Below are 113,217 nucleotides of genomic sequence, written 5' to 3' on the forward strand. Positions count from 1 at the left end.
TGACGGAAATGCCCTCTACATCGAGAACCGTGGCTTCAGCCATTGCTACAGATCCTTGCTGCAGTCGCGCGGTGTGATGCCCTTCTCTTTCGCATACGCATTCGCCGAATTTTCGATAATCGGACGCAGCAGCGCTCGATCCGCCTGCACCCAGTCGCTGATCACCTTCCACTGCTGTCCGTCCCATTGCTGGAATCGCACGGCGCCGCCGCCTTCATGGTCCGAGCACGACAGCTTGAGCGGTTGCACCAATCCGTACGCGCCCAACTGTTTCAGGCGAGGGTTGTCGAGATCGAGGTGTTCAAACCCCCAGCGGACCTGTTCGCCCGTCAGCGGCTTGTTGCCGTATTTCGCCTGAGCAACGCGCAATGCTTCGACATTGAGAATCCCGTTCACGACACCCAGGTTGTAATACACCGTCCCGAAGCGCGCCGGATCGCTCAGGTTGCCTTTGCCCGGCTTGATGACGTATTGATCGATCGCCTGCAGCACGGGATAGTTCGTACCCGACGGATGCGTGGTGATCGAGATGAAACCCTTGGCGGCGTCGCCCGCAGGACGCACGTCTTCTTCCGAGTTGCTCCAGATGTTGCCAATGATGTGGTTCGCCGGGAAGCCCACCTTCTGCGCGGACTTGAGCGCTACCGGATTCATCACGCCCCAGCCTCGCAGGATGACCCAGTCAGGGTTGATCCGATGAATGTTGAGCCACTGCGAACCCTGTTCGTTGCCCGGATGCGGCACCTCGATCTGCGTCAGTTCGAAGCCGTACTTCTTCGCGAGGATATCGAGTACGGGAATGGTCTCGCGGCCATAAGGCGAGCCGTGATAAAGCACCACGATCTTCTTGCCCTTCAAACCCTGCAACCCGCCTGACTGTGTCCCGATGTAATTGATGATCGCGGACACTTCGCTGTATGGGTTCAGCTGCAGCGGAAACACGTAGGGGAACACGGCGCCATCGGTCGAGTCCGTGCGGCCATGATTGATCGTGATGAGCGGCAGCTTGTCCGCCGTCGAGCGGTCGATGGTTGCATACGCTATGCCGACCGAGAGCGGATTCGTGGCGGCCGCCGGTGCGCCGTTGAGGCCGGCCTTCAGGCGCTCGTAGCATTCCACGCCCTTCTCCACCACATATTCTGTTTCGCATTCGCTCCACGTCAGCTTGACGCCGTTCACGCCGCCGTCACGGGTATTGATGAGCTTCATGTAGTCGATAAAACCGCCAAAGAAACCGGTGCCTCCCGCCGCGTAGGGTCCTACTCTGTAGCTCTGCAAGGGGAAATACTCCTCGCCCCCTGCGTACGCATTCGACGTGGTTGCAACAACGCCGGCGGTGAGCAAAAGCGATACGCCGGCGATGCCAGCCACGCGCGACCGGGTCGCGCGAAATAAACGTGATAGTGAGAGATTCATGCTGAACGGGTCCGTGTCTGCCTGGATTGAGATGAAAGATTGATGACTGTCTCTGCGAAAACATTCAGGCCCGCAGCGGCCAGTTCCTGAGACGCTGCCGGGCGATCTGCACCAGTCGCGCAAGCCCGTCCGGCTCCTTGATGAGGAACACGATGATCAACGTGCCAAAGAGGATCTTCTGGAGGTTCTGAAGTTGCCCGACGTCCACGCCAATAGCGGCGAGCGCACCCGCCGTGTGGGACAGCGCAATAGGCAGCAAGACGATGAAAGCAGCGCCGTAGAAGTTGCCTGCAATGCTGCCCATCCCGCCGATGATGATGATGAACAGCACCTCGAACGACAGGTTCAGGTCAAAGCCATGCGGCTCCACCGTGCCGAGATAAGCGAACGCCCAGAGCGCTCCCGCAATGCCGATGACAAACGAACTGACAGCGAACGCCAGCAACTTGGTGCGGCCAATCGGAATGCCGATGACCGCCGCTGCCGTGTCCATGTCGCGTACTGCCATCCAGCGCCGGCCGAGTTCGCTGCGCACCAGGCTGGCGGCCACTACGAACACCACCACGGCAACGCCGAGAACGAACTGATAGCGCGACACCGGTGTGGCGATGGACCAGCCGAAGATCGACAGCCGGGGAGCGCTCAGGACACCGGACGTATCGTCGTTGGAGAACCAGCTCACTTTGGTGAGAAGCCATTCGATGAAAAACTGCGCGGCCAGCGTCGAGGCAATCAGGTAAAAGCCCTTGATGCGAAGACTTGGCAGGCCGAACAACGTGCCGATGATCGCCGTGATCAAGCCGCCGAGCAGAAGGTCCGCCAGCAGCGACAAGCCCGGTACACGGACGGCGAAGTTATAGGTCGCGTAGGCGCCTACGGCCATGAACGCCGCAGTGCCCAGCGACAGTTGACCGGCATAACCCGTCAGCAGATTCAAGCCGAGTCCTGCCAGGGACAAAATCAAAAACGGTGTGAGCACGGCGCTCAGCCAGTATTCGCTGGCTACGCCCGGCACAGCCGCGAGGAGAGCCAGGCCCACGGCTATAACGAGGCTGGGAGCGACCGGCGTTACAACGTTCAGCCTTGCGTGGCGAATGACGATGTTCGACATAAGCGTCCTCATACCCGTTCGACGGCGGGTTCGCCGAACAAGCCCGCAGGACGCGCGAGCAGGAACAGAATGGCAAGCACATACGGAAACCAGTTTTCGATGCCACCGCCCACCAGCGAGCCCAGATACACCTCGGCCAGCTTCTCCGAAGCGCCGACCAGCAGACCACCCACTATTGCTCCACCGATCGACGAGAAACCGCCGATGATGAGCACCGGCAGCGCCTTCAGCACCACCAGCGACAGCGAGAACTGCACCCCGAGCCTTGCACCCCACAGCAGGCCGGCCACGAGGCTGACGAACCCCGCCAGTGACCAGACGATGGCCCAGATCCGCGGCAGGCGGATACCCACTGCAAGCGCGGCAAGCGGATCGTCGGCCACGGCGCGCAGCGATAAACCCAGCCGCGTGCGATTCGTCATCAGCGATAACGCAATCACCAGCACACCGGCGGTGGCTGCCGCGAACAGATCGAACTGGCTGATCATCACGCCGCCCAACTGAAGCGGCTTATCGTCGATACCCAGATCCAGTCCATGCACCTGCGCACCCCAGAACAACTGGGCGGCGCCTTCGAGAATGAAGCTCAGGCCCAGCGTCGCCATGAAAAGAACGATAGGCGTGCGGTTCACGAGCGGCCGAAGCACGGATCGTTCTATCGCAATCGCAATCAGCACCAGCACGGCAAGCGTTGCGGCAAATGCGAGCCAGGGCGCCACGTGGCGTTCGACCAGGCTCACGAACGTCAGCGCGCCGAACAGCACGAGCGAGCCCTGCGCAAAATTGAACACGCCCGACGCCTTGTAGATCAATACGAAGCCTATTGCGACCAGCGAATACATCACGCCGGCCAACAGACCTCCAACCAGCACTTCGAGGAAGAAACTCATGGATGCAGCCTTTGGGTGAATCGGAGAAGTAAGCGAACGCAGCAAGCCTAGTGACGCGTGCCCAGATAAGCCGCCAGCACGGCGGGATCGGCACGCACTTCGGCGGGTATCCCGTCGGCAATCTTCTTGCCGTAGTCGAGCACGACGATGTGATCGGAGAGATCCATCACCACGCCTATGTCATGCTCGATCAGCACGACCGTCACGCCGAATTGCTCGTTGGCGTCGACGATGAAACCGGCCATCGCGCGTTTCTCGTCGGCGTTCATGCCGGCCATCGGTTCATCGAGCAGGAGCAGACGCGGCTCGGCCGCCAACGCGCGGGCCAGTTCCACGCGTTTCTGAACGCCATACGACAGCGTGCCTACAACGCTATGACGCACGCGTTGCAGGTCCAGCGCTTCGATCACGACCTCGGCGTAACGACGTTGTGTCGCTTCGTCACGTTGTGCCCGGCCAACTCGAAAGGTTTGCTCGATCCACGTGCTGCCGCGATGCAAATTGCGCCCCGTCAACACGTTGTCGAGCACGCTCATGCGCCGGAACAACGCGATGTTTTGAAACGTGCGTGCAATGCCACGATGCGCCGCGTCATGCGGACTCATGCGGCGGCTCTCGGCGCCGTCGAAACGCACGGTGCCCTGCTGCGGCCGGTAGACGCCATTGATCACGTTGAGCAGCGAACTCTTGCCTGCGCCGTTCGGGCCAATCAACGCGCAGATCTCGCCTTGGTGGACGTCGAAGCTGATGTCGGTGATCGCCTTGACCCCGCCAAACGATAACGAAATCCGGTCGAGTGAAAGCAGCGCTTGCGAGGCGATTGGTAAGGATTGCTCTTGAGACGTCACGCGGGTTGTCCTTGTACATCGGCTGCTTGCTGAGCCGTCAGAATGGGCTCAGGCAAACGCTGCCATTGACCATCGTCCGGCCATGTGCGGACATCGATTCGCAACGCCTTGAACAAGCGCGCTGCGTCATCGTCCAGGGCGGCGCCGGCGACCAATGCGGCATGGGTTCGCCTGAAGCCGATCACCTCACGCAAGGGCCGCGCGACAAGCCACCATGCAACGAGGCGCAGCAACCCGGACGATCGCTCATCGGTCAGACGATCGAGCAAGCGGCGCCGGACTGAATTCGCCCCAGGCAGCCTTGCATCGACGAGCCGCGCAACACGACCATAGGTCTCTCGCGTTCCCGCAACCAACGTGGGCGAAAGCTCACGCCGGTCGTTATCGCGGGTCTCCAGCGATTCGGGAAAATTCAGGCGAAAACCGGTCAATAGCCACGGTGCAACGAGATAACGCGCCTGCGCCGCTGTTGCAAATGCCCGAGCCGCGAACGCATCATCGGCCGGATGCAGGTGTTCCTTCGCCGCGATCAGCCGCGCCTCGCGAACCAGCGTTGCATGAGTGATGCGCTGCTCTTCGATGCCGTGCCCGGCGTCATCGCGATAGAAGATAAAAGCATCCTGCTCGGGTCGCGCAACAGCGTCAGCTCCCTTATCCGGCGACACCAACGTGCTGTACTCAATCACGTCAGCATGCGGATGCGGCCGCAAGCCGCGCGGATTCGCGTCTATCACCCACTGCGACAGCGCAAGCAAGCGGTCGACCTGCCGATCATCGTCGGCGAAGGTAAACAGCGGCGCCAGATGCCGCACGATGCGGCCAAGCGTTTGATCCGATACGGAAGGCTCGACCGGCACTGCAACGCCTCCGCGCCATTGCGCGGCGAGCGACAAACACAGCGCCTCTTCGCGCGGCTGGCTAACGAGCAGCAGCGCATCGCCCGCACCGAAGTCATGCGCCGCCAGGCCGGCCGCAAGCGCCTCGACCTTCTCAGCCAATGCGTGCCAGCTTAGCTGCTCCCACAGGCCCAGCCGCTTATGCCTCAACGCGGGCGCGTGAGGACGATGCCTTGCCTGTTCGGCAAGCCATGCGGGCAAAGTGTCCGGGAGCTCCGGCGTCGGCGCTGCCATCTCATGCTGCCTTGGCTTCGAGTTGCGCGGCCTCTTCAAGCTCCCGCACGAGCGGCAAGACCCGTTGCCCGAAATACTCGACCTCTTCGATGAAGTGCAGGAAGCCGGCCAGCACCAGATCCACACCCACCGACTTAAGCTCCACGATCCGCTCGGCAATCTGGCGCGGCGTGCCGATCAGGTTGGTGCGGAAACCATCGTTGTATTGCACCAGGTCTTCGAATGTCGATTTGGCCCAGTTGCCCTCGCCCTCAGGCGATGCGCTGCCGGCCTGCTTCGCGGCGTCGCCGAATGCATGAACCGCTTCCACGTGCGCATGCTTGATGATGTCGGCGAGCACGGCCCGGGCTTCTTCCTCGGTATCGCGGGCGATCACAAATGCATTCACGCCAATGCGCACCTTGTGGTTATTGACGGCGGCCTTGGCCTGGATATCGTCAATCTGCAGCTTGAGGTTCTCGGGCGTATTGCCGTTCGTGAAGTACCAGTCCGACACACTTGCGGCGTTGTCGCGGGCTGCGCGCGAGCTACCGCCCTGGAAGATTTCCGGGTGTGGCTTTTGTACCGGCTTCGGACTCAGCGTGTAATTGTTGAACCGATAAAAATCGCCCCGGAACGTAAAGTTGTCTTGAGTCCAGATGCCCTTGAGCGCCTCGATGAATTCGTGCGACCGGCGGTAACGTTCGTCGTGTTCGAGCCACGGTTCACCGATCGCCGTAAATTCGCCTTTGAACCAGCCGCTTACTACGTTAATGCCGATCCGCCCCTTCGAGATATGATCGATGGTCGCTATCTGCTTGGCGACAACCGCTGGACTCCACGGTCCCGGCAAGATCGCGGCAAGCACTTTCAGTTTGGTGGTTGCGTGCAGCAACGCCTGGCTGAAAGACACCGACTCGTGTTGATTGTCCGCGCCATAGCCCGCCGTAAAACGGATTTGACTGAGCGCGTATTCGAAGCCCGCTTTCTCCGCGGTCTGCGCAAGCTTCTGGTTGTATTCAACGCTCCAGTCGGTGCGCTGCTCTATCGTGCTGACTACCAGGCCACCGCTGACGTTGGGAACCCAATAGGCAAACTTTAGCGCGTCCTGCGTCTCGTCCTGATTCCCGTCTTGCTGCTCGCTCATTGCGATCTCCTGATTAATTAGCATACCGATGCACTGATGTCGTGCATCGTCGTTGCGATTTCTGCTCACGGATCCTGAATCTATTTCAGCCAGCCGCAGCCACCCAAGCAATTTATTCAGCTATCCATATGCGCGGCGGCCGGCTTAGATAAGCAGCAGCAACGGAACGCGACGCTCAAACTGCGGTATCGGCGCAATGCTGTTGGGAGGCAGCGGTGATGCGCACCGGGACGATAAACATTGCGGAAAACGATCTAACGCGAGTGAAGTCGATGGGCTAGATTGAACAGTCCTCGTGCTCGCATTCGGCCGCCCACGACTCATCATTCACAACACCCAAGGATTCTTGACATGACACAACTGCCGCCTGTAGCGCTATCGGTTGGAGCGGATTACGAAAGCGTCGCCAGCCGCTTCAGACCCATCTTCGAGCGCATTGCTGCGGGAGCTGTCGAACGCGACCAACTCAGGACCCTGCCCTACGATCAGATCGAGGAGCTCAAGCAAGCGGGTTTTGGTGCACTACGCGTGCCGGTGTCGCATGGCGGTGCAGGCGTCTCCGTCAAACAACTGTTCCGCTTGCTGATCGAACTCGGCGCCGCCGATTCGAATCTTCCGCAGGCGTTGCGTGGGCACTTTGCTTTCGTCGAAGACATAGTCAACGCACCCGCCAGCGCCGAACGCGACCAGTGGTTCGCGCGTTTCGTGCGCGGCGACCTGTTCGGCAATGCGTGGACGGAAGTTGGCAACGTCGCGCTGGGCAGCGTCATCACCAAGGTAGAGAAGCAAGGTGACGGTTGGGTCTTGAACGGCGAGAAGTACTACAGCACGGGCAGCATTTTCGCGGACTGGATCGATGTCTATGCGCAGCGTGCTGAAGACGGCAGCGACGTGATTGTCGCGGTCGCCGCGAAGCAGCCGGGCGTGACGTTGAGCGACGACTGGGACGGTTTCGGTCAGCGCACCACGGGCAGCGGCACCACGGTATTCAAGGACGCGACGGTTGAACCGGGTCATATCGTCGACTTCGCGCGGCGCTTCAAATATCAGACCGCGTTCTACCAGCTATTCCATCTGGCGACGCTGGCCGGCATCGCCCGGGCGGCCGAACTCGACGCCGCGGCCGAAGTGCGCGCCCGCAAGCGCATCTATAGCCACGGAAACGCGCCGCATGTGAGCCAGGACGTTCAGATCCAGCAAGTGGTTGGAGAAATTGCAGCGTGGGCGTATGCCGTGGAGGCTATCGCGTTGCGCGCGACGGAACCGGCGCAGCGGGCATATGAAGCGCGTTTTGCCGATGATATCGACGCCGAGAACCGCTTTAATATCGAGGCTGAAATAGAGTCCTCCAAAGGCCAGATCGTTGCGACGGAACTTGCGTTGCGCGCCTCGACCCATCTTTTCGATGCGCTGGGCGCATCGGCCATTGGCGGCGGCAAGGCGCTTGATCGTCATTGGCGCAATGCACGTGCGGTCTCGTCGCATAACCCGATCGTGTACAAGTCCAAACTCGTTGGCGACTGGTCGATCAACCGGAAAGAACCCATCTATGTCTGGCAGATCGGAGCAGGACTGGGACCCGTGTCCACGTAAGTACTCGGTCGGTAAACCTGCCTGTCTGCGAGGCGAGGCGAGGCGAAGCGAATCAACCTACCCGCCGTTCGTGTCCAGATGACCCTTGAGCGCATCGATAAACACACGCACCTTCGGCACCGGATAACGTGCCGAAGGAAAGATGCAGTGAATACCCGCGGGCGGCGATGACCACGCCGGCAGCAAGCGCACCAGCCGTCCCGCTTCAACGTCCTCTCCAATCGAGAAATTCGTCAGGAACGCCACGCCGCCGCCGGCCAATGCCGCTGCGCGACAGGTAGGCGCGGTATCGGCGAGAAAACCCGCGCTGAAGCGCACAGTCCGCTTCCCGCCGCGCGTGCTTTCAAGCGGCGCAACCAGCGGCTTCTGTAACACCGACATGCCGATGAACGGCAATTTCGCGACCGCTTCGAGCGTAGCCGGCTTGCCCCAACGAGCGACGAACCCGGGACTTGCGACAAGCCATTTGACGAAGCCGCCGATCTTCACTGCGCGATGACTCGAGTCCGCCAGGCGTCCGAGCCGGATCGCGACATCGACTGCTTCCGCGACCAGATCCACCTGACGGTCAGCCGACACGAGTTCAATATTGAGCTCCGGATGGCGTTGCTGCAACTCGACAAGCATGGGCGCAATGACGCTCGCCCCATAGTCGATAGGCGTGGCGACACGCAGCGTTCCCCGCAGCACACCCGACTCCTGCGCCAGTGCAGAGATTGCTTCTTCGGTCGCGCTCAGGATCTGCCGGCTCGCTTCGTAGAAGGTCCTGCCCGCCTCCGTCACGCTGACCCGGCGCGTAGTGCGCATGAGCAGGGTCGCCCCGACCTCGGCCTCGAGACGCTGCATATGCGTACTGACCATGGTCTTCGCGATCCCGAGACGGTCGGCCGCGGCCGTTAGCGAACCCGCCTCGACCACCGCTGCAAAAACCACCAGGCGGTTGAGGTTAACCGCGTTAAGGCTGGTCATGGATTGTCCACTTTAAGAGGATTGTCTAACCATCATTATCCGTCTTCTCATGCCCTGTGCGGCGCTTTATGCTTACTCCATCCAAACACCGGTTCAACCCCTTTCAGAGTATCCATCGTGCCTACATTGCCCAAGCCGCTCCAACCCATACGTCTGCATACCACGTTGCTTTCCGGCCACGGGCATCGGGCGAAGCTGTTCCTGACGCTGCTCGATCTGCCTTTCACCACGATCGAACTGAACATGGCGGCAGGAGATAACCGCCAACCGGCGCATCTGGCACTGAATCCGTTCGGCGAGGTGCCGGTGATCGAAGACGGCGATATTGTCCTGAGCGATTCCAACGCGATCTTGGTCTACCTCGCGCGCAAATACGGCGATGCGTCGTGGCTGCCGGACGATCCTCTCGGCGCCGCGGCGGTGCAACGCTGGCTGTCGCTGGCGGCCGGAAAGATCGCGTACGGTCCCTGTGCCGCACGTCTCGTGACTGTGTTCGGCGCGCCAAAGGATTACGCTACTGCGAAGAAGATGGCGGAAGACCTCTTCGCGATCATCGAGCCCGAGTTTCGCGACAAGCCGTTCGCGGTCGGGCAGACGCCGACCATCGCGGATATCGCCGCTTATTCGTACATTGCGCATGCACCCGAAGGCGGCATCTCGCTCGAGCCGTACCCGAATTTGCGCGCGTGGTTGAAGCGCGTCGAGGCACTGCCGCGTTTCCTGGCAATGCCTGTCAGCAAGGCCGGTTTGCTCGCCGAGACCACGTAATACTTCATACGGTACCCGCTTCTCTCCTATAGCGAGAACATCATGTCCACTCCCGCACCTGTCCGCGTCACCACGCCGCCTCCCGGTTGGCGTGCTGTGGAATCGCCGTTCCATGCCGGTGAACTCGCCGCGCAGGAACGTGCGGGAGTGCGCGAGCGGATGGATGTGGACGCGCGTCGCGGGATTCGCGACTACATGCCCGACCAGCATCGGCGGTTCTATGCGGAACAGCCGTTCATGGTGCTGGGTGGAGTCGATGAAACGGGGCAACCGTGGGCTACGCTGCGGGTCGGCGCGCCCGGTTTTATCTCGACGCCGGATGAACGCACGCTGCGTATAGCAGGACGAAGTCTGGCAGGCGATCCGCTTGGCTCGGCCTGGCAGGTGGGATCGATCGTGGGCGGTCTTGGCATTCAGCCCGCTACTCGGCGCCGTAATCGTGTGAACGGCGTGATCACCGCCATCGACGATCAGGCGATCACCGTTGCCGTCAGCCAGAGCTTCGGCAACTGCGCCAAGTACATCCAGAGCCGTACGCCAGTCGAGTTCAACGTGGAAGAAGGGTCGGCAGCGGCGCCGATGGTTTCAAATCGTCTGAGCGATGCTGACCGCGCGCTGCTTGCCCGGGCCGATACGTTCTTTGTCGCCACTGCGAACACGTCAAGCGAAGCGGGCATGGGACGGGGAGCCGACGTATCGCATCGCGGCGGCGCGCCGGGCTTTATTCGCATCGATGAAGACGACACGCTGACCACGCCCGATTTCAGCGGCAACCTGTTCTTCAATACCATCGGTAACCTGATTCAGGATCCGCGCGCCGGGTTGCTTGTGATCGACTTCGATAGCGGCGACCTGCTGTATGTCGCCGTGGTTGCCGAGATCATCTGGGAAGGCGCGGAACTCGCTTCATTCGCCGGCGCCGAGCGCCTGATCCGCTGGCATGTGCGTGAGGTGCGTCGCACGCCGGGCGCGTTGCCCATGCGCTGGTCGGGTGTGCAATACGCGCCGCAACTGGCGAACCTGGGTAGCTGGAAAGTGCAAGACGCTACGCCGGCAGTCGCGAGCGCGTGGCGCCAGTTGAAGGTCTCCGACGTTCGCGACGAGGCCCCCGGCGTGCGATCGTTCTATTTTGAAGCCGCCGATGGATCGGCGCTCCCGGCATACGAACCCGGCCAGTTCCTGCCGATCCGGTTGAACGGTGAAGGGCTTGAAGCGCCCTTGATCAGAACCTATACCCTCTCCGATGCCCATCAAGGCCGGCGCTATCGGATCACGGTAAAGCGCGAGGGCGTGGCGTCAACGTGGCTGCATGAGAACGTCAAGGCAGGAATGCAGATCGAGGCCAAGTCGCCGGGCGGGGCCTTCGTACTCGACCGCACGAGTTCCCGCGCGGTGGTCTTGCTGTCTGCCGGCATCGGCATTACGCCTATGGTCGCCATGTTGAACAGCTTGCTCACCGACACGAGCGAGCGCACACAGCCTGAGCACATTTATTTTATCCATGGTGCCCGGCGCTCCGGAGAACACCCGTTCGCTGATGAACTCAAGGCTGCTGAGCAAGCGCACTCAAACCTCTCGGTGTATCTGCGCGACAGCCAGGCAGGGGCAGGTCCCGCGGGGCGTGTTGATATTGCTTATCTCAAGAGCGTGTTGCCGTTTGGCGATTACGATTTTTACCTCTGCGGTCCCGGCGCATTCATGCAGGACATGTACAGCGGTTTGCGTGCACTCAACATTGCCGACGACCGGATTCGCTTCGAGGCGTTCGGACCGGCGAGTGTCAAGCGGACAGAAATCGCTGTGCCGGCGAAGGCTATCGCTGAGCCTGTGGTTCCCCGTGACCCCGAGCGGTCGTCGAAGGTCGTCTTCATGCGTACGCATCGCGACGCGCAATGGTCGCCGGAAGACGGAAGCCTGCTGGATTTTGCAGAGGCGAACGGCGTGTCGGCTGCATCGAATTGCCGGTCTGGAGTGTGTGGCACTTGCGCCACGCGCGTGTTGTCGGGGGACGTGACGTACCCCGTACCGTGCGAGGCAGAGATCCCGGCGGGACACGCGTTGATATGCAGCGCAATACCCGCGAGGATGGGTTCAGGCGAAGAGTCGGCGGTGGTACTGGATTTGTGAGGGTAACGTACCGGTCTCGGTGATCAGAAGAAAATGAAGTCGTCGTTGCTGTCAGGGAGAGCGCTTAACATGCGCTGAAAGTGATAACCGCCGACCACTCCCGCCAGGCCGATGATGAGCGCAAGCCACACTCGCGTAGTGCGACTGGTATGCATCGCTTTCTGCTGCGTTGAGTTGCGCATTCAGCTGGCCACCGTTGCAGCGTCCGGCAGCATCGAGGCCAGGACATCGGTGAATTCGGTCGTACCGAAACGCCGTTCGCCCACTCCCTCTTCCACGTCGATGCGGCCCGCGTTGTGGGTATCGTAGAGATCAACAATGAGCTGTGCATGGTCTGCGCCAAGGCCGGCGCGCAGCAGCATGGCAGGCCATTCGTCGCGCGGCACTTCATGCGCGCTGATCTCGCGCCTGCTCGCCTCGCTCAGTGCGCGGGCGACATCGAGCGCCGCGATCCGCCGCGGACCTTCAATGCTGACTATCCCGCGCGACTCCCCCAGCAACAACTCTGCCGCTAGCAAGCCCACGTCCTGTGCCGCCACCGTCGGAAAGCGCTTGGTCAGCGGATGATGCAAGCTCGGTAACCTGCCCGTTGCCAGTGCGACGGGTATCACGCGTGCCCAGTTCTGCATATGTTCCGCTGCGCGCAACAACGTCAGGTTCTGCACCGCCGTTTGCAACTGCTTTTCGAGGGCATGAAAGAGCAAGGTGATGCCCGTACCGTGGTCCAGTTCCGCGCCATAGTCGGACAGCGCTAGTACATGAGAGGGTGGATTGGCTCGCAACGCACTGGTTGCAACTTCAATCATGCGATGCATCGTGCTGCCGGGATGTGCGTCACCGATCGGGACAGGGCACAGGATCTGTACTGCATCCGCGCCTTCTATTGCCCTTGCGACCGATGCCGGGTTCAGCAGATCGGCGAGCGCGATCTCGCAGCCCATCCTTGCAAGCTGCTGGCCCTGCGCTTCGTTTCGTACCACGGCTCTGACCGCATGCCCCGCATTGCGTAGCGATGCAGCGCTCATGCGCCCTACTTTGCCTGATGCTCCGAATATCACGAACACGTTCGACTCCTTGTTGAAATGGATGTCGTCATCGTAGGGAGGTTGAGCGTTCCGGGCGCGCAGGGAAGGATCAACCTGCGCAGATACGGATGATTGTTTCGCCGCACTGCCGCAAGACGATCAGGTTCAGGGCGTCGCCCGTCACGACATCGAGCAAATTGGCGGAAAACCCAGCACAATGCTCGCTTGCCGAGCTCAGCGAGGACCTGCCATGAATGCCGTGACACCATTGCCCATGCCTCTTTCAGGCTCGCGCGTCAATTTGCGCTCCAGCAGCGGTCGAGGCTGGAACGGCTTCGGTGCGGCATTGCTCGGTATTTCGGCGGGCACGCACCGGATTCCGGCCATGCCGCATCACCGCATCGGCGTGCATGTCGGCGCGCCGGTCATGGCTCGCTGCTTATGCGAGCAACGTCGCTATGCGCGTGTTCAGGCGCATGGCGACGCCGATGTGATCCCCGCGGGACTCAACGGTCAATGGACCGATGAAGCCGACTGCACGATCCTCAGCATCTGGATCAGCGAGTCGTTCACGCGCAAGACGCTCGAGCAGCTCGAACTGAAATCATCCGAAGCCGGGATCCGTCCGCAACTCCAGATGCGCGATCCGCGTTTTCAGCATCTGGCGTGGGCGCTGCAGGCGGAACTGGAAGCCGGCGATGCGTCCGATCCGCTCTATGCAGAGAGTCTTTGCACAGCAATGGTGGTCAGGCTGATCGACAGCGGCGGCGGCGTCTCCACGCTCGAAGGGCGCGGGCGTACGCTGGCGCCGCGAACGGCTGCAAGAGTGACTGACTTCATCGAAAGCAATCTGGATCAGCGGCTGACGCTCGACGAACTCGCCGCGCTGGCCCAGCTAAGCGTGCCGCATTTCAAGGTACTGTTTCGCGAAACGCTTGGCACGCCGGTGCATCGATACGTCGTGCAGCGACGCGTCGAACGCGCGAAGGCCTTGCTGTTGCAAGGCAGGCTCAGCACCAGCCAGGTGGCGCTGGAAACGGGCTTTTCGCATCAAAGCCACATGGCGCACTGGATGAACCGGCTGCTTGGACTGACGCCGCGCGAGCTTGTGAAGGACAGTGGGCAGACGATCCAACTCGCTGCGCCAACGTCGGCACCAACAACGAGCACGACACAAAAAATTTCACGATGAGTCGATGACCGATATTTCAGGAACTCCGCTTGCCCCCACGTCCGTGCGATCCACCGATTACGGTTTGTGGGCGCTGACATTCAGCTACGTACTGAGCCAGTTTTACCGCAGCTATGTGGCTGTAATTTCCTCCCAGCTCATCGGGGATTTTCATTTCACTCCGCAGATGTTCGGCTGGTTCTCCGGCGCGTTCTTCCTGGTCTTTGCCTCAGCGCAGATTCCGGTTGGATTCATGTTCGACCGGTATGGCGTGCGTTATCCCGCAGCGGTCCTCATGAGCGTGGGCACGCTCGGCGCCGCCGTGGTGTCGCTCACGACCGATCCGCGTCTCGCGATCATCGCGCAGGCCGGAATCGGAATGGGTTGCGCGCCAATCTTCATGGGACTGCTCAACTACGTGCTGCGTCATGGCGCGGGGCCGCGTGATGTGCGCTCGATCACCACCGCCAGCGCCATTGGCATGTCCGGCGGACTGCTCGCGGCGTTTCCACTAAGCTGGGCAACAGCGAGTTTTGGCTGGCGGCCGGTCATGGCGTTGTCCGCCATGCTGGTGTTTCTGGCGACGCTCGGCGTCATGTTCTTCGTACGCCCACTCGACGAAAAGCCCTTGCCTGCCACCCCGCAATCGCGAGCATCTTCCGGACGGACAACGTCTCCCGCCCGCACGCGCGGCGGCTTGTGGACCTTGATGCCGGTTTGCCTGGCGATGTCGGTGGGCGGAACATTTCGCACGTCCTGGGGTGGACCGTATCTGGCCGACGTATTCGGCTTCGACATCCTGGCGCGCGGCAATGCGATGACCGTCATGAGTATCGCGGGCATAGGCGCATCGTTCTGCATCCCGTTTCTCGTCCGGCGATGGTCTCCCAAGTCGTTGTCGCTCGGCTGGCAGGTGGCAGGCGTCCTGGCGGCGCTCTTGCTCGCAGCCGTGCCGCAGCGAAGCCCGCTCATCAGCGTCGCCGCGATCTGCCTGCTGTTGTCCGTGGGCTGCATTCATCCGCTGGTCATGTCTCAAGCGCGGGCAATCATTGCGCCGGGCAAGCTGGGGCTTGGCCTGGGTTTGCTGAACAGCCTTGTATTTTTGGGCGTGGCGCTGGCAAGCAGCATCTTCGGTCTGATCGCGGAGAAAGCACGCATGACGGGCGTATCGAATGCGGACCTTTACTCAAGGTTGTTTGTCGTGACGGCGGTGCCGCTCGTGGTCGGCGCGATCGCTTATTGGTTCAGCCCCGGAGGCGCACGCAAATGATGCATCCGGGTGGCCGGATCCGCTATGCGGCGAGGCGATAGTTCGTCATCGACGGCCGTGAGCTTGCGGGAGGAAACACAGACCAGCTGCCGTCGTCGTGGCGAAAGAAGAAAATGGCGTGAGAACCGCTTGGCGTCGAGGCTTCCACACGCACGTAGCGACTGTTGGCGAAACCCGTGCGGCCGAATTGAATGACGTGGATCCCCCTGGCCGAAGTGGGCGCAAGCCATTTTTCAACGAGGTAATGCAAGGACTTTTCGGCGATATTCATCTCAACCTCCTTGCACCCAAGCTAGCGGCGCCAGGCACTACACGGAAAACATTCAGCGATTCGATTTAGGCATGCCAAACATAACGGGTGATTTTTATATACGAAATCGTCGTACTTGAGCGCTTAGGGGAAACTTCAAGTCCCGCATAAAATCGTCAGGCGTGCACTCATATAACTATGGATGAGCACGATTTATTCCCGAAAGTGTCCACGGGGAATAAATCCGCCAGGCCGCCGGTTTCGTTGTCAGGTCTCGTGGACGCGGTTGCGCACGCAATGACAGTTAGGTACAACGTACCCGTCCACGTTCGACGTCAGAGGAATGGAGATGCAATCGATTTCGCGTCATCTGCAGCTTGGGTCGGGCGTGGTGCTGCTGATCTATTTGTTCCTCCATCTGGTCAACCATGCGCTCGGCGTCTGGTCGCTGGATCTGGCGGGGCGCGGGCTGATGCTCGCCATCAGGCTCTGGCATAGCACGCCCGGTACGATCCTGCTCTACGGCGCGGCCACGCTCCATTTTTCGCTGGCCTTGCGCACACTCTACGGGCGTCGTCACTGGGTGCTGCCCGTTACCGAATGGATTCGTCTCTGGGCGGGACTCAGCCTGCCTCTCCTGTTGATCCGTCATGCAGTGGGAACCCGTCTTGCCGCTACGCTCTACGGCTTTGAACCGGACTACGAAAAAATAGTGGTCGCGCTGCTTTCGAGCGGCACGCAGGGTTTGCAACTTGCGCTGCTCGCGCCGGGCTGGGTGCACGGCTGCCTCGGACTCTGGCTACGTTATCGCCACCACGATTTCATGCGCCGCGCGAAGCCCGCGCTGATCGCATTGCTGATCGGTTTGCCGCTGCTGTCGGCGGCCGGCTTCATGCACATGACCCGGACCGTGGAGGCGGCCCATGTCCATCTCCCTGCTCCCGATCCGAAGATCCAGTCGCATGCGGTCACGCTGGACGAATGGCGCCACAATCTCCTGGTGCTCTACGCGTGCCTCGTCATCGGCGCTGCCGGCGCTGGGCTACTGCGCAATCGACTCGAGCGCCGAGGCATCGTCAAGCCATCGATCGATGCCTGAGCCAGGGGACAAGCGCAGGCGCCTGCGCTAATCACGTTGCGTAGCTGATACGTCCCCCTGACGCCACGCGAAATCCACCGCAATCTCTGGCCCGTGCGCATCGCACGATGGCATCATTGTCCCTTCGCTTCTTCCACGAGCCTTTTGCGAACATGTCGAATCTGATCGTACATGGCGGCGTCCCGCTACGCGGGGAGATCACGCCGTCTGCCAATAAAAACGCTGTCCTCCCTATTCTTTGTGCCACGCTGCTGACGGATCAGCCGCTGCGCCTTATCGGTGTACCTGAAATCACCGACGTCAAAAAGATCCTAGAGATTTTCCGCACGCTCGGCAGCAACGTGTCGATGGACTTTTCCACCGGCATCCTTGAACTGCATCATCACGCAACCACCTTCGATCCCGTCGCGCATCACCTGCCCGAGGAGATGCGCTCTTCCATCATGCTGGTGCCGCCTTTGCTCGCGCGTTTCGGCGTGGCGCGACTGGAAAACGACGTCAAGGGCTGCACGCTGGGCGTTCGCGAAATCGATCCGCATGTCGAGGTATTCGAACGATTCGGTGCGAAGGTCGAGCGCACGACCGACTCGCTCATCGTGCGAACCGCTTCACAGATGACCGCGAATCACCACTGGCTCGACTATGCCTCGGTCACCACCACCGAGAACTTCGCGCTGTGCGCGGCAGCGGCGAGCGGTACGTCGACGCTCGTGAACGCGGCATCTGAGCCGCATGTGCAGGAGTTTTGCCGTTTCCTCGCCATGCTCGGCGTGCCGATCGATGGCATTGGCACATCGCGCCTGAGCGTGACCGGCATCACCGGCGGCCGCAAGCTGAGCGGCGGTGAGTTTCGTTTCAGCGAGGACTTCCACGAAATCGCGACCTTCCTCGCGCTCGGTGCGATCACCGGCGGCAACATCGCGGTGAGGAATACTGCGCCCGACCAGTTTCCGCTGATCGACCGGACCTTCGCGAAGTTCGGCGTGAATGTGGTCCACAAGGACGGCTGGTCGCGCGCGTTCCAGGACGGTCCGTTGCGCGTGCGCCGGCCGTTCACGCAGAACATCCTCACAAAGGTGGAAGCGGCGCCCTGGCCGTATCTGCCGGTCGATCTGTTGCCTATCTTCATCGCGCTCGGCGTGAAAGCCGAAGGCAGCGCCATGTTCTGGAACAAGGTCTACGACGGCGCCATGGGATGGTCGGTCGAGCTATCGAAGTTCGGCGCGCACGTGTTTCTCTCGGACCCGCATCGGCTGATCACGTTCGGCGGCCTGCCCTTGAGCCCTGCGAAAGTGGAAAGCCCGTACATCATCCGCGTGGCGATCGCGTTGCTGATGGTCGCGGCGAGCATCAAGGGGCGTTCGGAGATCATCAATGCACTGCCGATCCGCCGTGCGCATCCGCGCTTCGTGGAAAACCTGCGCTCGGTCGGTGCCGACGTGGAATGGACCAGCAGCGAGTGAAATAGAAGCGAAAAAGCGTCGCGGCCGGTAGCCGCGACGCCAGAAGGCTCGAAGCCTGCCGGAGAAAAAAACATCCGCCGGCACGCCTTTGCTTCAATCAATAGCCGAGCGCGAGTCCCGAGTTACGACGCGGATCGTTCGCGCCATAGAAACGATTCTTGCCGACCGGCTTGCCGCCCAGCGACGGCGCGCCCACCAGAATGGCCGCTACGTGGTTCGCCGGTTGCGGACCCGCGAACTTCTGTCCCCATCCTTCAAGGATCTTCTGCGTGTCGGGGCTCAGCGTGAAGCGCTCGATATTCGTCGTTTCCGGCAGCCATTGCTGATGGAAACGCGGTGCATCCACAGCCTCCTGAATGTTCATGCCGTAGTCGATCACGTTGAGCATGGTCAGGAGCGTGGCGGTAATGATGCGGCTGCCGCCCGGCGTGCCGACCACCATCACGGTCTTGCCGTCCTTCGTGACGATCGTCGGGCTCATGGACGACAACGGACGCCGGCCCGGGCCAATAGCGTTAGCCTCGCCCTGCACCAGCCCGTACATGTTCGGCACACCGATCTTGGACGTGAAGTCATCCATCTCGTCGTTGAGCAATACGCCCGTCTTGTTCGCCATCACGCCCGAGCCGAACCAGTCGTTCAGCGTGTAAGTCACCGAGACCGCGTTGCCCCATTTATCGACGATCGAATAATGCGTCGTGTTGGTGCCTTCATGCGGCGCCACGCCCGGCTTGATCTCTTGCGACACCCCCGCCTTTTGCGGATCGATTGCCGCGCGGATCTTGGCCGCGTAATTCTTGTCGAGCAGACGGTCCAGCGGATTTTTCACGAAGTCGGGGTCACCCAGATAGCTGTTGCGGTCCACGTAAGCGTGGCGCATGGCTTCGATCTGATACTGCATGGCCTGGGCTGAACGGAAGCCGAGGCTTTGCATCGGGTAGCCCTCGAGGATGTTCATGATCTCGCAGATAGCGACCCCGCCCGAGCTCGGCGGCGGCGCCGAGACCACGTGGTAACCGCGATAATCGCATTCGACCGGCGCGAGTTCGCGCGTCTTGTACTGGTCGAGGTCGGTCTGCGTGATGATGCCCTTGCCGGCTTGCGTCGAAGAAACGAGCGCAGCGCCGACCCAGCCCTTGTAGAAGCCATCGGGACCCTTGGCGCTGATCTCGCGCAAGGTCTTCGCGAGGTCTTTTTGGACCAGCCTCTGGCCGACCTGGTACGGTTCGCCGTGGTTCAGGAAGATCGAACCGGAGCCGTGCGGGTCGTTCTTGAAGTCGTCCGTCGCGGTCCCGAGGATATCGATGTCGCCCTGGTCAAGCACGAAGCCCTCTTGGGCATATTTGATTGCCGGTGCGATGACATCGGCGCGCTTCATGGTGCCGTATTTGGTCAACGCCATTTCCATGCCGGACACGGTACCCGGCACGCCGACCGCCAGGTAGCCCTTGGTGCTCAGCTTCGGGATTACGTTGCCGTCTTTATCGAGGTACATGTTCGCGGTGGCGGCCAGCGGCGCCTTTTCGCGGAAATCCAGGAAGGTTCGGCGGCCATCGGCGAGCTGGATCGTCATGAATCCGCCACCGCCTATGTTGCCGGCCGCAGGGTAAACCACCGCGAGGGCGTAGCCGACAGCAACGGCCGCATCGACTGCGTTGCCGCCGTCCTTGAGCACGTCGACGCCAATGCGCGTGGCGAGATGCTGGGCTGTGACGACCATGCCGTTTTCGGCGGCAACCGGGGCTTGCGAAGCGGCCTGGGCGCCGGCATAGCAAAGGGCGAGCGCCGCCGCAAGGAGCGACTGGGCAAGGGAATCGAATTTCATTGTTTGAATGTCCGTTGCTGATTAAAGGTACGTGCGGTATGTGCGATAGCGTGCGAGAGAGCACTTGGGGCAGCGGTGAACGGGCGGCCCGTTCACCGCGCACAATACCAACAAAGATTACAAACGGGAACCGGCAAAACCCGCAGTAGAAAAACCGCGCCTACCCTGCTTTGGATAATTGGGCGCGCAGCTCAGTCAGCGATTGGCGTTGTCCACCTTCTGCGTCGAAGTTCTCCGGCGCGAGCCATTGTTTGAATGCAGCACCTACTGTGGACCATTCGCTGTCGATGATGGAGAACCACGCGGTATCGCGTGTGCGTCCCTTGTAGAGCACAGCTTGCCGGAAGATGCCTTCGAACTGGAAGCCCAATCGCGCCGCCGCTTGCCGCGAGGGCGCGTTCAACGCGTCGCACTTCCATTCGTAGCGGCGATAGCCAAGGTCGTCGAAGGCATGTTTCATCAACAGGTACTGGGCTTCGGTGGAGATCGGTGTGCGTTTGAGCAGCGGCGAAAACGCCACGTTGCCGACTTCGATAACCCCATTGGCCCGGTCGATCCGCATCAGCGACAGGGTGCCGATCGCGGTTCCTCCCTTCAAGTCGATGACTGCATAGTGTTGGGGATCGGGACTGACCGCGGCCCGTTCGACATACTCGCGGTAGCTCGCTGCATCGTCGAACGGGCCTACCGGCATATAGGTCCAGTCACGGCCATCCGGGGCCTGGTTGAAGGCATCGAACAGGTCGGCCGCGTGGTGCGGCTCGAGCGGCTCCAGCCGGCAATACTGTCCTTCGATAGGCGTGCGCGGCGGGTGAACACGCGCAGTCCAGTGAGGCACGGACTCGCCGATGGGCTGCTGATACTGGTTCAAGGTGCTGGGCATAACGGTTCCTTGCGGCATGGGCGGTGATCTAGCGGGAGCCTGGGCTAAGCATAGGCGGAGCATGTGCTAACGTACGCCCATCATGGAACCTTAAAAAGTGCCACATTCCCGATTTTTCATGGCTCCACGCTCGTGGCTCCGCCGGGTCGCGAGCACTTTCCCATTCTGCTTATGACAACCGCTGCTTCGTCGACCGTGCCGCAAACCCTGCTCGAGGCGCCGCTCGCCAGAGGGCCCGGCGCCGCGCCCATGCAACGCCAGTTGCATCATCGATTCAAGGAAGCCATCCTCGGTGGTCACCTCGCGCCGGGAAGCCGCCTGCCGGGCTCACGCGCCCTGGCCGAGGAACTGGCAATCTCCCGCAACACGGTGACCGCCGCGTATGACCTGCTGGCCGCGGAGGGATATGTGCAACCTGACCGGCAGGGGACGCGGGTCGCGACGTTGTCGCGTCCGGCGTCACCGCAAGGCAAGCGCCAGGTACCGGCGGCGCCCCCCACCTCGCAGCGGCTGACGCGCATTCAGGCCGCCGCGCCGTCGGCCGAGGGGAACGCTGCATTGCGTCCGGGTGTGCCGGCCTTGTCCCATTTTCCGCTGGCTGCGTGGCGCCGTGCGATCGACCGGGCCATTCGAAAGGCGGGGCCATCGGCTCTGGGTTATGGCGATCCTCGGGGTGAGCCGGCATTGCGCGCGTCGATTGCACGGCATCTCGGTATAGCCCGGGGCGTGCGATGCGAGCCGGATCAAGTCGTCATTACCGAGGGGGCGCAAGAAGCGCTATCGCTTTGCGTGCGCTTGCTGACCAATGCCGGCGATACCGCGTGGATCGAGGACCCGGGTTATCGCGGAGCGAAGGCGGCGATGCGCGCAGGCGATCTACAAATGGTGCCGATGCGCGTTGACGCCGATGGTCTTATCGCCGATGAAAGCGACTGGCAGTCGCAGCCGCCGCGGTTGATCTACACCACGCCGTCGCATCAATATCCAGCGGGTGCGGTGCTGACTGTTGCGCGGCGTTTGGAGTTGATTGCGAAGGCGCAGCAGCATGGCGCGTGGATCATCGAGGACGACTACGACAGCGAATTCCGTCACGCGGGTGAGCCTATCGGCGCGATGCAGGGTTTGGTGACGCAAGCGCCCGTGCTGTACGTGGGCACGTTCAGCAAGACGATGTTTCCGTCGTTGCGCCTGGGGTTCCTGGTCTTGCCGGCGACGCTGGTAGAGCAGATGCGCGCGCCCCTGGACGATATGCTGCGAGGTGGTCACCGTTATGAACAGCTCGCGTTGGCCGAGTTCATCGAGAGCGGTCAGTTCAGCCGGCATTTGGGTCGCATGCGGCGTTTGTATCGCGACCGGCAGCATGCGTTGAGAGAGGCGCTGATCCGGCATATGCCGGTGACACATGTCATTGAAGGGGGATATTGCGGCTTGCACCTGACGGTACGGTTGCCGGCGTGCTATCCGGACCGGGAGATCGCCGATGCAGCGCGCAAGCATGGCTTGGCTCCCACGCCTCTATCCAGCTTTGCGTTGGAGCCCACGCCCGAGGACAACGGACTCGTGCTCGGGTATGGGAACACGTCGGCGGAGTTGTTCGAGCCTTTGGTCCGGCTTCTGGCTAAGCTGGTTCGGGGGGTGAGGGTTTAGGGCGGTGGTTTTTCGCTCGCGCGGGTGGACGGGGTGGGGAGTTATGGGGGTCGTGGTTGGGGTTGCGGTTGGGTTGCTAGGTTCCTGCGGTAGCGGTCTGAGTCAATGCCGGGTTGCTGCTTTCCAGGTTAGTGGTCTGCTTAGGTTTGCTAATCTCTTTATCACTATTAGCCACTGCGCGTGGCGGCGCGTCATTTCTTTGTCCAAAGCGACAAAGAAACGAAGCAAAGAAAGCGCTTTCAAAACGAGGGCTCATAAGTTGACCTAGTGTCCTGAGTTAGAAATTCATGGAATTTTTCGATCGCCGCATTGTCCGTCGTATAGTTGGTTCGATACGACGGAGGCGCGATGAGAGGTCGACCGAAAGCGGAGTTGGTGTTGAGTGAATCGGAACGTGAGCAGTTGCAGGCCTGGTCGCGTCGGCGCAAGACAGCTCAGGCGCTCGCCCTGCGCTCGCGCATCGTTTTGAACTGCGCCAGCGGCATCAGCAACAAAGTCGTAGCCGACACGCTTGGTGTCACGCCGCAGACGGTAACGAAATGGCGTGCGCGCTTTCTCAAGCAGCGACTCGATGGATTGCTCGACGCACCCCGGCCAGGCGCGCCACGCACCATTGATGATGCTCGGGTCGATGCACTCATTGCCAAGACGCTGGAAGAACAACCGACCAAAGCGACACATTGGAGCACGCGCACCATGGCGCGCGAAAGTGGTCTGTCGCAGACGGCGGTGAGTCGGATCTGGCGTGCGTTTGGCCTGCAGCCTCATCGTCAGGAAACCTTCAAGCTGTCCACCGATCCGCAGTTCGTTGCCAAGACGCGTGACATCGTCGGTTTGTATCTCGATCCGCCGACCAAGGCCATGGTGTTGTGTGTGGACGAGAAGAGCCAGATTCAAGCACTGGACCGGACTCAACCGATTCTGCCGTTGGCCCCCGGCATAGCCGAGCGCCGTACGCACGATTACGAACGCCATGGCACTACGACGTTGTTCGCGGCCCTGGATATCGCCACCGGAGAAGTCATCGGCCAATTGCATCGGCGCCATCGCGGCACTGAGTTCCTGAAGTTCCTGCGTACGATCGAAGCCAACGTTCCTCCTCAATTGGACGTGCATTTGGTGATGGACAACTATGGGACTCACAAGACACCGACCGTGCGCGCCTGGTTTGCTCGTCATCCGCGTTTTCATATCCATTTCACTCCAACATCGGCTTCTTGGCTTAATCAGGTGGAGCGCTGGTTCGCCACACTGACTGAAAAACAAATCCGGCGCGGAACCCATCGTTCAACACGCCAGTTGGAAGACGCGATTCGCCACTATCTCGACATCTACAACGCTGAGCCGCAGCCCTTCATGTGGACAAAATCTGCTGACGACATCATGGCCAGCATCGAACGATTTTGTTTGCGAATCTCTAACTCAGGACACTAGCGTGCAGCTTCGATGTTTTTGGCACCCCAAAAGCACGGTGCTCGCAAGAGCAACCGATGTTTGAACCCCTCCTTCTCGCGAATTCTTACACGCCCACGCTTCGCCCCGTACGCTCTCGGGCAAGCACTATTTGCCCAAGTACCAGCACGGCCTCACGCATATTTACCGCTTCAGGTCTTCATGGGTTAGCTGCTTGGTCAGCGTGATTGGCGGGGTTACATTCGTTGGGTGCGGCCTCGCATCTTCGTGGCCTCGTTTCGAGGAAGGTTGCCTACGAGGTTCGTTGCGCGTACTTACTTGGTGGTTGGTTTTTCGCGGATAGCGCGGGGTGTACCTTGGGCAGGTTCAGTCACTGGTGGCGAAGCGTGTGGGTATCCGTGTTCGGAGAAGGAGGGGTTCAAACATCCGTCGCTCTGGCGAGCACCGTGCTTTTGGGGTGCCAAAAACGCGGAAACCGCACGCTAGGTCAACTTACGAGCCCTCGTTTTGAAAGCGCTTTCTTTGCTTCGTTTCTTTGTCGCTTTGGACAAAGAAATGACGCGCCGCCACGCGCAGTGGCTAATAGTGGTAAAGAAATGAGCCAACGCAAGCAGACCACTAACCCCGAAAGCAGCAACCCGGCACTGACTCCGACCGCTAACGCAGGAACCTAGCAACCCGGCACCGACCCCGACCGCTAACGCAAGAACCTGGCAACCCGGCACTGACTCCGACCGCTAACGCAGGAACCTAGCAACCCCCACCCCATCCACCGCCCTAAACCAGCACATCCGAAAACACCCGGTTAGCGAAGTGATTAGAATCCGTGCCGCTATTCAACACCCCCACTGTCTTCAAGTCGTCCGCGTACAGCGCGATTTCCTTCTTGAACGCGTCGCCGATCGGATGATGATGATCCGTGTGACTCTTAAGCATGGCAGTCAATTGCGCAACATCCGCCTGCGGTGCGTATTGCGCAAAGATAGCAGCCGCATCCGCCGGATGGTTCGCCGTCCATTCCGTTGCGTCGAGCAAGGCCTGTGTCAATGCCTGCGCTGTCGCACGATCCTTCCTCACCAGCGTCCCACGCACGCCGAGCACACAGCACACGCGCGTCTGATACTCGCCGCACAGGTTGTTGGAGACCTCAACCAGATGATCCGATTCCCGCAGCATCCAGATGGTCGGATCGCCGTCCGCAACCGCGTGCACCTCGCCCTTCTTCAATGCCTCGCCCAGGAGGTTGGCGGGATACTGACGCCACTGAACCTCGCTGTCCGGATCGATGCCGAGTTTCTTCAGCGTGATAGCGAAGAAGTTTTTCGTCGGACTCGCCATGTCGCTTACGCCGACTATCTTGCCGCGCAAGCCGGGCAGATCGACAATTCCCGAACTGCGCGTCGCGAGCAAGCGCATGCAGCCGCCGTGAATGCCGGCGGTGAGCTTGACATCGAAGCCCTGTTCCAGCGGCTTGATCCAGCGTAGCGCCATGCCGACTCCGGCATCCGACTTGCCGGTTGCAATGGCTTCGAGCAACTGATCCGTCGACCCGGCAAAGTTGATCAACTCAACGTCCAGACCACGCTTGCTAAAGAACCCTTGCTTGACCGCCACCGGTACCGGCGCCGTACAAATCGCACCGGCATTCCACGATAACTTCAACTGTATCAACTTGCTGTCATCGGCACGGGCAGGCAGTCCGGCAAGGCCAAACGATGCCCCGCCAAGTGCCGCCGCTCCGGCAGTCCACACAGTCTTTCGCAACCACTCGCGGCGCGACAGGCTCTCCGGCAAGGCGGCTCTTTCGCCACCATCGGCATCAGGACGATTCATCAAACATTCTCCACGGGTCGGTCGTTATAGGTGTTTTGTCTATCGGATCGGTTGGGCGATTCCCTCGCCAACTCAAGCAACCAGGCCAAGTAAAGCAAGCACTTCGCGCCTGAGTTCAACCAGCTTGGGATCATCGCGATGACGCGGATAAGGCGCGTCATTACGCACTTCCGCAGTCACCCGTGCCGGACGCTCGCTGAACACGATCACCCGGTTCGCGAGGAACAACGCCTCTTCCACATCGTGCGTCACAAGCAGCACCGAGAAGGGCGCGTCCAGCCACAACTTCACCAGTTCGCCTTGCATGCGCAGCCGTGTGAGCGAATCCAGCTTGCCGAACGGCTCATCGAGTACGAGCAACTCGGGATCGTTGACAAGCGCCCGCGCCAGCGCAACACGCTGCGCCATGCCTCCGGACAACTGATGCGGGTACGCCGCCTCGAAGTCGGTCAGACCGACCAGTTGCAACGCAGCGTCTATACGCTGTTCCGCCGAACGCTCGCCGTCGGCAAGTGGCTCGTTCGAACGGGCCCGGCTCCACGGAAACCGTCGGCGCCTTCGCTGCGCCTCAGGTCCAAGACCGACATTGGCCCGTACCGTGCGCCACGGATACAAGGTCGGATCCTGGAAGACGACGACCCGCGAAGGGTCCGGTCCACGGATAGCGACCCCGTTCGATGACACCGTGCCAAGCGCGGGCGTATCGAGTCCGGCAACCAGTCTGAGCAACGTCGACTTGCCGCAGCCGCTCGGGCCGAGCAACGCGACGAACTCACCCGGAGCGACCGAGAAGCTGACGTCGTCGAGAACCGGTAGCGCCGCACCGTGCAGCGAGAACCGATGACTCACGTCACTGACATCGATACGCGCACCAGTGGTCGCGGACTTGAATGCCGATTGCGACGTTTGCGACGATTGCGCGATACCTTGCGTGCTTACCATTTCAACAACCCCTTCTGCCACGCGAGTAACCGGTCTCTAAAGCGGAACAGCAGCGTGATCAACCCGGAACACATCAACGCCATCACCAGCAACGCCGCGTACATGTTCGAATAAGCCGCCCATCCCTGTGCCCATTGCAAATACCAGCCGAGTCCTGCCTTGACGCCCATCATCTCGGCCACGATCAGCACCGAAAACGACGCCCCCAGTCCCATGAAAAGTCCGACGAACACGGACGGCAATGCGGCCGGTATCGCCACCTTCAGGATCAGGAAGCCGGGCCGTGCGCCCAGCGTGCGCGCGATGTCGTAGAACGTGCTGTTGACACCCGCCACGCCCGACCACGTGAGCACCGCCACGGGAAAGCCGGTAGCGAGCGCAATCAGGAACACGCTGGCGCTGAAGCTCGACGGAAAGAAAAAGAACGCCAGCGGTAACCAGGCGGTAGCGGGCAATGGACCGATCAGGCGCAATACCGGATGCAGCCAGTACCCCACCGCCCGTGACCAGCCAATGCCAACGCCCGTCACAAACCCCACCACCGCTCCGATCACATAACCATAAGCAAGCAATCCGAATGAATGCGCGACGCTTGAACCGAGGCGCGGAAAGTCATCGAAATAAACGGCGATCAGCGCTTGCGGAGGAGCGAAAAACGGCCGGGGCAGCCATTCGAGTTTCGCGGTGAGTACCTCCCACGCGCTCACGCCCACCGCGAGCGCGACAAACCACGGCATGGCAGACAGCCAGCGTTCGGCGCGTGACGGAGATGCGTCGGGCTGGCGCGCCCGGATGCTTCTGCGCGCTGCCGCGCCTATCAGCAGCGCCGTTGCTGCAAGCAGCAGCTTGAGGACCAGCAGATGACCGGTGTAAGGCCAGTCATCGGCGTCTGGCCACCAGCGTGTCAGGCCCGCGCTTGCAAGCCAAGCCAGCGCTGCCAGCCACGCCGGCAGCAGGCTCGCCGCCGCCTCGCCCGAATACGTTGCGCTCACGCGGGCAGGTTGTTTCCGGATGACCGTCGCAGGCGATTGGAACCCGACGCCGGGGTGTCCGGACGCTGGATCGAAATGAGGAGTGCCGGACATGATGGGGAAGGCCTTCGTTACGTTGAGAGAAGCCCCGTGCGCACGAGGAATTTTCCGAAGCGCTTCGCTTCGCTGCAAACCCCAAGACTAACGACGCTTCGGTCTCTTAACAATTATTCGTTTGCGATATGTTTATGAGCCTGCGCGCTTTATCGATTGCATGATGCTTCAGACGATGTCAGCCTTCTCGCCTTGCCACACACTATGCGCATAGAGCGTCTCGTTGAAATCGGCAGGCACCTCGCCATTCAGGCGCGCCTCGTGGCGATCGAGATCGGCGAGAAACAGATCGCGGCTGATCCGGCTCACCACCGACGGGATATCGCGCTTCATGCTTGGTACGTCGCCCACCGGTACGCCGAAGCTGACGAGGCCCGCGGGGTTGTACACGTGAAGGTTCGCCAGATGAGGCGCCGTTCCGGGGATTTTCTCCAGATACTCGAGCGCAGCGCCTAGATACGGATGCGCGCCGAGATAGTCATCGCGCTCGCGATCCTCGGGAACATATCGGTCGCGCCACAACAGGATCTCCTTCGATACTGCTGAAAGCTCGGGGCGCACAGCCGGGTCGACAAGATAGCCCGTGCCCGCGATCGCAAAGTCGAACCGGAAGTGCTCGTTGCCTACCCGGGCTGCAATATGCCCACCCTCCGCGCTTGCCTGGCTCCAGGCCGCGCCAAGATGCAGGTGGAAGTTCGGATGCTTCGTCACGCGTTCCACGGCATCAAGCGGCGGTGTCGAACCTGCCTGCCGGAAGCGCAATGCCTGACGCCAGCGCACGGAGTCAGGTAACGCGGGATAGTTGTCGTACGCACCCGGATAGGCGCGAGTACGCGTAATGGGGATGGCGGGAATCGCCGAGCGGCGTACAAAGAGATGCACCTGCGCGGCGCCCGCTTCCAGTGCGGTAGCGGCCGCGTCGAAAGCAGATGCCGCACCGCCGATCACCGCTACCGCTTTCCCCTTGAGCGCATTGAAATCGATAGCCTCGGAGGTATGCGCGTAGAGCGAGCGCGGCAGGCTCTGGGACAGCACGGCCGGTATCTGCGCAGCGCCGTTACCCGCGACGCCGTTGCAGAGGATGACCTTGCGTGCAGTCTCGACATGCTCCTCACCCGCAGCATTGAGCAGACGCAACCTGAAGTGCGAGTCCACCGGTTCGATTCGCGCGAGACGCGTGGCATAGCGAACCGGAACCTTCAGGAAGTGCCGATACCACCCGAGATATTCCGCCCAGCGCGCACGAGGAATCCGGTCGATCTCCGCATAGGCCGCCGCGCCCCAACGCGCTTCGAACCACGCCTGGAAGCTCAAACCCGCGATGCCGAGTTCAGGCCCGATCAGCGTCTTCGGCGTACGCAGTTTGTTCATGCGCGCCCGGTTGAGCCAGACACCCGCGCCTGCTTCGTCGGCTGCCGCATCAATCACCGACACCTTGCCGATACCCGCACGCCGCAGCGCGAATGCGAACGCGGCGCCGGTCTGTCCGCCACCGACGATCAAGACGTTATGGTCGATACCCTCGCGCTCCGGCACCCAGTTATCCGGGTCGGGACCTAACAGGCGCAGCGCGTCGAGAGCGTTGGCATCGGGGTTGAAGATGGTTGTCATTGCGCGGGTTCGATCAGGAAATGGAGGGATGATCGAGATATTGAAAAGAGACGCGCGCGCTGGCAACCAAGCAATTCAACTTTGCTTAGCCGCTTTTTAAGGAACAGCCGGAGAAGCAACCGCCCCCGCCTTATTTCGACGAATACTCCTGATGCCACGCTAGCAATTGTTTTGACGGAGGCATGTGCCACTTGTTGCCTTCATCGATGAGAAAACCGCTCCGGTGCCACTCCTTCACGATTTTGTCGAGCGCCGCGACAGTGTCGGTCTCGCCCTTGCGCACCCATATCACCGATGGCGACGGAATCAGTTGATCGGGGATCGGTGACTCATAGTCCTGCCACTCACCCGAGCTATTGGCGAGCCTCGCCTGAATGCCGGGCGTCACGTGGACCGACGCCACGCAGGTCCCGCCGCGCAGCGCCAGCAGCGCTTCGGGCATGCCTTTGAAACCCTTGACCTGTGCCCCGTATTGTTCAATCAGCGGACGCGTGTAGTTGCTGCCTTGCGAGACACAGACAGGCTTCCCGCGCAGATCGCTCCAGTCATGAATACCTGCTCCCTTGTGGACCATCGCCGAGCCGCCGATCTCCTCGAACGGCGTAGGCACATAACTCAGTATCTCGTCCCGCTCTTTTGTGTACTGCATGCTCGCGATCAACGCATCGACCTTGCCCTGCTGGAGGAATTGCACGCGGTTCGGCGGGGTGACTTCCACCGCTTCAAATTTCACGCCGAGGCGTTTGGCGAGGTCTTGCGCGAGCTCGACGTTATAGCCGACGGGCTTGCGCGTCTGTGGATCGAGTGAACCGTAGGTGCCGTCGAGCACGACCCCGACCGTGAGCGTGCCACGGGACTTGATCCGGTCGAGCGTGGCATCGGCGTGAACGGTTTGCGAAAGCGCAAGCGCGGTGAAGCTAACGCTTAGGAAGGTCGTGAGGCGAAATCTCATTGGCTGGGACTTTCCGTGGCGGGTGCATCGATACGAAAAACAGCCAGTTCATCAGGCGCACACTGCGCGATCAGGCCGGTCTCCCAGTCGAGATATTGGCGGGCGGCGTCGAGATTGCCATCGTGGCGATCGTGGACAAAGAACAGATAGTCGATACGCGCCGCATCGGCGGGAACATCGGGCGTCGATGCCAGCGGCAAGCCCTCTTTTTTCCAGGTATCGATTCCATTCGCTGCGAGATAAAGCGAAGTGAAACCCAACTCGCGCAGGTCTGTTGCCGCGATGCTTGCTACAGACGGTTCATCCGCGAATAACAGCAGCGTGTCGCCCGGCGTCGCCTTGAGCGCCGCCAGCGTTTTGGAGAGTTGCGGACGAATCGACCAGTGCGCACCGGCAGCATGTTCCCGGCGGTAGGCTGCGCTCGATCGCAGATCGAGCAGCAACACTTGGCCCGTCGAGGCTTCGCGCAACGCCGCTGTGTCGAGTAGCGGCAAGGACGATCGCGCCGATGCAATCTGCCTGACAGGGCGCAGCGCAGTTGCTTCAGCTGCATCGATCAACGCGGTCTCAAAGCCTAACTGCACGAGCCATGTAGCAATCACAGGCGCGCGCACGCCGTCGTAATCGACCAGCAACACGCGGGCACGCCGAACGCCGATGGTCTGGTCGGTCGCTTGCACCAGTTGCCCTCCCGGAGCGTGGACGGCGCCTGGCAGACCGTCGTGCGCGAATTCTTCCGCCGTACGGACATCGATCAGGAAGGTGGTCCGGTGCGGATCAGCAAGCCATTCTTGTGCGGCCGGGGCATCGAGCGTTGCAATGCGGAAGCGCGCAGCAAGCCTGGCTGCGAGCGTCTGCGCCTCAGCAACCGCCGCTTCGTTCAAAGCTTCAGGGTAGCGGCGCTCGCTGCCTTGTTCGAGCTTGAGCCCCGCAAGCGCCCAGCCTTGCGTGCCATTCTCCAGCGCGATCACCGGATTCGGCACGCCGAGATTGCGCAAGGTCTGCGCTCCGATAATGCTTCGCGTACGCCCGGCACAGTGAATCACGATCGGCGTGGCAGGGTCGGCTACCAGCGTTCCGATCCGATACGCCAACTCGCCGTTCGGTACGGGAATCGCGCCCGGAATCGTCATCTTGCGATGTTCATCGAGTGTACGTCCGTCGAACAACGCATAAGCACCTCCTCCTTCGATCAGCGCCACCAACGCTTTGGGCGACAGATGCGGCGTTCCATGCGCATGTTCAACGAGTTCGCCGAAGGTCTTCGATGGCAGGTTAACCCCTTTAAACAGCGTATAACCCGCCTCCAACCAGCCGCGGGCGCCGTCGCGCAGCACAGAGACCTTCGTGTAACCGAGCGCTTTCAGGCGACGTGCAGCCTTGAGCGCAACACTGTCGTGTTCATCCTCGTCAAGCAGGACGATCCGCGTGTCGGGTCTCGGCACCAGTCGCGGCGCATCTATTTCCAGGCGGCTATAAGGCAACGGGACCGCGAAGAACGGATGCCCTTCACCGAACTGCCCGGCTTCACGGACATCGAGCAAGGCAATTTCAGCTTCGTCGTTGAGCCATGTGCGGACGGTGGAGGCATCGACGAAAGCTACATCGTTTCGGATTGAGGTCATGGGTGAAAAGCCGGAATGAGGGATGGACAGCGTTCAGGACAGCACGCTGCGAAAGGCTTGTGCCAGGTCGAGGATGAGATCGTCCGCGTCTTCCAGCCCGATGTGTAGTCGAACCACCGCTTCCGGTCCCTGCCAATAACTATGGGAACGCAAACGCCGCGGTGGTGCGATCAGGGCAAGGCTTTCATACCCACCCCACGATGCGCCAATGCTGAATAGTCGCAACACGTCGATGAAAGCAGCCGCCTGGCTCGTATCGGCGTCGCGCAAGGCGAACGAGACCAATCCGTTCGAGCCGTGGAAATCGCGTGACCACAATGCATGCCCGGGATCGGTGGCCAATGCCGGATGGAAGATGCGTGTGACCTGCTTTACGCGCTGCAGATACGACGCAACGGCAAACGCGCCGCGCGCGTGTTGCGCAAGGCGTACGGGCAACGTACGGATGCCGCGCAACGCGAGGTAAGCATCGTCGGCGCTGATGCTCAGGCCCAATGCGTCGTGAGCGTCTCGCAAGCGTTGCCCGATAGCTGCATCGGCGGTTGATACAGCGCCCTGCATCAGGTCCGAGTGTCCGCCCAGATATTTGGTGACGGCCTGGATGGAGACATCCGCGCCTAGCGCCAGCGGCTGATAGAGCAAGCCCGCGCCCCACGTGTTGTCAGCGGCGAGCAAGACGCCTTGCTCGTGAGCGAAGTCCGCAAGCGCCGGCAGATCGATGATCTCGTATAGAAACGAACTCGGCGACTCTGCGTAAATCAATCGCGTGTTGGCTTGGAGCAGCTTATGCGGCAAACCGTCCGCTGCACTGAAGTAGGTGAATGCCACGCCCAATCGCGTAAGCAGCGGTTCGATCCGTTCGCGCACGGGCCCATAGACCCCGTCATGAACCAGCACGTGATCGCCCGGCGACAACAAGCCGATAAACACCATTGAGATTGCCGACAACCCTGAAGGCGCAAGCAGCACGTCACGCGCCCCTTCCAGTTCGCCGATGGCCGCTTCCAGCGCCCGGTGCGTTTGCGTGCCATGCCGTCCGTACGTGCTGACCGCCTCGCCCGCCGCGCGCCGTTTATGCCGCGCCGCGTGACTCGACGTGTTCTCGAAACGCACCGTGCTCGTGCGTTCGACGGGCACATTGACTGGCGCGGCGCCATCGATGAACGCCGGCGCACCGGCCCGCATCAGGCGCGTCGCTTTACGCGGCAGAGGCGGACTCATCAGCCAACCGCCTGCGTGCCACGGTGCATGTGGGTCGTGTTGTAGCGCACCACACGCCCGGTGTCGAGTTCATAACCGAGACGGCCAGAAAGTGTTTCCAGCGGTCGGCCATAGAGATGAAAATGCAGCGTGGGTGCGCCGCCCGTTACGTGGATGCTATGAATGTCCTCGGGCAGGAACGCGATCGGTGTACCCGGACGCACCACGACCTCCCGCTCGATATCGAGCGTCGCGCGTTCGGGATCGGTACCGTCGTCGGTACGCTTATAGACACGATTCAGCTCTTCGCCTTCGAGCGCCGCGATGACCGCCCATGTGTCGTGGTTATGCGGAATGGTGGTCTTGCCGGGCAGCAACGAGTTCAGATAAAGCGCGAAACCATCCTCACGGGGATTCAGCCGATATCGCGTCGACGTATCGCCGCTGCCCGATTGCGGCGGCGGAAAATCCTGTGCAGTAAACAAGCCCGCGCGGTCTGCTGCAAGCGCCTGCAAGCGCTCGCTGATGGCATCGAGCGCGGCGCGAGTCACGCCCTGGTTCGCCACAATATGACGTACATGGTCCAACAATGCGGAAACAGCGGCCTGGCGTTCGCCAATCTGATCGGGTGTCGAGGTTGCGGTCATGTAGGAATGGGTTCGTAGAAATCAGGGAGTAGCCAAAGCGAGAGCGGCACCGCTTCGCGAGCGTTTGCGCAGCGCGTGCCGGTCATCGCCGCGTGCGCGTTGCAGGAACAGGCGCGTGCGTTCGTTCTCCGGTGAGCCGAAAATCTGCGACGGTGCACCGTGTTCGAGAATCACACCGCCTTCTGTGAAAAACACTTCGTCGCTGACATCTTCGGCGAAACGCATTTCATGCGTGACCAGCACGCATGTCTGGCCGTCGTCGACGAGTTCGCCAATCACGGTGAGCACTTCGCCCACCGTTTCCGGATCGAGCGCGGATGTCACTTCATCGAAGAGGATCAGGTCGGGGCGCATCGCAAGTGTCCGTGCAATAGCGACACGCTGCTGTTGCCCACCCGACAACTCGCCCGGATACGCATTGGCCTTGTCAGCCAGTCGCACCTTCGCCAGCAGAGCGTGGGCGTCGTGCTCGGCTTCGGCACGGCTGCGTCCGAGCACGCTCATGGGTGCGATGGTCAGGTTCGCCAGGACGTTAAGGTGGGGGAACAGGTTGTATTGCTGGAACACAAAGCCAATGCGCTTGCGCAACGCTATTTTCTGCGCGTCGGTGCGTTGCGCGCGGACATCGATTCCGTCGACATGCACTTCGCCCTGCTGCGGCGCAATCAGGCCGTTGATGACACGCAGAAGCGTCGACTTACCGGACCCGGACGGCCCGATGATGGAAACGGCCTCGCCTCGCCGCACACGCAGGTCGATACCCTTGAGCACCGGCACCGAGCCGTACGAGAGGTGGACATCGTGCAATGAAACCAGCACGGGATCGGCGCTGCCGGTAACGTCTGGTCGTGCCGACGCATGGGCGAGTGGCAATTCGTCCTGAAGCGGATCGAGCGCGAGCGCTATCAAACTCATGCGGCCTCCACGGGTGGTATTGGGGGAGCGCTAACCTCACGTTTCGACAGGATCAACCGAGTCATCACGGGGTTCCTTCTCAAGCGCAGGAAAACATGCTGGAGCGAAGATTTTAAGAACCGCGCCCCTTTTCGAGAACAAAGCATTCGTCGAATCGATAGCAGTCCGCTTGCTAAGGTTTTAACGCGCTCCGCACTTTATTTAAATCCTCAATCCACCGCTCTTGTGATTTGCTTAGCAGATTCGCTTCCTTGGCGACGCGCTGACGCTTACTTATTCTGTCAGGCTCTCCCGCCGCTATTCACCGCTATGACCCTGACGAACCTCCGGCGCCTGCTATCGCCTGTCGTGCTGGCATCGGCCATGACCGCATCTCTCGCCGTGCATGCGGACGCAACACTCGACAAAATCAACTCCCGCCATGAACTCACGGTGGGGGTGTTGATCGGGGGCAGTCCGTTCGGTTCACTCGATCCCGCGACGCAACAGCCGCGTGGTTTTAACGTGGACCTGGCTAACGAACTCGGTAAACGGTTAGGCGCGAAAGTACAACTCGTGTCCGTGTTGCCTTCCACACGGGTTCAGTTCCTTCAGCAGGGCAAGGTCGACATCCTGATCGCAAACATGGAGTACAACGCTCAGCGCGGTGAGATCCTGGACCATGTGGCGACGCCCTATTATCGCGTCGGCGGAACAGCAATCACGCTTAAAACAAGCGGTATTACGCGCTGGGAAGATCTGCGCGGCAAGCCGGTCTGCATTTCGCAAGGCAGCAGTTACATTCGTCCGATAGTGGAACGCTACGGCGCGATCCCGCGCGCCTTCCCCGGTTCGTCCCAGTCGCTGCTGGCGTTGCGCGGCGGAAGTTGTGTTGCAGCCGTCCATGACGCTGCACCGCTGCTTTATCCGTTGCTGCAGAGCGACCCTGAATGGCACGACTACCGGGCGCTGCAACCCGAGATAGAACCCGCGCCGTCGGTAATCTGGGTGCGTCAGGGCGATCACGATACCGCTGCAAAACTGGATACTTTCGTGCGCGACCTGCATCGCGACGGCTGGTTTATTGCAACTGAAGCGAAGAACGGTCTCAACCCGCCGTCGCCCGCGCTCGCCGAGTGGCATCGGCAATTGCCCGCGGAGAACTAGCATGGACACGCTGCTGCGCGGATTCATCACGGCGACAGCGCATCTCGGGCTCGACTATCGCTTCCTGCTCGACGACTATGAGCGCGTGCCGTTCGTGCAGGGTCTCGGCGTGAGCATCGAGATCATTGTTTCAACCATGACGGCCAGCGCCGTTGCAGGGCTCGTGTTGCTGCTCGCGCTACGCGGGCGCAACCTGCTTGTCGCCGGGCTGGCGCGCGGGTTCATCGAAGTCACCCGTAACACGCCCACGCTCGTACAGCTCTACTGCGCGTTCCTCGTGCTGAACATGCTGATTACGCAGTGGCTGCATGCACGCGGCATCGATAACCCGTTCAAGCCGTTCTTCTGGGTCGTGCTTGTACTGTCGCTGCACAAGGCCGCGTTTCATGCAGAGGCGCTGCGCGCCGGCTTTGACGCACTGCCTTCTCAAACGCTCGAAGGGGCGGCCTCGCTGGGCTTCAGCCGCACCACGCGTTTCTGGCGCATCGAGTTGCCGCTCGCGCTGCGCGCGGCCTTGCCTGCGCTCGTGAACAACATGGTGGAACTGGTGAAAGCGTCGGCGGTGGCATCCGCTATTGCAGTGGGCGACGTGACCTACCAGTCCATCATGATCTGGACCCAGCGCGACAACGTGCTCGCGTTGATGCTGCTGATTCTCGCGTTTTTCGGCGTGCTGACCTGGCTGGTCACGCTCGGCGGTCGCTGGCTCGAACGCCGCTACAGGATTCCCGGTTATGGCTACTGATTCGGCTGCCGCCGCGGGCAAGCTTGCTGTCACGCGCTTGCCGCCCGGCATCTATGGCGTGCTTGGGGTGCTCGCCGCAGGCGCCGCGTTGTGGTCGCTCGCGCCCGACACCGGCTCGCGCGGCGAGACGCTCGCACGCCTCGTGGAATGGGCGCCGGCGCTGGCGCACGGCTTCGCGATGAACGTGCTTATCAGCATCGGCGCGATTTTTATAGGCACGGTGATCGGGCTGCTTGCGGGTGCGCTCGCGATGTCGAAATCGTTCGCGGGGCGGCTGGCCCGCGTGTGGATTGTCGCGTTTCGCAACGCGCCGTGGCTCGTGCTGATCTACTTCACCACGTATGTATTTCCCTTCGAGATCCATGCGTTCGGCGCCATCGTGCCATTTCCCGACTGGCTCAAAGTGATGCTCGGGCTCGCTCTGCCCGCCAGCGCAAACATAGCGGAAGTATTTCGCGGGGCGGTGGCGTCCATCCCGTCCGCGCAGTGGGAAGCGGCCGCTTCGCTTGCGTTCTCGCGCTGGCAGATCCTTCTGAAGATAGTCGTGCCGCAATGCGTGCGCCGCATGCTGCCGCCGTGGATGAACGTGTACGCGATCATCACCATGGGCACCGCGCTGTCATCGCTGGTCGGCATCCACGACCTGCTCGACACTGCGCAGATCGCCAGCAGCACGGTCGCACGCAGCAGCTTCACGGTGCTGACCTACGTCGCGACGCTCGTGATCTTCTTCGCCTATTGCTATCCCATTTCGTGGCTCACGCGCGCGTTCGAAAAGCGCTTGAGGACGGCATGAAACGCCGGCTCGATGCTTCCAACACAACGTGCAAAGCAACGCTCGAACAACGTCATTTGCAACGCACGAATGCTTCTAACCGCTTGAACGCGGATTGCTTATAGTCGAAAGCCTCTCACGATAAACACTTGAACCAGGGCTTCCGATGAAACGCTTTCTCTCCTCCCTGCGCGCGTGCGCCGGCGTTGCACTCTTCGCTGTGGCCGCTAGCGCCGCTCACGCGCAGTCGCGCGAAGTCGTGATCGGCTACCAGGACATGGTCGTACCGTGGCGTTACGCTCAAGTGAGCGGCGCAGTCGAAAAAGCGACGGGCTATAAAGTGACGTATCGCAAGCTCGGCAGCGGCGCCGACGTAATCCGTGCACTTGCATCCGGATCGATACAACTCGGTGAAGCCGGTTCCAGCCCGATCGCGGCCGGTCTCTCGCAGGGCGTGGACATCTCGCTGTTCTGGATCCTTGACAACATCAACGACGCCGAAGCACTCGTTGCGCGCGACGGCTCCGGCGTGACCAAAATCAGCGATCTCAAAGGCAAGAAGATCGGCCTGCCGTTCGTCTCCACGTCGCACTTCCATGCGCTCGTCGCTTTGCAAAATGCCGGCGTCGATCCGTCCAGTGTGAAGATACTCAACCTGCGGCCGCCCGAAGTGGCCGCGGCGTGGGAACGTGGTGATATCGACGCGACCTATATCTGGGACCCCGTGCTCGCGAAGGTCAAGAAGAACGGCAAGGTGCTGATTACATCGGGTGAAGTGGCGAAGGAAACCGGCAAGGCGACCTTCGACGGTTTCGCGGTCAGCCGCAAATTTGCACAGGATAACGACGCATTCGTGACGAACCTGGTCAAGGTGCTGGCCGCCACCGACGCGCAGTATCGCGACAACAAATCCGCGTGGACAGCCGGGTCGAAGGAAGTCGAAGGCGTCGCGAAGGAATCGGGGGCGACCGCCGCCGAGGTGCCTGCCAGCCTCGCGCTTTACGCCTTCCCGACGCTCACGGAACAGGCTTCACCGGCCTGGCTTGGCGGTGGTGCTCAGTCGGGCGCCGCGAAGTCGCTGGCAGCCACTGCGGCCTTCCTGAAGACCCAGGGCACGATCCAGAACGTGCTGCCTGACTATTCGGTTGGCGTCGACTCACGCTTCGTCCAGCAAGCATCGCGATGAGCACGCTGGACATTCGCGGCCTCGGCGTGACCTATGAGGGCGCGGCAACGGCCGCTCTGGAGGGTGTCGACCTGCAGATCGACAGCGGCGAGTTCGTGGTTGCGCTTGGCGCCTCCGGATGCGGCAAGACAACGCTGCTGAACTGCCTCGCGGGCTTCATCGATCCGACTGCCGGCGAGGCGCGTCTGAACGGTGAACCGATCGTCGGGCCCGGCGCCGAACGCGGTGTCGTGTTTCAGAAATATGCGCTGATGCCATGGCTCGATGTGATCGACAACGTAGCGCTCGGGCTGCGTTTCCAGGGCGTGGGCCGGACGCGGCGTCGAGAGATAGCGCGTGAAACGCTGGCTCTCGTCGGCCTGGAAAAGCATGCGAATGCGCGGGTCTATGCGCTCTCGGGCGGCATGCAGCAACGCGTGGGAATCGCTCGCGCGCTTGCCAGCGATCCGCAGGTGCTGCTGATGGATGAACCGATGGGCGCGCTCGACGCGCTTACTCGCGAGACCATGCAGGAACTCGTGCTCGATGTATGGGGCCGCACCCGCAAGACCATTTTCTTCATCACGCATAGCGTGGAAGAAGCGTTGTTCCTCGCGACGCGGCTGGTCCTGATGACACCCGGTCCCGGCCGGATTGCCGAAAGCCACACGTTGCCGTTCGCGCGGCAGTTTCTCGAATCGCGCGACGCACGCGCGGTGAAGTCATCGCCGGCGTTCATCGAATGGCGCGAGCGGCTGGTTCGGCGACTGCATGGCGGGTCCCACGCTACGCTGCAGGAGGTGAGCTCATGAGTTCGATCGACTCGCTGCCGGGCGCTGCAAATGTCGCGCAGGTCAAGCGCCGGCGCAAGCCACGGCGTGGCCTTCCCGGCGAAGGTCCGACCGCTGCCCTGAGCGTTGTATCAGTCGCGGCGATTGCCGCGCTCTGGTGGGCGGCGACGTCTTTTCATTGGGTGGCGCCGCTTTTCCTGCCTTCGCCGCAAGCGGTGTGGAGCGCATTTATTGACGCGTGGAATGGCCGTATCCAAGGTGGTCTGCCACTGTCCGAGCATTTGCTGTGGAGCGCCATTCGCGTGTTCGGCGCGTTTGCGTTGGCAAGCGTGACGGCTGTACCTGTCGGCATCCTGATGGGGGTCAGCCGCGTCGCGCGGGGCCTGCTCGATCCGCCGCTGGAGTTTTACCGGCCGCTGCCGCCGCTCGCGTATCTACCGCTGGTCGTGATCTGGTTCGGTATCGATGAAACCGCGAAGCTGATCGTGATCTATCTCGCCTGCTTTGCACCCATTGCGATGGCCGCACGGGCCGGCGCCCGTAGCGCTACCGCCGAGCAGGTGAACGCGGCGTATTCACTTGGCGGGAGCTTTGTACAGGTCGTGCGTTTTGTCGTGCTGCCGGCCGCGTTACCCGAGATCCTGACGGGCTTGCGGATCGCGATCGGGTTTGGCTGGACCACGCTCGTCGCGGCCGAGATGGTGGCGGCAACGGCGGGACTCGGGCAGATGGTGCTGAACGCATCGAGCTTTCTCAGAACCGATGTCGTGGTCATGGGAATCGTATTGATCGGCTTGATTGCGTGGACCTTCGATCTCGGTATGCGCGCGCTGGAGCGACGATTGGTGCCCTGGCGCGGGAAGGCTTGAGGCGTGTCTGCCGCGGGCGAGATGATTCAGAAGAAACCCCGTCGCCGTAGTTGAGTCCCGGTGTATTTTTAAAAATCGTGATAATTTATGTTCCGTTCACTAAGAACGAGTTCTCGGGGCGGGGTGAAACTCCCCACCGGCGGTAATCGCGTAGAGCTTCTGCGCGTAGCCCGCGAGCGTTTTGTGTGTTGCCCTGAATTTTCTTGAAGGCATGGCGAAACACTAAGGTCAGCAGACCCGGTTTGATCCCGGGGCCGACGGTCATAGTCCGGATGAAAGAGAACGGGACGGCGTGTGTCCTCGTGCGCGAAAGTATTTGCGTTTGGGGAGCGTGCCGTCCTTCGCCCTGTTCACACAAACAGGCTTATATTGATGACGCTCTCCACTACTCTCGAAAGTAATCCCGCCGTCGATAAGACAACGACAACGGCAGCGAAGCCGCGTGCCCGTATCGCATTCATTCAGGCGTGCTGGCATCGCGACATTGTCGACCAATGCAAAGCATCCTTCCTCGATGCCATCCAGGCACAAGGATTCAGCCGCGACGATATCGATCTCTACGAAGTTGCCGGCGCCTTCGAAATCCCGCTGCACGCGAAGCTGCTCGCTCAACGTGGCGGCTACGCGGCTATTGTTGCCGCAGGGCTTGTGGTGGATGGTGGCATCTACCGGCACGAGTTCGTCGCGCAGGCTGTCATCACCGGCTTGATGCAAGTGCAACTGGAAACCGGCACGCCGGTCTTGTCCGCTGTATTGACGCCGCATCACTTCCACTCGGGCGACGAACACACGAAGTTCTTCCGCGAGCATTTCGTCGTGAAGGGTGTTGAAGCAGCGACCGCTTGCGCCGATACGATCCGCAAGGTGGCAGCGCTCGCGAACGTGAGGTAGCGTCAGGCGGATGCAAAGAGCAGAAAGCGCCACTTGGTCATTTCGACCCACGTCGTGCTTTTTTTGCAAGGATCGCGTACTCAAGATGTGAAAGCCGCGCGAGCTAGCATAGGCACTGAATAGATTCTCTTGCGTCCACTCACAAAAAACACGACCATGCATCGCAATTATGATGCATGGAGTGTAAGTGATGAAAACAGCAACTTTCCCATCGGTGCGGGTCGAGCCAGAATTGCGCGAGGCCGCCGAACGCGTCCTGGAGGAAGGCGAGAGTCTCTCGGGTTTTGTCGAGCAGGCGATCCGAGAAAATATCCTGCGTCGCCAGCATCATAGTGAGTTCGTTGCTCGAGGACTCGCGTCCCGTGACGACGCAAAGCGCAGCGGCAACTACATTTCGGCTGAAGAAATGCTCTCGCGCTTGAGCAAGCGGTTAGACCCCGCAAAGGCGCGGAGCAAGACCCGCCGATGACGTTCGAGATACGCTTTACCGCTGGTGCCGCAGAAGATCCCGAACGACTTTACGACTTCATCCCTACACGCGATAAGCTCGACGCATCGCTCGCCGAACGCGCTCTTCACGCAATCTCCGAGGGCATCGCCACGCTTCGTGCCTCGCCCTTTACCTGTCGAAAAGCGCAGTCAAATCTTCCGTTTCTACGAGAACTGATTATCCCTTTCGGGCGATCCGGCTATGTCGCGCTCTTCGAAATAGACGATAGCGATACGGTGACGATCCTGGCGGTACGGCATCAGGTGAAAGACGACTATCACTAATCGTCAATGACGAAACCGATGGCGTAGCAGAACGTAAGCGCAAGATCCGGGGCGTATCGCGCGCCTCCTCACACCATGATGATCGGGCCACCTCCCAAGGAGTCCCCCTTCATGCACCCCACGCGAAACCAGCGCATCACCCTGCCGCCCGCATTTCATCGTTTAGCCTGGTCGAACTTGCTCGCACAGTCCGCTGAGCAGATCAGTCTTGCCGCCGCGCCACTCGTTGCAGTGTTCCTGCTGGGCGCAAGCGCTGCGCAAACAGGCCTGCTGCAAACCGCCCAGACGTTACCCTTCCTGCTGCTCTCGTTGCCTATGGGCGTCTATGCCGACCGTCACTCCCGACGCGGACTGATGGCAAGCGCAGAAGCCGTTCGCGTACTGGCAATGATCACGATCCTCATGCTGATCGGAGCCCACCTCCTGACACTGCCGATGCTTGCTGTCTGCGGTTTTATCGGCGCGGCGGGTACGGTCGCTTACAGCGTTGCAGCACCCTCGCTCGTCCCTTCCCTCGTACCTCGCGATGCATTGCCCGCAGCCAATAGCCGCATCGAGTTGGCTAGAAGCGTTGCGTATTCGGCGGGGCCGGCGCTAGGCGGGGTGATCGTGGGCTCCGTGGGCGCGGGTTGGGCCTACGCGTTAGCGACGATGCTATCGGCCGCCGCCGTTGCGCTGCTGCGCGCGTTGCCCGTCTCAGCGCATCCGCCCAGGACCGGCCGGCATTTCCTCGCCGAGGTCCGGGAGGGCGCCGCTTTCGTATTCCGCGACCCGCTGCTTCGCCCCATTCTCCTTACCGCGGTTTTCTTCAACCTGGGCTATTTCGTATTGCAGGCGGTCTACGTGGCTTACGCGGCGCACCGCCTGCATATGTCGTCATGGGTGATCGGCGTGAGCCTGGCGGCCTATGGTGCGGGCATGGTGGCTGGCGCGCTGGCGGGACCCGAAGTGTCCAGGCGAGTTTCGTTTGGCCGGACACTCGTGATCGGCCCTGCGTGCGGATTCCTGGCATCGGTGCTGATGAGCGCAACCTTGTTTTTCCCGCATGTATGGATGGCCTGCGTGAGTTTCTTCTTGCTCGGCGCCGGTCCAATACTATGGACGATCGGTTCAACCACATTGCGCCAGGCGATCACACCTCACAACATGCTCGGCCGCGTGTCGGCCATCATGAGCACCGCAACCTATGGCGCGCGTCCCGTTGGCGCTTTGCTTGGCGCAGCCCTCGCGACGCAAGCCGGAGTGAGCGCATGCCTGCTGATGTCGACCGCGGCTTTTGCAGTCCAGTTAGTGGTGATCGTTCTGTCTCCGGTCACGCAACTGCCGGCACTTCCCGAAGGCGCGGCGTCTTGAGCGGTAGTAGCTTTCAGGACACCGTGCCGCGCCTCCGCCAAAACCTGATGACGCTGATGTGTTTTTAAACCAGCGCGATATCTTCCAACTCCGCGCGCGTCGCCTATCCGGAATGATTTTTGCGTTTGTTCATGAAGACATGAAGCAACGACAACCAGGAGAAAGCGATGCGAAAGGAAACTTCGCCCCCGTTGCACCCGGCGGACCCGACGCACCCGTCGCAGTCGTCAACGGACTCGATGGACACCGTCCCTGACACATTGAGTCCCGCTTTCGCGACCCGTCACCCCGTCACCCGTGCCTTCGATATCTTCGCGAGCGCCGTGACCCGCTGGACCGGCTCCCCCGTGGCATTTGGCCTTGCCGTCATCAGCATTTTGGTCTGGGCCGTGACCGGGCCGGTTTTCCACTACTCGGAAGACTGGCAACTGGTGATCAATACCGGGACAACCATTGTCACGTTCATCATGGTGTTCCTGATCCAGCAAAGCGCGAACAAGGACAGCGTGGCGCTGCACCTCAAACTCAATGAGTTACTTGCGTCTCACCGGCCTGCGGACAATCACCTGATCGGGATCGAGGATGCTTCTGAAGAGGAGCTTCGAAGCCTGGCAGCCGCTTATCTCCGGAAGGCGTCCGCGAAGGAGCAGGCACCGGCCGCGAATGCCTAGTCTCAGGCCAAGGGTCGTCAGGCCAAGGATATTGCTGCGTTTCTCAGCGAGGATGACCGGCAGTCGACGCTGCCGAACCGGATGTCCCGAGCCATGATCCGTGCGGGCCGGTGCGGGCCGGTTTGCATTCCGGCAACACGTTCAACGGCGTGGCGCAACGCCTGGCTGCAGTCATCGAACCTGTTGCAAGACCGCGGCCATGCTTGCTGTGTCGTAGGGCTTTCGCAAGACAAAGTATCCGGATACTTTTGAAACATGATGGTCGCCGGTTGCAAATATGACAGCCACGTCACGACGCAAAACGCGTGCTTGTTGGGCAAGCTCTTCGCCCGACATGCCGGGCAAGCCGACGTCCGTGATGAGCAAATCCACCGCTTCTTTCTGAATCAGCATCAAGGCGGCTTGTGCGTTCGCGGCCTCGTGGACCACGTGCCCCATTGCCACGAGCAACTCAGCCGTGTTGGAGCGAATCAAGTCATCGTCTTCAACGAACAGGATCTTCAGCGCGCGTCCGGCAGGCGCGTTCGGCCTGACTGCCGAAGCCACTCTCAAAGGCGCCGGCGCGACCGTGAGCGCGGCATGCTGGGCTTGATTGGCGAGCACGTGCCTGATCTTTCTTGCGAGCGCCTCCCGCGTGTAGGGCTTGCCGAGCAGTTCGACGCCGGCATCCAGCCGGCCGCCGTGAACAATCGCGTTTTCCGTGTAGCCCGACGTGAACAGCACCGCCATGCCGGGAATGAGTTGCCGCGCGCGACGTGCTAATTCGGGGCTTCGCAGCGGCCCCGGCATGACGACGTCGGTGAACAACAGATCGATTGACACACCGCTTTCGATGATCGCAAGCGCGCTGCCGGCGTCGTTCGCCTTGAGCACCCGATATCCCAGTTCAGACAGCATCTCCACCGCCGTCACCCGGACTTGCTCGTCGTCTTCGGCTACCAGGATGGTCTCGGCGCCACCGAGCACCGGTGTGCTTTCCATCACTGTCCCGAGATCCTCCTTGTCGTGGGTCCGCGGCAAATACAACTTGACCGTCGTGCCTTGACCCGCTTCGCTGTAGATCTTGACGTGTCCGCCGGACTGCTTAACAAAACCATAGACCATGGAGAGCCCCAGCCCCGAGCCCTTGCCCTCCGGTTTCGTCGAGAAGAACGGTTCATAGGCCTGGGCCAGCACTTCGGGTGTCATTCCGCAGCCGGTATCCGTCACCGCGAGCATCACATATTGCCCAGGCGTCACTTCGGCATGATCGAGCGCATAGCGCTCGTCGAGGAGAGCGTTGCCTACTTCAATGGTCAGCTTGCCCGTGTTGTCCATGGCATCGCGCGCATTGATGGCGAGATTGAGGACCGCGTTCTCGACCTGGGTCGGATCGACGAATGTGTTCCACAGGCCGGCGGACACTACCGTCTCGATCTCGATGGCTTCGCCCAGACTGCGCCGCAACATGTCTTCCATGCCGGTGATGAGCCGTCCGATCCTGATCGTCTTCGGATCGAGCGCCTGGCGGCGGCCGAAGGCCAGCAACTGGCTCGCCAGCTTCGCGCCGCGGCTCACGCCGGCAAGCGCATTCGCCAGGCGCCGCTCTGCCCGCTCGCTGCCCGCGACATCCGACGCAAGAAGTTGCAAGTTGCCCGAAATAACCTGCAGCAGGTTATTGAAATCGTGCGCGACGCCGCCGGTGAGCTTGCCGATCGTCTCCATCTTTTGCGCCTGCTGCAGCGCGAGTTCGGTACGCTGCAGCGCGTCTGCCGCTTCGCGATCCGCGGTGATGTCGCGGCCCACGGCATGGATGAAACGCTCATCGGGCACAGCCGTCCACGACAGCGTCACATACGCGCCGTCCTCTCGTTGATACCGGTTGACGAACTTGAACGTGCGGATGCCCTCGCTCAGTTCGCCCAATTCGGCGAGCGTCGCGACCCGGTCATCGGGATGCACGAACTCGAGGAATGAATGGCCGATAAGGTCCTTCTCATCCCGGCCCAGGATCTGCCGCCAGGCCGGGTTCACCGCCACAATATTCGACTGGAAATCGGCGACCAGCATCATGTCGGTAGAAAGCCGCCACATGCGGTCCCGGTCGGCAACACTTTCCGCCACCTGCTGTTCGAGGGTCTTGTTCAGGCGTTGGAGGGCGCGTGCTGCGGACTTCTGGTCCTCGATGTCGGTATTCGTGCCAATCCAGTGAACGATGCGCCCGGCGTTGTCGCGAATAGGCAGCGCCCGGGCGATATGCCAGCGGAACACGTCATCGGCGCGTCGAATGCGGAACTCGCATTCGTAGGTCGTGCCCGATGCCACCGCGTCGGCCCACTGTGCGGCGGCGGCCTGCAGATCATCGCGATGAACGATCTTGCCCCACGCCTGGCCGTCCAGGCTGCCCCGCGCCGCGCCGCTGTACTCGTAGACCCGCTCGTTGAACCAGTCGAGTTCACCGTCGCGCTGCGCCGACCAGACCTGGTTGGGCATGGCCTGGGCGAAGGTACGGAATTTCTCCTCGCTCTGGTGAACTGCGCGCTCCGCCGCAAGGCGGTCCGTCACGTCGGTTCCCTGAATGAAGATGCCGATCACAGCGCCGGCTTCGTTACGTACCGGCTGATAGACGAAGTCGACGTAACGCTGCTCCGCAGGCGCCCCGGGGAGCCGATTCAGCACGATGGACTGCGCACTGCCCGAGACGGGCATTCCAGAGGCGTAGACCTGATTCAGTTTCTCTACAAACCCCTGCCCGCGCAGTTCGGGCAATCCTTCCTGCACCGGCTTGCCCAGGATCGTGCGATCCCCAACGAGCTGCGTGAAGGAAGCGTTCGTCAATTCGATGACGTGTTCGGGGCCGGTCAGCATGGCCATGAAGCCCGGAGCCTGTTCGAACATCCGTCGCAAACGTTCGCGCTCGCCGCTCAGCCAGCGCTCCGCGCGCACCTTGGCGGTTGTCTCCACCACGATCGCGATCACCGCGACCGGAATCCCCTGCTCATCGCGAATGGGCGAGTAATCCAGGTTCATCCACACTTGCTCGCCCCGGCCGTGGCGGTGCAGCGTCAGTTCCTGGTCTTCGTATCGCAGCGTTCGGCCGGCCAGGCCGACCTTCATCACGTTGTCGTTGAAATCCGCGACCTCGGACCACCCTTCCCGCACCTTGGAGCCGAGAAGCTGAGGATGCCGCCCACCGGCGAAAACGGAATAGGCGTCGTTGTAGAGCATGACGCCATCTACCCCCCAGAGCGTGACGATCGGGACAGGCGACTGCAAAATCAGGGCGATGGTGCCGGTCAGCGTTTTAGACCAGCCGCCGACAGGTCCCAGTGACGAAGTGGACCAGTCTCTGGATGCGATGATCCTGGCGACTTCGCCGCCGCCGTTCAGGAAGGCGTAATCCAGGCCAGCGGGTTGTCTTTCGTTCATGTGCGTGGATCGATAAGCAACGCCCAACCGTACGACGCACCAAGCGTTGCAGAGTTTGAAACGTCAGGAGACAGACGGGCATTTTACCTGCCAAAACCCCACTCGCAGCGTGCCGCCGAGGCTTCCGGCGCGCGCTTTCCAGGCCCACCGCCCGGGGACAATTCTTGCTGGCAGTGGTCTCTTGGCCCTGTCTTCCCCGCTCCCGGCCATGTTGAGAGTGAACCCCGCAAACGCCCTTAGCGGGCATCGCTATCGCGCAGCAGGCTGATCTCCCCATTGCGTTCCAGCGTAGCCGCGCGCACTCCGGAGAGGTCGTCGGCGCCAAGTTGCTGCCGCGCCGTTTCGAATAGATCGGTTCGCGTAATGAGCGCTGCGGACATCTGCTTCTCGTCGAAGCGGCCATCGCGGTACAGCTCCCGTTCAGTCCCGCCCACGAGGCGCTCCAGCGCAGGCGAATGTACGCAGCCCCATGCAAGCACGCGGTGTAGCACGACGATTACAAGCGAGGCGATCACTGTCGGGATCGCTGGCGAAGCACCCACGATTACACGGCTCAGCGTCGCGCCAAGCAGTATGGCGACGACATAGTCGAACGGAGAACGCTGGCCGAAAGAACGTCGGCCGGAGATTCGAATGCAGACCAGCGCGCCGATAAAGGCCGCGGCCGCGCGAGCCGCCATCTGCAGCGAATCGAGGTCGTGGCCGCTGCCGAACACTGTGATGAGGGCGTCCATGTGCTTTCCTTTCCTGCCATTTCGTATCAGAGAGCATGGCTTCTCTTGAGCCGAAGCACGCCCGGGTTGCACGCGTGCCGGCGCGTGTTCGCCGGCTCGAGGCTCAAGCGGCGTGCCGGGCTCGTCCAGACACCGTGGATTTTTTGGACAAGCGGAGCATTCTGGCCCCGGTGCGTTTCGTCATCGGCCAGCGCCCTGTGCCTGCTTCCAGCTCCCACGCAAGAAGCGTACTTCGAACGCGGACTGGTAATTGCTGATCGTTGAGTACATGAAATTTCAGTGAACGTCGTGATGTGCCCCAAGCCCGGAAAATTCGCCCGTTTCAACGCTCGACCGGACGCACCACGCCCTTATGCGCTCACGATTGAAACACGTACAAAGCCATGAAAAAACCGAAAATTGTCCTATCCATGACCCAGCTACAGGGCCGGCGATTAGGCGAATGCATGCGCCCTGAGGACTTCGCGGTGTACGCGTCGTACCAGATCAACGCCGGCGGATTGTTTGTAGGAACGCTAAAGGTTATTAGAAAGACCGACGGCCGCCTGTTATTCCCGTTCCAGGGAGCACCGGTGCTCGGACCGTATCCCTCACGCGAAGAAGCGCGCGAGGCGGCAGTCGTGCACGGCGAACAGATTGTCGCCAGTGATATCGCCAATCCGGAAGATTGAGAGTAGCGCTAATTGCGGACCGGCGTCGCGGCGTTTGAATGCTGCGTTGCAATGAGCTCGCTCGATGTAGTCGTATCAACCTGGTCTTTGCTATGAAAAAGCCGCCGGAACAAAGCCGGCGGCCTGACCCCTTACGCCGCAGGGAGAGCGGAGGAGCGTTATGCGATCGTCTGCGTGGCGACTTCATCCACCGCTTCGCGCACGATACCGACGATCTCGTCCACGTCCGCCCGCGTGGTCACGAGCGGCGGCGCGAAGCCGAGAATATCGCCGTGCGGCATGGCCCGTGCGATCACTCCGCGCCGCAATGCGGCGGCCGACACCTTCGGCCCGACCTTCAACGCTGCATCAAAAGGCTTGCGGCCTGGCTTGTCCGCCATGAATTCCAGTGCGGCCAGCATGCCGGTCTGGCGCACTTCACCCACGAGCGGATGCTGGTCGAATGCGGCATGAAGTTGAGCGCCGAGATAAGCGCCGACATCGGCCGCGTTCTGCGTGAGGTTCTCGCGCTCCAGAATGTTCAGGTTGGCAATAGCGGCAGCCGCACAAATGGGGTGGCCCGAATAAGTCCAGCCGTGCCCCATCGCACCATGTTCCTCTGACCCTTTCTCGATCACATCCCACACCCGTTCGCCCACGATCACGCCCGACAGCGGCGCATAAGCGCTCGTGAGACCCTTCGCGACGGTGATCAGGTCGGGCAGCATGCCGTAGTGCTGCGAGCCCATCTTCGAGCCGAGGCGGCCGAAGCCGCATACCACTTCATCGGAGATCAGCAGGATGTCGTGCTTCTTCAGCACTTGCTGGATCGCGGCCCAATAACCTTCCGGTGGCGCGATGATACCGCCCGTCCCCATCACCGGTTCGCCAATGAATGCGGCAATGGTGTCGGCGCCTTCTCGCGCGATCAGCTTCTCCAGTTCTTCCACGCAATACGCGACGAACTGCGTTTCGTTCATGCCGGGCGGCGCCTGCCGGTACCAGTGCGGACAGACCGTATGCTTCACGCGATCGACCGGCAAATCGAAATGCTGATGGAAGCTCGGCAAACCGGTCAGGCTGCCCGTGACGATGCCCGAACCGTGATAGCCCCGCTGACGCGAAATGATTTTCTTCTTGTTCGGACGCCCGAGCACGTTGTTGTAGTACCAGACGATCTTGATCTGCGTTTCGTTCGCGTCCGAACCGGACATGCCGTAATACACCTTCTTCATCCCCGCCGGCGACCAGTCGATAATCCGCGACGACAGTTCGATGATGGTGTCAGTGGAATGACCCACATACGTGTGGTAATACGCGAGCTTCTTGGCTTGCTCGTAGATTGCATCGGCCACTTCGGTGCGGCCATAGCCAATGTTCACGCAGTAAAGACCCGCGAAGGCGTCTATGTAACTCTTGCCCTCGTGATCTTCAATTCGAATACCCTTCGCTCCCCGAATGATTTTTCCGGGCAGCGCGCCGCTCGCGTGATCGTGCGCATGGGTCGACGGATGCATGAAGTGTGCACGGTCTTCGTTGAACAGTTGCTCGAGTTGCTGTGTCATGAGTTGCTCCCTAGGTTCCTGTTATTCAATCAAGCCGTGGCGCTCAGCGGCAAGCCGAGGTTGCCGAGGCAAAAATATTTGGTTTCGACGAACGGCTCGAACCCTTCCGCTCCGCCTTCGCGACCGAGGCCAGACGCCTTCATGCCGCCGAACGGGATGGGCGCACCGGTAAACTTGACGCCGTTGACCGAGATCATCGCGAAGTCGAGTCGGCGCACCAGTTGAAAGATCGTGTCCATGCGCGTGGCGCAGATGTAAGCAGCCAGCCCGTGCTCTGTGTCGTTGGCTTTGGCCACCACTTCGTCCAGCGTGTTGAAGGACGATATAGCCGATGTCGGAGCGAAGTTCTCTTCATCGTAAATACGCATACCGGGCGCGGCGTCCGCCACTACGGTCGGCTCGAAGAACCATCCGCCCAGCGCATGCGCCTGACCGCCCACGGTAATGCGTGCGCCCTTCGTCCGGGCGTCGGCTATGCGCTCGGCGGTGGTATCGAAGGCAGCCTGATGCATCAACGGTCCCACCTCCACGTCCGCCTCGAAGGCCGGTCCCACCTTCAACGCTCGCACCGCCTCGCTGTATTGCTGAACGAACTGTTCATACAGCGGCGCGGCCACGAAGATGCGATTCGCCGCGCAACAGTCCTGTCCCGATGTCTGGAACTTCGCGCCAATAGCCACCTTGACGGCCTGATCGAGATCAGCGTCTTCCGTGACGATGAACGGCGCGTTGCCGCCCAGTTCCAGCGCCAGTTTCTTGATGCCGGACTCGGCTGCCGCACGCGCGACGAGCCCGCCTACACGAGTGGATCCGGTGAAGCTGACCGCTCGCACGCGCACGTCGCGCACCAGTGTTTCCATGGCCATTTGCGGCTCGCCCAGCACGACGTTGAACACACCCGCGGGGAAGCCCGCCTCTTCCGCCAGTTGCGCCAGCGCGAGCGCCGAGAATGGGGTTTCGTGCGCAGGCTTGACGATCGCCGTGCAACCGGCGGCCAGTGCGGCAGCCGCCTTGCGGGTGATCATGGCAACCGGAAAATTCCACGGCGTGATGAGCGCGGCGACGCCGACTGGTTCCATCACAGTACCGAGGTGAGCGCCATTGATGTGGGTGGGAATCGTGCGGCCGCAGAGGCGCTTTGCGTCGTTGGCGTACCACTCGACGAAGCTCGCCGCGTAGGCAATTTCTCCCCTCGATTCAGCCAAGGGCTTGCCTTGTTCCATCGACAGGATGCCGGCGAGATCATGTTGATGCCGCAAGATCAGTTCGTACCAGCGCAGCAGGATCGCGCTGCGGCGCTCTTGCGGCGCCCATCGCCAGGATTCGTATGCCCGGTGCGCCGCGCCGACCGCTGCTTCTATTTGCGCGCGATCCAGCATGGGCACGTGACCGATCACCTCCTGGTCGGCGGGATTCTGCACCGCGATGGTTGCCGCGCTGTCGCTATGAATCCAGCGGCCATCGACATAACAAAGCGACTTGAAAAGGACGGGATGACCCAGCAACATGAGAGGCTCCTGATTGCATCGTATGAGGTCCATTTTCGCTTTCGCCGCCGTGCGATTTTTTCGATGTGGCCCGGAATGCGTGGCGTTTTTTCTGTCTTGCGGGGTGTTCTCGCGATTTTTTCTTGGGCGGGGGGTGCTGGGGCGCCAGGTTTTGGCGTTAGCGGTCGGGGTCAATGCCGGGTTGGCAGGTTCCTGCGGTAGCGGTCGGGGTTGATGCTGGGGTGCCAGGTTCGTGCGTTAGCGGTTGGGTTCATTGCCGGGTTGCTGCTTCCCAGGTCAGTGGTCTGCTTAGGTTGCCTAATTTCTTTATCACTATTAGCCACTGCGCGTGGCGGCGCGTCATTTCTTTGTCCAAAGCGACAAAGAAACGAAGCAAAGAAAGCGCTTTCAAAACGAGGGCTCGTAAGTTGACCTAGCGTGCAGTCTCCACGTTTTTGGCACCCCAAAAGCACGGTGCTCGCCAGAACCACCGATGTGTGAAACCCTCCTTCTCCGAACACGGATACCCACACGCTTCGCCACTAGTGACTGAATCTGCCCAAGGGGCACCCCGGATCCAGAACACGATCGAGGCCCCGCTACGGGTGCTCGGCATGTCCAGGCGCGATGCGAACGAGCGGGGCCGCGAGCTGCTGTCCATGGTCGGGCTCGACGACAAGTGCAATCACTATCCGTCGCAATTATCGGGCGGGCAGCAGCAGCGCGTGGCCATTGCGCGCGCGTTGGCCATGCGCCCGAAGGTGATGCTGTTTGACGAGGTGACGTCCGCGCTCGATCCCGAGTTATGCGGTGAAGTGCTGAACGTGATTCGGAGGCTGGGCCGCGAGCATGATCTCACCATGCTGATGGTGACTCACCAGATGGGATTTGCGAAAGAATTCGCGGACCGCGTGTGTTTCTTTTCGCAAGGCAAGATCATCGAGCAGGCGCCGCCGCAGCAGTTTTTCGGAGCACCGCAACACGAGCGCACGCAGCAGTTCCTGCGTGCTGTCCGGGAGGCGACCTGATGTAAGTCCGGTCATTCCACCGAGACCGGCTCAATCCTGATCGTCTCGCCCGAGGATGGATCGAGGATCACGCCGAGGCGGCAAAGAACCCGAGGTAATCGAACGCGGGCGCATCGGCTTTGACGAAATGGATGCCGGTTGCTCCAATGGACGTGAGCGTGTCCACCGTTTCGCGACGGTTCGAGACGACCTTCCACTGCGGCACGGCTTCATCATCGTCACGGTGCTCGCGGGCACGTTTTAGCGCCGCTATGGCAAGCTCGACAGGCGGCGAGTGGACCACCAGCCCCTCGTTGGCCAGCGCTGCCGCATCGATGTCCAGATGAGCGCATGCGCGCGCCTTGGCCGGGGCGTCGCTGACGTCGGCCGCACGCGATTGGGCGATCAACGCGAATGTCTCGGGATCGACCACCTGATGTGCGCGCATCAGGAGCCGCTTGTCCGAGCCCCACGCTTCCGGCGGACATTGCTTCTGCTCAGGTTTCAACTCAATGAACGGATTGATCTCCGCAGGGTAAATCCGGCAGACAGCCGGGCGTTGCTCATACACGCCGCAAGTCAGGCTCGCCTGCAAGTGCGGACACGCGCCCTCGAACGATGCCGCCAGGACCACCACGATCCGCACAGGCAGTTCGCCGCTGGCGGCGGCGAACGACCGGCGTCGCTTGTGCTGCGCCTGCAGGTTATCGGCAGGCGGCTCATCGGGCCAAGGCACGGCTTCACAGAGAAACTGCACATCGCCGCCACGCTCGAGCCACATGAGCGCTTCATCGATGCTCAAGGGCAGCTTGAGGTCGTGGCAGCATTTGCCGCACATCGTGCATTCGAAATTGATATCCATCGGGTGACGCTTCTCCTCGAAAGGCATCTGTAATTGTCATCGAGCGCTGTCGCGGTGTCGGATGATAAAAGGGCGACCTGTATGCTAGTTCGGCAATTCCAGGCAACGGGTTACATGCCCCGGGTTTCTCCGGCACAAATCTTCTGCGACCGCGCAACGAATGACCGTTTGTGCGCCTTGATCGTTTGATGCGGGCATCGTGCGTCAATCGAAACACCGCTGGAGCAGATTCTATTCTCTTTGGCGGACCAAGGAATTCTTCGGCAAGGCGAGCGGGTCATGGCTGGTCGCATGATTTGGCTTCTTGCAGTTCCATGACGCGAGATTAATCGCCTATCCATAGCAAACCATTCTCGCGAGACGCGTCTATCCAAGGTCGATGTTTGAGGGTACGGATTCGGAATTCATGTAGGATCCGGTTTTAAATCCACCTGGCTTGCGATGCTCGCGCTAAAGCTGACACTGGTCCCCTTCTTTCTCCTGGTCGTTTCCATGTCGGGCAAGTGGTGGGGGCCTACCATCGCAGGCTGGCTTGCAGGATTACCCTTCGTTGCCGGGCCAATCCTGTTCCTGCTGGTCCTGGATCACGGGCCGATTTTCGGAGCACATGCAGCTACCCTCTCGCTGTCCGCCATACTCGCCTCCGAGGCATTCAACTTCGCTTATGCATGGACCTGCCGATCATGGTCCTGGCCCGTTGCCCTGACGGCTGGACTGGCAAGCTGGCTCGTAGCGGCAATTGCGCTGGCTTCAATGCCGGCATCGCCGGCCTGGGCGATCGCGGCCGCGCTTATCGCCGTCGCGTTTGGACAGACGTTCCTTCCCCGCAGCAATGCCATTGCAAGGGTTGCACCGCTTAGCCGCAACGACCTGACCGGACGCATGATTGCAGGCGCCGCGCTAACGGTCGCGGTCACCACGCTATCGTCTGCGCTGGGGCCCAAATGGAGCGGACTTCTTGCGGTGTTCCCGCTATTGGGTATCGTGCTTTCAGTCTCGTCTCATCGGGCGCATGGCCCTGACTTTGTCGTGTCGCTTTTGCGAGGCATGGTACTCGGCCGGTTCTCATTCGCCGCGTTCTGCCTCTGCCTTGTCTTCACGCTTCCGAGACAAGCGGCTTCCCTCGCATTCGTCGAAGCGGCCATCCTGGCAATGAGCGTGCAATGGACCACCAAACGCCTCGCGCACGCACAGCACGCGCGTACCGGCGAACCACTGACCGTGCCGGCGCCGCGAGAATGATGCGGCATTAAATTTGTCTTAAGCCACCGTTGACGGCACTCTCGCCGCCCTGAATGTCCTGGAACAACACACCAGGCTTGACGACCGCTTGGCGGGTATTCCCGACAATTCGCAAAGCCGGAATCCGCAAAAAAACCCAGTCGTGCAAGCCTTGTTGTTAATGCGCTTGACTACGGGCGCATTTGCAAACGCCCTCGGCTGTCTCATGGAAAACCCCGGCACATTCATCGTCCCGGGACATCGGATTGCGATCACACTGAGCGGTATCCTGAATCAGCAGTGGCGCTCGTGTTGCCGCGCTGCCCATGATTCCGGAAGACAATGAGCTACGCACAGCCAACGGCAAAACATACAGCTCTACACACCAAAAAAATCTCGCAGAGAGCACCGTCAATGCACGGCGGCGACCGCCCTGGCTTGCAGTAGTATCACCCTTGGCGGCTGCGGATCGCCTGGTATCCGCGTACAAGGGTTCGCTTGGGCGTCCATGGCCGCGGACGCCGGCACCGGACTTCCCTGGAGGAGAGTGCATCATGCTTATCGGTCTGCCGAAAGAAATCAAGAACCATGAATATCGGGTCGGGCTGACGCCCGCGGGCGTTCGCGAGCTGGTGTCTCACGGGCACGAAGTTGTCGTCCAGACCGCGGCGGGCGCGGAGATCGGTTTATCGGATGACGCCTACAAGGCCGCGGGCGCCGCTGTGGTCGATACAGCGCAGGATGTCTTCACGCGTGCGGAGATGGTCATCAAGGTAAAGGAGCCCCAACCTGCCGAATGCGCAATGCTGCGCGCGGGGCAAATCCTCTATACGTACCTGCATCTCGCGCCTGACCCGGATCAGACACGAGCCCTGATCGACTCCAAGGCCGTCTGCATTGCTTACGAGACCATCACGGGCCCCGGGGGCGGCTTGCCGTTGCTCGCTCCCATGAGCGAAGTCGCCGGCCGCATGTCGATCCAGGCAGGCGCGGCGCATCTGGAGAAATCGAAGGGAGGGATGGCGTTGCTGCTCGGTGGTGTTCCCGGCGTCGCGCCTGCACATGTGGTGATCATTGGTGCAGGCGTAGTCGGTACCAATGCGTTGCAGATTGCGGTGGGCATGGGCGCCCGCGTGACGATAATCGATAAGAACCTCGAGCGTCTGCGGGCACTGGACGTGATCTACGGCAACCGCGTCACCACGCTATGCTCGAACGTGCAGACAATCGAAGAGTCGGCGCACGCCGCCGACCTGCTGATCGGCGGCGTGCTTATCCCCGGTGCTGCCGCGCCGAAGCTCGTGACCCGCGACATGATTTCGCATATGAAGCCCGGCGCCGTCGTGGTCGATGTCGCCATCGATCAGGGCGGTTGCTTCGAGACGTCGCGGCCTACCACCCATACCGATCCGACTTTCATCGTGGACAATATCGTGCATTACTGCGTGGCCAACATGCCGGGCGCGGTTGCGCGAACCTCGACGTTCGCGCTCACGAACGCGACGATCGGGCACGCGCTGGCCATCGCGAACAAGGGCTGGCGACGCGCGTTGTCGGACGATCCGCATCTGCGGGCCGGCTTGAACGTATGCGAGGGGCAGGTCACTTACAAGGCCGTCGCACGCGCCCTCGGTTATACCTACGTGCCTGCGGAAAGCTTGCTTACCTGAGTTGGAACTGGAAACCATAAAAGCCAGTGCCTCGCGTTCAACCGCGAGGCACTGGCTTTTTGCTGACGGGCTATGCAGTCGAGCGGCCCGTCAGGTTCGATTTCATTTCAAGCGCATCTTCTGCTGCAGTAATACCTTTACCTCTGCCCACTCGGAATCAATGATGCTGAACCGCACCGAGTTGCGCTTGCGGCCGTCGGGCATGATGCGCTCGTGCCGGACAATGCCCTCCTGTTTGGCCCCGATGCGCAGGATCGCGGCCCGGGATTTTTCATTCAGCTCGTCCGTCGTGAATTGAACCCGCACAGCATTCATCACTTCGAACGCGTGAGTCAGAAGAAGGTATTTTGCTTCAGTATTGACACCCGAGCGTTGCGCCGAGGCACTCAGCCAGGAGTGGCCAATTTCGAGCTTTCTATTGACGCGATCGATTTTCCAGAACCGGGTGCTGCCCACCACTTGCCCGGTCTCTCGCTTGACGATAACAAACGGCATCACCGTTCCGCTCTGCTGACCTGCCAGCGCAGTGGCAATGTATTGCGCTGCCGTCTCGGGACCGGGAACGACCGTCACTTTCATGGTCCACAATTCACCATCTGATGCAGCGTGCACCAATGCCTCCTGGTGCGATGACTGCAAAGGACGAAGCTCGATGGTGGGACCGGTCAGCGTGGGCGGGATAGCATGGGAAGCGTCAGGAATCATGGCCGGTGACTTTGCTTTTATGGGCCTCAATCATAAGTCAAACCCGCACAGCGCATTCCGGTCTGGAGCAATCACGAACCCCCTGAATCAAGGACGATCATGCGTTTTCTGCATCCAGTCCACAATGCCATCGACTACCTTCTCTTCTATTCCATAGTACCCGTGCGGAGTCAGTGAACCGCAATCATCCTGGGTACGCTGCGTGCCGCCGCTAACAGTCAGGACCGTTGTTGGAGCGTGGCGAATCGATTGCGCGATTGACTGCGCCATGGAGGGCGGCGCGACCTTGCATCGGTCATCCACGTTTGCGACAACAAGCGAAGGCACGCGGACATCGGCAGGATGTGCATCGAAAACCGTTTCGTGCGAGCCGCCGAGAATGGACACGGACTCGGTCAGGATCAAACCGGCAAGAGGCGTTCCTCCGGCATGCGATGCAGCGTTCATGGCGGCAATGGATCCCTGGCTGGTGCCAAGCACCCATACAGGGACATTCGCTTGCGCATGTGCAAACTCAATGATTTTTTTGGTGACCTCTGCGTATGCGGCGCCACTGCGCTGCCCTCGCATGGACTGGTGATCCAGCGCATCGACCAGGACAACGCCATAACCCCGGTCACGCCAGAGATCATCCGATCGCACGACAAAATTCTTCGCGTTCTTGACGTGTCCGCTCTTCTCGATGTCGATCTCGCCCGTGCCGCCCGGGAACATCACGATGATGCCCTTTGTTTCGCGCCTGGCGGCGGCATACGAAACACGCTCGGAACCTCCGTCTTGCAGAGGCAGGTCTTCTACAACGCCCTCACCCGCCGACGAGCCCTCCACAGCCCGAACACCGTCCCGCGATGAATGATGCAGCGCTATTTCGTGTCCGAAGGCGTGCGTGCCGGAAACGCAGCAAATGGCTGCAAGCGACATGCGCAGCAGAGGGTGATGCAGCCAGGGTTGAAACATTCAACGCTCCTGTCAGGCTAAGACGCCCAAGTGAATTTCCCCGGGTGTACCGACTTGATAGACCGGAAAAGCGCACAGAGTACAAAGCGTTGAGCGGAATGTAAAATATATTCTAATGGTTACTGCCATACGCAGTAGATATGCCTTATCAAAGCAAAAACTTCCGCCCGTTCAGCATCGCCTTACCCGTTCAACTTGTGTCCACCGCAGCGACCCTCACGCAAGCACTAAGTTCCGCGCCTTACATCCAACTCCTCGATCAACCGTCTCTAGTAAGCAACATTCCGTTCTTAGTCCGAACGACTTCCCCCGCGATTTCACCCGCGTTCCAGCGCCTGCCAGATAACGATTGACGTAAAAAGTACGTCTTATCGACTCGCAAACGTTTGCATTTCCGAGTGAGTTCAACCGGTCGAATGCGCAAGCTGGGTAAGGATCTGTAACCTCAACATCGACATCGGGATTTTTTAAATTTGACTCAGTTTTCGGTGGATTATTACGATATATTACGACCGCGACAGAATGTTTACGTATTGCCTGGGAGCAGCGAACAGATGAAAGCATTGCGCATACTACATAGCGAGTCGTCCGGCGGTTGGGGCGGCCAGGAGCACAGGACGCTCAAGGAAATGATCGTATTGCGCTCCCGCGGTCACGCTGTGGAAGTCGTCTGCCCGGTCGATGCCCGCCTCGGAGTGCGCGCGAAGGAGGAAGGTTTCACCGTCCACCACGCGAGGATGAAAGGCGGTGCGGATGTCGCGTCCATGCTGACGATCAAGGCGCTGCTGACACGCCGGAACTTCGATGTCCTTAACACCCATAGTGGTCACGATAGTATTGTTGCAGGCACTGCGGGACGGCTCGCTGGCACGCCGCTCGTGGTTCGCACGCGCCACCTCGCCTTGCCGATCAGTTCGCTTGCCACCTACACGTGGATTCCGCATCGCGTCATTGCAGTGAGCCGTCATGTGCGCGAGTACCTGATTTCAGCGGGAGTATCGAAGAGCCGCGTTGAGACCATCTACGACGGCATCGTCAAACCCCCGGCCCTTTCGCATTCCACGTTGCGCAGTGAACTCGGGCTTGGACCGGAGGCGATCATCGCCGGCATGGTTGCTATCGTGCGCGATAAAAAAGGCCACGAGGATCTGATCGATGCGGTGCGGCCCATGCTCGCGCAACGTCCGGACCTGCACGTCGTGATGGCCGGGGACGGGCCGTGGTTTGGCAAGATCAAGAGTATCGTCGACGGTCTCGCGATCAGCGACCGTGTCCATCTGCTCGGCTTTCGCACGGACATTCCAAATGTGCTGCGGGGCTGCGACTTCTTCGTGCTGCCAACGCATCAGGAAGCATTGGGGCAGTCCTATATAGAGGCTATGGCAGCAGGGTTGCCGGTGATCGGTACGGACGTCGATGGCGTGCCGGAGCTGATCACGCATGGCGTGAACGGCCTGCTGGTGCCGCCGCACGACATTGAAGCGCTGCGAGCGGCCATCGCCCGCCTGATCGACAACCCGAGGCTGCGCGTGCAACTCGGCGTGGCAGGACGCCTCCTGACCGATGCCAGCTTTACGGTCGACGGCATGGCAGACGAGACCATCGACTTCTACGAGCGCGGTATCAGCGAACGGCGGCTTAACGCGTGAGAGGGCAAGGAAAAGCGCAAGCGCATGCGGTGCCCGTGCTGATGTATCACCACATCAGCACGTCACCGGGAATGATTACGGTCTCGCCCGATCACTTTGCAGCTCAGATGGCCTATCTCGCGCAAGCGGGTTACCGGACCGTTGGTGCTGCACAGTTGAGCGCGTATCTGGCCGGCGCATCGTTGCCAGCGAAGTCGGTCGTGCTGACCTTCGATGACGGTTACCTCGACAACTGGGTGCACGCCCATCCTGTGCTGCAGCGCTATGGTTTTACCGCCTTGTGCTTTCTGGTTACGAGCTGGCCCGGCGACGGCGCGCCACGCGTTCACGCGCACTCCGGCGGCGAACTTCCCGAGCTGCTTGGTCACCATGAAGGCGACCTGGCTATCGAGAAGGGCGAAGCTGATCGCGCCATTCTGCGATGGTCCGAGATCGATGCCATGCGTCGCGCGGGGACGTTCGAATTTCACAGCCACACGCACAGCCATGTGCGCTGGGATAAGGTCGCGCGCAACCGCGAAGAGAAATGTACGGCGTTGAGACACGACCTGCTCGCGGCGCGTGCGGCCCTCGAGACTCGCATGGGTGAAGCCTCCGACCACCTGTGCTGGCCTCAAGGCTTCTACGACGACGACTACCGGCAAGTCGCCCGCGAGACCGGTTTTAAACACTTCTACACGTGCGAGATGGGCCCCAACATTCGCGGGGCTAAAGACGCGGACGAACGATCGATATACAGGCTGGAGGTGCGGGACCGGCCGCCGTCGTGGCTTGCATCAAGGTTGTGGGTGCATAGCCGGCCGGCCCTGAGCCGCGCTTATCTTGCGGTAAAGCGGTGATGGCTTGATCCCGTGCTTCGTACGACGGCTTGCAACAAGTGAGTGAGCGCGCAATTTCGTAGCATGCTTCACCTTGAAGCCTGATAGCCGCAGGCCGGGAATTGCTAGAATCGGGGCTCACACGCAACGTGGCGCCCCATGAAAAATTACCGCTGCCCACCGCCTGGCGTTTTATCGCTGGTGTTCGCCATCATGGCGCTCGGATCGGTTCCGGCCTGCGCCGCTGACGATCAAGTTGAAACGATAGTCATGGTTCGGCATGGGGAGAAACCCACCGCCGGCCTCGGCCAGCTTAGTTGCCAGGGTCTGAATCGCGCGCTCGCGCTGCCTCGGGTCATCGAAAGCAAATACGGCAAGCCGGACTTCATTTTTGCGCCCGATCCAGCGAAGGAAAAGAACGATAGCGGCATCAAGTACGACTATGTCCGTCCGCTGGCAACGATTGAACCCACTGCAATCTATTTTGGTCTGCCGGTGAACGCATCGATTGGATTTTCCAGGACCGACGACCTGCATGCGACTCTGCTGGCTCCCCAATACAAAAGCAGCCTGGTGGTAGTCGCCTGGGAACATAAGATTATCGAGACGCTTGCCCGCAAGATTGTCAGCGACGCCGGCGGCGACGCGGCGAGCGTGCCCCATTGGGCTAGCGCGGATTACGACAGCATTTACGTCCTGCGTATTACGCAAAGCGCTGACAAGGTCAACGCAGCCTTCAGCGTTGACCATGAAGGTCTGAACCATCGCCCCTTGACGTGTCCGGGCACCTAGCCAAATAACTGTTCAGACATGCTGCTCAGATATTCAGAAACCCGAGAATCGACACGCCGATCCCTGCGATACCCGCCAGCCCGGCGACAACAAACAGCTTGCGGCTGCCCGTAAGCGACGTAATTGCCGCAAGCGAAATGGCGACGCCGATCAACGCGAGCGCCTGACCGAACATGTGTTGCGGATGTTCCTTGCGCTCGGATTGCAGGTTGGCTTCTTCCACCTGCTTTTCCATGTCATGCGCCTTGGCCTGGATCTCTTTCTTTCGAACCTCGTATTTGGCGATCTGGTCGCGGTAGTACGCCTGCTTGTCCGGACCGGACAATTCAGCGGCAAGCTCCATCAAATGCCCTTTGCTGGATTGCGCCTGATACAGGTTCCATTGATCGCTGGTTTTGCTTTGCAGCAGTACAGCGTCGTTCTTGAACAGCAGGGCCTGCGTTTGCAAGACGCCTTCCTCATAGTGCAAGAGACCGGAGAGCGCAGCAAGAATGGCGGTAAATACAGCAACCCAGCGGGACAACGGATCACCCGAATGCGCTGCATGTTCAACCGCGTGCTCGTGGGGGGCGCTTTCATTCGACATGGGTCAGGTTTCCGCCGTTAAGACTCGTTATTTGTGTGGCAATGGGAGTTTAGTGCCGGTCCCGCAAGGACGCTTGTCCCGCCAAGGAAGATGGTGGATTATCGCAGCGCCAGGCCGCGCGACAAAAATACGTTGCGGCCAGGGGCCTGGACGCTAACAAATAGGCTTATGGATTCGCGCCTGGTGTTATCTATGCATTTAGCGGCTAACGCGCGGTCGCGATATCAACCAAAGGCGTGTCAGGCACCACGACACGGGCCGCAATTGGCGCCCGCCCCGACTCAACATGCACGCCGGTCATGTTCGCTAAGGCGAACATGACCGGCTTCCAAACCATCGGCCAATCACAAGCTCACTTCGGTTGCTCGTCGTGATGCTCGCCACCCTTGGCCGCCGGCGGATGCGGTTCGGAATGCGCTTCGGGACGCGGATGCGGCTGCTCTTCCCGATGGGCTTCCTGCTGGACCGGCGCACGAGCGGGCTGCGGCCTTTCTGCATGCGATACCGGCGGCTCGACCGGAGGAGCATGCTGCACTTCATGCTCCTGCGGACGCGGTGCGGCTTCCGGCGCGGCATGCTGTTGCGGAGCGTTCGGCTCGCGCATGGCTTGCTCCTGCCGTGGCGCTTGCGGCGCGTGCATGGCTTGCTCTGGCTGTGGCTCTTGCGGCGCGTGCATGGCTTGCCCTTGCTGTGGCGCTTGCGGCGCGTGCATGGCTTGCTCTTGGCGTGGCGCTTGCGGCTCGTTCTGAACCGGGCGCTCGGCATGAGCCGCGGGCTCGTGATTTTCTGCCGCCGGTCGTGGCACTCCATTTTCAGCGGCTAAAGGCGCGCGCTGCTGCACGGGTTCCGCGGGGCGCGCACCCTGCGGCGGCCGCACTTCTTCACGCGGGGCATTCGCTTCGACGTTCCTGGCCGGCGCGCCTTGCGCCCCGACAGGACGTGCTTGCGCCCGGTTCACCAGACGATAGCCTTGCGGCGAGGGCGCCGCAGACGCACCCTGGTTCAACGGACGCGTGAAGGCTGCGGGTACGGTAGTCCGCACGATCGGCTCACCCGCGCCGGCGACGCGGGCTCCGCCGCTGGCGAAGTGCTGTGCGAGCGTGTCCCGGTATGCCGCAGGAACAACCGGTGCGCGGGTAGCGACCACTTGACGTTGCATCGCCATCGCGGGCGCACCTGCGGAAGCGGGTCGCATCCCGCCCGTGAAGCTTCCTCGTACCGGTGCGATACCGGGCATGCCTGCCCCAATTTGCGCGCCGCCAATTTGTTGCGCCGTCAGTCTGCGCGATGCCTGTGCCACCTGCTGGCCCTGCACGAACGTGTTCGCCGGCACGGCCGTAATGGCACCGGGCACGCGCTGGTTGATATAGGTGTTATGAACGTTCGTGATGTTGTTGACGATGGTCGTGTTGTGCACATTCGTGATGTTCACGTTGTTGACCCGGTTGTAATAGCTCGGGCTATAACCCGCGCCCGGATGCCACGGTTCGTGCGGACCCAACGCAAACCATGCAACCCCCACGCCCACGGCGCCGCCGATCGCGAGGTCGACACCCCAGTGCGAACCGCCTCCGCCTCCTCCGCCGACAAACGCCACCAGCGCCGGCGCATATACCGGTTGCGCGACGACCACCGGCCCCGGGACCCACGCCCACGCGTCGCCCAGATGCGCCCAGCGACCGTAGTGGAACGGCGCGAAGCCCCAGGGAGCGTCGTCTATCCAGGTCCAGCCCCACGGCGCAATCCACGTCCAATGGCCCTGGTGATAAGGCGCCCATTGCGCAGTGACCGCAACGGTCGGAACCCACACTTCGCCGTAATTCGGATCGCTGCGCCACGTGCCGTTCGCATCCAGGTCTTCGTAACCGGGAATCTCACGCGATACATATCGTGCGGAGGCCGAACCATCTTCCAGACGATCACGGCTGATGACCCATTGATCGAACGCGTCCGGACCGGGCGCAGGTCCGCCTGCCTGTTGCTGGAGATTCACGCCGATGAAGGTGACCTGCTGGCCCGCGGTCATCTGAAATACGCCACCGTCGCCATAAAGATTAGCGGTGCCGCTGCGCAGCGTCACGGTGGTCGAGTTACCGTCGGGCGCGACGTCTACCCGAAATTCGCCCGGACTCGACGCCTGCATCGCGACATTCGGCGTGTCTATTTCAACAGTCTGTCCAGCGGGCAATGCTCTCACGCGCGTGGAGAGCGTGCCTTGCGTGACCTTCAACTGCAAGTTCTTGTCGTCTATATCGACAATGCTCAAGGCCGTCTGCTGACTTAGCCGCAGTGCAGTCGAGCCAACATGCAGTTCGCCTCGCGCGCCGCTGTCTACCCACAACTGATCGCCAGTGGTGAGCGGACGATTCAATTCGGCGTAAGACCAGTCGGTTGCACCGGCGGGCTCCAGGGTCACGCTGCCGTCGAAGTAGTTAAGACGCGCGACACGGCCCGGCGGATCAATTGCAGATGCTGCCGATGCTGTGGGTGACGGAACGGATTGAGCCCATCCTGGCATGGGGACCACTGCTGACAATGCAATGGCAGAAAGTACGGCAGCATGGGTGCGGCGCAAGCTTACTTTCATGGGTGCAAAACCTCCGGTAGTTTTCAGTTTGTCAGGTTAGCTTCGACCTAAGACACGCACTGTCTAACGCAGGTTTGCCACCGGTGGATGACACACTTCACATTACATACATTCCGTTGCAAACGATGACGTGACATTTACAAAGAATGCATGGCGGACTTAAGACTCCAAGGCTATTGAACCTAAATAAAATGGATTGCAAAGTCGCTTGATTAATATTTGTAAGGACAGCATTTGCAATGGGTCGATTGCCAGCTCAAAGCTTATACAGGGTCAAGCATTGAGCTGGCAAAGGTGTGCGTCGAGGTCCTTGCGAACGATACCGCTAGTCGAATTGAAAGGTTTGCCGGCGTACGCAGCCATTAGCGCGCTTCTTTGACTTCCCTTCTTCTTTGGTTAGCCGGACTTCGTCAAACACGCGTCTTTGTAACTCGACGAGTCAGCAAAACCACTAACGCAAGCGCTACGGCGAAACGTGCGAACAACCATGCAGGGGCCGATTGCGCGCCAGCGACGGATTTCTCGATGCTTTACGTTTAATGCGACGTGCTTGCCAGGATGTTCTTGCAAACGGGCAAGCGGATTGAAGCGCCGCACCCTTTCAACGCTTTCAGCTGCACGCACGACTGCTCATTTTAATATCCGCATGCCGGGGACTCGGTAGGCATCGGCTCAATCCATGATGTGCAAGCTTTGTTTAACGCTCAGGGAACTGCATGAGACTAGCGATTTTATTTACCTTGCTATGCAGCGTCGCATTCGGCCTGACGGTGCCCCACAAGGTCAGTGCTCAAGCCATAAACGCGCCCACGGCAATCTCCACGCTTGTCCCTGACATGCAGAGCCCAGCCGAACACCGCGGATCAACCATACCGACTGCCTACGATCCAGACCGCAAGACGGGCCCAGGCAAGCCGGTCCGAGCTACGCCCGACCAGCAGTTCGATATTGAAACAACATCCGGCAATGGCAGCATTCCGGTGTACTCAACCATTCCGCTGAACGCTAACGCTGCGGGTACGGAGCGAGTGGTCATCATCGTGCATGGGGAAAGCCGCAACGCGAAATCGAACTGGTCCTCGACCGTTGAGGCAGCGAGGATGGCGGCCGTGACTGGAACAACCTTGATCGTCGGCCCTCAGTTCCTGGTCCCGCAAGACATCGCTGCCCGAGGCTTGCCTGCCACCGTGTTGCGCTGGAAAATGCATGACTGGTCGCGTGGCGGGCCGGCGTTGTCGCCAGTTCCTGTGAGCGGATTCGAGGTACTTGATCGTCTGCTCGACCACTTTGCGGACCGTAAGCAATACCCGGACTTGCGCACCGTTGTACTCGTGGGCCACTCGGCGGGCGCGCAACTCGTGCAACGATACGCAGCCGTTGGACACGGCGAGCAGGCATTGACCGCGCTGGGAATACACACCCGTTACGTGGTGGTGGAACCCAGTAGTTTTCTTTATTTCGACAACCTCCGGCCATCCGCCTCAGGCGGCTTCAAGGCGGTCGATCCGGCTGCCTGCCCTGGCGCCACGCAGTGGCGTTATGGCCTGGATAACGCACCGCCTTATGTGGGAGATCGATCCGCACAAGCCATTGAGACGGCGTACGCAGCGCGCGACATTGTCTACCTCGCGGGAACCGCAGACAACGACCCGAACCACAGTGAACTGGACCGGTCTTGCGCGGGTGAACTGCAAGGATCCGACCGCCTTGATCGCAGCGTTTCCTACATGAACTACATGCGCATGCGGCACCCGGCTAATTTGCAGGAAAGTCTTGTGCTGGTGCCGGGTGCGGATCACGATTCGAAACACGTCCTGGTGAATCGCTGCAGCTTGCCGGTGCTCTTCTCCGACAACCACGAATTCCCGTGCGCATCCAATCCGTGACCGGAATCGCTTGATGCGATGATCGCTTGGCATCGAAACGTCGCGGGACTCGACATCGCTCACCGCGGGTTCCGCCGCGTTGACGGGCCGTGAAAAGCCCTTATGCTCTCTTCAGCGGCCCGGCCTCAGGGAGACAACCATGAAGAAAGCCCATGAATCTGAAGGTGCCGGCGTTATTCGCCGGCATCAATCGACCCTGGTCGCGGAAATCGCAATCGCGTTCCCTGCGACCATTGCTTTGTGGCTTGGCGTTTATTACTTCCTGCCGCCGCTTGGCGGCATGGAGGAGCCGCTCGCCCGGCTCGTGTTTGCTCTCAAGTGCTGCTGCATCGCAATCCTCCTCTGCTTCCTCTCGGGCATTGAAGCGGTTGCGCATGAACGCTTGCGCTCGCCGGCAATCGATCCACTGTCGGGTTATGAAACGCGTCGCTTGACGATCAACCTGCGCTACCTGCAAAACACACTCGAGCAACTGGTCCTGTTTGTCCCCGGACTCTTCGCGCTGGCTTTCTACTGTGACAACGGACACTCGATGCGTGCGATCGTCGCAAGCACCGTCGTCTGGATCGCAACACGTTTCGCATTCTGGATCGGATATCACTATGGGTCACAGCATCGCGCGGCAGGCGCTCCCGGCATGATGCAAAGCATGCTGGTCCTCCTTTACGTTTGTGCGAGGATTGGCTATGAGATTGCCGGACCAGCAGGGGCTATCGCTCCTTTGATCATTTTTGGCTGCCTGGAAGCTGTTCTTGTGCGAGCGACAAAACCGCTTGATGCTTGAACGAGAGCGGCGGCGGCCAGGCAAAGCCACGCTCGACGAACTCGCGCTATGGATTGCCATCGGACAGTGTCGGCGAGATCATGATCGCTTGTCACCCACCGTTAAGGAACGGCCAGATGTTTTCGCACATCCATGTAGGTGTCACCGACTTTTCCCGTGCTTTCCGTTTCTACTCGCCGATCATGGAAGCGCTGGGGCTGCCATTGAAATTCCGCGACGACGATAAATCCTGGGCCGGCTGGGTTGCGGCCGACGCACCGCGCCCATTGTTCCTGATCGGACCGCCATTCGATGGCAACGCTGCCAGCCCCGGCAACGGACAGATGACTGCCTTTCTTGCACACGACCGCGATACCGTCGATCGCTGCCACGCCATCGCACTCGCGAACGGGGGTATGTGCGATGGGCCGCCGGGCTTGCGGCCACACTATCACCCGCATTACTACGGCGCGTACTTTCGTGATCCGGACGGAAACAAGGTCTGCGTGTGCTGCCACGATCCCGCGTGAGCGCGACGTCGATCCGTACACGTTTTGCGAGGCGGATCGTGCAGGAAAGGTCAGGTAGTCCCAGGCCACCGATAGCCCAGCACCGACGCCAGCGGATAGTCAAGCTCGCGTACTTCGCCAAGCTGATTGCCGCCGAAAAGATAAATAGTTTCCGCGTCGTGGCGAAGATAAAAGCTGACGTGCCCCTTCCAGCTGGCGGGATCGTCACGGGACAAGACAACGACGCACCCATAAACGGGAGCGTCGAGGGCCCGGCCCCACTCAAGCCAGGAACGCGCAAGCGCGGACCCCGTGCCACGCTGGCCGGCATTCGCCAGACACCAGTTCAAGAACGACGAGCACCACGAAATTTTGTCGTCATAGCCCACCAGGTTAGTGTGCGCGTTGTATTCGACAATACGCGGATTGCTCTCTCCCGGCCCGAAGCGCCGGACCCCACGCTCGGCGAATGCGAGGGACAACCATGCGGGTTCATCTATTTTATTAGCCATACCCTCGATCAATCTCCCCTGTGTAGCGCGCTCAACAGCGCTACTGCAATGCCCTCTTCCTCAACGAACCCATTCACGTTCTAATTGCTTCTCTGAGACACATTCTGCCTCATCGATCCACCGCCTACACTCTGCCCGGCGTCGCGAGCAACCTTGAAGTAGCCCCAAACGGAGAGCAGCGTCAGCAAGCCGGCGAACAGGAATGCAAGCCGGAAATCGTCGAGGCTGAAATGCATGCCTTGCACACTGGCGGTCTCTCCGTTAAGTAGCGCGGCGGCCCGCAAGGCCACGGCGCCGAATGCAATGCCCAGTCCAATGGTCATCTGTGCAGCCGCACTCCACAACGTGCTCGCGGCGCTCATTTGCGGGGCGCCCACGTCGGCATATGCGAGGGTTGCCAGCAAGGAAAACTGCATGGACCGCGCCACGCCATAGACGAATACAACGATCAGCACACAAGCAAGCGGCGACAAAGGCGTAAGGAGGCCGCATATGATCGTAAAGATGCCCGCTGTCGCCACGGCGACAATCGAGACATACCTGAAGCCGAAACGCCGCAGAATTCGCGTGGTCAGCGCTTTCATGCCGAGGTTGCCAAGCGCACTGGCAAGCAGCAACAGTCCCGACTTGAAAGCGGAAAGACCAAAGCCGATCTGGAACAGCAACGGCATTAAATACGGCACGGCGCCAATGCCGATACGCGTCAGCGAACCAGTGAGAACGGTCACCGAATAAGTCGGAATCTTCAGCGTCGAAAAATCGATCAGCGGATGTGGATGACCCGCTGCGTAGCGAACCGCGACGAAGCCAATCAGAAGGCCGGCCAGGACCACACTCCCTGCAATCCATGGATTGCTGTCGGGCTGGCTGGCAAGTTCCGCACCGTAAAGAATGGCGGTCAGTGCTGTGCCGCTAAGCACGAGGCCCACCATATCGAGCGGCTTGCGCTCGGCGCCGCGCAAGTTCGGAACAAGCATGGCGACCGCTACCAGCGCACAGATTCCGAACGGAACGTTCAAGAGGAAAATCCAGCGCCATGACGCATACGTGGTGATGAAACCGCCAACGGGCGGCCCGACCACCGGTGCGGCAATAGCCGGCCAGGTGATGGTGGAGATAGCCTGCATGAGACGGCTTTTCTCCGTGCTTCGGACTACGATCAGCCGCCCTACCGGCACCATCATCGCGCCGCCGGCGCCTTGCAGCAAACGCGCCGCGGTGAACTCGGCAACCGAGTTCGACAAGCCGCATAACACCGAAGCAATCACGAACACGACGATCGCGCTAAAGAACACCGTCCGGGAACCGAATCGATCCGCGACCCAACCGCTTACCGGAATGAAGATCGCCAGCGCCAGCATGTAGGCCGTCATCCCGATGCTTAGCGCGTTCGGGCCGACACCAAACGAACGGGCCATCTGCGGCAACGCTGTCGCGATGACAGTCGTATCCAGGTACTCCATGAAGAACGTTCCCGCGACTATGTAAGGCAGCCAGCGAACGGCAGAGGATATTGGCGACGAACTGCTGCTCATGAAGAAGTCCAGGTTGAGCGGCGACGTTGCTTTGAGCAACGCGCGATAGTTGAGAGTGACGTTATTGCAGCTTCATGGATCCAGCAACTACGCATGGCCTTGCCCAAGCGCCTGCCGCATTTGCTTCGTGCCAGATATGCGGTTGGATGCGTCCTAAGTCGCCCCGCATTATCGCGTAACACTTAGCGCTATGTCATGGGCCATGCGCCGCGATCCGCTAGCCGGCATCAAGCCGAATCCAGCCTTTCAATGCCGAAAGCTTACCCGCGAAAGCTTTTTGCAAAGTCATCCGCATTAGCAAATTCATGACGCGCCGCACGATCACCGCGCCTTGACAGGGACGGTCCGCATGAAGAATAGTGTGTCCATAAAACGATAAATATATCCACAATATGGACAAGGAGCTAGCTCATGGCAGGTGCTAATCCCGCGGCGGACGCAATGACGCCGTATCAGCTTCCATTCCCAAAGGAAGCGGCTAAGGAGATCGTGGTTGAATCGGCGATTCCCAAAGACGAGCGCCTTTGGGTCCCTCAAGCCGAGAACGTCTGGTTCCGTCCCCTGTGCCTGAATGTCTCGACCGGGTACTGGATGAATCTGCTGCGCGTGCGCAAATCCGGCGTGCTGAGCCGGCACCGGCATCCGCAAGCGGTCCACGGCATGGTCCTCAAGGGACGCTGGCGTTATCTGGAACATGATTGGGAAGCCACCGAGGGCAGCTATGTTTTCGAGCCGCCGGGCGAAACCCACACGCTCTATGTGCCTGAAGACGTGGAGGAAATGATCACCTACTTCCAGGTCAACGGCGTGATGTTCTATTGCGATCCCTACGGCAATTACACCGGTTACGAAGACGTCTTCACCAAGGTCGACATGTGCCGCAAGCACTTTTCATCGGTAGGCCTGGGAGAAGATTTCGTCGACCAGTTCATCCGTTAAGGCGTAGCGACACCTGACATCCGAAGCACCTTCCACGCAGACTCTCAACGAGCACCGGAGGAGACACCATGTTGCAGAAATCACCGCGCCTCAAGCGCATTCAGGTGGTTGCGATCACGTTCCTGACACTGGCCGGGATCGTGAATTATCTCGACCGGAGCACGCTTTCCATCGCGAATCATTCGGTTAGCCAGGAACTTGGGCTGTCCGCATCGCAGATGGGCTTGCTCCTGTCGGCCTTCTCATTCGCTTATGCGTTTTCGCAGTTACCCATTGGCATTCTGCTCGATCGTTTCGGCGCGCGCGTGATGCTCGGCCTGGGCATGTTCTTGTGGTCAGCCGCGCAATTGTGCGGTGGCCTGGTGACGAGCCTGTCGCAATTCCTGGTCGCGCGGGTCGCGCTGGGTCTCGGTGAAGCGCCGAATTTTCCCGCCGGTGCAAAGGTGGTCAGCGAATGGTTCGGCGTGCACGAACGCGGCCGGCCCACTGGCATCTTCATCACGTCATCCACTATTGGACCCGCTCTTGCTCCGCCTGTGCTTACCGTGCTCCTGCTGGCCTTCGGCTGGCGCACGATGTTCATCGTCATGGGCGTGCTTGGCATTGCGGTGTCGATTGGCTGGTACCTCGTCTATCGAGATCGCCGCAACATCGCCCTCGAATCTCAAGAGGTCGCGTTCCTGACAGCAGGAGAACCGGAGCAGCGCGCCGAACGCCGCATGACCATGCATGAATGGCGCGGGTTGTTCCGCAAATCGACCACCTGGGGCATGATCTTCGGCAACATGGGCGTGATCTACATGGTGTGGCTTTATCTCACCTGGCTGCCTGCGTACCTCGAGCATGAACGCCACCTGAGCATCGCGCATACGGGCTGGCTGGTGTCGATTCCGTATCTCTTCGGCACGCTTGGCATGCTGTCCAGCGGATTCGTAGCCGATGGCCTGATGGCGCGCGGCATGGCGCCTATCAGAAGCCGCAAGTGGCCGATCTGCGTCGGTTTGCTGGGCGCCGCGCTTTTCACGGTACCGGCGGCGTTCACCCCGAACCTGACGCTTGCGATGATCTATCTTTCTGCCGCCATGTATTTCGTGAACATGGCGAGCGGCGCGTGCTGGGCACTGGCGACCGTCGCAGCGCCCCGTCACATGGTGGCTTCCTTGGGCAGCATTCAAAACTTCGGCGGGTATTTCGGCGGTTCTTTTGCCCCATTCATCACGGGCATCGTCGTCGATAAAACGCATTCTTTCGTCAACGCGTTCCTGATCAGCGCGGCCATCGCATTCGCTGCGGCGCTGGTTTATATATTCGTAGTACGGACGAAAATAGAGGATAGCGAGACCGTCGTTTCAACTGTTCCCCTATCCGACTTTCATTGACTTTCATTGACCGGCCATGACTTTCCAGACTGATCTTTTCAAAGGCAAAACCGCCGTCGTGACCGGCGGCACGCAAGGCATTGGCGCCGGCATCGCTCAATGCTTCGCCGCGCTCGGCGCGCGTGTCCTCGCGGCGGGCATCGCACCGACCGAAGCTCAACGCGAGGCGCTTGGCTCCGCCATCGAAGTCGTCGAACTAGACGTCAGCAATGACGCGAGCGTAGCGTCGCTCATCGCGCGGGCCGACTCTATTGATATGCTCGTCAATTGCGCGGGCATGATCCGGCGCGGTGACGAACTGGCCATCGACATATTCGAGCGCGTGATCGCGGTCAATCTCAGCGGGACAATGCGTGTCTGTGCTGCGGCACGCGAGCGATTGAAGGCTAGCGAGGGATCGATTGTCAACACGGCGTCGATGCTGAGCTTTTTCGGTGGCGGCCTTGTACCCGCTTACAGCGCCAGCAAGGGCGGCGTAGTGCAATTGACCAAGTCGCTGGCCATTGCCTATGCCGCCGACAACATTCGCGTCAATGCGGTCGCGCCCGGCTGGATTGCTACGCCGCTTACCCAGGCGCTACAGGATAGCGACGATCGTTCGCAAGCAATCCTTGATCGCACGCCAATGAAGCGATGGGGCCAGCCCAACGACGTCGCGCAAGTGGTGGCGTTCCTTTGTTCGCCGGCAGCGGCTTTCATGACGGGGGCGGTAGTCCCTGTCGATGGGGGATATCTGGTTGTGTAGAGCGCATTACTATAAGCTCCCGCGCCTTGATCACTGCATTTCAACACCACCGGGACACCATGCCAAAACCACTTAAGCGCGCAATCGACCGCTCTAAAGGGCAGTCCCTGACAAACGATGCCAAGCCGACCGGCACCGCCGCGTTCTCCAAGTTCCTGGTGGTGCTTCAGTGCATCGCCGACGCACCGGCGCCCCCCGGCATCGCCCAACTGACGGCCGCGTCCAACTATCCAAGACCAACGGTTTACCGCATCGTCGGCGCCTTGATCGCTGAAGGCCTGGTGGTCGAGACACTACGCGGCGGCAGTTATTCGCCGGGCCCTCGCTTGTTATCCCTGGCAAGCCGGAGCTGGGAACGCTCCGACCTGCGTGTGGCCGCCAGCGAAGCGTTGCAGACCTTGCGCGACCTGACCCGGGAAACCGTTCACCTGGCCGTGCGCAGCGGCTCTGAGATGGTCTACATCGAGAAGCTCGAAAGTCCGCACGCCGTGCGCATGGCATCGCGAATAGGCACACGTGTCACGCTGTATTCAAGTTCCGTCGGCAAAGCCTATCTGTCGTCGCTCAAGCGCCCGGACCGCGACGCGCTGCTTGCCGCCCTGCACTTCGAGCGCTTTACGCCGAATACGATCATTGAACGCACCGCACTCAATGCTGAGCTCGATGCGACCCAGGCTCGCGGTTATGCGGAAGATCGCGAAGAAAACGAGGAGCAGATTTTTTGCTACGGCAGCGCGATCCTGGGAGCCAATGGCGAGCCAATCGCATGCATCAGTATCAGCATTCCCCTCTACAGGAAAAGCTCGACGCCGCTGGAAACCTACATCGCGCCGTTGAAGGACGCTTGCCGCGCGATCGCCGAAGGGGTCGGCCCTGGATCACGCTAGGGAAAAGATTCGTGTCGACAGACGCGATATTATTCGATCGAACCTCTCTCCCTGAACGGACACACCATGATCACCTGCTACCTTCGCTATATTATCGATCCGTCGAAACTCAAGGAATTTGAAGCCTACGGAAAGCTGTGGATTCCCTTGGTCGAGAAATTCGGCGGCCAGCATCATGGCTATTTCTTGCCGTCGGAAGGCGCGAACAATGTTGCACTGGCGCTGTTCTCGTTTCCGAGCCTGTCAACGTATGAGGGCTACCGCCAGCAATCGCAGCTTGACCCGGAATGCCAGGCAGCATTCAAATATGCGGAAGAAACGCGGTGTATCGTCAGCTACGAGCGCAGCTTCTTTCGTCCGGTCTTCAGTTAACCGTGGACTGAAATTGAAAAAGCCGGGAGGACGTCCCCGGCTTATCAAAGCTTGCGGCCAAGCGTACCGCGCTAAGTCGCGGCCTTCCGGCTCATCATGCCATTGGGCGCGTGCGTTCGGTTGGCAGTCGACTTAGAAATCGACTTAAAAGCGGGTACGCAAGCCAATGGTCGCCGCAACCTGACTATTCGTCGACGAGGCAGTCAACCCGTTGATGTCGGCGGTCAGGCCTGAATCACCCGTACCGTTCACGTGCTGATACACGCCTTGCAGATAGACGTCCGTGCGCTTGGACAGCGCGTACGCCGTCTGCAGGGTGACCTGATTGTATTTCGGGCTTACCCCGTCCAGGCTTGCATTGGTGAACGTGTAGGCGCCCGACAGCGTCCACGCCGGCGTAAAGTTGTAGCGGCCATTCACTTCATAGTTGGTGAAGCGTGCGCTGCCGCTTGCCAGGGTAATGCCGCTTGTCGTACCCGAAGCCGATGCACCAATGCCCGTCAGGCTGTTCAACTGGGTCTGCGAGAACACGAATCCGACATTTGCTGCGCCGAACGCGTAGTTGACGCCTCCGCCATAGGTGCGTTGACGTCCCGCTGCGAACGTCGCATCGGCGGTTACCGCGCCCGACGAATTCAACGTTGAGCCCGCGCTGTTGAGCTGCATGTAGCTGGCTGCGGCGGTCAAAGGACCATAGTTATATGACGCGCCAATGCTGTAGGCACGGTTGTCGGAGAATCCGCCGGCATCGTTCGAGAATCCATACAGGCCGCCGAACTTGAAACCGCCGTAGTTGACGCTCTGGTACTTGACCGAGTTGTTGACGCGAAACGAGTTGTCGAGGTTGTCGTTGTCGAACGGGTGAGCAGCCTGTGTGCCGCCGAACTGCGTGCCCGTCAACGCGAGTGGTCCGACGTAGTCGACCATCGAGTCGTACTGACGGCCGAGAGTGATGGCGCCTGCCCGGTCACTCGACAAGCCGACGAACGCCTGACGTCCGAACTCCAGGCCGTTCTGGCCTAGCTTGCCGCTGTCGATATTAAAACCATTTTCCAACGTGAAGATGGCCTTGAGACCACCGCCCAGGTCTTCGGAGCCACGCAGGCCCCAACGGCTGCCGTTGACCTGGCCGCTGGTTGCCTGGACGTTCTTGGCTCCGCCCTGGTTGTTTGTGTAAGTGATGCCCGCGTCGATCAGGCCATAGAGGGTCACGCTGTTCTGAGCGTGTGCCGCTCCGGCGAAGGTGCCGAAGACACCGAGAGCAAGAAGGGATTTCTTCATTTCAAATTCTCCGAAAATGCGATTGAGCAACGCTGTCTGCTTGGCCCATTGCCAGGGTTTGCAAACACCGCGATCTCGTCAGTTAGACGTGCATCGCTGCGCGTACTGATCGACGTCGCCGTGCGTCGATCAGACGGGCACCATTAAACAGCAGTGCTTTGTGCGGGCTGTTGGAAGCGGACCACAGGCATCGTTACCAAGCGTTGCATGAGGCCGAAACGGTAACGCAATGGTTTGCGTCCAACAGGGGCGCCGGAGTGGCTGCTGTGGACCGGTCAAGCGTTCTGTGGAAAGGCGTGTGCGGGTCTCACCATGCAACGGCCGGTGAGACGCAGGGCACGGTCAATAGGCCGGCGCGTACTCTACGGTCATGAAGTGGAATATTCTGGAACAATTTGGTGACGCATAAAAAGCGGCCAGGCGGCGCTTCATGCAAGGGGAGAAAACGGCATCGCTGCGTGCAACAGCATAGTCGTTCAATAATTAAACCAACATGAAACATAAGCAGGGGATCGTCCTGAGGAGGTTGGGCCCATCGCCTGGGTGGCTGAGTTAAGTTGAGCCAAGCCGCTCTGATTCCTCACCAAGCATTTCACTGTATATCCGTGCACGCACTCTGTATCTGTCATGGGCGCCTCTCTTAAGCTCTTTTCTCTTGTGAGAAAGAGCCGCTTGGGAATCCGGCAAACTTGACCAGAGGCTTTTGCCACAAGGCTGAACGGCCAGCCGACCCATCGCGCCCTTCCATGCATTCCCGCCGATCAACCAATGCACCCCCTATTTCCGGTGAGAAATGCGGTAATGAAGCCGTAACGCACTTCGTCATATAGCGAGCTACTTTAGTGACTCGTCTAGCGACTTTGCACGCGAGGGTAGCAACCATGATGAAGCACATTCTTTCCGCACAAGTTCTTGCAGCGGTTCTGCGAGCCAGTTCAACGCCGTTGCTTTCGGAAATGCTCGTTGCCATGTCAGCGAACCGGGAACGCGCCGCTTTCTTTCGTGATGGCGCCACCAGCGCTGCCTCCTTGCGGCGAAGCAGCGCCCGCTAACACCGGAGAATCTCGAACGTTCGCTCGAAGACAAGGAACCGAGGTTCCTGCTTGTTCTCGAATTCGTCCGTAATCAAACAGCAAGGTAGCCAGCTCGTCACAGGGTTGCTGCCTGTCCCTTCAATACCTTGCACAATAAATAAGGATTACAAAATATGCCATTGGTGAAAGAAAAGATCGATCTCAAGCCCGATCCGGTCCGGGCTGGAGGGACTGAAAGGAACGACCTGCCGGAGTCCGTGCGGGTTGCTTCCATCGAGCGCATTGAGCTGGAACCCGATGGCCAACATATGGTGGTGCATAGCGACCGGTCGACCCTGGCGTTCCATTACTCGGTATTTCGCGAACTGCTCGCTGTACTGCCAGCCGCGATCATGCAATCCGAGCGAAAGCTGCAGCGAACGCCCCACGTCAACTTTGCGATGGGCTGCGAAGGATGGGAGCTCGGCGCAATCGACAACGGCAAAAGCCTGGTCCTTACATTTCGTCTGCAAGGCGGCGCCGACGTTTCCTTTTGTCTTCCCCGGGAGCAGATCCCTCCGATGGTCGACGCGCTTATATCGGCCGCGCGACTGGTTCAGATTCCGGCCCATGCAAGCGGTCCCCTGCAATAACCGGCCAGCGCAGCGCAGTTCCTGAGCGGCCGGAACACGCAAGTCCTGGCCAGGCACGGCACCGATCACGTCCGATACGACGCGGATACCAGGGCAATACATTCGGGCCGATATGCTCGTCAATCACATCAAATGAAATTCAACTTCCGAACTCTACGCACGTTACGCACCGCTCACTCAGCCGTCGCCATCGCATTGAACGTGTTCCTGGCTCCTTCCGTTTATGCGGCGGCCAGCACCTTTGTCATCAAGGACATACAGATCGACGGCCTGAAGCGTATCGAGCCCAGCTCGGTCTTCGCCTATGTCCCGCTCAAGCGAGGCGACGTCTTCTCGGACGACAAGGCATCGGAAACCATTCGTGCCCTCTATGCAACCGGCTTCTTCGACGACGTCCAGGTCGAGACGCGAGGTAACGTGGTCGTCGTGAAAGTACAGGAACGCGCGGCCGTCTCGTCAATCGACTTTGCCGGTATTCACGAGTTCGACAAGGACAATCTCACCAAAGCGCTGCATGCAGTCGGCCTGTCGCAAGGCAGCACTTACGACAAAGCGCTTGTCAGTAAAGCCGAACAGGAACTGAAACGCCAATACCTGACGCGCGGTTATTACGCCGCCGAGGTGACCACCACGGTCACGCCGATCGACCGCAACCGGGTATCCATTCTGTTCTCGGTAGCGGAAGGTCCCAGCGCGAAAATTCGCCAGATCAACTTCATGGGCAATCAGATTGCCAGCTCGTCGACGCTGCTCGACGAAATGCAGTTGTCGACCCCTAACTGGTTCTCCTGGTACACGAAGAACGACCTTTACGGGAAGGACAAGCTGACGGGGGATCTGGAAAAGGTGCGCGCCTATTACCTGGACCGCGGATATCTGGAGTTCAACATCGACTCCACGCAAGTATCGATCTCACCTGACAAGAAGGACATGTACCTGACCATCACTATTCACGAAGGCGAGCCGTACACCATTTCGAGTATCCGGCTTGGCGGCAACCTGCTCGATCGCAACGCCGAACTGCAAAAGCTGATGTCGATCCGCGCGGGCGAGCGTTTCTCGGCCGCGAAATTACAGGCCACCACGCAGGCACTGGTCGACAAGCTCGGGGAGTATGGCTACGCGTTCGCGCAGGTCAATGCCCAGCCGGAGATCGACCAGGTCCATCATACGGTCGCATTGACGTTGCAGGTCGATCCAGGACGCCGCGTGTACGTGCGCCGCGTGAACATTGAAGGCAACACCCGCACGCGCGACGAAGTGATACGTCGCGAAATGCGCCAGATCGAAAGCTCATGGTTCGACAGCAGCCGCCTGAAGCTCTCGAAGGAGCGGATTGATCGGCTGGGCTACTTTACGAACACCGACGTCACCACGGTTCCGGTTCCGGGCACGACCGACGAGGTCGACGTGAACGTGAAGGTGGAAGAGAAACCCACGGGAGCGATCACGTTAGGCGCCGGCTATGACTCAAGCGATAAAGTCGTGCTGTCCGCCGGAGTGTCGCAGGACAACGTGTTCGGCTCGGGGACCACGCTGGCTGTCAACGTGAATACAGCACAGACATACCGGACCTTGTCGGTGACGCAAACCGATCCCTACTTTACGATCGATGGCATCAAGCGCATTACCGACATGTACTACAGGACCACGTATCCGCTTTACAACTTCAGCGACACGAGCTTTCGGATTACATCGATTGGTGCGGACATGAAGTTCGGCATACCGTTTTCCGAATCGGACGTGGTTTATTTTGGCGCCGGTTTCGAGCAGGACCGGTTCAACACGGACTCGTCGACGCCGCAAAGCTACCTGGACTACGTAGCCGAGTTCGGTCGCGTGGTGAATAACGTTCCGGTGACGGTGGGCTGGTCGCACGACGCACGCGACAGCGCGCTGATACCCAGCAAAGGCTATTTCCTCCAGGCCAACGGCGAGGTGGGAACACCAGCGGGAAATACCCAGTACTACAAATCAGATGTTCAGGCTCAATACTATTACACGCCCGCGCGAGGTTTCATTCTCGGCCTGAATTTCCAGGCGGGCTATGGGCACGGCATCAACGGCGACGCCTACCCGATCTTCAAGAACTACTATGGCGGCGGTATCGGCTCGGTGCGGGGCTACGAGTCCGGTTCGCTCGGACCACGCGACGCCACGACCAACGATCCGATCGGCGGGTCGAAGATGATTGTCGGCAATATCGAAATGACCTTCCCGCTGCCGGGTACGGGGTACGACCGGACCCTGCGCGTGTTTACCTTTTTGGACGCCGGCAACGTCTGGGGCAACGAGGGCGACAGCGTGGGCGCCAACGGCCTGCGCTATAGCTATGGCGCCGGACTTGAGTGGATCTCCCCGATCGGGCCGCTCAAGCTGGACGTCGGTTTCCCGATCGTGCGGCACGCTGGAGACCAATACCAGAAGTTCCAGTTCCAGATTGGCACGTCGTTCTAACCCGTGCGGTCAGCAGAAACACCCATCGGGGTCACGCCACGCATGCGTCACGTCGCCGTCGCGGCGGCGATCGTCATGTCCCTCGCACCTTCGCCGGCACGCGCGCAACTCAGCGGCGCCGCGGCGCAAGCGGAACCGATCGACCCGCCCTGGGGTCTTCGATTCGCGCCTGAGGTGACGGAACATCCAGTGCCGGCAAACACGTCCCCGGCTGCATTCGGCATCGGCGATTCAGCGGACGGCGACGAGGACCGCGACGTGTCGCTCAAGGGCCATGGGGAGCTTCGCCGCGACGCTACCATTGTCAGAGGCGACGCCGTGCACTACGACATCGACCGTGATGTGGCCGATGCGTACGGCCATGTTCGCGTAGTCGACAACTACGACGTCTTTGTCGGCCCCGAAGCGCATCTGCAGGTCGAGGCCAACGAGGGCACCATGACGACGCCGACCTATCACTTCAATCTGACGGGCGGTTCGGGGAGCGCCGACAGCATTGACCTGATCGACAACGAACGTTCGGTCGTGCATCACGGCACCTACACCGCGTGCCAGTGCGAAACCGACCCTGCCTGGTACCTCAAGGCGACAAGTTTCGACATGGACCAGGGGTCGAACGAAGGCATTGCCCACAATGGCGTGCTGTTCTTTCAGGGCGTGCCGATCTTCGCGAGTCCGTGGTTGTCGTTCCCGTTGTCCAGCGCTCGTCAGAGCGGCTTTCTTCCGCCAACTTTCTCGCTGAGTTCGACGAATGGATTCGACCTCACCGTCCCGTACTATTTCAACATCGCGCCTAACTACGACCTGACGGTGACGCCGCGCTACATGTCCAAACGCGGCGCGATGCTGACAACGAACTACCGCTATTTGTCGCCGACGTATTCGGGCTCGGTGACTATTTCCTATCTGCCCGACGACGCCCTGACCAAGACCAACCGCTATTCGATCAATATCCAGCACAACCAGAACTTTGGCGGCGGCCTTGCTGCGTATGTCAACTATTCGCAAGTGTCGGACGTCAACGTCACGACGGACCTGAATTCGAATACCGCATCGCTGGTCAACGGGCAGGACATCTTCCAGCAGGAGGCGGGTGTGACTTACAACAACGGGCCGTGGTCGGTGCTGGCGCGAGTGCAGCGCTGGCAATCGTTCAGCACGTCACCGCCTTACAATCGTGCCCCGGAACTGGACGTCAAATACAATCAGTACAACATGGGCGGATTTGATTTCGGCGCCGAAGCCGACGTCACGCGCTTCACCATCTCCACGGCCGACTCCACGGAGGGCAGCCGCTTCACGTTCAATCCGTACGTCAGCTACCCGCTGTCCGGTCCGGGATGGTTCATCACGCCAAAGGTTCAGTGGCACTACGTGGCCTACGACTTGTCTTCGATCGGCAGCAGCGCGCCAACGGGACAACCGAAGAGCTTTTCGTTCAATGTGCCCACACTCAGCCTGGACTCGGGGCTCGTATTCGAACGCAGCATTCGCCTGTTCGGGACGGACTATATCCAGACGCTGGAACCACGGCTTTATTACGTCTACACGCCTTACCGGAACCAGACTTTCGCACCGATCTTCGACACAGGCGAGGAGGACTTTGGACTAGCCCAGATCTTTACCGACAACACCTTCGTTGGCGGCGACCGGGTTGCTGACTTGAACCGTGTCACGGCCGCCTTGACGACCCGGTTCATCAATCAGGCGACGGGTGATGAGCGGGCTCGCTTCGTGGTGGCCCAACAATACTATTTCACCAATCCGCAAGTGACGCTGGATTCGGGGGCGTCGGTGACCGATGTTCGCGGCAGCGATGTCATTGTCGGGGCATCGCTTAAGATAGGCCCGGGTCTTACGACCGAGCAAGCGGTCCAGTACGACGAGCAGCGCGACCAGTTGGACCGGGGTACCTCCGGCTTCACGTGGAAACCGGGAGACCGGGAAGTAGTCAGTCTTGCTTATCGGTATACCAGAGCCGATGAAGACCTGGATAACGAAGCGGAAAACCAGATCGTGGCGTCCGGTCAATGGCCGCTGAGCCGCAGGCTCTATGCTGTAGGACAGGCCAATTTCGACATGGTCGCGCATCACTTGGTGGCGGGATTGCTCGGCATTCAGTACGACGCTGATTGCTGGGCGCTCAGCTTCGCGGTGCAAAAATATACGAATGTGTCCACCACCACGACTGCGGCCAGCAGCGCGACGCGTGTCCTGTTGCAGCTCCAGCTTAAAGGGCTCACGAAGATCGACAACGGGCTGTCCGAGCAATTTAAAGCGAGCATTCCGGGCTATACGCCGTTGCCTTCGCCGCCCGAACCCGAGTCGCGGTTCTCGGACTACGAATGACAACGGGCCGTGGCGCCGGTGCGTTGCACGCATACGGCGCTTCTCTGTCACAGTGGAGGTCTGCAAGCCAGTCCACTACTCACTGACGACCCGATCTTCATGACTCTTCGCAACAATGGCGTTCCGCCGGCACTCGAATGCCGCGGTTTGAGCAAGGCGTACGGCGCAGGCCGCGTGTTACTGGCAAGCCTCGACTTCTCGCTTGATCCCGGGGAGTTCGTGGCGATCATGGGCGATTCGGGCGTCGGCAAGTCGACGCTCCTGAACCTGATCGCGGGCCTCGATCATGCCGACAGCGGCGAAGTGCTGATCGACGGTACCGTAATTTCGAGTCTCGACGATAACGCCGCCACTCGCCTTCGGCGGCAAAAGCTCGGCTTCGTCTTCCAGGCATTTCACGTCCTGCCGCATCTCACGCTGGTTCAAAACGTCGCGCTTCCGCTATTGCTCAACGACACGCCACCGGCCCGCGCGCTCGACCTGCTGGAAGCCGTCGGCCTGGGTGGCCGTGGCGACGATTTCCCACGGCAGCTATCGGGCGGGGAGTTGCAGCGTGTAGCGATCGCTCGCGCGCTTGTGCATCGGCCCACGCTGATCCTGGCTGACGAACCAACCGGCAACCTGGATCCCGAGACCGCGCACGAGGTGCTCTCGTTGTTTCGTGCGGAGATCAAGGCGAATGGCGCCGCAGCAATCATGGTCACGCACTCCATGGCGGCAGCGGCCAGCGCGGACCGGATACTTATCCTGAGCGAGCATGGCTTGCATGCAGGGGAACCGACGCGGTCAGCTGGTGAACGCCAGTGAGCGGGCTCGCGACAGAACCCTCGCGGCAGATTGCAGGCGGCCAGCTACTCGCGCGCTGGCTGCTCGGCGCGGAATGGCGCAGTCATCCGGCTCGGGCGATCGTGGCCATGGTCACCATTGCGCTTGGCGTGGCGCTCGGATATGCCGTGCAGCTCATCAACAGTGCCGCATACAACGAATTTTCCGCAGCCGCCAAGAGTCTCTCCGGCGAGGCCGACCTGCAGGTCCGCGGTGCACAGCCCACCTTCGATGAACACTGGTACCCGCGTCTCGCAACAACACCGGGCGTAGCACTTGCCAGTCCCGTGCTGGATCTGGACGTGACCGTGCCCGGGCAGAGCGCTGCGTTGAAGGTGCTTGGCATCGACGTCTTCAGGGCGAGCCGCATCACGCCGGAACTGATCGGCGTGCCGTCAGCTCAGCGTCCGCTCGATACGCTCTCCGACGACGCCATCTTCCTCTCACCCGCTGCCCAACAGTGGCTTCACGCGGCTCCCGGCGAGCACGTTTCGCTGCTTAGCGGTACGTCCATTGTCCGTCTTCGAGTGGCCGGCGGCCTGGTCAGGACGCGGCCGGGACAACGCGTCGCGGTGATGGATATCGCCGCTGCGCAGTGGCGTCTCGGATTTGAAGGAAAACTCTCGCGCGTCGATTTGCAACTGCAACGCGGCGTCGATCGGGAACGCTTTAAACACGAGTTGCAAGAGCGGTTCGGCAATCAACTGATCGTCGCCGAAACGCGCGACGATGAAAGCCGTACCGACCGTCTCTCGCGCGCTTATCGCATCAACATGAACGTGCTCGCGCTGGTGGCGCTTTTCACCGGCGCTTTCCTGGTGTTTTCGACGCAAGCGCTAGCGGTCGTGCGACGCCGCGCACAGTTCGCGATGCTGCGAGTATTGGGCTATACGCGCGGCCAGCTTTTGCGTCAGATCCTGATGGAAGGGGCGCTCCTCGGTGTAGCCGGTTCCATGCTCGGCCTCGCACTGGGCTACGCGCTGTCGAGCATCGCGCTGCGTTTCTTCGGCAGCGATCTCGGCGGCGGCTACTTCCCAGGCGTGCAGCCTCATGTCGGTTTCGAACCTGTTGCAAGCGCCATATTTCTTGCATTGGGTATCGGCGTGTCCGTGCTCGGCAGTCTCGTCCCGGCGCTCGAAGCGGCGCGCGCACGACCGGCTGCGGCGCTTAAAGCGGGCAGCGAAGAAGGCGCACTGGCGCGGCTGTCGTCGCCCTGGCCGGCAGTGATTTGTCTCGCGGTCGCGGGAATACTGGCGCTCCTGCCGCCCTTATTCGATGTCCCCATCCTCGGCTATCTGGCCGTTGCGCTGCTTCTGGTTGGCGGTATCGCGTTGATGCCGCGATGCACGGCGATTGTGTTCACCCGGCTGAGCCGATGGCATGCCAAACGCCGTACGCGCGCCGTCACGACGCTGGCGCTTGCCCGCCTCGCGAATGCACCCGGGCAGGCATCGATCGCCATGGGCGGCGTTCTGTCGAGTTTTGCGCTGATTGTCGCGATGGCGATCATGGTCGCGAGTTTCCGTGTATCCGTCGATGAATGGGTGACCCGCCTCCTGTCGGCGGACCTGTACGTTCGAGTCGCGGCCAACGGCAACACCGCGAGCCTGAGCCCCGGCCAGCAAATGGCAATCGCCGCAACGCCCGGCATCACGCATGCCGCGTTCAACCGCACATCGCGTCTGACGCTGGACCCTGCCCGTCCCGCGGTGACGCTGCTCGCGCGTGACATCGATGCAACCGATCCTGGCGTCGCCATGCAGATGACCGGCCCTGTGCTTCCACCGTCCGCCCTGCGCGACGGCGAGACGCCGATATGGGTCTCGGAAGCGATGGTCGACTTGTATCGATACAGGCTGGGGCAAAGGCTCAAGTTGGCGATCGGCACACAGGGCGGGACGTTTGTCGTAGCCGGCGTGTGGCGCGATTACGCACGGCAAACGGGGGCGGTCCAGTTGCGGCTGGCGGACTACCGTCGCCTCACAGGCGACACAGGCGCCACCGATGCCGCCATCACCGTGGACCGAAGCGCAAGCGTGGAAGGCGTCATAGCGCGCTTGCGCAAACTGCCCTTCGGCGCCGCGTTGGAGTTCGCCGAACCCGGCGACATCCGCGCGCGGACGCTGACCATTTTCGACCGGAGCTTCGCGGTGACCTACCTGCTGGAAGCGGTGGCCATTGTGATCGGGCTGTTCGGCGTGGCGGCGACGTTCTCGGCCCAGACGCTCGCTCGCGAGCGCGAGTTCGGCATGTTGCGGCACGTTGGCGTGACGCGTCATCAGGTGCTCGCGATCCTCGCGGCGGAGGCGGGCATGCTGACTGCGCTTGGTATTGCGGTGGGATCGATCCTTGGGTGGGCGATCAGCCTTATCCTCGTATTTGTAGTTAACCCACAGTCGTTCCACTGGAGCATGTCGATGCATATCCCATGGCATGTGCTGAGCACGGTGGCATTTGTCATGCTGATATCGTCGTGTGCAACAGCGGTGATTGCGGGACGCAAAGCGGTCTCTGTCGATGCCGTGCGCGCGGTCAAGGAGGACTGGTGATGATGCGTGGTCTTCCAAGCTCCCTGAATCAGGCGTGGCGATGGGTCATGATGGCGTGCGTTTGCTGCCTGCTCACCACACCCTCCATGGCGGTGGAGTTCGCCACGGTCACGCCGGATCATCCGCTGGTTTTTCCGCAAGACACAAGCGCACATCCGGCCTTTCGCACCGAGTGGTGGTACGCAACGGGATGGCTTAATCAACCGGATGGCAAGCCGCTCGGTTTCCAGATCACGTTCTTTCGCTCGGCGACCGGACACGATCCCGCGGACCCGGGTGCGTTCGCGCCGTCGCAGTTGATCATCGCTCATGCGGCGCTTGGCGATCCTTCATTGGGACGACTTGTGCACGATCAGAAGATCGCGCGCCAGGGCTTCGGTCTCGCTTATGCAAAGACAGATCACACCGACGTCAAGCTCGACGCCTGGCATCTCGTGCGTGCCGCCGATGGTCATTACATCGTCACAGTAAACGCCGCCGATTTCACGCTGAACCTGTCGCTTACGCCGACTCAGCCACCGCTGCTGCAGGGCGACAACGGTTACTCGAGAAAAGGTCCGCTCGCCACGCAAGCGAGCTATTACTACAGCGAGCCGCAACTACATGTAAGCGGCGAGGTCACGCGCGCTTCCAGCGCGAACGGCAAGGACGGCCTGAGCGCGGCCGTCACCGGCTCGGCGTGGCTGGATCACGAATGGTCAAGCACGGTGCTTAGCAGCGATGCCACGGGATGGGACTGGCTCGGCGCCAATTTGTCGGATGGATCGGCGCTGATGGCTTTCAAGGTGCGAGGACGAAACGGCGGGTCCGTCTGGTCACACGCAGCGCTTCGCGATGCAAGCGGGCATGTGAGCGCATTCGATGGGGATCAGGTCAACTTCACGCCGCGGAGGACCTGGCGCTCGCCGCGCACCGGCACGTCTTATCCGGTATCGGAGACGGTCAGGACCGGCGCGCTTACGTGGCAACTCGATCCATTGATGGACGATCAGGAGCTCGATTCCAGCCAGTCGACTGGCGCGGTGTATTGGGAGGGAGCGGTTTTGGTGAGTCATGACGGTAAAACGCTAGGTCACGCTTTTCTGGAACTGACGGGATACGGGAAGGCGTTGAAGCTTGAGCGATAACACGCCTCTTTCATAGCGCGATATCGTTCAAAACAATATGACAGGGGCATGACGCCGCCCAGTTTTAATAGTTGCAAAATCATGCTGGCACGCCTGCCGTCCTGTCATACGTATGTGAACGCCAACGCGCGCCAGCCGTCGCCGCAAGGGCGACGCGAAGCTTAGCCCTTCAAGCTGTCCGGCACCTTCCCGCCATTGGCCGCGAGCTGTTCCATCACGGCTTTGTGCAGCCAGATGTTCATCGATGCGGAATCGTTGGTGTCCCCCGAGAAGTGCAGTTCGCCGGCCAGTTCCTTGCGAGCGCCGAGGCTGCTGTCGAGGCCGAGCAATTTCATCAGGTCGACAATCGATGTCCTCCAGTTCAATTGCTCCGACGTATTCGCCTGCATGTCGGTCAAGACCGCTTCGACATCCACCGGTTCAGCGGCTGCGGCCGGTGCGGCAGCGGCGTCAGGTGCTGCGCTTGGGTCTGCTGCGGGGGGCGCGGCCGGATCGGCAACCGGTGCGGGCGCTGTAATAGCAGGATGGCTTGAAGGGAAGATCTTGCTCAGGATCGTGCCAAAAATGCTCATGATGTTTATCCCTTGGTCGACGTAGTCAACAACGTTGTGAAGCAGCGCGTTCGCTGCTTCATGGAGCCGCCGCGCAAGACACGTTCCCGAAACATTCAATGCCATGTCGCGAGTCCGGCCACGGCGGCCAGGAACATTGTAGGCGATCGATCGCCTTAAAAATGCCCTGACATGGAGAAGCCGCAACGCATGCAGGATACTGTTCCCACAACACGCGTATAACACTGCATTTGTTTCTCCTAAACGAATGCCACTGGACGATCATCCTTGCAGCCGCGGAAACGAAGATCATTCATGCGATGATTTGTCCACCAGTCCGCCTTCCACCACCCATGTCCGACTATGACAACAAAACATCACCATGACTCCGCTCGCTTCGTACACGGCTCGACCTTGCGCCACGTCGTGGTCATGGCAGGAACCGGGGCGATTGGATTGATGGCCATTTTCGCAGTCGATCTGGCGAATCTCTTCTATGTATCGCTGCTCGGCGACACGTCGGTTGCCGCGGCGGTCGGATTCGCCGGGACCGTCAACTTCTTTCACACCGCCATTTCCATCGGCATGACCATAGGCGTGAGCGCAACGGTTGCGCGGCTTCTTGGTGCGGGCCAGCGAACCAAAGCGAGGCAGGTGGCATCGGCGAGTCTCGTGCTGATGATCCTCATCACGGTCATGTTGAGCGCGGCCACGCTGCTCTTGCTCGACCCAATTCTCAGCGCGCTCGGCGCAGCCGGCGAAACGCGCGTGCTCACCCGCGGCTTCCTGCTGATCACCGCGCCTACGTATGTGTTCCTCGCTATCGGCATGTGTACGGCTGCGCTGATGCGTTCTGTCGGCGATGCCCGGCGGGCAATGACCGTCACGCTGACCGCAGCGCTTGTAACAGCGGTCCTCGATCCGATCCTCATCTTTGGGTTTCATCTCGGGCTGACGGGTGCGGCCATATCGAACGATATTGCACGGGTCGCGCTCGCGCTTGTCGGCCTCTATGGAGCGACCCGGGTGAACGATCTCATTGCGCGTGTCCGCGTTGAACGCTTGTGGTCCAACAGCCAGCCGGTCATGAAAGTGGCACTGCCCGCCGTGCTGACCAACCTCGCCACTCCCGTTGCCAGCGCATACGTCACCCATGCAATGGCGCGTTTCGGTGCTGCCGCCGTGGCGGGGCAAGCCACCATCGACCGCATCACGCCCGTGGCCTTCGCGGTGATCTATGCGCTGACTGGCGCGGTTGGTCCGATCATCGCGCAGAATCTTGGCGCGGGACGCGCGGACCGGATTCGGGAAACTGTTCGCAACAGCCTGGTGTTCGTGTTGCTGACGGTCGCGGTTGCCTGGGTCGTGCTGGCGCTCGCCCAGGGCGGTTTGATCCGCGCGTTCTCGGCCCGCGGCGACACGGCCGTCATCATCACGGCGTTCTGTTCGTGGCTGGTGGCGAGTTATGCGTTCGTCGGCTGCCAGTTCGTGGCGAACGCGACCTTCAACAATCTCGATCGGCCGTTGTTGTCGACCCTGTTCAACTGGGGGCGCGCGACCATCGGCACGGTGCCGTTCGTTGCGGCCGGGATGCGGCATGGACCGGTGGGCGTGATGATTGGACAGGCGGCCGGTAACGCGATCTTCGGCACGATGGCCATGGTGGTCGCGTACGCCGTGGTCAAGCGCTTGCCAATGGGCGATTGCGCCGCGCTGGCGAGCAAGGGCAGTAATCAGCTTGAGCAATCATTCGTCAATGTCCCTGCTGCTGCCGCTGGGAATACGATGGCGCCGGATGTGGAGTTGAAGGAGATGCCGGTGGAGGGTGGTTAGATCTTTACACTGCCTAAGCCGCCCTGCATTGCCTCTTAGCGGTCAAGCCTGATTCAGTGGCTTTCCTTAGCAATATCACGCCCTATTTTCTTAGCGAATTCAGCAACTACCCACCGCGTCCAATTGTTCATTTTGTGCGGATTCTCTATTCCCCTCTATCGGTACAATATTTCGATAGTGCGCGCATATACTCCATTCCATCGACGCAGCGCACCAACCAGCAAGACCGCTGCGTAGCCCATGAAATGAAGTCACTGATACGCATCGGAGCACATCATGAACAAGTCCCTCATTGCATCGTTGTTAGTCGCTGTTTCCACCGCCTTAGCAGCACCCGCGTTTGCCAGCAGTGGTTATGGTCCGGCGCCGTCGTACAACCCGCAAGTCGGTGCACCCTCTTCGCAACGCGGCCAAAGCGCGCAAACCATTGCAGCGGAAAATGCGGCGACCAATGCGGGCGCAAGCGCTTACGGCGGCGTGAGGAGCACCGTCACGCAATCCGGTGATCGCGCCCAAGCTAACGACACAAGCTCGATTTCTTCACATAACTGATAAAAGCCGAAGCTTGAAACCTGCAGGAAACCGATGCCCGGCGAACTAAAGTTCGCCGGGCATCGGCGTTTGGGGATCTTCCTGACATGCACGACCATCAAGCGGTGGATACAAGGCAGAGCACTTTGATGCATAGTTGAGAGCCGACGACGTAGCCAACGTCGCCGCCACCGTCCACTACGAAGGAAGATCCTCATGTCTGAGCAAGCGCAATTCGAACTCTTCGCGTTCTGGCGCTCGTCCGCCGCATTTCGCGTGCGTGTCGCCCTTAATCTGAAGGGCCTGAGCGCGCACGAACAAAACATCGACCTCGATGCAGGCGAGCAACGCAGCGCCGATTTCCTGAAGATCAGCCCACTAGGGTCGATTCCGGCGCTGGTAGAGGAAGGGCACGAACCGCTGACGCAATCGCTGGCCATTCTTGAATTTCTCGATGAACTTCAGCCTTCGCCGCCCTTGTTGCCAAGTGATTTATATGGCCGCGCACGAGTACGCTCCATTGCCTCCATGTGCGCAGCCGACACCCACCCGCTAGTCGTGCCCCGCGTGAAAAAGTATCTTCAGACAACGGGCGGATTCGACGATGCCGCGTGGCGCGCATGGCAAATCCGCTGGCTGGTAGCGGGCCTTGCTGCAATCGAGGAGCGTCTTGCGGGCGCGCCGGAAACGGGCAAATTCTGTCACGGCGATGAACCCACCATGGCGGATATTTGCCTCGCGAGCATCGTCGCGGTGACACGCGTGTTCAAGATTGCGATCCCCGATGTGCCGACTATCGACCGGATCATGGCCGTGTGTGACCAGCATCCGGCGTTCATGAAGGCCGACCCTAAGCGGCAAGCCGGGGCGCCGACGTAAGACACCAGTGGCAGGGCGCGATGGCCAGGGACCATCGCACCTTTACCTTTAATACCCCGCGCCGCCCGTTGCCGCTTGTCCTGCCATTGCGCCGGCATTCTCCGCATACGCTTCGGCCACTGATGCAATGATGCCAATGGCTTCCTGAACCTGCGCTTTCGTGATGTTCAGATACGGAATCGCGCGCACGCCGTCGGTGCCGGAAGGCAGCACATACAGACCTTTCTCGTACAGGCGCTCGACAAACTCACCCGCGGGCAAGGACGTCACCGCGAACCGGACAATATTTGTCTCGACCGTATTTACATCGATCTCGATACCCGGCAGCGAAGCAATCCCTTGCGCCAGCAGACGGGCGTTTTCATGATCTTCGACCAGTCGCGCCCGGTTGTTTTGCAGCGCATAGAGCGCACCGGCCGCGATGATCCCTGCCTGTCTGAACCCGCCGCCAATCTGTTGCTTGAAGCGCCTTGCACGCGCTATGAATTCGCGCGATCCCGCGAGAGCCGATCCGACAGGCGCACCCAGCCCCTTGGAAAAGCAGACGCTGACCGTGTCGAAATGCCGGGCATATTCACTCTCCGCAATACCTGTCGCGGCCGTGGCATGCCAAAGCCTTGCGCCATCCAGATGCAGCTTCACGCCGCGCACGCGTCCTGCATCGCACACGGCCTTGAGTTGTTCCAGTGGCCACACCTTGCCGCCGCCAATGTTGTGCGTATTCTCGAGACACAGCAGCCGAACGGGGGCGGGAATAGTGGCGGGAAAGAACCGGTGAGGCACGCCGATAGCCGCTTCCACATCGCTTGCATTAAAGATACCGCGCACGCCGGGTAACAAGCGCGGCAGCACGCCGGCATACGCCGCAGGCGCACCGCCTTCGAGTATGTAGACATGAGCGTTCTGATCGAAAAGCACGGCGTCGCCCGGTTCGGTGTGCGCCCGGATAGCCACCTGGTTCGTCATGGTGCCGGTCACCATGTAGACCGCGTCTTCCTTCCCAAGCAGATCCGCGACCTCGCGTTCAAGTCGTTTGACTGTAGGGTCGTCGCTATAGACATCATCACCGACTGGTGCTGTCGCCATCGCGTGACGCATGGCTTCGGTCGGTTGACTACAGGTGTCGCTGCGCAAGTCGATCATGGTTTTCTCCATTCAATGAACCAATGGAACCAAGTCTGACCGACAGCAGAGCGAGCGCCTTGAAGAAAATTGCGGTTCTTTCCAACGAATTTTCTAACGAATCGCCGTGCTGGGCGGGACGCCATAAAAGCGCCTGAATTCGCGGCTCAAATGCGATTGATCGCTGTAACCCACCTCCATGGCGACCATCCTCGGCGCATGACCTTTCAGCAGCAAGCGGCGTGCTTCATGCATACGACGTTGCACAAGATACGCATGAGGCGGCACGCCGACCGCCTTCTTGAATTCGCGCAACAAGTGAAAGGGACTCATGCCCGCCGCGCCGGCGATATCGTCAAGTGACGGGTTCGCCGCCACGCTTGCATCGATAAACTCCCTTGCACGTCGCACCGCGCCCGGCTCCGCGCACGGCAGTTGAGCACGCGGCACGCCTTGACCATGCCGCGTCATGAGCTGGCGCAAGGCGTGGATCAGGCGCGATGCTTTCTCGAGTTTCGAGGCGTCAGAAGACTCGGAGCACACGTGTGCGGCATACAGTGCCTGCAAGGTGTCAGGGTCGTCTATGACCGACTCCGCGAAGAACGGCAGGTCTTGCACGCTAGCGGGCTCAGAGCCTGCCAGGGCCATCGCGAGGCCCTCGGGCGGAACGTAGATCATCCGATAGTCCCAGCCGGTCTCGGTCGCGCCCCTGCCCTCGTGCAGTTGCCCGGGATTGATCACGCAGATCGTGCCCATCGGCATGATCAGCCGCTCCTTGCGGCCACGCGTATAAGCCTGCGCACCACGTTCGATAAAACCAATCGCGTATTCGTCGTGTGCGTGAGGCGGGAATTGATGCGTCCGATAAGCCGCACGGAGTAATTCGGCATTCGCCAGCGCCGGCTCGCGCCAGATCCTCGCCCGGTTCGCGGGCGGGTTCGGGGTGTCTAGCGTGGATGAAAAAGCAGTAGGCGAAGACATGGTCGATTGAAGCGCCAGACGGGTCACGGGTGCGGAGTATCAGACCTCGCACGCGCTGCGCTTACGCGCGAGCATTCAATCTAGCAGAAAAGATTCAGCGTCACACGAAAGTGTTCGAGGTACTTGTGTCACTTCTCCTGCGCATCGATCTCCTGCCGCTTCTCGATCCGCTCGGTCGGCCCAACCACGGATATACCGTACGGATCCCTGCCAACCGAAATGGTCTCGCCGGTGACATCGCCTAAACCGGCTAGCCGCGCATGCAGCATTCCAGCACGGGATCGACCGCATCTATCGCTTGCGCGAGTTGCAGCAGCCAGGGCGGATAGTATCCGCCGCGCTTTCTCACCTCATAGAGATACTCGCGGCTCACCAGCGTACGCGCAAGCGCGAGGCAACTCGATAACGGCGCGTCCATCAGTTGGGCGAGGATCGATTGACGTGGTCCTCGCGATGCAATCGCGGTTTTTCAATTTAATCATTCCTGTCAGCAAAAAAATTGCACTTGCGCGAATACTCGACGTCAAGATGAATCGGGGAAACACTTAACCGGGAGCGCTCCGACTCGTGTCGGCGAAACCTCGCAAACGAGCCGCTTCAATGGCCATCGTTTCGTTGGTGAGATCGAGAAAAGCCGTCACCAGCGGGTTCGGGTGCTGCAACTGAGGACAGACCGTGAAGCCGCGAAACATCACGTCCGGCGAGAACGGCCTGAACACAATACGGGCCGGATTGGTATCGGTGGTGGCCAACGGATTTACCACGCCCACCCCCAGGCCACGCGCGACCATCGCGCAAATGGTGGCGCCGTACGGCGTCTCGATCGCCGGCACCTGGTTCACACCGGCCTGGCGCAACGCGCGATCGAGCGACGAGCGGACGTCGTCGGCGTAGGACGGCAGGATGAGGCTCTGATCCTTCAAGTCACGCGCATGGATGCGCTTGCGTGCGGTGAGCGGATGTTGGGCGGGCAACGCGCAGACCCCGGCCAGTCGATACAACTCCGCGCTGGTGACGCCGAACGCGTCGGGCGTGGTGGTGGCAAAACCGACATCGCAATAGGCCGACGAAGCCCAGCGCTGGATCGTGCCCTCGCTGCGCATTTCCAGCGATATCGCAATGCGCGGATACGCCGCAAGAAAGCGCTCGATCACAAGGGGTACGAACGATAACGCGAGCACCGGCGGCGCCACGAGACGCAGCCGGCCACTGCCAAACTGACGGATCTCCCGCGCTGAATGCCCGAGTTTTTCGAGTCCCACGAAACTGCGGTCGACCTCGCGATAGAACGCGGTACCGGCGTCGGTAGCCTGGATCCGGCCGCCGTTGCGCGTGAAAAGCGCCAGTCCCGTGGACGCCTCCAGCTCCGCAATCAGGCGGCTGACGCTGGGCTGCGAGGTGCCGAGTTCTTCGGCCGCGGCCGTCATCGATCCCCTCAGCATGACCAGCCTGAACGCTTCGATTTGCTTCTGGTTCATGTGTGCCCCTCTCCCTTGATTTGCCCGGCCCGCACGCAAGCTTGTCATATCAAAATTGAATAGCAGACGTTTTTGGCCGTATTTGACCGGATTACGGAAGCGCTCCTAGACTGGTCGCAACTAGTCACTCCCCACGAACCATGCGAGCCGACGCACTGCTTTTCCACGATGACTTTCGCATCACGCCGTATTGGTGGGACGCGGCGCCGCCCGAAACTTCACGCGTTGCGTTGCCATCGAGCGTGGATCTGGTGATCGTGGGGAGCGGCTATTGCGGGTTATCGGCGGCGGCTGAAGCGGCTCGGCAGGGTGCAACGGTTGCCGTATTGGACGCCGCCGAGATCGGCGCGGGCGGCAGCACGCGCAGCGGCGGCATGGTGTCGAGCGGGCAAAAACTGGCGCTGACCGACGCCATTCGCGGGGTATCGTCGGAACGGCTGGGCCGTTTGATGGCGGAATCCACGGCGAGTTTCGATTACCTCAAACACCTGATAGCCAGTGAATCGCTCGACGCCGATCTGCAAATAACGGGCCGCTTTTTTGGTGCGTTCACGCCCGGGCATTTCGAGCGGCTGCGCCGGCAAGGCGATCTGCTAAGCGAGAAAACCGGCGTGACCGTGCACGTAGTGACGCGTGCGGAGCAACGCGCCGTGGTGGGGTCGGACTACTACTACGGCGGCATTCTCGTCGATGAATACGGCGGCCTGCATACGGCGAAATATCACCGGGCCCTGCGCGAGCTTGCACGGCGGCGCGGCGCGAGCCTGCATTCGCACGCGGCGGTGGAACGGATTGAACGGACGGGCGCGCGCTTCGCTGTGCATACGGCGCGCGGCAAGATCGATGCAAAGCAGGTGCTGGTCGCGACCAACGGATATACCGGGCCCTTGCTGCCATTTCTCTCGCGTCGCGTACTGCCGGTCGCGAGCTATCAAATCGCCACAGAACCGCTTCCGCCTGGACTCATGGATATATTGAATCCGGGTCGCCGCATGATCAGCGACTCCAAGCGCAACCTGTTTTATACCCGTCCTTCCCCCGATGGAACGCGCATGTTGTTTGGCTCGCGGCCATCGTTTCGCGAAGTCGGTGAACGCGAGGCGGCGCGAATCCTGCACAGGAAGATGGTGCAGCTCTGGCCCGCTTTACGCGACGTGCGTATCACGCATGCATGGAAGGGATACGTCGCGATGACCGGCGACAAGCTCGCGCATATTGGCAAGAGCGACGGCGTGTTTTACGCGCTCGGCTGCAACGGCAACGGCGTCGCGTTGATGAGTTATCTCGGGCAGCGCATTGCAAGAACACTATCAGGCCTCGATGCCGCGCCCGGCGCATTCGGCGAAGGTCCGTTCCCATTGAGCCCGGGCGGCATGGCGCGCAGCTTGAGCGTGCCGGTAGGCACCGTGCTGTATCAGCTCGACGATTGCTGGAACGGACGCGTGCGTGGCGCGCTGTCCTGACGCCTGTTAGTGACTCTGCATCGACCCGTTGTATTTTCAATTCATTGCTGGTTATCCCTGGAGCAACATCATGCGGTTTCGACACTTTCTCAGCCTCGTTTCCATCGTCGCTTCCTTCTCGTTGATGGCCGCGACCAGCGCCCATGCCGATGATCTCGGCACGCTTGCACCAGGCAAGCTGATGGCCGGCGTGGACGCCAACAACAAACCTTATTCCTACATCGATAACGGCAAGATGACCGGCTTCGACGTGGAGTTGCTGCGCGCGATTGGCGCGAAGCTGGGATTGAGCGTCGACTTCCGCGCGCAGGACTTCAGCGGCTTGCTGCCGAGCGTGACGAATCAGCAGATCGATCTCGCGGCCGGATCGATATCGATCACGACGGACCGGCTGAAGATGGTCGATTTCTCCGAGGGTTACCTGACCGGGCTGCTTAGCGTGGCCACCCTGCCCGATAGCGCGATCACAAGCGACAAGGCGTCGGTCAAGGACAAGCGGATTGGCGTGGTGCAAGGTACGATTGAAGACACGTATTCGGACAGCTACTTGCCGGGCGCGCAGATCGTGCGTTTCCCTAACGTGAACGCGGGCTTTCTCTCCCTGCGCTCAAAATATATCGATGGTTTCTTCATCGATAAATCGCTCGTCGACGGTCTGCAAAGCAAGTACCCGCAGTTGAATCTCGCCGACCGGCTGGATATTTCCGCGATCAACCTGCCGGCCGGTTTTCCGATGCGCAAGGGCAATGCCAAGCTCGAAGCCGCAGTCAACAAGACGCTTAACGAACTGGTTGCGGATGGCACCTGGATGAAGCTCTACACGCAGTTCCATCCCGGTTATCCGAAGCCCGCCAGCTTGCCGCCGTACGAGATGAAAACCGGTAGCTGACCTTGTCACCGACCTGATCCGGAGAGCGCCATGAACGCATTCCTGCAGAACTTCCTCGATTGGCAGTTGCTCACGGGATCGCTGCCTGCGCTGCTCGAGACCGGGCTCGTCAATACGCTCGTGCTGTCGCTGTTCTCGACTTTGCTCGGGATCATCGCGGGCATGGTGCTGGCGTTGATGGCTGTCTCCCACATGCGCTGGCTCGAAGCGCCGGCGCGCGTGTTCGTGGAAGTCTTTCGCGGTCTGCCGGCGGCGCTCGTGATCCTGCTCGTGGGGCAAGGACTCGCACCGGTTGGGCTTGCGGTCTTCGGCCCGAATCCGTATCCGCTTGCGATCGTGGCGCTCGGGCTGATTTCATCGGCGTATATAGCGGAGATCTTTCGCTCGGGCATTCAGAGCGTGGGCAAGGGGCAACTCTCGGCATGTCAGGCGCTCGGCATGACGTACTGGACCGCCATGCGCCATGTGATCGTGCCGCAAGGCGTCCGGCGCATTCTGCCCGCGCTCGCGAACCAGTTCATTTCGATCGTGAAGGATTCAAGCCTCGTTTATTTTCTCGGCTTGCTGACTTCGCAACGGGACCTGTTCACCATTGGTCAGAACACGTCGGTGAATACGGCGAACCTGTCTCCGCTGGTCGCGGCCGGCTTTGTCTACTTGCTGATTACCGTGCCCCTTACGCACGCGATCAATCATATCGACCGCTGGACCAACCGCCATTCAAATCCGCGTTACGGCGGCGCAAGCACGGCCACCACGCGCAAGCAACTCAAGCGTCAGGCGGCTGCAGCCGCACGCGCCGGCATGGCCGAACAACACAACTAAAGGCAGGGAAAAACCACTTTATGGGACCACCAGTCGAGACCGTCACCGACGACACCACCTTGCCGGACGAAGTGGATGTCGTGGTGGTCGGTGGCGGGATTATTGGCGTGAGTACCGCGCTGTATCTGAGCGACAAAGGCCTGCGCGTTGCAGTGTGCGAGAAGGGCTATATAGCGGGCGAACAATCCAGCCGCAACTGGGGTTGGGTGCGCGTCACGCATCGCGACATGCGCGAGTTCGAACTGAGTATAGAAAGCCTGAAGCTGTGGCGCACGCTTGATCAGACACTTGGTATCGACACCGGTTTCAAGCAATGCGGCATCCTGTACATGGCTAACGATGACGCGAAGATGGAAGGGCATCGCGTATGGCTTGAGAAAGCGCGTGCGTTAGCCGGAAACGATGCATTCGATACCCGCGAGGTCGATCCCAAGACCGTTGCGGGTTTGCTTCCTGGTGCATCGAGGGCTTTCAAGGGCGGCTTGTACACCCCCGGCGACGGCCGGGCCGAACCGCAGAAAGCCGCACCGGCTATGGCAAATGCGCTGCGCAAACGCGGCGTGAAAATCCTCACGCCTTGCGCGGTGCGCGGTGTGGAAACAAGCGCTGGACGCGTCAGCGCAGTGGTGACGGAACTGGGAACCATCCGCTGCAAGAGCGTGGTAGTCGCGGGTGGTGCGTGGTCACGTCTCTTCTGCGGGAATCTGGATGTCAACGTGCCGCAGTTGATGGTGAAGGCTTCCGTGTTGCGGACATCGCCTATAGAAGGTGGTCCCGCGGTGAGCGCCAGCAACAAGGAGTTCGCATTCCGCAAGCGCGCGGACGGCGGTTATACGATTGCGTTCGGCTTTCGTACCTACACGGATATCACGCCGGACTGCTTCCGCTTATTGCCTCAATACATCCCCGCGCTGAAGAGTCAGTTGGGCGCATTGCGGATTGGCTTAGGCGCGCGTTTCTTCGATGAACTGCGCCGGCCGCGTCATTGGGCGCTCGATCAGCGGACCGCCTTCGAGGACGTTCGCACGCTCGACCCGGAGCCTATATCCGCTTATACCGATGCGGGATTGCGTGAGTTCGTGAAGGTCTTTCCGCACATGAGCGGTGCGCGTATCGCGCAGCGCTGGGCGGGTCTCATGGACGTGACGCCGGATGCCATTCCGGTGATATCGGACGTTGAAAGCGTGCCGGGGCTTTTCATCGGCACCGGGTTTTCAGGGCATGGTTTTGGCATCGGTCCGGCCGCAGGGAAATTGTTGGCGGATCTGGTGACCAACGACACGCCGCTCGTCGATCCACACATGTTCCGGCTAAGCCGTTTCAGTGACGGCACGAAGATCGTTATCGACGCGGGCTTTTAAAACCAAGGACCTGGAGCATGAACAAGGTAGCGATGATCTCCGGCGCGAATCGCGGCATCGGCCTGGCGGTGGCGACGGAATTGCACCGGCGCGGTTATCGGCTGTCGCTAGGCATGCGCGACCCTTCGTCGACGAACGTTCCCTTCGATGCATTCACGTTCGCCTACGAAGCACGCGATCCGCTCAGCGGACAACGCTGGGTCGACGCAACCGTCGAGCATTTTGGCCGCATCGATGTCCTGATCAACAACGCGGGAATCTGCACGCACATCACGCTCGAGGACGGCACGAGCGAGCAACTCGAAGAAACGCTCGATATCAATGTGAAGGCGCCCTTCCGCCTGATCCAGGCCGCGTTGCCGCATCTGCGCAAACCCGGCGATGCGCGCGTCGTGCAGATTGCGTCGCTATCCGGCAAGCGCGTGAAGAACCTGAACGCGGGTTACCAGATGTCGAAGCACGCGGTGATCGCGTTGAATCATGCCGTGCGGCGAGCCGGCTGGGACGACGGCATTCGTGCAACCGCTATCTGCCCCGGCTTCGTGAATACCGACATGGCGGTGGGCATAGCCGACCTGGAACCTCAGGCGATGACCCAGCCTGAGGATCTGGCCTTGCTCATTGCTAACACCATTGCGATGCCCAATACGGCAAGCGTCGCAGAGATCCTCGTGAATTGCCGGCACGAGGATTTGTTCTGAGCTTTTGGTAAAACCCTACGATTGCGGACGCACGTTCCATTGCTTCAGCGCCCTGGTTTCGCGATCGAAACCCAGCACGCTGACCGACGCGGTATCGAGCAGCAGATGTGCCCCTAGCGCCGCTGAATCGTTCATCCAGCAGGCACCCAGGACCCGCAGGAAATGCGCATGCGAAAACAGCGCGATGCGCCCTTTCGTGGCAAGCAGCCGCTCGATCAGAGACTCCGCCCGCGCCTGAATATCTTCGACGTTTTCGCCTTCCGGTATCGGCGACGTCCACACGGCCCAATCGGGATCTTCAGCGCGGATATCGTGCGTCGTACGGCCTTCATAGATGCCGTAATTCCATTCGCTCAGGCGCGGCTCTTCCTCAGCCTGAGCGCCAAGACCCGCCTCGGCGCAGGTATCTCGAGCGCGAGACATCGGGCTGCACAACACGAGGTCAAACGGCTGTGCTGCAAGCACCGGCCGCAACAAACGCGCTTGTTCGCGTCCGTGGTCCGTCAGAGGGATATCAGTGCGGCCCGTGTGCTGGCCGGACAGGCTCCATTCGGTTTCACCGTGACGGATCAGCCAGATCTCGGGTTGGTTCACGTGATTTTCGGCGGCGGTAGCGTTCATTGGCGTTCGCAGGATAAGGGTCAAGGTTGGCTCAGGGCCGAAACGAGCGGGACTTGCTTAACGTCGGATCCAATTCTACGGGGCTATCGACAAATTTTCAGAGTAGCTCCCGCTTGCTTCATTCAAACCGATTCAAAGCGGTCGGCCCTGAACGGCGTGACATCGACGAACGGTTCCTCCCCCGTCATCATGGACGCGATCAGCCGCCCGGTCACCGCGCCGAGCGTCAGCCCGTGGTGCGCGTGTCCGAACGCGAACCACATGGTCTTGTGACGCGGGGCGGGGCCAATGATCGGCATCATGTCGGGGGTACACGGACGCCGGCCCATCCACGGTTCGTCGTCGACCCGCTCGCCTAGCGGGAACAGCTTGCGCGCCAAGGGCTCGGCGCGCGTCAGTTGCACGGGGGTCTTCGGCGCATCGCGATCCGCCAGCTCGACACCCGTCGTCAGCCGAATGCCGCGTGCCATTGGCGCGAGCAGGAAGCCGTCGTCCACGGCCAGCACCGGATGATTCAGCACGGTCCCGGGTTGTGCCGCGTAGTGCATGTGGTAACCGCGCTTCACCGCCAGCGGCAGCCGGTAGCCGAGTGCCGACGTCACGTCTTTCGCCCAGGGTCCCAATGCGATCACCGCCGTCGACGCGCTGACCGGACCGTCCTGCGTCATCACGCGCCAACCATCACCCTCGGCTTCCAATGTGGTGGCATCGCCCGTCAGGAAGCGGCCGCCCAGGCGCTCGAAGTACGCCGCGTAACCCGCGACCAGCGCGCCCGGATCGGTGACCGCCACTGCATCCGTGTAATGCAAACCGCCCACAAGGGAATGGTCGAGATGCGGCTCGGCGAGTTGCAACTTTGCCGGATCGAGGAGCTTGTATTGCACGCCAAACTCGCGATGCCACCGCTCGGCGTCGCGCAGCTCGCCATCCTGAGCGGCGGCGCTGCGGAAGACCTTGATCCAGCCCGTTGGCCGCAGCAACGACTCAACGCCGGCTTCCTGCGCGAGGATCTCGTGCTCGGTGACGCAATGTTCGATCAGCGTGGCGTACTGGCGCGCGATGGCGGCATGGCGCGCGGGTTCGGAATTGCGCCAGTACGCCCAGAGGAAGGGCGCGAGCGCGGGCAGTGCGTCGCGGTGGTAATGAACGTCGATGGACGAGTTGCGCGCGTAATGCATCAGCGTGCCGATGTCGCGGGGAAGCGCGTAGGGATAGACGCCTTCGCGCTGCAACAGCCCGGCGTTACCGAACGAGGTTTCGAGTCCGGGATGCTTTCGGTCCACCAGCGCGACCGAGCGGCCACGCTTTTGCAAATGAATGGCGATCGATACACCCACGATGCCCGCGCCCAGCACGACTGTGTCGAACTTCATGCGTCAAATCTCTCCTCTACGTCCAGTTTGTTCGCGGCGTTTAGCGGTGGACGGGTATCCGCCACTGCTTGTTCGCAGCTCCAGAAACTTCCAGACGTAGATCATACCCGCGCGCTTCTCAAGCTTTCCGAATAAGCTTTCATTTCGACTTAGGCCTCCTCCTGTCAAGACAAGCCTCTATTTGAGCAGGGCTTTAAGCGGCGTATCCGGATCGGTGAGACGCGCGTGGTCCACTATTTTTCCTGCAGCCATCAACCGCCGGCACACGGCCATTTCCCGGCCGCAGTTCACCGTCACCGCAGCCTCGAGCCTGTCGTCCTCGCCAAGCGCCAGCATGCAGAATGCATCGCCTTGTGGGTCGTCGCGCTTGAAGACCGATTGATGCGCCGCAAAAACGCCGAGCGTCTGCACGTTGCAGTCATATTGATCAGACCAAAGCCACGGCATCTCGGCGTAATGCTCATTGCCGCCAAGCATGTTCGCGGCTGCCACGGCTGGCTGGTTCTCCGCCACTTGCCACGACTCCACGCGCACATGCCGTCCCAGCAGCGCGTTGAAGTGGCTCGTCACTTCGCCTGCCGCGAAGATCAGCGGATCTGCGGTTCGACAGTGCTGGTCCACCACAATGCCGTTATCGACCAGCAATCCTGCAGATACGGCAAGCTCCACGTTAGGCACGACGCCTATGCCGATCACCACCACGTCCGCCGGTACGTCGCCGCGATCGGTCTTGACGAGAGCGCCGGTGGGCGTCTTGTCGATAGAAACCGGCGTGGTGTCGAGCTGCATATCCACGCCATGACCTCGATGCAAGCCGAGCATGAACGCACCCACTTCAACCGGCATGGATCGCTGCAACAAGCGGCTTGCAGGCTCGATCACCGTTACCGTGCAGCCACGCGATACCGCCGACGCCGCCACTTCCAGCCCGATAAACCCGCCGCCCAGCACCGCGACCCGAACTCCCGGCGCGAGCGCTTCGCGCAGCGCACGGGCATCGGCGATGGTACGAACGTAGTGCAGCGCCACGCCCTCGTCGACCGGTCCGCTGAAACGCCGCACGCGGGACCCGGTCGCGATCAGCAAACGCTCATAGGCGACCCGCGCGCCATCGCTGAGCAACACGCAGCGCTGTTCACGATCGATCGCGCTCACCCGCACGCCCAGCCGCATCTCGATACGCTGCTGCGCGTACCAGTGCGCATCGCGGATAAACGCGCGTTGCTCGCCTTCGATGCCAAGCAACGCATCCTTCGATAACACCGGCCGGTCGTAAGGCAGTTCCGCTTCCTCGCCGATCATCAGGATGCGGACCTCCGGCGACTTCAACCGGAGCGTTTCGGCGGCGCGCCGCGCGGCATGTCCCGCGCCGACGATCACATAGGCTTCATTCGACATGGATCTCGACGCTGCCCTCGTTGATGCGAACCGGATACGTGCGGACCGCTTCCACGATAGGCGCGCACTGCGGCGCGCCCGTACGAATGTCCACGAGCCCTTGATGCAGCGGACATTCGACACAACCATTCTCAACGAACCCTTCCGATAGACGCGCGTGGCCATGCGTACAAAGATCATGCAGCGCGAATATCTCTTCTCCTAAGCGGAAAACCGCGATGGGTTTGTTGCCCGCAACAACAGCGACCGGTTCACCTTCTTCGAAGTCATCGATTGCGCCGACCGGATACCAGGCTTGAGCCAACTGGTTCATTCTTATCCCCTTCAGATCGGTGTGGCGAGCAGGGTCTGCACACGCGAGGTGTCATAGATCACGCGCTTGGACTGGTAACGCAAACCGGCGTCGGTACGCACCACCTTGTCGTAGTACTTGCCCGCCTGATACACGTTCGATTCACCATCGGTGCGCGTCTGGATCACCACGTAATTGCTTTCCGTCTCGATCACGCCGTCCTTCTCGGCCATCACGCAGAGCCCTGACGTCATGTGCCGGTAGCTGTGTTCCTCGAAGATATTGGCATTGCGCAGCGACACCACGCGGTCGCGCAGCATCTTCTGGTTGGTGCAATAGATGATGCCGATCGGGAGGCCCATGTCGGCGTTTTCCTTCGGGATGATCTCGTAGAGACAGTCCTCGGTGAACAGCGTCGGCCACGCTTCGAGACGGTCGTTGTCGAGGTTGTTGATGTACTGGTCCTGCAGCATGTGCAGTTCGAACCACAGCTTCATTGCTTCCATGATCTCTTTCCTCGACGTTCAATAGCCCATCAGTTTCTGGTAACCGACCCAGAACTTGCGGATCAGGCTTTCGGTGATGACCGTGTCCTGCTGGTCCGGATTGCCACGCGACATTTCGATCACCGACGTCGCGCCGGCGTCGCGGATGGTGCCGCGTTGAACCAGTTCGGTGGCTTCCGTGTCTTCCATCGAGATATAGCCTGCAGGTCCCACCAGGTTCGCCTGCTTGATGCGCAGCTCGCGCATCTCCGGCGTGTCGTCGGTATATCCGAAGAAGTGGAAAATCAGCTCGAAGCTGTTGGGACCTTTAGGCAGCAACTGTCGTGCAACCAGCGTGTTGTGGATCTGCTGGATCACGAGTTGCGGGAAGATCGGCTGGATATGATTGGTCGTGTCTTCTTCGTATTCGGAAATCAGGCCGAGGATGGAATCGTCCTCAAGCGCGAAGCCTTCATCGAAGGAGCGAATGTTCTGCTGCTTGTACGCGGCCGATGTGTCCTCGCCCGTCTTCGTCACCGTGATGATGCTGTGCAGTCCATGGGTTGCATCGGGTATGGAACGCGCCTTCATGCCCACACGGAAAATGTTGAACGTCGTATGGAACAGGTGCAGCATGCTCGCGTGATACGGGTCCTTCACATTCTCGAAATAGAGCTTCCAGTTCGACCTTGAGAACTGCCGCGTGCAGCCAAGATATTCAATCGGCTTGTGGAAGATCCGATCGATCCAGGGCCGCATTTCCGCGCCAAGATACTCAGGCAAGGGAGCGACCGTCTCACTGAAACTCGCGAACACGAGCCCGCGATAACTCTCCACCCGAAGCTTTCTCAAGCTGTGATTCTTCGGATCGAAGTCGGCGGGCATGCCGGTCATGCCTTTCTGGCCGCGCCGGAACGGCACGCCCAGCAGGTTACCGCTCTTGTCGAAACTCCACTGGTGGTACACGCACGTGTGCGAGCTTGCGTTGCCGCGGGACTTCCTGCACACGGACGCGCCGCGATGCGCGCAGCGGTTCACCCACGCCGCCAGCGAGCCGTCGTCGTTGCGCGTGACGACGACGGGCGTATCGCCGACAAAGGTGCTCTTGAAGTCGCCCGGATTCAGGATTTCCGCTTCCAGCGCCACGAAATTCCAGGTCGGCCCGCGATAGATCCGCTCCTGCTCGCGCTCATAAACCGCCTGCGAGCTGAAGACCTTGTAGGGCACGCGTGAGCCGTCGTCACGCGGAAAAGTTACTGCGTCGGAGTCGAGCGGGTTCATCGGGCGAAGGGGGAATTCGGCCCTTGCATCCGGTGCATCGGGCGCGTCCGGGGCGCATGTCGCATTCGTTTCCAAGGCGGTTTCTCCTTTTGTGGGGGTTGGTGTGCTGCGATTTTTGGTGCGCCAAAATAGCGGGTCTATCCGATAACGGCTGCGCGCCAAGCCCCGCTATCCACTTCCGGCAGGTTTTCGCGGGACGAAGGGTGTTGGGCGGCGCGGGCCTCGGGCAGAACTGCGAACTGACTTACTATCTGCCTTAGCATTCGTCGTGAATGTTTTCACCGACCGGTACCGTCCATGTCTCAAGGCGCCTTTCGCGCTGACGCGTTGCGGGGCTATCGATTATTCGAATCGACTGACCTCGATGAAACCCGCGAACTGATTTCGCGCGTGATGCAGCCGCACGCGCTCGTGCCCTCGGGCACGGGCCGCGGCCGCTCGCACATGGATTTCGTCAAGCTTGGGGGGCTGGGTCTCGGCACGATCGCGTTCGGCGACGCCATGCGCGTGAACGTCAAGTCGGTGGACGGTTATTACCTTCTGATGTTTTGCGTGACCGGCGACGCGGAAGTCCGCACGATGGGACGTTCCATGCAGGTGAATCGTCACCAGGGCGTTTTATGTGCGCCAGGGCAGGCGTTCGACGCACTGCTGTCGCCTGGCTGCGAGCAGTTTGTGCTGCGGATCGATCCCGTGGCGCTGAACGCGCAGGCGGGCTTGGTTAAATCGAATTTTGCCGCGCCGGATTTTGCCGCGCTGGTGCCGGTGGGCAGCGCGCATTTGCGCGGCTGGATGCAGCAATTGCAACTGGTCGCGAGTTCACCAGAATTACTTGCGAGTGCGCGCAGTAATCCGCGTGTCGCGGCGCAACTCGAAGGTTTACTGATCGATTTGTTCGCCACGGGTCACGTGAGCAATGAAATAGAGTCAGGCTTCGCTTCGAAGCGTTCGCTGGTGTCGCCCGGTTTCGTGAAGCGCGCGGAGGCGTTCATCGAAGCAAATTGCCGTGAGCCGCTGGAGTTACTCGATATTGCCAACGCCGTCGGCGTCTCGGCTCGCACGTTGCGCGACGGCTTCCAGCAGTTTCGCGGCGTAAGTCCCATGCAGTACGTGCGGCAATTGCGGCTGGAACGCGCACGCGATGCGTTGCGCGCGGCGCCGTTGGATGTGAGGGTCGCTGAGATCGCCCTCGATTGCGGCTTCGCGCATCTCGGGCGATTCGCGATGGTCTACAAGGCGATGTTCGGCGAGTCGCCATCGGAAACGCTGCGGGGACGGTAAGCGTGCCCGCAGCGTTCGTCACAGGGGCAAGCACGGCCCCGCGCGCGTCGCGCCCGGGTTCCGACGCGCTTAGCTTGCGCGAAGCGCTGGGGCGCCCCATGGCGCGCCGATCGTGCCGCCATCGACCACTATCTCCGCCGCCGTGATTCCGGACGCGCCATCCGACGCAAGGAACGCAACCGCCGCCGCGACTTCTTCGGCGGCCGCGAAGCGTCCCATTGGAATAGCCGACGACAACGCTTCTTCCGTGCCGTCGATCGTCGCGCCCGCCCGTGCACCACGCGTCCAGATCGGCGTGCGGGTACCGCCGGGGATCACCGTGTTCACGCGAATGCCGCGTTGCACAAGCTCGCTGGCGAACACTTTCGCCATGCCGGTAATGCCGGCCTTGGACGCCGAATACGCCGCCGTACCCGCCCGGCCAAGCTCGCGCATGACCGAACCATTCAGCACGATCGATCCCCCCGCCGACATCAACGGCAGCGCTGCCTGAACCGTCAGGAAGACCGCAGTCACGTTGGTGCGCAGAATGGCCTCGAACGCCGCAGCAGTCGTGCCGCCCAATGGCGTTGGCCCTGAAATCCCCGCGTTGGCGAACACGATATCAAGCGAACCGTAAGCGTCGCCGACTTGCTTGATGACCGCATCGATTGCAGTGGGATGGTCCAGATCCGCCTGAATGCCGAGCGCATTGGCGCCCAACTCGGACACTGCCTCGTCGAGCTTCGCGCGGTCGCGCCCCGTGATCGCGACGCGCGCGCCTTCGGCAATCAACAACTTCGCTGTCGCAAAACCAATACCGCTGTTTCCGCCCGTAATCAGGGCAGTTTTATTACTGAATCGCATGAGTCCTTCTCCTGTGCTGGTCGCCGCCTGGTCGCGGCTGAAAAAAAGCATCGGCTATTACGATGCGCCAATAAACTGAATGTTGAACATAATCCACAAATTCAGTATTATCCTCGTCATGCAGATTGTCAAGCGAGGATTGCGATGGGCTTTTCACAGGCGCAGAAGGCGGAGAGCAGGCAACGTGTGCTGGATACGGCCGCACGGCAGATTCGCGAACATGGGCTGGAGGCGCTGGGCGTGGCCGACTGCATGCGCAGCGCCGGGCTGACGCACGGCGCGTTCTACGGACATTTTTCATCGCGCGATGCGTTGATCGTCGCTGCGCTGGAACAGGCCATGACACGCGGCGAGAAGCGCGTGATGTCGCGCGCGGCCAATGCGGCGGAACACGCAAAGACACCGTTCAAGGCAATCGCCGACGCCTACCTGCACCCCGCTCACGCGGAAAATCCGGGTACCGGATGCGCATTATGTGCACTCGCCGGCGATGCGGTGCATGCAACGGCGGACGTAAAAGCGCTCTACACCACGCACTTGCGGCGGCTTGCAGAGCAGTTGACACAAGCGGCGGGAAGCGAAAGTAAAACGCTGGGGCTGGGTGTAGCGGCCACGATCGTGGGAGCAATCACGCTGGCGCGCGCGGTAGATGATCACGAACTGGCGCTTTCAATTCTTGACTCGGCGCATGCCCTCGTCATGACGCAGGACAGCAATGAACCTGTGGTGAACGGCGGTGGGTGTTAATGCAGGTTCAGTGGTTCCCGGCAAACTCACGAGTGCAGAAACGATGCAACTGCTGCAGTAACTCGGAGCCTTGCGATGTCAGGCGCGGCGTGGCCCGGCCGTTCGTGCTCGCATCGATGCTGACGAGGTGCTCGTGCTCGAGACTCGCCACGTCGGAACATTGAGGTTCCACTTGCGACGGCGAGTGTTGGATCAGCAGCAGTGTCGACAACTCGTGAGGGCTGAGCATGGGAATCTCCTTGCATGAATGAACCGCATGGGTTTGCGTTCATGCATCCTAGAGAGCCGAGTCTACATTCACGCTACAGCCATTTTTCACGGCATTACGCAGTTACATTCTCGCAATGAGCAAACGCCTGCACGGGCCGTATCCGTTGCCGGCAGAAACTTCCTGTTGCAATTGCCCGGTCAACCGAAGCGGCATCAAGTCTTTCAGCGGGTAAGGAAGCGCATGCCGGCCGTCATATAACTTGACGCAGCTTACGCCAACGTCGCTTTCATCTGCGGGGCTTAGTAAAGTCCCGGAATCAGTCTCGACGTACGGGCGCGATAGGCATCGTATTCGGCCCCGAACTGCGTGTGCAGCAGCGCTTCTTCAGATCGGATGCGCGCGACGAGCGGCGGGATTGTCAGCAGCATGAGCAATACGCCGACTCCTGAACGAAACGCGAAAGCCCATCCCAGTGAATTGACGAGCAGGCCCAGATAGCTGGGATGCCGGATGACACCGTACATGCCGGTCGTGACCAGTGTATGGCCGGGCTGAATGGCAACCAACCCGCTGAATCGATGGCCAAGTACAAAAACTGGCCATATCCGCAACACGCCGCCCGCGATGAACAAGACCACGCCAAGCCAGCGGAGGCTGTCGCCGTCGAATGTCCAGAATCCCTTGCGGTCCGTGTAAGCCGGCAGATACGCTTGCACTAGTCCCAGTATGATCAAGGCGAAGATAACCCATCGGTTGTCGCGGTCCTCGCGCTCACCCGAACTCAGGTTGACGCGACTGAAGATCGTCACGACCGACAACAGCAGCGTCACGATAGCCACGACGCTCAGCGCCGGGTGCGAGAAGAACGCAGCGAAGCCACCCCATCCAAGGACCGCAAGTCCGAGATAGACCAAAACCCCCGACACGGATGCGAAGGCAAGCTTGGGTGTAGGTATCATGGCAGTCTCGCTTGGTTGGGCGCTCTTTTCAGTTTAGGACGTTGGTCGATGGCCTGAGCGAATTGAATATCTTTGGCCAGGCACTGCTCTGTCGCAAGCTTGCGGCGTCACGCTGTTGTTAAGCTGTTGTCAAGCCGTTGTTACGCGGCCACCCACCCTTATCTTCCCTGCTGTGCGAGAGGCGCGAATCACGCAAGGGTTATCCAGATTCTGCCCTTGATATACCGTTATATCGGCATTCAACCTGACACTCAGTGCCCCAGCGGCGACACCGGTCGCAGCGTCTTCCAGCGTTGCATCGAGATGATTGAAGTTGCGCCCGGCGTACTGGTTCGGACTTGCGCCCATGCGTGTAAAGGCGAAGCAACCATTGACGCCATTCGTTCGCCCCCATTCCGTGATGCCCTCGAGATCCGGGCGCAGAGAATACAGAACATCTTCGCCAGCCACTTCCACGAGAAGCTTGGGACTGCCTACGGAAGCCACATCGGGAGACGATACAAGCACACCCGCATCACAGCGCAATAACGTTGCTACGTCGGAAATGGAAACCTCGGGGAAATGTGTCTGCTGTATCTCGACCGATACGAAGATATCGTCGCCTGCTCTATCGAACGCGAGCGCTTGCTTTTTCATGCTCGACGTCAGCAGCAGAACACCACCGTGCTGCCCGGTCTTCCAGATATGGTCGGCGGCCGCTAGCGACGCATGCAGACACAAAGGGCTCCGCGCATGCGGGTAGTAAAAATCCAGCGTGAGCGGGCCGCTTGCCGAATCATGCGAGTCAACAAAAACACACGCGTGAGCATGTTCGTCGATGGTGAATTGTTGCCGGTCCTCAAGCGACCAGCCTGATAGTTCAGGACCGGAGACAACCACCGCATCGTTGCCATTCTGCGCTGTTGCTCCAAAGCATCTATACCGTTCGATGTTCATTTAGTCACCTGAAATAGCAATTGTCGTCATAGTACGGTCATGGTCTGGTCTAAGCCAAGCACAACGCTGTCGCCAAGCGGACATTGCGAAAGGAGGCCGGTCACCAGCCCAAGCGAAGACCTGGCGCGCTAACCGCTGCTCATCGGAATTCCGGCGGATACCGCCGTCAGGTAAGCTTCGCTGACCGACGCTCCGAAGGCAACTCCATGTCCTCCGTCTCCGCATTCAAGCTCGTCCTGCTCTCGCTCATCGTGATGATCGGCTTGCAGTTGCTAGCCAAGCGTCTCAAGTTGCCTCCGGCCGCCGCGCTGCTGATAGGCGGCATTGCCATGGCATTCGTGCCAGGCATTCCGCCGGTTCACCTGGACCCGGACCTGGTGATTGTCGTATTCCTGCCGCCGCTCCTCATGGACGGCGCCTACTTCTCCGTGTGGGAAGAACTCAAGCGCAATCTCGGCGGCATCCTGCTGCTCGCCATTGGCGCCGTCGCGTTCACGACGCTTGCCGTCGGGGTGGTCACCCATCTGGTTGTCCCCGGGCTGCCGTGGGCTGTCTGCTTCGCGCTCGGCGCCATTGTGTCGCCGCCCGATGCCGTTGCAGCCAAGGCCGTGCTCGAACGCCTCGCGTTGCCACGCAAGCTGATGGTGCTCCTCGAAGGTGAGAGCCTGCTCAACGATGCCGCCGGCCTCGTCCTGGTCCGCTTCGCCGTTGCAGCAGCGCTGACCGGAACGTTCAGCATGGAACATGCTGCGGCGAGCTTCGCCTTCCTCGGCCTGGGTGGCGTAGTGGTCGGAGGCGTCGCAGGCTATTTGATCGTGCAGATCGTCCGTTGCCTTGACGACGACTATCTGATCATCACCACCAGCGTATTGACTGCATGGGTAAGCTACATTGCCGGCGAAATGCTCGGTGTCTCCGGCGTGATCGCGACAGTCACCGCCGGACTGACATTCGGCTGGTATCAACACGAAGTCTTGAGCGCTACCGTTCGCATGCGCGGCATGGCATTCTGGCAAGTCGTTGTCTTTCTGCTGGAGGCGCTCGTATTCATCCTGATCGGGCTGTCCCTTCGAGGTGTCATCGCCCGGTCCGGCGGCGCCGGTGATGCACTTTTCACGCTCGCGCCAGCGGTAGCCGCGGTGCTCGGCGCAGTGATCCTGTCACGCTTCGTGTGGGTCTTCGCCACCGGGTTTTTCAACATGTCATGGCGGCGCTTGACTGGCCGCGAGCGCGGGAGCGTGGCGCTTGATTGGCGCACGGCAACCATAACAAGCTGGGCCGGCATGCGCGGCGTGGTCACCCTCGCGGTTGCGCTGTCGCTTCCAGAGACCTTGCCCGGGAGGGATTTGATCCTTGTCGCGTCGTTTGCCGTCATCCTGGTGACCGTGTTGCTACAAGGAACCACCATTGGCCTTCTCATCCAATGGATCAACCCTGATCGCAGTTCGGATGCCAGCGCTCAACATCTGACCGAGCCGCAAGCGTGGGCGAGACTGGAGGCGGCGCAACTCGCCGCTATCGAGCCGCTTGTACGCGACAGCGAGGGCAAGGTGATTCATCCCCGGCTGCTCGAGCAATACACCTACCGGGCGACGATCACCAAAGCATACGGCGACCGGACAGACTTCCCGCATGAGGAACGTACTACCCATTTCGATGTCATCCTGGCGGCCGTTGCCGCCGGGCGCAAGGAGTTGCTCCGTATGCATCGCTCAGGCGCCATTCACGATGAGATGCTGCACGTCCTTGAGCATGACCTCGACTTGCAAGAGGTGTCTGCGCGGCATGGACGTGGCTGATGGTGTTCGCTTGTCAGCATGAGCGTGCCGTGAAGAGTGCTGCGTCTTGCGGCTCCGCTTCAGCAAGGCGGTCAAGCTGAAGGCACATTCGGATTGGTACAATCGGTCCACGTTCCTTGTCCCCTCTCTACTACATGTCCGAAACACACTGGTTGTCCGAACCCAGCACCGCGTCCAAACGCATCATCTTCGCACGCCACGGCGAATATCCATGCAATGTCCGCGGTGTTTGCAACAGTAATCCCCGTACCGGCTTTTATCTGACAGAGAAAGGCGAAGTGCAAGCCAGGGCCTTGGGCGAGCGCCTGAAGGACGAGAAAATCGAGCTTATCGTGACCTCGGAATTTCTGCGTGCACGCCAGACCGCGTGGTTAGCCAACGAGGTACTGAAGGTACCGCAAGTCGTTAATCGGCTAGCGAACGAAAACCGGGTCGGCGCCGAATTTGAAGGAAAGTCAGGCGATGAATTTCAGCGATTCATTGCTCGCGCGCCGGCGACTACCGCGATGCCGGACGGTGAACCCTTCACGGGAATGCTCTCGCGTGTTCAATCGCTGATCGCTGACCTGAGGCTGAGCAGCCCCCAGACCGTGCTGGTCGTCACACACGGCTGGACCCTTCAGGCGGTGCGAGTCATCCTGAACGAAATCAGTATGGATGACGCCGCTCGATGCGTGGACATGCCGTCAAATTGCGAAATTATTGAAGGATGGTTTTAGCTCCCGCTGTAGCACACCAGCATGCAAGCACGCCCGGTAAGTCACTTGAACGCGTACGCGACCCCGACGCCGTAAGTGACTTGATTCCGGTTTCCGCGCTGCGTGACGATCGGACTGTCGGCCGCTGAGCCTGTTAGCCGCTGGTAGTAAATCATTGCTCCACCGAACCAGTGTTTGTCGATCCGGTAGATCGCGGCGAGCCACCCGGTCATCTGCTCAAGTCCGCCGGAAGGACTGAAGGCAGGCAGGCCGCTGCGCGCCGAGTCCTCCTCCGTAACGCCGTAGTACACCTGATTGAATCCCTGGCTCACCCAGCTCGCGCCGACTCCGGTGCCCACGAAGATGCGTTGTCGCACGGGAAACCACAGACTTCCGTTCATCGATACCCGTGCTCCTGGGTACACAATGCCCGCGTTGGTCACGACCGTCACCGAACCCCTCAGGCGATACGGGAAAGCGCCTTGATTGTCGTACTCGTAGCCTATAAAGCCACCCGCTTCCACGGTCGTGTGCACGTCGTGGACCTGCGAAACGACAGGGTCGTCAACATGACTTCTTCCCAGGCGCAGCTCCACGGATGGACCATATTGCAGCCCTGTCAGGCCGCCAAAATCGAATTGGGCATAGGGCCCATATAGCTCGAACAACCGGCCGCCATCCGTCACATAGCGTATTCCCGGGACGACGCCAATAAAGCGGTCCTTGGCCCCCGCATAGTCCGTCGTTGACCCGACGCCCGCGCCGACCATGCTGGGAATCTCGGCGGGAAGATCGACGGACGACGCCCGGCTCCCCTGTGCGATGAGGAAGCATGTCGCGAGTAAAACGACGCGTGCGCTAGCGTGAATCGAGTGGTTTTTCATTGGCCGGCCGGTGAAATAGGAGCGCCTCGGACTCAGGTTCAGGTCTTAGCGCCAGGCGCTCCCGACCTGAACATAAAATGCGTTTTGGCGGGGGCCGCGCGCAACGTCGATACCCATCGTCAGACCCAGCTTGCGGGCAATCAGATAACGAAAGCCGGTTCCGAATCCATAAGCCGTTGGTGCATCTGACAGCGAGTGCAGGTTGCCGTACGCTTTGCCCGCCCCTCCAAAACCGAGGACGTACCAGCGCGGTGCCACGTTCCACCTGAGCTCGAGTTCGCCAGTCAGTTGATTGCGGT

103 protein-coding genes, 1 pseudogene and 1 riboswitch (2 of these 105 cut by a window edge) are annotated in these 113,217 nt (G+C 60.6%); of the genes and pseudogenes, 53 read left to right on the plus strand and 51 right to left on the minus strand.

Annotated features, from left to right (window positions below):
- The 7 genes from ACSOSP_RS21705 to sfnG all read right to left on the minus strand — a co-directional run.
- Positions 1-43, minus strand: the beginning of a protein-coding gene (locus ACSOSP_RS21705; RefSeq protein WP_455312983.1) for an ABC transporter ATP-binding protein. 755 nt of this gene lie to the left of the window's left edge; 43 of the gene's 798 nt are visible here — the first part of the coding sequence; the start codon lies at positions 41-43; the stop codon falls past the left edge of the window.
- Positions 44-45: 2 nt separating this feature from the next.
- The gene (locus ACSOSP_RS21710) at positions 46-1,416 is read right to left on the minus strand and encodes an ABC transporter substrate-binding protein (RefSeq protein ID WP_455312984.1); all 1,371 of its coding nucleotides are present in this window, start codon (positions 1,414-1,416) and stop codon (positions 46-48) included.
- A 64-nt stretch (positions 1,417-1,480) separates the two neighbouring features.
- Entirely contained in the window at positions 1,481-2,527 is a 1,047-nt protein-coding gene (locus tag ACSOSP_RS21715; protein WP_455312985.1) for a branched-chain amino acid ABC transporter permease, read from the minus strand.
- Positions 2,528-2,535: 8 nt separating this feature from the next.
- A complete protein-coding gene (locus ACSOSP_RS21720; RefSeq protein WP_455312986.1) occupies positions 2,536-3,417 on the minus strand; it encodes a branched-chain amino acid ABC transporter permease in 882 nt (293 codons plus the stop codon).
- Positions 3,418-3,464: 47 nt separating this feature from the next.
- Entirely contained in the window at positions 3,465-4,265 is an 801-nt protein-coding gene (locus ACSOSP_RS21725) for an ABC transporter ATP-binding protein (protein ID WP_455312987.1), read from the minus strand.
- Positions 4,262-5,395 carry an AMP-binding protein gene (locus tag ACSOSP_RS21730; protein WP_455312988.1) on the minus strand — a complete coding sequence of 378 codons (1,134 nt, stop codon included), beginning with the start codon at positions 5,393-5,395 and terminating at the stop codon, positions 4,262-4,264. The genes ACSOSP_RS21725 and ACSOSP_RS21730 overlap by 4 nt, the downstream gene beginning before the upstream one ends.
- Position 5,396: 1 nt before the next feature.
- Positions 5,397-6,521 (minus strand): dimethylsulfone monooxygenase SfnG, encoded by a 1,125-nt coding sequence (gene sfnG / locus ACSOSP_RS21735; protein ID WP_455312989.1) that lies wholly within the window; start codon positions 6,519-6,521, stop codon positions 5,397-5,399.
- Positions 6,522-6,872: 351 nt separating this feature from the next.
- Here sfnG and ACSOSP_RS21740 point away from each other — a divergent pair, with 351 nt between their 5' ends.
- Positions 6,873-8,114 (plus strand): acyl-CoA dehydrogenase family protein, encoded by a 1,242-nt coding sequence (locus ACSOSP_RS21740; RefSeq protein ID WP_455312990.1) that lies wholly within the window; start codon positions 6,873-6,875, stop codon positions 8,112-8,114.
- Between the two features lie 57 nt (positions 8,115-8,171).
- Here the strand turns inward: ACSOSP_RS21740 and ACSOSP_RS21745 are convergent, their stop codons facing one another.
- Positions 8,172-9,083, minus strand: a complete 912-nt coding sequence (locus ACSOSP_RS21745; RefSeq protein ID WP_455312991.1) for a LysR family transcriptional regulator — start codon at positions 9,081-9,083, stop codon at positions 8,172-8,174.
- 117 nt (positions 9,084-9,200) lie between these two features.
- Here ACSOSP_RS21745 and ACSOSP_RS21750 point away from each other — a divergent pair, with 117 nt between their 5' ends.
- Positions 9,201-9,851 carry a glutathione S-transferase family protein gene (locus ACSOSP_RS21750; RefSeq protein WP_455312992.1) on the plus strand — a complete coding sequence of 217 codons (651 nt, stop codon included), beginning with the start codon at positions 9,201-9,203 and terminating at the stop codon, positions 9,849-9,851.
- A gap of 42 nt (positions 9,852-9,893) precedes the next feature.
- The gene (locus ACSOSP_RS21755; protein WP_455312993.1) at positions 9,894-11,978 is read left to right on the plus strand and encodes a 2Fe-2S iron-sulfur cluster-binding protein; all 2,085 of its coding nucleotides are present in this window, start codon (positions 9,894-9,896) and stop codon (positions 11,976-11,978) included.
- Between the two features lie 23 nt (positions 11,979-12,001).
- Here ACSOSP_RS21755 and ACSOSP_RS21760 read toward each other — a convergent pair whose 3' ends face one another.
- A complete protein-coding gene (locus tag ACSOSP_RS21760) occupies positions 12,002-12,133 on the minus strand; it encodes a hypothetical protein (RefSeq protein ID WP_455312994.1) in 132 nt (43 codons plus the stop codon).
- A 27-nt stretch (positions 12,134-12,160) separates the two neighbouring features.
- Entirely contained in the window at positions 12,161-13,042 is an 882-nt protein-coding gene (locus tag ACSOSP_RS21765) for an NAD(P)H-binding protein (RefSeq protein ID WP_455312995.1), read from the minus strand.
- A 211-nt stretch (positions 13,043-13,253) separates the two neighbouring features.
- Here ACSOSP_RS21765 and ACSOSP_RS21770 point away from each other — a divergent pair, with 211 nt between their 5' ends.
- Both ACSOSP_RS21770 and ACSOSP_RS21775 read left to right on the plus strand, forming a co-directional pair.
- On the plus strand, positions 13,254-14,195 hold the full coding sequence (locus tag ACSOSP_RS21770) for a helix-turn-helix domain-containing protein (RefSeq protein WP_455312996.1): 942 nt from the start codon (positions 13,254-13,256) through the stop codon (positions 14,193-14,195).
- Between the two features lie 4 nt (positions 14,196-14,199).
- Positions 14,200-15,444 (plus strand): MFS transporter, encoded by a 1,245-nt coding sequence (locus ACSOSP_RS21775; RefSeq protein ID WP_455312997.1) that lies wholly within the window; start codon positions 14,200-14,202, stop codon positions 15,442-15,444.
- Between the two features lie 22 nt (positions 15,445-15,466).
- Here the strand turns inward: ACSOSP_RS21775 and ACSOSP_RS21780 are convergent, their stop codons facing one another.
- The gene (locus ACSOSP_RS21780) at positions 15,467-15,715 is read right to left on the minus strand and encodes a hypothetical protein (RefSeq protein WP_455312998.1); all 249 of its coding nucleotides are present in this window, start codon (positions 15,713-15,715) and stop codon (positions 15,467-15,469) included.
- Positions 15,716-16,043: 328 nt separating this feature from the next.
- Between ACSOSP_RS21780 and ACSOSP_RS21785 the strand changes: the two genes are divergently transcribed.
- Both ACSOSP_RS21785 and ACSOSP_RS21790 read left to right on the plus strand, forming a co-directional pair.
- Positions 16,044-16,793 carry a hypothetical protein gene (locus tag ACSOSP_RS21785; RefSeq protein ID WP_455312999.1) on the plus strand — a complete coding sequence of 250 codons (750 nt, stop codon included), beginning with the start codon at positions 16,044-16,046 and terminating at the stop codon, positions 16,791-16,793.
- 152 nt (positions 16,794-16,945) lie between these two features.
- Positions 16,946-18,256: a UDP-N-acetylglucosamine 1-carboxyvinyltransferase gene (locus ACSOSP_RS21790; protein WP_455313000.1), complete on the plus strand. Its 1,311-nt coding sequence runs from the start codon at positions 16,946-16,948 to the stop codon at positions 18,254-18,256.
- Between the two features lie 97 nt (positions 18,257-18,353).
- Here the strand turns inward: ACSOSP_RS21790 and ggt are convergent, their stop codons facing one another.
- Both ggt and ACSOSP_RS21800 read right to left on the minus strand, forming a co-directional pair.
- Entirely contained in the window at positions 18,354-19,976 is a 1,623-nt protein-coding gene (ggt, locus tag ACSOSP_RS21795; protein ID WP_455313747.1) for a gamma-glutamyltransferase, read from the minus strand.
- A 265-nt stretch (positions 19,977-20,241) separates the two neighbouring features.
- Positions 20,242-20,964, minus strand: a complete 723-nt coding sequence (locus tag ACSOSP_RS21800; RefSeq protein WP_455313001.1) for a GNAT family N-acetyltransferase — start codon at positions 20,962-20,964, stop codon at positions 20,242-20,244.
- Positions 20,965-21,135: 171 nt separating this feature from the next.
- Between ACSOSP_RS21800 and pdxR the strand changes: the two genes are divergently transcribed.
- Entirely contained in the window at positions 21,136-22,611 is a 1,476-nt protein-coding gene (gene pdxR / locus ACSOSP_RS21805; protein WP_455313002.1) for a MocR-like pyridoxine biosynthesis transcription factor PdxR, read from the plus strand.
- Between the two features lie 348 nt (positions 22,612-22,959).
- The gene (locus ACSOSP_RS21810; protein WP_455312806.1) at positions 22,960-24,045 is read left to right on the plus strand and encodes an IS630 family transposase; all 1,086 of its coding nucleotides are present in this window, start codon (positions 22,960-22,962) and stop codon (positions 24,043-24,045) included.
- Positions 24,046-24,801: 756 nt separating this feature from the next.
- On the opposite strand, the gene ACSOSP_RS21815 is transcribed toward ACSOSP_RS21810, so the two are convergent.
- The 9 genes from ACSOSP_RS21815 to ACSOSP_RS21855 all read right to left on the minus strand — a co-directional run bounded on the left by ACSOSP_RS21815 (position 24,802) and on the right by ACSOSP_RS21855 (position 34,834).
- Positions 24,802-25,857, minus strand: coding sequence for an ABC transporter substrate-binding protein (locus ACSOSP_RS21815; RefSeq protein WP_455313003.1), 1,056 nt, complete (start codon positions 25,855-25,857; stop codon positions 24,802-24,804).
- A gap of 72 nt (positions 25,858-25,929) precedes the next feature.
- Positions 25,930-26,799, minus strand: a complete 870-nt coding sequence (locus tag ACSOSP_RS21820) for an ABC transporter ATP-binding protein (RefSeq protein WP_455313004.1) — start codon at positions 26,797-26,799, stop codon at positions 25,930-25,932.
- Positions 26,793-27,884: an ABC transporter permease gene (locus ACSOSP_RS21825; protein WP_455313005.1), complete on the minus strand. Its 1,092-nt coding sequence runs from the start codon at positions 27,882-27,884 to the stop codon at positions 26,793-26,795. The genes ACSOSP_RS21820 and ACSOSP_RS21825 overlap by 7 nt, the downstream gene beginning before the upstream one ends.
- Before the next feature lie 168 nt (positions 27,885-28,052).
- Positions 28,053-29,495, minus strand: a complete 1,443-nt coding sequence (locus ACSOSP_RS21830) for an NAD(P)-binding domain-containing protein (protein ID WP_455313006.1) — start codon at positions 29,493-29,495, stop codon at positions 28,053-28,055.
- 130 nt (positions 29,496-29,625) lie between these two features.
- Positions 29,626-30,447: a transporter substrate-binding domain-containing protein gene (locus tag ACSOSP_RS21835; RefSeq protein ID WP_455313007.1), complete on the minus strand. Its 822-nt coding sequence runs from the start codon at positions 30,445-30,447 to the stop codon at positions 29,626-29,628.
- Positions 30,444-32,072, minus strand: coding sequence for a rhodanese-like domain-containing protein (locus ACSOSP_RS21840; protein WP_455313008.1), 1,629 nt, complete (start codon positions 32,070-32,072; stop codon positions 30,444-30,446). The genes ACSOSP_RS21835 and ACSOSP_RS21840 overlap by 4 nt, the downstream gene beginning before the upstream one ends.
- Before the next feature lie 33 nt (positions 32,073-32,105).
- Entirely contained in the window at positions 32,106-33,293 is a 1,188-nt protein-coding gene (gene metC / locus ACSOSP_RS21845) for a cystathionine beta-lyase (protein WP_455313009.1), read from the minus strand.
- A complete protein-coding gene (locus ACSOSP_RS21850) occupies positions 33,293-33,919 on the minus strand; it encodes a cysteine dioxygenase (protein WP_455313010.1) in 627 nt (208 codons plus the stop codon). Before ACSOSP_RS21850 ends, metC begins: the two co-directional genes overlap by 1 nt.
- A 21-nt stretch (positions 33,920-33,940) precedes the next feature.
- Positions 33,941-34,834 carry an amino acid ABC transporter ATP-binding protein gene (locus tag ACSOSP_RS21855; RefSeq protein WP_455313011.1) on the minus strand — a complete coding sequence of 298 codons (894 nt, stop codon included), beginning with the start codon at positions 34,832-34,834 and terminating at the stop codon, positions 33,941-33,943.
- Between the two features lie 363 nt (positions 34,835-35,197).
- Between ACSOSP_RS21855 and ACSOSP_RS21860 the strand changes: the two genes are divergently transcribed.
- From ACSOSP_RS21860 to ACSOSP_RS21910, 11 genes are all read left to right on the plus strand, one after another.
- Positions 35,198-35,980, plus strand: coding sequence for a transporter substrate-binding domain-containing protein (locus ACSOSP_RS21860; RefSeq protein WP_455313012.1), 783 nt, complete (start codon positions 35,198-35,200; stop codon positions 35,978-35,980).
- 1 nt (position 35,981) lies between these two features.
- Entirely contained in the window at positions 35,982-36,725 is a 744-nt protein-coding gene (locus ACSOSP_RS21865; RefSeq protein ID WP_455313013.1) for an ABC transporter permease subunit, read from the plus strand.
- Positions 36,715-37,521 (plus strand): amino acid ABC transporter permease, encoded by an 807-nt coding sequence (locus ACSOSP_RS21870; protein ID WP_455313014.1) that lies wholly within the window; start codon positions 36,715-36,717, stop codon positions 37,519-37,521. The genes ACSOSP_RS21865 and ACSOSP_RS21870 overlap by 11 nt, the downstream gene beginning before the upstream one ends.
- Positions 37,522-37,666: 145 nt before the next feature.
- Positions 37,667-38,686 (plus strand): taurine ABC transporter substrate-binding protein, encoded by a 1,020-nt coding sequence (gene tauA, locus ACSOSP_RS21875; RefSeq protein WP_455313015.1) that lies wholly within the window; start codon positions 37,667-37,669, stop codon positions 38,684-38,686.
- Complete coding sequence (locus ACSOSP_RS21880; protein WP_455313016.1) at positions 38,683-39,477, plus strand: taurine ABC transporter ATP-binding protein; 795 nt, start codon at positions 38,683-38,685, stop codon at positions 39,475-39,477. Before tauA ends, ACSOSP_RS21880 begins: the two co-directional genes overlap by 4 nt.
- Positions 39,474-40,325: an ABC transporter permease subunit gene (locus tag ACSOSP_RS21885; RefSeq protein WP_455313017.1), complete on the plus strand. Its 852-nt coding sequence runs from the start codon at positions 39,474-39,476 to the stop codon at positions 40,323-40,325. Before ACSOSP_RS21880 ends, ACSOSP_RS21885 begins: the two co-directional genes overlap by 4 nt.
- Positions 40,326-40,430: 105 nt before the next feature.
- Positions 40,431-40,613, plus strand: a riboswitch (FMN riboswitch).
- An 84-nt stretch (positions 40,614-40,697) separates the two neighbouring features.
- Positions 40,698-41,216 carry a 6,7-dimethyl-8-ribityllumazine synthase gene (locus ACSOSP_RS21890; protein WP_455313018.1) on the plus strand — a complete coding sequence of 173 codons (519 nt, stop codon included), beginning with the start codon at positions 40,698-40,700 and terminating at the stop codon, positions 41,214-41,216.
- Between the two features lie 190 nt (positions 41,217-41,406).
- Positions 41,407-41,685 carry a YlcI/YnfO family protein gene (locus tag ACSOSP_RS21895; RefSeq protein WP_455313628.1) on the plus strand — a complete coding sequence of 93 codons (279 nt, stop codon included), beginning with the start codon at positions 41,407-41,409 and terminating at the stop codon, positions 41,683-41,685.
- Positions 41,682-41,990, plus strand: coding sequence for a type II toxin-antitoxin system RelE/ParE family toxin (locus tag ACSOSP_RS21900; RefSeq protein WP_455313019.1), 309 nt, complete (start codon positions 41,682-41,684; stop codon positions 41,988-41,990). Before ACSOSP_RS21895 ends, ACSOSP_RS21900 begins: the two co-directional genes overlap by 4 nt.
- 111 nt (positions 41,991-42,101) lie before the next feature.
- Positions 42,102-43,343 (plus strand): MFS transporter, encoded by a 1,242-nt coding sequence (locus ACSOSP_RS21905; protein ID WP_455313020.1) that lies wholly within the window; start codon positions 42,102-42,104, stop codon positions 43,341-43,343.
- A gap of 167 nt (positions 43,344-43,510) precedes the next feature.
- Positions 43,511-44,014, plus strand: coding sequence for a low affinity iron permease family protein (locus tag ACSOSP_RS21910; protein WP_455313021.1), 504 nt, complete (start codon positions 43,511-43,513; stop codon positions 44,012-44,014).
- A 171-nt stretch (positions 44,015-44,185) separates the two neighbouring features.
- Here ACSOSP_RS21910 and ACSOSP_RS21915 read toward each other — a convergent pair whose 3' ends face one another.
- Together ACSOSP_RS21915 and ACSOSP_RS21920 are read right to left on the minus strand one after the other, a co-directional pair.
- Positions 44,186-47,422 (minus strand): PAS domain S-box protein, encoded by a 3,237-nt coding sequence (locus tag ACSOSP_RS21915; protein WP_455313022.1) that lies wholly within the window; start codon positions 47,420-47,422, stop codon positions 44,186-44,188.
- 236 nt (positions 47,423-47,658) lie between these two features.
- Positions 47,659-48,156 (minus strand): DUF421 domain-containing protein, encoded by a 498-nt coding sequence (locus tag ACSOSP_RS21920; RefSeq protein ID WP_455313023.1) that lies wholly within the window; start codon positions 48,154-48,156, stop codon positions 47,659-47,661.
- A gap of 446 nt (positions 48,157-48,602) precedes the next feature.
- Between ACSOSP_RS21920 and ACSOSP_RS21925 the strand changes: the two genes are divergently transcribed.
- Positions 48,603-48,827, plus strand: a complete 225-nt coding sequence (locus tag ACSOSP_RS21925) for a DUF6723 family protein (protein WP_455313024.1) — start codon at positions 48,603-48,605, stop codon at positions 48,825-48,827.
- A 158-nt stretch (positions 48,828-48,985) separates the two neighbouring features.
- On the opposite strand, the gene ACSOSP_RS21930 is transcribed toward ACSOSP_RS21925, so the two are convergent.
- Positions 48,986-50,371: an aminotransferase gene (locus ACSOSP_RS21930; RefSeq protein WP_455313025.1), complete on the minus strand. Its 1,386-nt coding sequence runs from the start codon at positions 50,369-50,371 to the stop codon at positions 48,986-48,988.
- A gap of 29 nt (positions 50,372-50,400) precedes the next feature.
- Positions 50,401-51,879: an NAD-dependent succinate-semialdehyde dehydrogenase gene (locus tag ACSOSP_RS21935; protein ID WP_455313026.1), complete on the minus strand. Its 1,479-nt coding sequence runs from the start codon at positions 51,877-51,879 to the stop codon at positions 50,401-50,403.
- A 554-nt stretch (positions 51,880-52,433) separates the two neighbouring features.
- Here ACSOSP_RS21935 and ACSOSP_RS21940 point away from each other — a divergent pair.
- Positions 52,434-52,886, plus strand: a pseudogene (locus ACSOSP_RS21940) (amino acid ABC transporter ATP-binding protein); the annotation flags it as partial.
- A gap of 67 nt (positions 52,887-52,953) precedes the next feature.
- On the opposite strand, the gene ACSOSP_RS21945 reads toward ACSOSP_RS21940, so the two are convergent.
- Positions 52,954-53,727: a YkgJ family cysteine cluster protein gene (locus ACSOSP_RS21945; RefSeq protein WP_455313027.1), complete on the minus strand. Its 774-nt coding sequence runs from the start codon at positions 53,725-53,727 to the stop codon at positions 52,954-52,956.
- 441 nt (positions 53,728-54,168) lie between these two features.
- Between ACSOSP_RS21945 and ACSOSP_RS21950 the strand changes: the two genes are divergently transcribed.
- Together ACSOSP_RS21950 and ald are read left to right on the plus strand one after the other, a co-directional pair.
- Positions 54,169-54,969, plus strand: a complete 801-nt coding sequence (locus tag ACSOSP_RS21950; RefSeq protein ID WP_455313028.1) for a hypothetical protein — start codon at positions 54,169-54,171, stop codon at positions 54,967-54,969.
- Positions 54,970-55,502: 533 nt separating this feature from the next.
- Complete coding sequence (ald, locus tag ACSOSP_RS21955; protein ID WP_455313029.1) at positions 55,503-56,618, plus strand: alanine dehydrogenase; 1,116 nt, start codon at positions 55,503-55,505, stop codon at positions 56,616-56,618.
- Between the two features lie 102 nt (positions 56,619-56,720).
- On the opposite strand, the gene ACSOSP_RS21960 is transcribed toward ald, so the two are convergent.
- Together ACSOSP_RS21960 and ACSOSP_RS21965 are read right to left on the minus strand one after the other, a co-directional pair.
- Positions 56,721-57,320 (minus strand): GNAT family N-acetyltransferase, encoded by a 600-nt coding sequence (locus tag ACSOSP_RS21960; RefSeq protein ID WP_455313629.1) that lies wholly within the window; start codon positions 57,318-57,320, stop codon positions 56,721-56,723.
- A 90-nt stretch (positions 57,321-57,410) separates the two neighbouring features.
- Positions 57,411-58,280, minus strand: a complete 870-nt coding sequence (locus ACSOSP_RS21965; protein ID WP_455313030.1) for an alpha/beta hydrolase — start codon at positions 58,278-58,280, stop codon at positions 57,411-57,413.
- Positions 58,281-58,834: 554 nt separating this feature from the next.
- Here ACSOSP_RS21965 and ACSOSP_RS21970 point away from each other — a divergent pair.
- The 3 genes from ACSOSP_RS21970 (at position 58,835) to ACSOSP_RS21980 (ending at position 61,539) form a co-directional block, all read left to right on the plus strand.
- Entirely contained in the window at positions 58,835-59,929 is a 1,095-nt protein-coding gene (locus ACSOSP_RS21970) for a glycosyltransferase family 4 protein (RefSeq protein ID WP_455313031.1), read from the plus strand.
- A gap of 41 nt (positions 59,930-59,970) precedes the next feature.
- Positions 59,971-60,768, plus strand: a complete 798-nt coding sequence (locus tag ACSOSP_RS21975; RefSeq protein WP_455313630.1) for a polysaccharide deacetylase family protein — start codon at positions 59,971-59,973, stop codon at positions 60,766-60,768.
- Between the two features lie 138 nt (positions 60,769-60,906).
- Positions 60,907-61,539 (plus strand): histidine phosphatase family protein, encoded by a 633-nt coding sequence (locus ACSOSP_RS21980; protein WP_455313032.1) that lies wholly within the window; start codon positions 60,907-60,909, stop codon positions 61,537-61,539.
- Between the two features lie 25 nt (positions 61,540-61,564).
- Here the strand turns inward: ACSOSP_RS21980 and ACSOSP_RS21985 are convergent, their stop codons facing one another.
- Positions 61,565-62,125 (minus strand): DUF4337 domain-containing protein, encoded by a 561-nt coding sequence (locus ACSOSP_RS21985; protein ID WP_031360287.1) that lies wholly within the window; start codon positions 62,123-62,125, stop codon positions 61,565-61,567.
- Positions 62,126-62,477: 352 nt separating this feature from the next.
- Complete coding sequence (locus ACSOSP_RS21990; protein ID WP_455313033.1) at positions 62,478-64,712, minus strand: DUF6600 domain-containing protein; 2,235 nt, start codon at positions 64,710-64,712, stop codon at positions 62,478-62,480.
- 716 nt (positions 64,713-65,428) lie between these two features.
- Between ACSOSP_RS21990 and ACSOSP_RS21995 the strand changes: the two genes are divergently transcribed.
- From ACSOSP_RS21995 to ACSOSP_RS22005, 3 genes are all read left to right on the plus strand, one after another.
- Positions 65,429-66,598, plus strand: a complete 1,170-nt coding sequence (locus ACSOSP_RS21995; protein WP_455313034.1) for an alpha/beta hydrolase — start codon at positions 65,429-65,431, stop codon at positions 66,596-66,598.
- A gap of 139 nt (positions 66,599-66,737) precedes the next feature.
- The gene (locus ACSOSP_RS22000) at positions 66,738-67,382 is read left to right on the plus strand and encodes an MAPEG family protein (RefSeq protein WP_455313035.1); all 645 of its coding nucleotides are present in this window, start codon (positions 66,738-66,740) and stop codon (positions 67,380-67,382) included.
- A 116-nt stretch (positions 67,383-67,498) separates the two neighbouring features.
- Positions 67,499-67,891 (plus strand): VOC family protein, encoded by a 393-nt coding sequence (locus ACSOSP_RS22005; protein WP_455313036.1) that lies wholly within the window; start codon positions 67,499-67,501, stop codon positions 67,889-67,891.
- 50 nt (positions 67,892-67,941) lie between these two features.
- On the opposite strand, the gene ACSOSP_RS22010 is transcribed toward ACSOSP_RS22005, so the two are convergent.
- Together ACSOSP_RS22010 and ACSOSP_RS22015 are read right to left on the minus strand one after the other, a co-directional pair.
- Complete coding sequence (locus tag ACSOSP_RS22010) at positions 67,942-68,382, minus strand: TIGR02594 family protein (RefSeq protein WP_455313037.1); 441 nt, start codon at positions 68,380-68,382, stop codon at positions 67,942-67,944.
- Positions 68,383-68,462: 80 nt separating this feature from the next.
- Positions 68,463-69,917, minus strand: a complete 1,455-nt coding sequence (locus ACSOSP_RS22015; RefSeq protein ID WP_455313038.1) for an MFS transporter — start codon at positions 69,915-69,917, stop codon at positions 68,463-68,465.
- A gap of 411 nt (positions 69,918-70,328) precedes the next feature.
- On the opposite strand from ACSOSP_RS22015, the gene ACSOSP_RS22020 reads away from it, so the two are divergent.
- The 5 genes from ACSOSP_RS22020 (at position 70,329) to ACSOSP_RS22040 (ending at position 74,239) form a co-directional block, all read left to right on the plus strand.
- Positions 70,329-70,856 (plus strand): 2,4'-dihydroxyacetophenone dioxygenase family protein, encoded by a 528-nt coding sequence (locus tag ACSOSP_RS22020; RefSeq protein ID WP_455313039.1) that lies wholly within the window; start codon positions 70,329-70,331, stop codon positions 70,854-70,856.
- A gap of 68 nt (positions 70,857-70,924) precedes the next feature.
- A complete protein-coding gene (locus ACSOSP_RS22025; protein ID WP_455313040.1) occupies positions 70,925-72,235 on the plus strand; it encodes an MFS transporter in 1,311 nt (436 codons plus the stop codon).
- 16 nt (positions 72,236-72,251) lie between these two features.
- Positions 72,252-72,980, plus strand: a complete 729-nt coding sequence (locus ACSOSP_RS22030; RefSeq protein ID WP_455313041.1) for an SDR family NAD(P)-dependent oxidoreductase — start codon at positions 72,252-72,254, stop codon at positions 72,978-72,980.
- Between the two features lie 59 nt (positions 72,981-73,039).
- Positions 73,040-73,867 carry an IclR family transcriptional regulator gene (locus ACSOSP_RS22035; RefSeq protein WP_455313042.1) on the plus strand — a complete coding sequence of 276 codons (828 nt, stop codon included), beginning with the start codon at positions 73,040-73,042 and terminating at the stop codon, positions 73,865-73,867.
- A 66-nt stretch (positions 73,868-73,933) separates the two neighbouring features.
- On the plus strand, positions 73,934-74,239 hold the full coding sequence (locus tag ACSOSP_RS22040) for an NIPSNAP family protein (RefSeq protein WP_455313043.1): 306 nt from the start codon (positions 73,934-73,936) through the stop codon (positions 74,237-74,239).
- Positions 74,240-74,383: 144 nt separating this feature from the next.
- Here the strand turns inward: ACSOSP_RS22040 and ACSOSP_RS22045 are convergent, their stop codons facing one another.
- Positions 74,384-75,520, minus strand: coding sequence for a porin (locus ACSOSP_RS22045; RefSeq protein ID WP_455313044.1), 1,137 nt, complete (start codon positions 75,518-75,520; stop codon positions 74,384-74,386).
- Positions 75,521-76,727: 1,207 nt separating this feature from the next.
- Here ACSOSP_RS22045 and ACSOSP_RS22050 point away from each other — a divergent pair.
- The 6 genes from ACSOSP_RS22050 (at position 76,728) to ACSOSP_RS22075 (ending at position 86,493) form a co-directional block, all read left to right on the plus strand.
- Positions 76,728-77,186, plus strand: a complete 459-nt coding sequence (locus ACSOSP_RS22050) for a hypothetical protein (protein ID WP_455313045.1) — start codon at positions 76,728-76,730, stop codon at positions 77,184-77,186.
- Positions 77,187-77,318: 132 nt separating this feature from the next.
- The gene (bamA, locus tag ACSOSP_RS22055) at positions 77,319-79,643 is read left to right on the plus strand and encodes an outer membrane protein assembly factor BamA (RefSeq protein ID WP_455313046.1); all 2,325 of its coding nucleotides are present in this window, start codon (positions 77,319-77,321) and stop codon (positions 79,641-79,643) included.
- Positions 79,644-79,718: 75 nt separating this feature from the next.
- Entirely contained in the window at positions 79,719-81,992 is a 2,274-nt protein-coding gene (locus ACSOSP_RS22060; protein ID WP_455313047.1) for an LPS-assembly protein LptD, read from the plus strand.
- A gap of 99 nt (positions 81,993-82,091) precedes the next feature.
- Positions 82,092-82,799: an ABC transporter ATP-binding protein gene (locus ACSOSP_RS22065; RefSeq protein ID WP_455313048.1), complete on the plus strand. Its 708-nt coding sequence runs from the start codon at positions 82,092-82,094 to the stop codon at positions 82,797-82,799.
- On the plus strand, positions 82,796-85,366 hold the full coding sequence (locus ACSOSP_RS22070) for an FtsX-like permease family protein (protein ID WP_455313049.1): 2,571 nt from the start codon (positions 82,796-82,798) through the stop codon (positions 85,364-85,366). The genes ACSOSP_RS22065 and ACSOSP_RS22070 overlap by 4 nt, the downstream gene beginning before the upstream one ends.
- A 47-nt stretch (positions 85,367-85,413) precedes the next feature.
- Positions 85,414-86,493: a lipocalin-like domain-containing protein gene (locus ACSOSP_RS22075; RefSeq protein ID WP_455313631.1), complete on the plus strand. Its 1,080-nt coding sequence runs from the start codon at positions 85,414-85,416 to the stop codon at positions 86,491-86,493.
- Between the two features lie 161 nt (positions 86,494-86,654).
- Here ACSOSP_RS22075 and ACSOSP_RS22080 read toward each other — a convergent pair whose 3' ends face one another.
- The gene (locus tag ACSOSP_RS22080; protein ID WP_455313050.1) at positions 86,655-87,065 is read right to left on the minus strand and encodes a DUF3597 domain-containing protein; all 411 of its coding nucleotides are present in this window, start codon (positions 87,063-87,065) and stop codon (positions 86,655-86,657) included.
- 342 nt (positions 87,066-87,407) lie between these two features.
- Here ACSOSP_RS22080 and ACSOSP_RS22085 point away from each other — a divergent pair, with 342 nt between their 5' ends.
- The 3 genes from ACSOSP_RS22085 to maiA all read left to right on the plus strand — a co-directional run bounded on the left by ACSOSP_RS22085 (position 87,408) and on the right by maiA (position 90,287).
- Positions 87,408-88,877 carry an MATE family efflux transporter gene (locus ACSOSP_RS22085; protein ID WP_455313051.1) on the plus strand — a complete coding sequence of 490 codons (1,470 nt, stop codon included), beginning with the start codon at positions 87,408-87,410 and terminating at the stop codon, positions 88,875-88,877.
- A 276-nt stretch (positions 88,878-89,153) separates the two neighbouring features.
- Complete coding sequence (locus tag ACSOSP_RS22090; protein ID WP_455313052.1) at positions 89,154-89,429, plus strand: hypothetical protein; 276 nt, start codon at positions 89,154-89,156, stop codon at positions 89,427-89,429.
- 195 nt (positions 89,430-89,624) lie between these two features.
- Positions 89,625-90,287: a maleylacetoacetate isomerase gene (gene maiA / locus ACSOSP_RS22095; RefSeq protein WP_455313053.1), complete on the plus strand. Its 663-nt coding sequence runs from the start codon at positions 89,625-89,627 to the stop codon at positions 90,285-90,287.
- Between the two features lie 48 nt (positions 90,288-90,335).
- On the opposite strand, the gene ACSOSP_RS22100 is transcribed toward maiA, so the two are convergent.
- From ACSOSP_RS22100 to ACSOSP_RS22115, 4 genes are all read right to left on the minus strand, one after another.
- Positions 90,336-91,430, minus strand: coding sequence for a threonine aldolase family protein (locus ACSOSP_RS22100; protein WP_455313054.1), 1,095 nt, complete (start codon positions 91,428-91,430; stop codon positions 90,336-90,338).
- A gap of 93 nt (positions 91,431-91,523) precedes the next feature.
- A complete protein-coding gene (locus ACSOSP_RS22105; RefSeq protein ID WP_455313055.1) occupies positions 91,524-92,390 on the minus strand; it encodes an AraC family transcriptional regulator in 867 nt (288 codons plus the stop codon).
- Positions 92,391-92,640: 250 nt separating this feature from the next.
- Positions 92,641-92,808 carry a hypothetical protein gene (locus ACSOSP_RS22110; RefSeq protein WP_455313056.1) on the minus strand — a complete coding sequence of 56 codons (168 nt, stop codon included), beginning with the start codon at positions 92,806-92,808 and terminating at the stop codon, positions 92,641-92,643.
- Positions 92,809-92,935: 127 nt separating this feature from the next.
- Complete coding sequence (locus tag ACSOSP_RS22115; protein WP_455313057.1) at positions 92,936-93,868, minus strand: LysR substrate-binding domain-containing protein; 933 nt, start codon at positions 93,866-93,868, stop codon at positions 92,936-92,938.
- A gap of 140 nt (positions 93,869-94,008) precedes the next feature.
- On the opposite strand from ACSOSP_RS22115, the gene ACSOSP_RS22120 reads away from it, so the two are divergent.
- From ACSOSP_RS22120 to ACSOSP_RS22140, 5 genes are all read left to right on the plus strand, one after another.
- The gene (locus ACSOSP_RS22120; protein ID WP_455313058.1) at positions 94,009-95,331 is read left to right on the plus strand and encodes an NAD(P)/FAD-dependent oxidoreductase; all 1,323 of its coding nucleotides are present in this window, start codon (positions 94,009-94,011) and stop codon (positions 95,329-95,331) included.
- 70 nt (positions 95,332-95,401) lie between these two features.
- Positions 95,402-96,220 (plus strand): substrate-binding periplasmic protein, encoded by an 819-nt coding sequence (locus ACSOSP_RS22125; RefSeq protein WP_455313059.1) that lies wholly within the window; start codon positions 95,402-95,404, stop codon positions 96,218-96,220.
- Between the two features lie 30 nt (positions 96,221-96,250).
- A complete protein-coding gene (locus tag ACSOSP_RS22130; RefSeq protein ID WP_455313060.1) occupies positions 96,251-97,045 on the plus strand; it encodes an amino acid ABC transporter permease in 795 nt (264 codons plus the stop codon).
- Between the two features lie 20 nt (positions 97,046-97,065).
- Entirely contained in the window at positions 97,066-98,406 is a 1,341-nt protein-coding gene (locus tag ACSOSP_RS22135) for an NAD(P)/FAD-dependent oxidoreductase (RefSeq protein WP_455313061.1), read from the plus strand.
- A 17-nt stretch (positions 98,407-98,423) separates the two neighbouring features.
- A complete protein-coding gene (locus tag ACSOSP_RS22140) occupies positions 98,424-99,107 on the plus strand; it encodes an SDR family NAD(P)-dependent oxidoreductase (protein ID WP_455313062.1) in 684 nt (227 codons plus the stop codon).
- 15 nt (positions 99,108-99,122) lie between these two features.
- Here the strand turns inward: ACSOSP_RS22140 and ACSOSP_RS22145 are convergent, their stop codons facing one another.
- The 6 genes from ACSOSP_RS22145 to andAc all read right to left on the minus strand — a co-directional run bounded on the left by ACSOSP_RS22145 (position 99,123) and on the right by andAc (position 104,557).
- A complete protein-coding gene (locus tag ACSOSP_RS22145) occupies positions 99,123-99,728 on the minus strand; it encodes a histidine phosphatase family protein (protein WP_455313063.1) in 606 nt (201 codons plus the stop codon).
- A 122-nt stretch (positions 99,729-99,850) separates the two neighbouring features.
- Entirely contained in the window at positions 99,851-101,101 is a 1,251-nt protein-coding gene (locus ACSOSP_RS22150; RefSeq protein WP_455313064.1) for an NAD(P)/FAD-dependent oxidoreductase, read from the minus strand.
- Between the two features lie 177 nt (positions 101,102-101,278).
- Positions 101,279-102,499 carry an anthranilate 1,2-dioxygenase system ferredoxin--NAD(+) reductase gene (gene andAa / locus ACSOSP_RS22155; RefSeq protein WP_455313065.1) on the minus strand — a complete coding sequence of 407 codons (1,221 nt, stop codon included), beginning with the start codon at positions 102,497-102,499 and terminating at the stop codon, positions 101,279-101,281.
- On the minus strand, positions 102,489-102,812 hold the full coding sequence (gene andAb / locus ACSOSP_RS22160) for an anthranilate 1,2-dioxygenase ferredoxin subunit AndAb (RefSeq protein WP_455313066.1): 324 nt from the start codon (positions 102,810-102,812) through the stop codon (positions 102,489-102,491). The genes andAa and andAb overlap by 11 nt, the downstream gene beginning before the upstream one ends.
- An 11-nt stretch (positions 102,813-102,823) precedes the next feature.
- Positions 102,824-103,297 (minus strand): anthranilate 1,2-dioxygenase small subunit AndAd, encoded by a 474-nt coding sequence (andAd, locus tag ACSOSP_RS22165; protein WP_455313067.1) that lies wholly within the window; start codon positions 103,295-103,297, stop codon positions 102,824-102,826.
- Between the two features lie 18 nt (positions 103,298-103,315).
- A complete protein-coding gene (andAc, locus tag ACSOSP_RS22170) occupies positions 103,316-104,557 on the minus strand; it encodes an anthranilate 1,2-dioxygenase large subunit AndAc (protein WP_455313632.1) in 1,242 nt (413 codons plus the stop codon).
- Between the two features lie 297 nt (positions 104,558-104,854).
- Between andAc and andR the strand changes: the two genes are divergently transcribed.
- Positions 104,855-105,838 (plus strand): anthranilate 1,2-dioxygenase regulatory protein AndR, encoded by a 984-nt coding sequence (gene andR / locus ACSOSP_RS22175; protein ID WP_455313068.1) that lies wholly within the window; start codon positions 104,855-104,857, stop codon positions 105,836-105,838.
- A gap of 69 nt (positions 105,839-105,907) precedes the next feature.
- On the opposite strand, the gene ACSOSP_RS22180 is transcribed toward andR, so the two are convergent.
- Positions 105,908-106,684 (minus strand): SDR family NAD(P)-dependent oxidoreductase, encoded by a 777-nt coding sequence (locus ACSOSP_RS22180; protein ID WP_455313069.1) that lies wholly within the window; start codon positions 106,682-106,684, stop codon positions 105,908-105,910.
- 144 nt (positions 106,685-106,828) lie between these two features.
- On the opposite strand from ACSOSP_RS22180, the gene ACSOSP_RS22185 reads away from it, so the two are divergent.
- Entirely contained in the window at positions 106,829-107,431 is a 603-nt protein-coding gene (locus ACSOSP_RS22185; protein WP_455313070.1) for a TetR/AcrR family transcriptional regulator, read from the plus strand.
- Positions 107,432-107,438: 7 nt separating this feature from the next.
- On the opposite strand, the gene ACSOSP_RS22190 is transcribed toward ACSOSP_RS22185, so the two are convergent.
- The 3 genes from ACSOSP_RS22190 to ACSOSP_RS22200 form a co-directional block, all read right to left on the minus strand.
- A complete protein-coding gene (locus ACSOSP_RS22190; RefSeq protein WP_089163607.1) occupies positions 107,439-107,660 on the minus strand; it encodes a hypothetical protein in 222 nt (73 codons plus the stop codon).
- A 281-nt stretch (positions 107,661-107,941) separates the two neighbouring features.
- Positions 107,942-108,601, minus strand: a complete 660-nt coding sequence (locus ACSOSP_RS22195) for a methyltransferase family protein (RefSeq protein WP_455313071.1) — start codon at positions 108,599-108,601, stop codon at positions 107,942-107,944.
- Positions 108,602-108,730: 129 nt separating this feature from the next.
- A complete protein-coding gene (locus ACSOSP_RS22200) occupies positions 108,731-109,537 on the minus strand; it encodes a PhzF family phenazine biosynthesis protein (protein WP_455313072.1) in 807 nt (268 codons plus the stop codon).
- Between the two features lie 206 nt (positions 109,538-109,743).
- Here ACSOSP_RS22200 and ACSOSP_RS22205 point away from each other — a divergent pair, with 206 nt between their 5' ends.
- On the plus strand, positions 109,744-111,336 hold the full coding sequence (locus ACSOSP_RS22205) for a Na+/H+ antiporter (protein ID WP_455313073.1): 1,593 nt from the start codon (positions 109,744-109,746) through the stop codon (positions 111,334-111,336).
- Positions 111,337-111,470: 134 nt separating this feature from the next.
- Positions 111,471-112,055: a histidine phosphatase family protein gene (locus tag ACSOSP_RS22210; RefSeq protein ID WP_455313633.1), complete on the plus strand. Its 585-nt coding sequence runs from the start codon at positions 111,471-111,473 to the stop codon at positions 112,053-112,055.
- A gap of 41 nt (positions 112,056-112,096) precedes the next feature.
- Here ACSOSP_RS22210 and ACSOSP_RS22215 read toward each other — a convergent pair whose 3' ends face one another.
- Both ACSOSP_RS22215 and ACSOSP_RS22220 read right to left on the minus strand, forming a co-directional pair.
- Positions 112,097-112,918, minus strand: a complete 822-nt coding sequence (locus tag ACSOSP_RS22215) for a MipA/OmpV family protein (RefSeq protein ID WP_455313074.1) — start codon at positions 112,916-112,918, stop codon at positions 112,097-112,099.
- Between the two features lie 45 nt (positions 112,919-112,963).
- Positions 112,964-113,217: the 3' end of a BamA/TamA family outer membrane protein gene (locus ACSOSP_RS22220; protein ID WP_455313075.1), read on the minus strand. The gene runs 769 nt beyond the window's last position; the window shows 254 of its 1,023 coding nt (coding positions 770-1,023); its start codon lies beyond the right edge, outside the window; its stop codon occupies positions 112,964-112,966.

It is taken from the genome of Caballeronia sp. KNU42, assembly GCF_053760385.1.

What these genes read in the sequence shown, in the direction of transcription:
- ACSOSP_RS22125 (WP_455313059.1), top strand. Translation starts at nt 95,402, where the DNA reads ATGCGGTTTCGACACTTTCTCAGCCTCGTTTCCATCGTCGCTTCCTTC.
- ACSOSP_RS21740 (WP_455312990.1), top strand. Translation starts at nt 6,873, where the DNA reads ATGACACAACTGCCGCCTGTAGCGCTATCGGTTGGAGCGGATTACGAA.
- ACSOSP_RS21985 (WP_031360287.1), bottom strand. Translation starts at nt 62,125, where the DNA reads ATGTCGAATGAAAGCGCCCCCCACGAGCACGCGGTTGAACATGCAGCG.
- ACSOSP_RS21975 (WP_455313630.1), top strand. Translation starts at nt 59,971, where the DNA reads ATGTATCACCACATCAGCACGTCACCGGGAATGATTACGGTCTCGCCC.
- ACSOSP_RS21850 (WP_455313010.1), bottom strand. Translation starts at nt 33,919, where the DNA reads ATGACCGCAACCTCGACACCCGATCAGATTGGCGAACGCCAGGCCGCT.
- tauA (WP_455313015.1), top strand. Translation starts at nt 37,667, where the DNA reads ATGAAACGCTTTCTCTCCTCCCTGCGCGCGTGCGCCGGCGTTGCACTC.
- ACSOSP_RS21715 (WP_455312985.1), bottom strand. Translation starts at nt 2,527, where the DNA reads ATGTCGAACATCGTCATTCGCCACGCAAGGCTGAACGTTGTAACGCCG.
- ACSOSP_RS21920 (WP_455313023.1), bottom strand. Translation starts at nt 48,156, where the DNA reads ATGGACGCCCTCATCACAGTGTTCGGCAGCGGCCACGACCTCGATTCG.
- ACSOSP_RS21965 (WP_455313030.1), bottom strand. Translation starts at nt 58,280, where the DNA reads ATGTTTCAACCCTGGCTGCATCACCCTCTGCTGCGCATGTCGCTTGCA.
- ACSOSP_RS21730 (WP_455312988.1), bottom strand. Translation starts at nt 5,395, where the DNA reads ATGGCAGCGCCGACGCCGGAGCTCCCGGACACTTTGCCCGCATGGCTT.
- ACSOSP_RS22130 (WP_455313060.1), top strand. Translation starts at nt 96,251, where the DNA reads ATGAACGCATTCCTGCAGAACTTCCTCGATTGGCAGTTGCTCACGGGA.
- ACSOSP_RS21710 (WP_455312984.1), bottom strand. Translation starts at nt 1,416, where the DNA reads ATGAATCTCTCACTATCACGTTTATTTCGCGCGACCCGGTCGCGCGTG.
- ACSOSP_RS21785 (WP_455312999.1), top strand. Translation starts at nt 16,044, where the DNA reads ATGCAATCGATTTCGCGTCATCTGCAGCTTGGGTCGGGCGTGGTGCTG.
- ACSOSP_RS21935 (WP_455313026.1), bottom strand. Translation starts at nt 51,879, where the DNA reads ATGTTGCTGGGTCATCCCGTCCTTTTCAAGTCGCTTTGTTATGTCGAT.
- ACSOSP_RS21990 (WP_455313033.1), bottom strand. Translation starts at nt 64,712, where the DNA reads ATGAAAGTAAGCTTGCGCCGCACCCATGCTGCCGTACTTTCTGCCATT.
- andAc (WP_455313632.1), bottom strand. Translation starts at nt 104,557, where the DNA reads ATGAACCCGCTCGACTCCGACGCAGTAACTTTTCCGCGTGACGACGGC.
- ACSOSP_RS22205 (WP_455313073.1), top strand. Translation starts at nt 109,744, where the DNA reads ATGTCCTCCGTCTCCGCATTCAAGCTCGTCCTGCTCTCGCTCATCGTG.
- ACSOSP_RS22145 (WP_455313063.1), bottom strand. Translation starts at nt 99,728, where the DNA reads ATGAACGCTACCGCCGCCGAAAATCACGTGAACCAACCCGAGATCTGG.
- ACSOSP_RS21745 (WP_455312991.1), bottom strand. Translation starts at nt 9,083, where the DNA reads ATGACCAGCCTTAACGCGGTTAACCTCAACCGCCTGGTGGTTTTTGCA.
- ACSOSP_RS22050 (WP_455313045.1), top strand. Translation starts at nt 76,728, where the DNA reads ATGCCATTGGTGAAAGAAAAGATCGATCTCAAGCCCGATCCGGTCCGG.
- sfnG (WP_455312989.1), bottom strand. Translation starts at nt 6,521, where the DNA reads ATGAGCGAGCAGCAAGACGGGAATCAGGACGAGACGCAGGACGCGCTA.
- ACSOSP_RS21905 (WP_455313020.1), top strand. Translation starts at nt 42,102, where the DNA reads ATGCACCCCACGCGAAACCAGCGCATCACCCTGCCGCCCGCATTTCAT.
- ACSOSP_RS21810 (WP_455312806.1), top strand. Translation starts at nt 22,960, where the DNA reads ATGAGAGGTCGACCGAAAGCGGAGTTGGTGTTGAGTGAATCGGAACGT.
- ACSOSP_RS22045 (WP_455313044.1), bottom strand. Translation starts at nt 75,520, where the DNA reads ATGAAGAAATCCCTTCTTGCTCTCGGTGTCTTCGGCACCTTCGCCGGA.
- ACSOSP_RS21800 (WP_455313001.1), bottom strand. Translation starts at nt 20,964, where the DNA reads ATGCCCAGCACCTTGAACCAGTATCAGCAGCCCATCGGCGAGTCCGTG.
- ACSOSP_RS22025 (WP_455313040.1), top strand. Translation starts at nt 70,925, where the DNA reads ATGTTGCAGAAATCACCGCGCCTCAAGCGCATTCAGGTGGTTGCGATC.
- ACSOSP_RS21790 (WP_455313000.1), top strand. Translation starts at nt 16,946, where the DNA reads ATGTCGAATCTGATCGTACATGGCGGCGTCCCGCTACGCGGGGAGATC.
- ACSOSP_RS21910 (WP_455313021.1), top strand. Translation starts at nt 43,511, where the DNA reads ATGCGAAAGGAAACTTCGCCCCCGTTGCACCCGGCGGACCCGACGCAC.
- ACSOSP_RS21755 (WP_455312993.1), top strand. Translation starts at nt 9,894, where the DNA reads ATGTCCACTCCCGCACCTGTCCGCGTCACCACGCCGCCTCCCGGTTGG.
- ACSOSP_RS22100 (WP_455313054.1), bottom strand. Translation starts at nt 91,430, where the DNA reads ATGATCGACTTGCGCAGCGACACCTGTAGTCAACCGACCGAAGCCATG.
- ACSOSP_RS22140 (WP_455313062.1), top strand. Translation starts at nt 98,424, where the DNA reads ATGAACAAGGTAGCGATGATCTCCGGCGCGAATCGCGGCATCGGCCTG.
- ACSOSP_RS21970 (WP_455313031.1), top strand. Translation starts at nt 58,835, where the DNA reads ATGAAAGCATTGCGCATACTACATAGCGAGTCGTCCGGCGGTTGGGGC.
- ACSOSP_RS21925 (WP_455313024.1), top strand. Translation starts at nt 48,603, where the DNA reads ATGCGCCCTGAGGACTTCGCGGTGTACGCGTCGTACCAGATCAACGCC.
- ACSOSP_RS22040 (WP_455313043.1), top strand. Translation starts at nt 73,934, where the DNA reads ATGATCACCTGCTACCTTCGCTATATTATCGATCCGTCGAAACTCAAG.
- andR (WP_455313068.1), top strand. Translation starts at nt 104,855, where the DNA reads ATGTCTCAAGGCGCCTTTCGCGCTGACGCGTTGCGGGGCTATCGATTA.
- ACSOSP_RS22190 (WP_089163607.1), bottom strand. Translation starts at nt 107,660, where the DNA reads ATGCTCAGCCCTCACGAGTTGTCGACACTGCTGCTGATCCAACACTCG.
- ggt (WP_455313747.1), bottom strand. Translation starts at nt 19,976, where the DNA reads ATGGTCGTCACAGCCCAGCATCTCGCCACGCGCATTGGCGTCGACGTG.
- ACSOSP_RS21890 (WP_455313018.1), top strand. Translation starts at nt 40,698, where the DNA reads ATGACGCTCTCCACTACTCTCGAAAGTAATCCCGCCGTCGATAAGACA.
- andAa (WP_455313065.1), bottom strand. Translation starts at nt 102,499, where the DNA reads ATGTCGAATGAAGCCTATGTGATCGTCGGCGCGGGACATGCCGCGCGG.
- andAd (WP_455313067.1), bottom strand. Translation starts at nt 103,297, where the DNA reads ATGGAAGCAATGAAGCTGTGGTTCGAACTGCACATGCTGCAGGACCAG.
- ACSOSP_RS22065 (WP_455313048.1), top strand. Translation starts at nt 82,092, where the DNA reads ATGACTCTTCGCAACAATGGCGTTCCGCCGGCACTCGAATGCCGCGGT.
- ACSOSP_RS21860 (WP_455313012.1), top strand. Translation starts at nt 35,198, where the DNA reads ATGACCGCATCTCTCGCCGTGCATGCGGACGCAACACTCGACAAAATC.
- ACSOSP_RS21895 (WP_455313628.1), top strand. Translation starts at nt 41,407, where the DNA reads ATGAAAACAGCAACTTTCCCATCGGTGCGGGTCGAGCCAGAATTGCGC.
- ACSOSP_RS21815 (WP_455313003.1), bottom strand. Translation starts at nt 25,857, where the DNA reads ATGAATCGTCCTGATGCCGATGGTGGCGAAAGAGCCGCCTTGCCGGAG.
- ACSOSP_RS22215 (WP_455313074.1), bottom strand. Translation starts at nt 112,918, where the DNA reads ATGAAAAACCACTCGATTCACGCTAGCGCACGCGTCGTTTTACTCGCG.
- ACSOSP_RS21855 (WP_455313011.1), bottom strand. Translation starts at nt 34,834, where the DNA reads ATGAGTTTGATAGCGCTCGCGCTCGATCCGCTTCAGGACGAATTGCCA.
- ACSOSP_RS22010 (WP_455313037.1), bottom strand. Translation starts at nt 68,382, where the DNA reads ATGGCTAATAAAATAGATGAACCCGCATGGTTGTCCCTCGCATTCGCC.
- ACSOSP_RS22185 (WP_455313070.1), top strand. Translation starts at nt 106,829, where the DNA reads ATGGGCTTTTCACAGGCGCAGAAGGCGGAGAGCAGGCAACGTGTGCTG.
- ACSOSP_RS21840 (WP_455313008.1), bottom strand. Translation starts at nt 32,072, where the DNA reads ATGACCTCAATCCGAAACGATGTAGCTTTCGTCGATGCCTCCACCGTC.
- ACSOSP_RS21995 (WP_455313034.1), top strand. Translation starts at nt 65,429, where the DNA reads ATGAGACTAGCGATTTTATTTACCTTGCTATGCAGCGTCGCATTCGGC.
- ACSOSP_RS22210 (WP_455313633.1), top strand. Translation starts at nt 111,471, where the DNA reads ATGTCCGAAACACACTGGTTGTCCGAACCCAGCACCGCGTCCAAACGC.
- ACSOSP_RS21870 (WP_455313014.1), top strand. Translation starts at nt 36,715, where the DNA reads ATGGCTACTGATTCGGCTGCCGCCGCGGGCAAGCTTGCTGTCACGCGC.
- ACSOSP_RS22115 (WP_455313057.1), bottom strand. Translation starts at nt 93,868, where the DNA reads ATGAACCAGAAGCAAATCGAAGCGTTCAGGCTGGTCATGCTGAGGGGA.
- maiA (WP_455313053.1), top strand. Translation starts at nt 89,625, where the DNA reads ATGTCTGAGCAAGCGCAATTCGAACTCTTCGCGTTCTGGCGCTCGTCC.
- ACSOSP_RS22105 (WP_455313055.1), bottom strand. Translation starts at nt 92,390, where the DNA reads ATGTCTTCGCCTACTGCTTTTTCATCCACGCTAGACACCCCGAACCCG.
- ACSOSP_RS22035 (WP_455313042.1), top strand. Translation starts at nt 73,040, where the DNA reads ATGCCAAAACCACTTAAGCGCGCAATCGACCGCTCTAAAGGGCAGTCC.
- ACSOSP_RS21915 (WP_455313022.1), bottom strand. Translation starts at nt 47,422, where the DNA reads ATGAACGAAAGACAACCCGCTGGCCTGGATTACGCCTTCCTGAACGGC.
- ACSOSP_RS21900 (WP_455313019.1), top strand. Translation starts at nt 41,682, where the DNA reads ATGACGTTCGAGATACGCTTTACCGCTGGTGCCGCAGAAGATCCCGAA.
- ACSOSP_RS22075 (WP_455313631.1), top strand. Translation starts at nt 85,414, where the DNA reads ATGATGGCGTGCGTTTGCTGCCTGCTCACCACACCCTCCATGGCGGTG.
- ACSOSP_RS21835 (WP_455313007.1), bottom strand. Translation starts at nt 30,447, where the DNA reads ATGAGATTTCGCCTCACGACCTTCCTAAGCGTTAGCTTCACCGCGCTT.
- ACSOSP_RS22060 (WP_455313047.1), top strand. Translation starts at nt 79,719, where the DNA reads ATGTCCCTCGCACCTTCGCCGGCACGCGCGCAACTCAGCGGCGCCGCG.
- ACSOSP_RS22200 (WP_455313072.1), bottom strand. Translation starts at nt 109,537, where the DNA reads ATGAACATCGAACGGTATAGATGCTTTGGAGCAACAGCGCAGAATGGC.
- ACSOSP_RS21760 (WP_455312994.1), bottom strand. Translation starts at nt 12,133, where the DNA reads ATGCATACCAGTCGCACTACGCGAGTGTGGCTTGCGCTCATCATCGGC.
- ACSOSP_RS21930 (WP_455313025.1), bottom strand. Translation starts at nt 50,371, where the DNA reads ATGACACAGCAACTCGAGCAACTGTTCAACGAAGACCGTGCACACTTC.
- andAb (WP_455313066.1), bottom strand. Translation starts at nt 102,812, where the DNA reads ATGAACCAGTTGGCTCAAGCCTGGTATCCGGTCGGCGCAATCGATGAC.
- ACSOSP_RS22135 (WP_455313061.1), top strand. Translation starts at nt 97,066, where the DNA reads ATGGGACCACCAGTCGAGACCGTCACCGACGACACCACCTTGCCGGAC.
- pdxR (WP_455313002.1), top strand. Translation starts at nt 21,136, where the DNA reads ATGACAACCGCTGCTTCGTCGACCGTGCCGCAAACCCTGCTCGAGGCG.
- ACSOSP_RS22120 (WP_455313058.1), top strand. Translation starts at nt 94,009, where the DNA reads ATGCGAGCCGACGCACTGCTTTTCCACGATGACTTTCGCATCACGCCG.
- ACSOSP_RS21980 (WP_455313032.1), top strand. Translation starts at nt 60,907, where the DNA reads ATGAAAAATTACCGCTGCCCACCGCCTGGCGTTTTATCGCTGGTGTTC.
- ACSOSP_RS22195 (WP_455313071.1), bottom strand. Translation starts at nt 108,601, where the DNA reads ATGATACCTACACCCAAGCTTGCCTTCGCATCCGTGTCGGGGGTTTTG.
- ACSOSP_RS21885 (WP_455313017.1), top strand. Translation starts at nt 39,474, where the DNA reads ATGAGTTCGATCGACTCGCTGCCGGGCGCTGCAAATGTCGCGCAGGTC.
- ACSOSP_RS21825 (WP_455313005.1), bottom strand. Translation starts at nt 27,884, where the DNA reads ATGTCCGGCACTCCTCATTTCGATCCAGCGTCCGGACACCCCGGCGTC.
- ACSOSP_RS22180 (WP_455313069.1), bottom strand. Translation starts at nt 106,684, where the DNA reads ATGCGATTCAGTAATAAAACTGCCCTGATTACGGGCGGAAACAGCGGT.
- ACSOSP_RS22150 (WP_455313064.1), bottom strand. Translation starts at nt 101,101, where the DNA reads ATGAAGTTCGACACAGTCGTGCTGGGCGCGGGCATCGTGGGTGTATCG.
- ACSOSP_RS22000 (WP_455313035.1), top strand. Translation starts at nt 66,738, where the DNA reads ATGAAGAAAGCCCATGAATCTGAAGGTGCCGGCGTTATTCGCCGGCAT.
- bamA (WP_455313046.1), top strand. Translation starts at nt 77,319, where the DNA reads ATGAAATTCAACTTCCGAACTCTACGCACGTTACGCACCGCTCACTCA.
- ACSOSP_RS22005 (WP_455313036.1), top strand. Translation starts at nt 67,499, where the DNA reads ATGTTTTCGCACATCCATGTAGGTGTCACCGACTTTTCCCGTGCTTTC.
- ACSOSP_RS22110 (WP_455313056.1), bottom strand. Translation starts at nt 92,808, where the DNA reads ATGGACGCGCCGTTATCGAGTTGCCTCGCGCTTGCGCGTACGCTGGTG.
- ACSOSP_RS21770 (WP_455312996.1), top strand. Translation starts at nt 13,254, where the DNA reads ATGAATGCCGTGACACCATTGCCCATGCCTCTTTCAGGCTCGCGCGTC.
- ACSOSP_RS21880 (WP_455313016.1), top strand. Translation starts at nt 38,683, where the DNA reads ATGAGCACGCTGGACATTCGCGGCCTCGGCGTGACCTATGAGGGCGCG.
- ACSOSP_RS21945 (WP_455313027.1), bottom strand. Translation starts at nt 53,727, where the DNA reads ATGGATATCAATTTCGAATGCACGATGTGCGGCAAATGCTGCCACGAC.
- ACSOSP_RS21950 (WP_455313028.1), top strand. Translation starts at nt 54,169, where the DNA reads ATGCTCGCGCTAAAGCTGACACTGGTCCCCTTCTTTCTCCTGGTCGTT.
- ACSOSP_RS21775 (WP_455312997.1), top strand. Translation starts at nt 14,200, where the DNA reads ATGACCGATATTTCAGGAACTCCGCTTGCCCCCACGTCCGTGCGATCC.
- ACSOSP_RS22015 (WP_455313038.1), bottom strand. Translation starts at nt 69,917, where the DNA reads ATGAGCAGCAGTTCGTCGCCAATATCCTCTGCCGTTCGCTGGCTGCCT.
- ACSOSP_RS22090 (WP_455313052.1), top strand. Translation starts at nt 89,154, where the DNA reads ATGAACAAGTCCCTCATTGCATCGTTGTTAGTCGCTGTTTCCACCGCC.
- ACSOSP_RS21780 (WP_455312998.1), bottom strand. Translation starts at nt 15,715, where the DNA reads ATGAATATCGCCGAAAAGTCCTTGCATTACCTCGTTGAAAAATGGCTT.
- ACSOSP_RS21720 (WP_455312986.1), bottom strand. Translation starts at nt 3,417, where the DNA reads ATGAGTTTCTTCCTCGAAGTGCTGGTTGGAGGTCTGTTGGCCGGCGTG.
- ACSOSP_RS21820 (WP_455313004.1), bottom strand. Translation starts at nt 26,799, where the DNA reads ATGGTAAGCACGCAAGGTATCGCGCAATCGTCGCAAACGTCGCAATCG.
- ACSOSP_RS22080 (WP_455313050.1), bottom strand. Translation starts at nt 87,065, where the DNA reads ATGAGCATTTTTGGCACGATCCTGAGCAAGATCTTCCCTTCAAGCCAT.
- ACSOSP_RS22020 (WP_455313039.1), top strand. Translation starts at nt 70,329, where the DNA reads ATGGCAGGTGCTAATCCCGCGGCGGACGCAATGACGCCGTATCAGCTT.
- ACSOSP_RS21830 (WP_455313006.1), bottom strand. Translation starts at nt 29,495, where the DNA reads ATGACAACCATCTTCAACCCCGATGCCAACGCTCTCGACGCGCTGCGC.
- ald (WP_455313029.1), top strand. Translation starts at nt 55,503, where the DNA reads ATGCTTATCGGTCTGCCGAAAGAAATCAAGAACCATGAATATCGGGTC.
- metC (WP_455313009.1), bottom strand. Translation starts at nt 33,293, where the DNA reads ATGAGTCCGCCTCTGCCGCGTAAAGCGACGCGCCTGATGCGGGCCGGT.
- ACSOSP_RS22030 (WP_455313041.1), top strand. Translation starts at nt 72,252, where the DNA reads ATGACTTTCCAGACTGATCTTTTCAAAGGCAAAACCGCCGTCGTGACC.
- ACSOSP_RS22085 (WP_455313051.1), top strand. Translation starts at nt 87,408, where the DNA reads ATGACAACAAAACATCACCATGACTCCGCTCGCTTCGTACACGGCTCG.
- ACSOSP_RS21865 (WP_455313013.1), top strand. Translation starts at nt 35,982, where the DNA reads ATGGACACGCTGCTGCGCGGATTCATCACGGCGACAGCGCATCTCGGG.